The 114,281-nt window shown below is 55.7% G+C and carries 107 protein-coding genes (1 of these 107 running past the window's edge); 64 read left to right on the forward strand and 43 right to left on the reverse strand.

Annotation, left to right across the window (positions count from 1 at the left end):
• The first annotated feature begins 63 nt into the window (after positions 1–63).
• The gene (locus FJ695_RS08835) at positions 64–1,152 is read left to right on the forward strand and encodes a YeeE/YedE family protein (protein WP_141185097.1); all 1,089 of its coding nucleotides are present in this window, start codon (positions 64–66) and stop codon (positions 1,150–1,152) included.
• Between the two features lie 7 nt (positions 1,153–1,159).
• On the opposite strand, the gene FJ695_RS08840 is transcribed toward FJ695_RS08835, so the two are convergent.
• The gene (locus FJ695_RS08840; protein ID WP_141185098.1) at positions 1,160–2,035 is read right to left on the reverse strand and encodes a LysR family transcriptional regulator; all 876 of its coding nucleotides are present in this window, start codon (positions 2,033–2,035) and stop codon (positions 1,160–1,162) included.
• Between the two features lie 117 nt (positions 2,036–2,152).
• Here FJ695_RS08840 and FJ695_RS08845 point away from each other — a divergent pair, with 117 nt between their 5' ends.
• Both FJ695_RS08845 and FJ695_RS08850 read left to right on the forward strand, forming a co-directional pair.
• On the forward strand, positions 2,153–3,127 hold the full coding sequence (locus FJ695_RS08845) for an NAD(P)-dependent oxidoreductase (protein ID WP_141185099.1): 975 nt from the start codon (positions 2,153–2,155) through the stop codon (positions 3,125–3,127).
• A gap of 20 nt (positions 3,128–3,147) precedes the next feature.
• Positions 3,148–4,572 carry an aldehyde dehydrogenase family protein gene (locus FJ695_RS08850; RefSeq protein ID WP_141185100.1) on the forward strand — a complete coding sequence of 475 codons (1,425 nt, stop codon included), beginning with the start codon at positions 3,148–3,150 and terminating at the stop codon, positions 4,570–4,572.
• Between the two features lie 141 nt (positions 4,573–4,713).
• Here FJ695_RS08850 and FJ695_RS08855 read toward each other — a convergent pair whose 3' ends face one another.
• The 10 genes from FJ695_RS08855 to FJ695_RS08895 form a co-directional block, all read right to left on the reverse strand.
• Positions 4,714–4,899 (reverse strand): hypothetical protein, encoded by a 186-nt coding sequence (locus tag FJ695_RS08855; protein WP_141185101.1) that lies wholly within the window; start codon positions 4,897–4,899, stop codon positions 4,714–4,716.
• 57 nt (positions 4,900–4,956) lie between these two features.
• Positions 4,957–5,532, reverse strand: a complete 576-nt coding sequence (locus FJ695_RS08860) for a carbon monoxide dehydrogenase subunit G (protein WP_141185102.1) — start codon at positions 5,530–5,532, stop codon at positions 4,957–4,959.
• Between the two features lie 33 nt (positions 5,533–5,565).
• Entirely contained in the window at positions 5,566–6,438 is an 873-nt protein-coding gene (locus FJ695_RS08865; RefSeq protein WP_209010981.1) for an XdhC family protein, read from the reverse strand.
• A 19-nt stretch (positions 6,439–6,457) separates the two neighbouring features.
• Positions 6,458–7,657 carry a VWA domain-containing protein gene (locus tag FJ695_RS08870; RefSeq protein WP_141185104.1) on the reverse strand — a complete coding sequence of 400 codons (1,200 nt, stop codon included), beginning with the start codon at positions 7,655–7,657 and terminating at the stop codon, positions 6,458–6,460.
• A gap of 3 nt (positions 7,658–7,660) precedes the next feature.
• Positions 7,661–8,578, reverse strand: coding sequence for a MoxR family ATPase (locus FJ695_RS08875; RefSeq protein WP_247653810.1), 918 nt, complete (start codon positions 8,576–8,578; stop codon positions 7,661–7,663).
• The gene (locus tag FJ695_RS27975; protein WP_168206300.1) at positions 8,568–8,711 is read right to left on the reverse strand and encodes a hypothetical protein; all 144 of its coding nucleotides are present in this window, start codon (positions 8,709–8,711) and stop codon (positions 8,568–8,570) included. The genes FJ695_RS08875 and FJ695_RS27975 overlap by 11 nt, the downstream gene beginning before the upstream one ends.
• A 65-nt stretch (positions 8,712–8,776) precedes the next feature.
• Entirely contained in the window at positions 8,777–11,197 is a 2,421-nt protein-coding gene (locus FJ695_RS08880) for an aerobic carbon-monoxide dehydrogenase large subunit (protein ID WP_141185105.1), read from the reverse strand.
• On the reverse strand, positions 11,194–11,703 hold the full coding sequence (locus FJ695_RS08885; protein ID WP_141185106.1) for a (2Fe-2S)-binding protein: 510 nt from the start codon (positions 11,701–11,703) through the stop codon (positions 11,194–11,196). The genes FJ695_RS08880 and FJ695_RS08885 overlap by 4 nt, the downstream gene beginning before the upstream one ends.
• Before the next feature lie 21 nt (positions 11,704–11,724).
• Positions 11,725–12,591 (reverse strand): xanthine dehydrogenase family protein subunit M, encoded by an 867-nt coding sequence (locus FJ695_RS08890; protein ID WP_141185107.1) that lies wholly within the window; start codon positions 12,589–12,591, stop codon positions 11,725–11,727.
• Positions 12,592–12,987: 396 nt separating this feature from the next.
• Complete coding sequence (locus FJ695_RS08895) at positions 12,988–14,250, reverse strand: MHYT domain-containing protein (protein ID WP_141185108.1); 1,263 nt, start codon at positions 14,248–14,250, stop codon at positions 12,988–12,990.
• Between the two features lie 266 nt (positions 14,251–14,516).
• Between FJ695_RS08895 and FJ695_RS08900 the strand changes: the two genes are divergently transcribed.
• The 4 genes from FJ695_RS08900 to FJ695_RS08915 all read left to right on the forward strand — a co-directional run bounded on the left by FJ695_RS08900 (position 14,517) and on the right by FJ695_RS08915 (position 18,227).
• Positions 14,517–15,470, forward strand: a complete 954-nt coding sequence (locus FJ695_RS08900) for a metal ABC transporter substrate-binding protein (RefSeq protein WP_141185109.1) — start codon at positions 14,517–14,519, stop codon at positions 15,468–15,470.
• Between the two features lie 119 nt (positions 15,471–15,589).
• Positions 15,590–16,462 carry a manganese/iron ABC transporter ATP-binding protein gene (locus FJ695_RS08905; RefSeq protein ID WP_141185110.1) on the forward strand — a complete coding sequence of 291 codons (873 nt, stop codon included), beginning with the start codon at positions 15,590–15,592 and terminating at the stop codon, positions 16,460–16,462.
• Entirely contained in the window at positions 16,459–17,361 is a 903-nt protein-coding gene (locus tag FJ695_RS08910; protein ID WP_209010982.1) for a metal ABC transporter permease, read from the forward strand. The genes FJ695_RS08905 and FJ695_RS08910 overlap by 4 nt, the downstream gene beginning before the upstream one ends.
• Positions 17,361–18,227, forward strand: coding sequence for a metal ABC transporter permease (locus FJ695_RS08915; protein ID WP_141188647.1), 867 nt, complete (start codon positions 17,361–17,363; stop codon positions 18,225–18,227). Before FJ695_RS08910 ends, FJ695_RS08915 begins: the two co-directional genes overlap by 1 nt.
• A gap of 59 nt (positions 18,228–18,286) precedes the next feature.
• On the opposite strand, the gene FJ695_RS08920 is transcribed toward FJ695_RS08915, so the two are convergent.
• Both FJ695_RS08920 and FJ695_RS08925 read right to left on the reverse strand, forming a co-directional pair.
• Positions 18,287–19,345 (reverse strand): MBL fold metallo-hydrolase, encoded by a 1,059-nt coding sequence (locus FJ695_RS08920; protein ID WP_141185111.1) that lies wholly within the window; start codon positions 19,343–19,345, stop codon positions 18,287–18,289.
• Positions 19,346–19,440: 95 nt separating this feature from the next.
• Positions 19,441–19,827 carry a YciI family protein gene (locus tag FJ695_RS08925; RefSeq protein ID WP_141185112.1) on the reverse strand — a complete coding sequence of 129 codons (387 nt, stop codon included), beginning with the start codon at positions 19,825–19,827 and terminating at the stop codon, positions 19,441–19,443.
• 104 nt (positions 19,828–19,931) lie between these two features.
• Here FJ695_RS08925 and FJ695_RS08930 point away from each other — a divergent pair, with 104 nt between their 5' ends.
• Genes FJ695_RS08930 through FJ695_RS08960 form a run of 7 tightly spaced genes read left to right on the forward strand, consistent with a single transcriptional unit; the run spans position 19,932 to position 25,843 of the window.
• Complete coding sequence (locus FJ695_RS08930) at positions 19,932–20,813, forward strand: fumarylacetoacetate hydrolase family protein (protein ID WP_141185113.1); 882 nt, start codon at positions 19,932–19,934, stop codon at positions 20,811–20,813.
• Positions 20,810–21,490, forward strand: a complete 681-nt coding sequence (locus tag FJ695_RS08935; RefSeq protein WP_141185114.1) for a malonic semialdehyde reductase — start codon at positions 20,810–20,812, stop codon at positions 21,488–21,490. Before FJ695_RS08930 ends, FJ695_RS08935 begins: the two co-directional genes overlap by 4 nt.
• Before the next feature lie 9 nt (positions 21,491–21,499).
• The gene (locus FJ695_RS08940) at positions 21,500–21,955 is read left to right on the forward strand and encodes an OsmC family protein (RefSeq protein WP_141185115.1); all 456 of its coding nucleotides are present in this window, start codon (positions 21,500–21,502) and stop codon (positions 21,953–21,955) included.
• 30 nt (positions 21,956–21,985) lie between these two features.
• Positions 21,986–23,071 (forward strand): C4-dicarboxylate TRAP transporter substrate-binding protein, encoded by a 1,086-nt coding sequence (locus FJ695_RS08945; RefSeq protein ID WP_141185116.1) that lies wholly within the window; start codon positions 21,986–21,988, stop codon positions 23,069–23,071.
• A 28-nt stretch (positions 23,072–23,099) separates the two neighbouring features.
• Positions 23,100–23,660: a TRAP transporter small permease gene (locus tag FJ695_RS08950; protein WP_141185117.1), complete on the forward strand. Its 561-nt coding sequence runs from the start codon at positions 23,100–23,102 to the stop codon at positions 23,658–23,660.
• Positions 23,657–24,964: a TRAP transporter large permease gene (locus FJ695_RS08955; protein ID WP_141185118.1), complete on the forward strand. Its 1,308-nt coding sequence runs from the start codon at positions 23,657–23,659 to the stop codon at positions 24,962–24,964. The genes FJ695_RS08950 and FJ695_RS08955 overlap by 4 nt, the downstream gene beginning before the upstream one ends.
• Before the next feature lie 9 nt (positions 24,965–24,973).
• Positions 24,974–25,843: a dioxygenase gene (locus tag FJ695_RS08960; RefSeq protein ID WP_141185119.1), complete on the forward strand. Its 870-nt coding sequence runs from the start codon at positions 24,974–24,976 to the stop codon at positions 25,841–25,843.
• A gap of 85 nt (positions 25,844–25,928) precedes the next feature.
• Here the strand turns inward: FJ695_RS08960 and FJ695_RS08965 are convergent, their stop codons facing one another.
• From FJ695_RS08965 to FJ695_RS08985, 5 genes are all read right to left on the reverse strand, one after another.
• The gene (locus FJ695_RS08965; protein WP_141185120.1) at positions 25,929–26,609 is read right to left on the reverse strand and encodes a GntR family transcriptional regulator; all 681 of its coding nucleotides are present in this window, start codon (positions 26,607–26,609) and stop codon (positions 25,929–25,931) included.
• Positions 26,610–26,801: 192 nt separating this feature from the next.
• On the reverse strand, positions 26,802–28,232 hold the full coding sequence (ccmI, locus tag FJ695_RS08970; protein WP_141185121.1) for a c-type cytochrome biogenesis protein CcmI: 1,431 nt from the start codon (positions 28,230–28,232) through the stop codon (positions 26,802–26,804).
• Complete coding sequence (locus FJ695_RS08975; protein ID WP_141185122.1) at positions 28,229–28,717, reverse strand: cytochrome c-type biogenesis protein; 489 nt, start codon at positions 28,715–28,717, stop codon at positions 28,229–28,231. Before FJ695_RS08975 ends, ccmI begins: the two co-directional genes overlap by 4 nt.
• 11 nt (positions 28,718–28,728) lie before the next feature.
• Entirely contained in the window at positions 28,729–30,714 is a 1,986-nt protein-coding gene (locus FJ695_RS08980) for a heme lyase CcmF/NrfE family subunit (protein WP_141185123.1), read from the reverse strand.
• A complete protein-coding gene (locus FJ695_RS08985; protein ID WP_141185124.1) occupies positions 30,711–31,520 on the reverse strand; it encodes a Crp/Fnr family transcriptional regulator in 810 nt (269 codons plus the stop codon). The genes FJ695_RS08980 and FJ695_RS08985 overlap by 4 nt, the downstream gene beginning before the upstream one ends.
• A 231-nt stretch (positions 31,521–31,751) precedes the next feature.
• Between FJ695_RS08985 and FJ695_RS08990 the strand changes: the two genes are divergently transcribed.
• The 10 genes from FJ695_RS08990 to paaZ all read left to right on the forward strand — a co-directional run bounded on the left by FJ695_RS08990 (position 31,752) and on the right by paaZ (position 42,892).
• A complete protein-coding gene (locus tag FJ695_RS08990; RefSeq protein WP_141185125.1) occupies positions 31,752–34,091 on the forward strand; it encodes a multiheme c-type cytochrome in 2,340 nt (779 codons plus the stop codon).
• Between the two features lie 63 nt (positions 34,092–34,154).
• Positions 34,155–34,535: a Rap1a/Tai family immunity protein gene (locus tag FJ695_RS08995; protein WP_141185126.1), complete on the forward strand. Its 381-nt coding sequence runs from the start codon at positions 34,155–34,157 to the stop codon at positions 34,533–34,535.
• Positions 34,536–34,944: 409 nt separating this feature from the next.
• The gene (gene pcaF, locus FJ695_RS09000) at positions 34,945–36,150 is read left to right on the forward strand and encodes a 3-oxoadipyl-CoA thiolase (protein ID WP_141185127.1); all 1,206 of its coding nucleotides are present in this window, start codon (positions 34,945–34,947) and stop codon (positions 36,148–36,150) included.
• A 120-nt stretch (positions 36,151–36,270) separates the two neighbouring features.
• Positions 36,271–37,269, forward strand: coding sequence for a 1,2-phenylacetyl-CoA epoxidase subunit PaaA (gene paaA / locus FJ695_RS09005; protein WP_141185128.1), 999 nt, complete (start codon positions 36,271–36,273; stop codon positions 37,267–37,269).
• Between the two features lie 31 nt (positions 37,270–37,300).
• Positions 37,301–37,588, forward strand: coding sequence for a 1,2-phenylacetyl-CoA epoxidase subunit PaaB (paaB, locus tag FJ695_RS09010; RefSeq protein ID WP_141185129.1), 288 nt, complete (start codon positions 37,301–37,303; stop codon positions 37,586–37,588).
• Positions 37,588–38,406 carry a 1,2-phenylacetyl-CoA epoxidase subunit PaaC gene (gene paaC / locus FJ695_RS09015; protein WP_141185130.1) on the forward strand — a complete coding sequence of 273 codons (819 nt, stop codon included), beginning with the start codon at positions 37,588–37,590 and terminating at the stop codon, positions 38,404–38,406. Before paaB ends, paaC begins: the two co-directional genes overlap by 1 nt.
• A gap of 12 nt (positions 38,407–38,418) precedes the next feature.
• Positions 38,419–38,940 carry a 1,2-phenylacetyl-CoA epoxidase subunit PaaD gene (paaD, locus tag FJ695_RS09020; RefSeq protein ID WP_141185131.1) on the forward strand — a complete coding sequence of 174 codons (522 nt, stop codon included), beginning with the start codon at positions 38,419–38,421 and terminating at the stop codon, positions 38,938–38,940.
• Positions 38,941–38,963: 23 nt separating this feature from the next.
• Positions 38,964–40,040, forward strand: a complete 1,077-nt coding sequence (paaE, locus tag FJ695_RS09025; RefSeq protein WP_141185132.1) for a 1,2-phenylacetyl-CoA epoxidase subunit PaaE — start codon at positions 38,964–38,966, stop codon at positions 40,038–40,040.
• A complete protein-coding gene (locus tag FJ695_RS09030; RefSeq protein WP_141185133.1) occupies positions 40,030–40,809 on the forward strand; it encodes a Phenylacetic acid catabolic protein in 780 nt (259 codons plus the stop codon). The genes paaE and FJ695_RS09030 overlap by 11 nt, the downstream gene beginning before the upstream one ends.
• A gap of 28 nt (positions 40,810–40,837) precedes the next feature.
• The gene (gene paaZ / locus FJ695_RS09035; protein ID WP_141188648.1) at positions 40,838–42,892 is read left to right on the forward strand and encodes a phenylacetic acid degradation bifunctional protein PaaZ; all 2,055 of its coding nucleotides are present in this window, start codon (positions 40,838–40,840) and stop codon (positions 42,890–42,892) included.
• A gap of 49 nt (positions 42,893–42,941) precedes the next feature.
• On the opposite strand, the gene FJ695_RS09040 is transcribed toward paaZ, so the two are convergent.
• From FJ695_RS09040 to paaG, 4 genes are all read right to left on the reverse strand, one after another.
• The gene (locus tag FJ695_RS09040; protein ID WP_141185134.1) at positions 42,942–43,541 is read right to left on the reverse strand and encodes a TetR/AcrR family transcriptional regulator; all 600 of its coding nucleotides are present in this window, start codon (positions 43,539–43,541) and stop codon (positions 42,942–42,944) included.
• A gap of 132 nt (positions 43,542–43,673) precedes the next feature.
• On the reverse strand, positions 43,674–44,984 hold the full coding sequence (gene paaK, locus FJ695_RS09045; RefSeq protein ID WP_141185135.1) for a phenylacetate--CoA ligase PaaK: 1,311 nt from the start codon (positions 44,982–44,984) through the stop codon (positions 43,674–43,676).
• 25 nt (positions 44,985–45,009) lie between these two features.
• The gene (gene paaI, locus FJ695_RS09050) at positions 45,010–45,468 is read right to left on the reverse strand and encodes a hydroxyphenylacetyl-CoA thioesterase PaaI (protein WP_141185136.1); all 459 of its coding nucleotides are present in this window, start codon (positions 45,466–45,468) and stop codon (positions 45,010–45,012) included.
• Between the two features lies 1 nt (position 45,469).
• A complete protein-coding gene (gene paaG / locus FJ695_RS09055) occupies positions 45,470–46,261 on the reverse strand; it encodes a 2-(1,2-epoxy-1,2-dihydrophenyl)acetyl-CoA isomerase PaaG (RefSeq protein WP_141185137.1) in 792 nt (263 codons plus the stop codon).
• Between the two features lie 122 nt (positions 46,262–46,383).
• Between paaG and paaN the strand changes: the two genes are divergently transcribed.
• From paaN to FJ695_RS09085, 6 genes are all read left to right on the forward strand, one after another.
• Positions 46,384–48,033: a phenylacetic acid degradation protein PaaN gene (gene paaN, locus FJ695_RS09060; protein ID WP_141185138.1), complete on the forward strand. Its 1,650-nt coding sequence runs from the start codon at positions 46,384–46,386 to the stop codon at positions 48,031–48,033.
• A gap of 41 nt (positions 48,034–48,074) precedes the next feature.
• Complete coding sequence (locus FJ695_RS09065) at positions 48,075–49,214, forward strand: ABC transporter substrate-binding protein (protein ID WP_141185139.1); 1,140 nt, start codon at positions 48,075–48,077, stop codon at positions 49,212–49,214.
• Between the two features lie 66 nt (positions 49,215–49,280).
• Entirely contained in the window at positions 49,281–50,153 is an 873-nt protein-coding gene (locus tag FJ695_RS09070) for a branched-chain amino acid ABC transporter permease (RefSeq protein WP_141185140.1), read from the forward strand.
• Between the two features lie 3 nt (positions 50,154–50,156).
• The gene (locus FJ695_RS09075) at positions 50,157–51,113 is read left to right on the forward strand and encodes a branched-chain amino acid ABC transporter permease (RefSeq protein ID WP_141185141.1); all 957 of its coding nucleotides are present in this window, start codon (positions 50,157–50,159) and stop codon (positions 51,111–51,113) included.
• Positions 51,113–51,895 carry an ABC transporter ATP-binding protein gene (locus FJ695_RS09080; RefSeq protein ID WP_141185142.1) on the forward strand — a complete coding sequence of 261 codons (783 nt, stop codon included), beginning with the start codon at positions 51,113–51,115 and terminating at the stop codon, positions 51,893–51,895. Before FJ695_RS09075 ends, FJ695_RS09080 begins: the two co-directional genes overlap by 1 nt.
• Positions 51,882–52,583, forward strand: coding sequence for an ABC transporter ATP-binding protein (locus FJ695_RS09085; RefSeq protein WP_141185143.1), 702 nt, complete (start codon positions 51,882–51,884; stop codon positions 52,581–52,583). Before FJ695_RS09080 ends, FJ695_RS09085 begins: the two co-directional genes overlap by 14 nt.
• A gap of 86 nt (positions 52,584–52,669) precedes the next feature.
• Here the strand turns inward: FJ695_RS09085 and FJ695_RS09090 are convergent, their stop codons facing one another.
• The 6 genes from FJ695_RS09090 to FJ695_RS09115 form a co-directional block, all read right to left on the reverse strand.
• Positions 52,670–53,656, reverse strand: a complete 987-nt coding sequence (locus tag FJ695_RS09090) for a LacI family DNA-binding transcriptional regulator (protein WP_141185144.1) — start codon at positions 53,654–53,656, stop codon at positions 52,670–52,672.
• Between the two features lie 78 nt (positions 53,657–53,734).
• On the reverse strand, positions 53,735–54,661 hold the full coding sequence (rbsK, locus tag FJ695_RS09095; protein ID WP_141185145.1) for a ribokinase: 927 nt from the start codon (positions 54,659–54,661) through the stop codon (positions 53,735–53,737).
• 95 nt (positions 54,662–54,756) lie between these two features.
• Positions 54,757–55,755, reverse strand: coding sequence for an ABC transporter permease (locus tag FJ695_RS09100; RefSeq protein WP_141185146.1), 999 nt, complete (start codon positions 55,753–55,755; stop codon positions 54,757–54,759).
• Positions 55,752–57,320, reverse strand: coding sequence for a sugar ABC transporter ATP-binding protein (locus FJ695_RS09105; protein ID WP_141185147.1), 1,569 nt, complete (start codon positions 57,318–57,320; stop codon positions 55,752–55,754). The genes FJ695_RS09100 and FJ695_RS09105 overlap by 4 nt, the downstream gene beginning before the upstream one ends.
• An 87-nt stretch (positions 57,321–57,407) precedes the next feature.
• Complete coding sequence (locus FJ695_RS09110; RefSeq protein WP_141185148.1) at positions 57,408–58,328, reverse strand: sugar ABC transporter substrate-binding protein; 921 nt, start codon at positions 58,326–58,328, stop codon at positions 57,408–57,410.
• A 339-nt stretch (positions 58,329–58,667) separates the two neighbouring features.
• Positions 58,668–59,549, reverse strand: coding sequence for a LysR family transcriptional regulator (locus FJ695_RS09115; protein ID WP_256370150.1), 882 nt, complete (start codon positions 59,547–59,549; stop codon positions 58,668–58,670).
• A gap of 100 nt (positions 59,550–59,649) precedes the next feature.
• Between FJ695_RS09115 and FJ695_RS09120 the strand changes: the two genes are divergently transcribed.
• From FJ695_RS09120 to FJ695_RS09130, 3 genes are all read left to right on the forward strand, one after another.
• Positions 59,650–60,378 carry a TSUP family transporter gene (locus FJ695_RS09120; protein WP_141185150.1) on the forward strand — a complete coding sequence of 243 codons (729 nt, stop codon included), beginning with the start codon at positions 59,650–59,652 and terminating at the stop codon, positions 60,376–60,378.
• Positions 60,379–60,383: 5 nt separating this feature from the next.
• Complete coding sequence (locus FJ695_RS09125; RefSeq protein WP_209010983.1) at positions 60,384–61,406, forward strand: D-cysteine desulfhydrase family protein; 1,023 nt, start codon at positions 60,384–60,386, stop codon at positions 61,404–61,406.
• A gap of 122 nt (positions 61,407–61,528) precedes the next feature.
• The gene (locus FJ695_RS09130) at positions 61,529–62,488 is read left to right on the forward strand and encodes a TAXI family TRAP transporter solute-binding subunit (protein ID WP_371708989.1); all 960 of its coding nucleotides are present in this window, start codon (positions 61,529–61,531) and stop codon (positions 62,486–62,488) included.
• 279 nt (positions 62,489–62,767) lie between these two features.
• Here the strand turns inward: FJ695_RS09130 and FJ695_RS09135 are convergent, their stop codons facing one another.
• Genes FJ695_RS09135 through FJ695_RS09150 form a run of 4 tightly spaced genes read right to left on the reverse strand, consistent with a single transcriptional unit; the run spans position 62,768 to position 66,464 of the window.
• Positions 62,768–63,535, reverse strand: a complete 768-nt coding sequence (locus tag FJ695_RS09135; protein WP_141185152.1) for an SDR family oxidoreductase — start codon at positions 63,533–63,535, stop codon at positions 62,768–62,770.
• Positions 63,536–63,556: 21 nt separating this feature from the next.
• A complete protein-coding gene (locus FJ695_RS09140; RefSeq protein WP_141185153.1) occupies positions 63,557–64,834 on the reverse strand; it encodes a TRAP transporter large permease in 1,278 nt (425 codons plus the stop codon).
• Between the two features lie 16 nt (positions 64,835–64,850).
• Positions 64,851–65,471 carry a TRAP transporter small permease gene (locus tag FJ695_RS09145; protein WP_209010984.1) on the reverse strand — a complete coding sequence of 207 codons (621 nt, stop codon included), beginning with the start codon at positions 65,469–65,471 and terminating at the stop codon, positions 64,851–64,853.
• 24 nt (positions 65,472–65,495) lie between these two features.
• The gene (locus FJ695_RS09150) at positions 65,496–66,464 is read right to left on the reverse strand and encodes a sialic acid TRAP transporter substrate-binding protein SiaP (RefSeq protein ID WP_141185154.1); all 969 of its coding nucleotides are present in this window, start codon (positions 66,462–66,464) and stop codon (positions 65,496–65,498) included.
• 148 nt (positions 66,465–66,612) lie between these two features.
• Between FJ695_RS09150 and FJ695_RS09155 the strand changes: the two genes are divergently transcribed.
• A complete protein-coding gene (locus tag FJ695_RS09155; RefSeq protein WP_209010985.1) occupies positions 66,613–67,419 on the forward strand; it encodes a GntR family transcriptional regulator in 807 nt (268 codons plus the stop codon).
• A gap of 47 nt (positions 67,420–67,466) precedes the next feature.
• Positions 67,467–68,297, forward strand: coding sequence for a 5-dehydro-4-deoxy-D-glucuronate isomerase (gene kduI, locus FJ695_RS09160; protein ID WP_141185155.1), 831 nt, complete (start codon positions 67,467–67,469; stop codon positions 68,295–68,297).
• Here kduI and FJ695_RS09165 read toward each other — a convergent pair.
• The gene (locus FJ695_RS09165; RefSeq protein WP_168206302.1) at positions 68,257–69,891 is read right to left on the reverse strand and encodes an alpha/beta fold hydrolase; all 1,635 of its coding nucleotides are present in this window, start codon (positions 69,889–69,891) and stop codon (positions 68,257–68,259) included. The genes kduI and FJ695_RS09165 overlap by 41 nt on opposite strands.
• 138 nt (positions 69,892–70,029) lie before the next feature.
• Between FJ695_RS09165 and FJ695_RS09170 the strand changes: the two genes are divergently transcribed.
• The 9 genes from FJ695_RS09170 to FJ695_RS09210 all read left to right on the forward strand — a co-directional run bounded on the left by FJ695_RS09170 (position 70,030) and on the right by FJ695_RS09210 (position 80,580).
• Positions 70,030–70,845 carry a hypothetical protein gene (locus FJ695_RS09170; RefSeq protein WP_141185157.1) on the forward strand — a complete coding sequence of 272 codons (816 nt, stop codon included), beginning with the start codon at positions 70,030–70,032 and terminating at the stop codon, positions 70,843–70,845.
• A 132-nt stretch (positions 70,846–70,977) separates the two neighbouring features.
• Complete coding sequence (locus FJ695_RS09175) at positions 70,978–72,438, forward strand: VWA domain-containing protein (protein ID WP_141185158.1); 1,461 nt, start codon at positions 70,978–70,980, stop codon at positions 72,436–72,438.
• 154 nt (positions 72,439–72,592) lie between these two features.
• Entirely contained in the window at positions 72,593–73,534 is a 942-nt protein-coding gene (locus FJ695_RS09180) for a hypothetical protein (protein WP_168206304.1), read from the forward strand.
• A 223-nt stretch (positions 73,535–73,757) separates the two neighbouring features.
• Positions 73,758–74,765 (forward strand): BMP family protein, encoded by a 1,008-nt coding sequence (locus FJ695_RS09185; RefSeq protein WP_141185159.1) that lies wholly within the window; start codon positions 73,758–73,760, stop codon positions 74,763–74,765.
• A gap of 103 nt (positions 74,766–74,868) precedes the next feature.
• Positions 74,869–76,416, forward strand: a complete 1,548-nt coding sequence (locus FJ695_RS09190; protein WP_141185160.1) for an ABC transporter ATP-binding protein — start codon at positions 74,869–74,871, stop codon at positions 76,414–76,416.
• Complete coding sequence (locus FJ695_RS09195) at positions 76,413–77,495, forward strand: ABC transporter permease (RefSeq protein WP_141185161.1); 1,083 nt, start codon at positions 76,413–76,415, stop codon at positions 77,493–77,495. Before FJ695_RS09190 ends, FJ695_RS09195 begins: the two co-directional genes overlap by 4 nt.
• Positions 77,492–78,436: an ABC transporter permease gene (locus tag FJ695_RS09200; protein WP_209010986.1), complete on the forward strand. Its 945-nt coding sequence runs from the start codon at positions 77,492–77,494 to the stop codon at positions 78,434–78,436. The genes FJ695_RS09195 and FJ695_RS09200 overlap by 4 nt, the downstream gene beginning before the upstream one ends.
• A 13-nt stretch (positions 78,437–78,449) precedes the next feature.
• Positions 78,450–79,742: an amidohydrolase family protein gene (locus FJ695_RS09205; protein WP_141185162.1), complete on the forward strand. Its 1,293-nt coding sequence runs from the start codon at positions 78,450–78,452 to the stop codon at positions 79,740–79,742.
• Positions 79,743–79,854: 112 nt separating this feature from the next.
• Complete coding sequence (locus tag FJ695_RS09210) at positions 79,855–80,580, forward strand: uridine monophosphate kinase (protein ID WP_141185163.1); 726 nt, start codon at positions 79,855–79,857, stop codon at positions 80,578–80,580.
• A 34-nt stretch (positions 80,581–80,614) separates the two neighbouring features.
• On the opposite strand, the gene FJ695_RS09215 is transcribed toward FJ695_RS09210, so the two are convergent.
• Positions 80,615–81,529 (reverse strand): LysR substrate-binding domain-containing protein, encoded by a 915-nt coding sequence (locus FJ695_RS09215; protein ID WP_141185164.1) that lies wholly within the window; start codon positions 81,527–81,529, stop codon positions 80,615–80,617.
• 120 nt (positions 81,530–81,649) lie between these two features.
• Here FJ695_RS09215 and FJ695_RS09220 point away from each other — a divergent pair, with 120 nt between their 5' ends.
• From FJ695_RS09220 to FJ695_RS09260, 9 genes are all read left to right on the forward strand, one after another.
• Complete coding sequence (locus FJ695_RS09220; protein WP_141185165.1) at positions 81,650–82,681, forward strand: ABC transporter substrate-binding protein; 1,032 nt, start codon at positions 81,650–81,652, stop codon at positions 82,679–82,681.
• A 60-nt stretch (positions 82,682–82,741) separates the two neighbouring features.
• Complete coding sequence (locus tag FJ695_RS09225; RefSeq protein ID WP_141185166.1) at positions 82,742–83,785, forward strand: ABC transporter ATP-binding protein; 1,044 nt, start codon at positions 82,742–82,744, stop codon at positions 83,783–83,785.
• Complete coding sequence (locus tag FJ695_RS09230; protein ID WP_247653811.1) at positions 83,782–84,642, forward strand: ABC transporter permease; 861 nt, start codon at positions 83,782–83,784, stop codon at positions 84,640–84,642. Before FJ695_RS09225 ends, FJ695_RS09230 begins: the two co-directional genes overlap by 4 nt.
• 9 nt (positions 84,643–84,651) lie before the next feature.
• Entirely contained in the window at positions 84,652–85,446 is a 795-nt protein-coding gene (locus FJ695_RS09235; protein ID WP_141185167.1) for an ABC transporter permease, read from the forward strand.
• 3 nt (positions 85,447–85,449) lie between these two features.
• Entirely contained in the window at positions 85,450–86,538 is a 1,089-nt protein-coding gene (locus tag FJ695_RS09240) for an FAD-binding oxidoreductase (protein ID WP_141185168.1), read from the forward strand.
• Entirely contained in the window at positions 86,538–86,876 is a 339-nt protein-coding gene (locus tag FJ695_RS09245) for a (2Fe-2S)-binding protein (RefSeq protein ID WP_141185169.1), read from the forward strand. The genes FJ695_RS09240 and FJ695_RS09245 overlap by 1 nt, the downstream gene beginning before the upstream one ends.
• Positions 86,866–88,248 (forward strand): FAD/NAD(P)-binding oxidoreductase, encoded by a 1,383-nt coding sequence (locus FJ695_RS09250; RefSeq protein WP_141185170.1) that lies wholly within the window; start codon positions 86,866–86,868, stop codon positions 88,246–88,248. Before FJ695_RS09245 ends, FJ695_RS09250 begins: the two co-directional genes overlap by 11 nt.
• Positions 88,249–88,265: 17 nt before the next feature.
• A complete protein-coding gene (locus FJ695_RS09255) occupies positions 88,266–88,607 on the forward strand; it encodes a RidA family protein (RefSeq protein WP_141185171.1) in 342 nt (113 codons plus the stop codon).
• Positions 88,608–88,688: 81 nt separating this feature from the next.
• A complete protein-coding gene (locus FJ695_RS09260) occupies positions 88,689–89,591 on the forward strand; it encodes a heparin lyase I family protein (RefSeq protein ID WP_168206305.1) in 903 nt (300 codons plus the stop codon).
• Positions 89,592–89,640: 49 nt separating this feature from the next.
• Here the strand turns inward: FJ695_RS09260 and bhcR are convergent, their stop codons facing one another.
• Complete coding sequence (gene bhcR, locus FJ695_RS09265) at positions 89,641–90,483, reverse strand: HTH-type transcriptional regulator BhcR (protein ID WP_141185173.1); 843 nt, start codon at positions 90,481–90,483, stop codon at positions 89,641–89,643.
• A gap of 170 nt (positions 90,484–90,653) precedes the next feature.
• On the opposite strand from bhcR, the gene bhcA reads away from it, so the two are divergent.
• The 4 genes from bhcA (at position 90,654) to bhcD (ending at position 95,029) form a co-directional block, all read left to right on the forward strand.
• Positions 90,654–91,844, forward strand: a complete 1,191-nt coding sequence (gene bhcA / locus FJ695_RS09270; RefSeq protein WP_141185174.1) for an L-aspartate--glyoxylate aminotransferase BhcA — start codon at positions 90,654–90,656, stop codon at positions 91,842–91,844.
• Positions 91,841–92,812 carry a beta-hydroxyaspartate dehydratase BhcB gene (bhcB, locus tag FJ695_RS09275; RefSeq protein WP_371708981.1) on the forward strand — a complete coding sequence of 324 codons (972 nt, stop codon included), beginning with the start codon at positions 91,841–91,843 and terminating at the stop codon, positions 92,810–92,812. Before bhcA ends, bhcB begins: the two co-directional genes overlap by 4 nt.
• A gap of 22 nt (positions 92,813–92,834) precedes the next feature.
• Entirely contained in the window at positions 92,835–93,998 is a 1,164-nt protein-coding gene (gene bhcC / locus FJ695_RS09280) for a 3-hydroxy-D-aspartate aldolase BhcC (protein WP_141185175.1), read from the forward strand.
• A 65-nt stretch (positions 93,999–94,063) separates the two neighbouring features.
• Positions 94,064–95,029, forward strand: coding sequence for an iminosuccinate reductase BhcD (gene bhcD / locus FJ695_RS09285; protein ID WP_141185176.1), 966 nt, complete (start codon positions 94,064–94,066; stop codon positions 95,027–95,029).
• Positions 95,030–95,507: 478 nt separating this feature from the next.
• On the opposite strand, the gene FJ695_RS09290 is transcribed toward bhcD, so the two are convergent.
• Positions 95,508–96,935: a uracil-xanthine permease family protein gene (locus tag FJ695_RS09290; RefSeq protein ID WP_141185177.1), complete on the reverse strand. Its 1,428-nt coding sequence runs from the start codon at positions 96,933–96,935 to the stop codon at positions 95,508–95,510.
• 508 nt (positions 96,936–97,443) lie between these two features.
• Between FJ695_RS09290 and uraH the strand changes: the two genes are divergently transcribed.
• Positions 97,444–97,797, forward strand: coding sequence for a hydroxyisourate hydrolase (uraH, locus tag FJ695_RS09295; protein ID WP_141185178.1), 354 nt, complete (start codon positions 97,444–97,446; stop codon positions 97,795–97,797).
• 56 nt (positions 97,798–97,853) lie between these two features.
• On the opposite strand, the gene FJ695_RS09300 is transcribed toward uraH, so the two are convergent.
• Positions 97,854–98,762, reverse strand: a complete 909-nt coding sequence (locus FJ695_RS09300) for a LysR family transcriptional regulator (protein ID WP_141185179.1) — start codon at positions 98,760–98,762, stop codon at positions 97,854–97,856.
• 200 nt (positions 98,763–98,962) lie between these two features.
• Here FJ695_RS09300 and xdhA point away from each other — a divergent pair, with 200 nt between their 5' ends.
• The 5 genes from xdhA (at position 98,963) to guaD (ending at position 106,711) form a co-directional block, all read left to right on the forward strand.
• A complete protein-coding gene (xdhA, locus tag FJ695_RS09305; protein ID WP_141185180.1) occupies positions 98,963–100,426 on the forward strand; it encodes a xanthine dehydrogenase small subunit in 1,464 nt (487 codons plus the stop codon).
• 13 nt (positions 100,427–100,439) lie between these two features.
• Positions 100,440–102,782 (forward strand): xanthine dehydrogenase molybdopterin binding subunit, encoded by a 2,343-nt coding sequence (xdhB, locus tag FJ695_RS09310; RefSeq protein ID WP_141185181.1) that lies wholly within the window; start codon positions 100,440–100,442, stop codon positions 102,780–102,782.
• Between the two features lie 4 nt (positions 102,783–102,786).
• Positions 102,787–103,641 (forward strand): xanthine dehydrogenase accessory protein XdhC, encoded by an 855-nt coding sequence (gene xdhC / locus FJ695_RS09315; RefSeq protein ID WP_141185182.1) that lies wholly within the window; start codon positions 102,787–102,789, stop codon positions 103,639–103,641.
• Between the two features lie 65 nt (positions 103,642–103,706).
• The gene (locus tag FJ695_RS09320; RefSeq protein WP_141185183.1) at positions 103,707–105,290 is read left to right on the forward strand and encodes a xanthine/uracil/vitamin C permease; all 1,584 of its coding nucleotides are present in this window, start codon (positions 103,707–103,709) and stop codon (positions 105,288–105,290) included.
• Between the two features lie 71 nt (positions 105,291–105,361).
• Positions 105,362–106,711 carry a guanine deaminase gene (gene guaD, locus FJ695_RS09325; RefSeq protein ID WP_141185184.1) on the forward strand — a complete coding sequence of 450 codons (1,350 nt, stop codon included), beginning with the start codon at positions 105,362–105,364 and terminating at the stop codon, positions 106,709–106,711.
• A 20-nt stretch (positions 106,712–106,731) separates the two neighbouring features.
• Here guaD and FJ695_RS09330 read toward each other — a convergent pair whose 3' ends face one another.
• The 5 genes from FJ695_RS09330 to FJ695_RS09350 all read right to left on the reverse strand — a co-directional run bounded on the left by FJ695_RS09330 (position 106,732) and on the right by FJ695_RS09350 (position 112,206).
• Positions 106,732–107,517, reverse strand: a complete 786-nt coding sequence (locus FJ695_RS09330) for an ABC transporter ATP-binding protein (RefSeq protein WP_209011102.1) — start codon at positions 107,515–107,517, stop codon at positions 106,732–106,734.
• Complete coding sequence (locus FJ695_RS09335) at positions 107,508–108,416, reverse strand: ABC transporter ATP-binding protein (RefSeq protein WP_247653812.1); 909 nt, start codon at positions 108,414–108,416, stop codon at positions 107,508–107,510. Before FJ695_RS09335 ends, FJ695_RS09330 begins: the two co-directional genes overlap by 10 nt.
• A gap of 2 nt (positions 108,417–108,418) precedes the next feature.
• On the reverse strand, positions 108,419–109,348 hold the full coding sequence (locus tag FJ695_RS09340; protein WP_141185186.1) for an ABC transporter permease: 930 nt from the start codon (positions 109,346–109,348) through the stop codon (positions 108,419–108,421).
• On the reverse strand, positions 109,348–110,409 hold the full coding sequence (locus tag FJ695_RS09345) for an ABC transporter permease (RefSeq protein ID WP_141185187.1): 1,062 nt from the start codon (positions 110,407–110,409) through the stop codon (positions 109,348–109,350). Before FJ695_RS09345 ends, FJ695_RS09340 begins: the two co-directional genes overlap by 1 nt.
• A 195-nt stretch (positions 110,410–110,604) precedes the next feature.
• The gene (locus tag FJ695_RS09350; protein WP_168206306.1) at positions 110,605–112,206 is read right to left on the reverse strand and encodes an ABC transporter substrate-binding protein; all 1,602 of its coding nucleotides are present in this window, start codon (positions 112,204–112,206) and stop codon (positions 110,605–110,607) included.
• A 221-nt stretch (positions 112,207–112,427) separates the two neighbouring features.
• Between FJ695_RS09350 and FJ695_RS09355 the strand changes: the two genes are divergently transcribed.
• Entirely contained in the window at positions 112,428–113,375 is a 948-nt protein-coding gene (locus FJ695_RS09355; protein WP_141185189.1) for a LysR family transcriptional regulator, read from the forward strand.
• Here the strand turns inward: FJ695_RS09355 and FJ695_RS09360 are convergent.
• Positions 113,372–114,281 carry the 3' portion of a HupE/UreJ family protein gene (locus FJ695_RS09360; RefSeq protein WP_141185190.1) on the reverse strand. It continues 104 nt past the right edge of the window, so only the last 910 of its 1,014 coding nucleotides appear in the window; the start codon falls outside the window, past its right edge; it ends in the stop codon at positions 113,372–113,374. The two genes, FJ695_RS09355 and FJ695_RS09360, sit on opposite strands and share 4 nt — an antisense overlap.

Genomic DNA, 114,281 nt, shown 5'->3' on the forward strand with positions numbered 1-114,281 from the left:
TGCACAACAACAAAAGGCGGCGCAATCGTATTGGGTGCACGTTAGTGAAGGCGGCGGACTGCCATGGATCTGACCTATTTCCTGGACCGTTTTTCCGAACCCTGGGTTCTAACCATCGGGGGCTTTTTAGCTGGCGCCTTGTTTGGCGGCTTTGCGCAGCAAAGCCGCTTTTGCCTTCGCGCTGCTGCCTTGGACTTTGCTCACGGCGTTTTTGGCGTGCGGTTGTCGATCTGGCTGTTTGCCTTTTCAGCAGCACTTTTGGGGACCCAGCTCCTTGTCGGAGTAGGCGAAGTTCAATCCCAGGAAGCGCGGCAGCTGGCATCTCCGCAGAGCCTATCCGGGGCCGCGCTGGGCGGGATCATGTTCGGTGTCGGCATGGTTTTGGCGCGTGGTTGCGCCAGCCGCCTATTGGTGCTCTCGGCAACGGGCAACTTGCGGGCGCTTTTGTCCGGGCTGGTGTTTGCTGTAATCGCACAAGCCAGTCTGCGCGGGATCTTGAAGCCCTTTCGTGAATGGTTGGCAGGCCTTTGGACCACGGCCGATATCGGCGGCAATGATCTGATTGCCCACTTGGGTCTCTCTCAAACCGTAGTTATCGCTTTCGCGCTTTTGTGGTTCGCCGCTGGACTTGCGATTGCGATCCGTGCAAGGACGGCGCCTTGGCAGGCGTTTTCCGCATGCGTTGCGGGGTTCGCAGTACCTTTGGCCTGGTGGTTCACATCGTCTGTGGCAAGTCAGGCCTTCGATCCGGTGCAGATTGAAGGCATCACCTTTACCGGTCCGTCTGCTGATACGTTGATGCTGTTTTTGTCCCCGGCACATTCGGCACTCGATTTTGGAATTGGTTTGGTCCCCGGTGTTTTTGCAGGTTCTTTTGTTGCTGCACTGCTGACCCGCGAACTTGAGCTTCAAGGTTTTGAAGGTGGCCGGTCTATGGCGCGCTACGGAACGGGTGCGGGCCTGATGGGGTTTGGCGGCATGCTGGCGGGTGGTTGCGCTGTTGGCGCAGGCATCACAGGAGCCTCGGTATTTGCTGTGACGGCCTGGATCACGCTCTCTGCGATCTGGTTGTCAGCGGGGCTGACCGACTATGCCTTGAATGGCCGTCCAGTGCGCAATGGGCAGGCCGGGGCGGCCATGGAAACACCTTAAGACAGGGTCATTTGAGGATGTGTCTGAGCCAATCCTTGACCGTTTCGACCTCCTGACGGGTCCGGGTTTTGTGATCCCGTTCAACCAGGTAATGGTCTTGGCCGAGCGGAATGCTGGTTTTCAAAGGAATGGCCAACCTGCCTGTGTCTTTTTGCCGGATCGCTGCACGTTCCAAAATCAAAGCAACGCCGGCTCCGGATGCGGCAAGCTCGGCTGCGGCCAGAGTGGTGTCCGCCATGACACGCGGGTGGTCTTCTGATGGTGTCAGACCGCAATGGGCAAAATACCGGCTCCACTGATCTTCAAATCCCAGAATGTGAATGAGTGGAGTGAAACACAGCGCTTCCGGTGACTTGATTTCTTGCGAAAGCGAGGGGGTACACACTGGAACAATGGTGTCTTTTGCCAAGAGCTCTGCATGACCGTCCGGCCACTTTCCATTTCCGAGGCGAATGTCGATGTCGACTTCGGTTTCCAGAACCGTTTCCGCCCAAATTGCCGATAAAAGCCTGACGTTGATCAACGGATTTGCCTTTAGAAACTCTGGTAACTGAGGGGCTATGACCAGGACTGTTGTTGAAATCGGGGCGCGTAAGGTGATGGTGCTGGAGTGTTTTGCGCCAAACAGGCCTGCGGTTGAGAGGGCCAGTTCGTCAATCGCTTTGCGCACGGACGGCAGATAGGCCTTGCCAATTTCAGTCATCGTCAACTTCCGCGTCGACCGCCGGAAGAGCGAATAGCCAAGCTGGCTTTCCAGATTGCGGATATGGGTGCTGACAGCCGCCTGGGTGAGGCCAAGTTCTTGGGCTGCCGCGGTAAAGCTGCCGAGCCGGGCCGCAGATTCAAAGCTTCGCAGCCATAACAGATTGGGCAAGTTGGACATGTCTTTATTGATAAAAAGAATCGCTAAATGTCCATCGATTTATTCGTTTTTCTTTCTGAAAAAAGTCGCTGATGCTTGGCCCAATTGAATTGGTATTTCGGACACACAGAGGCTGACATGAACGTAGGATTTATCGGGCTGGGGAACGTGGGCGGCAAACTAGCCGGCAGCATCTTGCGCAATGGATTTGAGCTGACGGTTCTTGATCTCGACGAAAACTTGATGGCCAAATTTGTCGCGAACGGCGCCAAGCGGGGCGAAAGCCCGCGGCAATTGGCGGAAACCTGTGATGTGGTGATCACTTGCCTACCCAGCCCGGCCGCTTGCGCGGATGTTGTTGAAGGCCCGGACGGTATTCTCGAAGGCATAGGCCCCGGCACCATCTGGGCGGAAATGTCGACCACGGACGCGAGTGAAGTCAAACGTCTAGCCAGTCTTGTGATCGCAAATGGTGGCGAAGCAATCGAATGTCCGGTCTCCGGTGGCTGCCATCGCGCCGCGACGGGCAACATTTCCATTTTCGCCGGCTGCAGCCGTGAGACCTTTGAAAAGGCCTTGCCATTCTTGACCGTCCTCGGGCGGAGAGTGTTGCACACCGGTGAGATCGGTTCAGCATCAGTCCTAAAAGTGGTCACCAATTATCTGGCGACGGCCAATCTTGTTTCAGTGTGTGAGGCGCTGACAACGTGTAAGGCGGCTGGTATGGATTTGAACACGGCCTATGAAGCGATCAAGATTTCGTCTGGCACGTCCTTCGTTCACGAGACGGAGGGTCAGGTTATCTTGAATGGGTCGCGGGATATTTCCTTCACGATGGATCTGGTTGCCAAGGATATTGGCTTGTTTCAAGCGATTGCCGAAGCGCATCAGGTGCCGCTCGAATTGTCGCCGCTCCTGAACAAGATTTTTGCTGATGGCATCGAACGTTACGGTCCGCGGGAGCCTTCACCCAACATCATCAAGCGTCTGGAAGAGGACACCGGCCTAACAATTCTCGGCGATGGGTTCCCGGCCGAAATGTCGGACGATGAACCGGAAGAGCCGGGCTATGAAGTTGTTGCAAATCGTGCTCAAAGTGTTGCGGCTGAATAGGGATAGGCGCGAAAACAATCATGTTGGACAAAAGACAATTCTATATTGATGGCCAGTGGGTTGATCCGGTCGAAGGCAAGGATTTTGAGGTGATCAATCCGGCAACCGAACAGCCGGTTGCCGTGATTTCTCTCGGGTCTTCTTCGGACCTCGACAAGGCCGTCGCGGCTGCCAAAGTTGCCTTTGAAACCTGGTCAGAAACGTCCGTTGAAGACCGGGCGGCTTTAATCGAACGTGTGATCAAAATTTATGAGCGCCGCTCAGCTGAAATGGATGACGCAATCCGTCTGGAAATGGGTGCCCCGGCCAAGTTCGTGCGTGAGCAGCAGACACCCGCCGGATCAGGTCATTTTCAGGCAACGCTTGAAGCGCTCAAATCCCATCAATGGGAGCGGCCAAGCCCGCGCGGCGGCAGCACCTTGCGGGATGAGCCGATCGGCGTCTGCGGCCTGATCACACCTTGGAACTGGCCGATCAACCAAATCGCGGCAAAGGTTGCACCGGCATTGGCCGCTGGATGCACCATGGTCTTGAAGCCAAGTGAGGTTGCGCCGCTCTCGGCAATGCTATTCGCAGAAATTCTTCATGAGGCCGGTTGTCCGGCTGGCGTGTTCAATCTGGTGAATGGTGACGGGTTGGGTGTCGGCGCGCCGATGTCCTCCCACCAGGATATCGACATGGTGTCTTTCACCGGATCGACGCGGGCCGGAACGTCAGTCTCTCAGAACGCCGCGCCGACGGTCAAAAGGGTGGCGCTGGAGTTGGGTGGCAAGTCGGCCAATCTTCTGTTTGCAGATGCCGATCTCGAAACGGCGGTCCGGACATCGGTTGAGGGCTGTTTTTCTAACTCCGGCCAGTCGTGTGACGCTCCAACCCGGCTGTTGGTTGAGCGCTCCGTCTACGATGAGGCCGTCACGTTGGCCAAACGGTTTGCGGAAGAAACCGAAGTCGGCAATCCAGAAAAGGACGGTGATCATATCGGACCCGTCGTCAGTCAACTCCAGTATGACCGCATCCAAGGGCATATCGAAGCCGGTTTGAAAGATGACAATAAACTGATCACCGGCGGCCCTGGCAAACCGGAAGGTCTGGAAACCGGGTACTATGTCCGCCCGACGATCTTTGCCGATGTGAGCAATGACATGCATGTCGCGCGGGAAGAGATCTTTGGACCAGTGCTTGCGATTCTGCCGTTTGACACGGAAATAGATGCCATCCGGATCGCCAACGATACGCCCTACGGGTTGGCCGCCTATATTCAGACCGGTGATCCGGAACGGGCCAATCGGGTTGCCCGGAAACTGCGTGCTGGCAACGTTTATATAAACGGCGCAGGCATTGACTACGACGTGCCGTTCGGCGGCTACAAACAGTCCGGCAACGGCCGCGAATTTGGTCAGTTTGGTCTTGAAGACTTTTTGGAGCTGAAGGCGATTACGGCCTGAGGCCGGTTTCGCCATATCAGTCCCGCTTGCGCCGCCCCGGCCTTGAGCCGGGGCCTTGACGTTTGGCAGGGTGATCCCGGCTCAGGGCCGGGACGGCCAAGCCTTGGTTCGCATGCTGATGCCTCTGCTTAGCCGGAAACGTCAGCCAGCCGAAGAACAGATCTGCAGGAGCGCTGCTATTTGGGGCGTTGTGAGGCCCAGGCAGCAGGCGTGAACTGTTGCCAGGAAAATAGTCAGCACGCTTCCGGTTCCAAGGGCCAGCAGGAGAGAACTATCCTGCCGGATCTCGCTCCAAGCATCTTTCACGGAAATTGTTTCTGCGGTCATTCGTGGTGTCCTCCCAAATCAGTCTATTCCAGCACAGCTGAATACTAATCCGTGTTCCTATTCAGCAGCCTCTTGTGGCTGGTCATCTGTTTTCTTGCCGCCGAACAGGCTGCCCAGCCAGCCTTTCTTTTCTTTCGGAGCTTCCGCTGCCTCAGCATCTACTTCAGCGTCGACGTCTTCAGCTGGAGCACTCGGAGCAACTTGTTCTGCGAAAGCGGTAAAGAACTCGCCTGCCAGTCGCTTTGCTGTTGAGTCAATCAGCCGTGCTCCGAGTTGCGCCAACTTGCCGCCGACTTTGGCGTCAACGTCGTAATGAAGAATGGTCGCCTCCGGGCCATCCTCTTCAAGGCGGACAACCGCGCCGCCGCGGGCAAAACCAGCAACGCCGCCTGCACCTTCGCCCTCAATGCGGTAACCGTTCGGTGGATCGAGATCGAGCAGTTCAACCTTGCCGCCGAAGGTTGCCTTCACGGGGCCGACCTTCAACTTCACCTTGGCCTCAAGTTCTGTATCGGAGTTTTTGGTGAGCTCTTCACAGCCTGGAATGGAGGCTTTCAGGATGTCCGGATCATTCAGAGCATCCCACACGGTTTCGCGCGGCGCCTCGATCCTTCGGCTGTCGGTCATTTTCATAAAGGGTGTCTCCGTGGTGTCTATGAAACGGTGTTAGATGAGATGAATGTCCGTGCCGCGTTGGCCTTTTCTGCGGACCATCAGAAGTTCGGCGAGAATGGAGAGCGCGATCTCTTCTGGTGTGATCGCGCCAAGGTCAAGACCAGCCGGGCCACTGATCCGGTCCAAATACGCTTCTTGAATGTCCTTTTCGCGCAGCTTGTCTTTAAGCGCGGCGATCTTCCGGTTGCTACCGACAAAGGCGATGTGTTTTGACCGGGCTGCGAGGGCTGCCTCAAGGGCGGCGAGATCCCCGCGTCCTTGTGTGGAGACCACGATAAACCGGTCCGCATTGCTGTTTTCTGGGACACCAAAGCCGTCGATCCACTCGCAGTATTCGGGGAACGCGGACAGATCGTCTAGCGGAGCGTAGGCGACACAGTCAAAACCAATTGAAGGGCCCTGTTTCGCTAGCGCTACCGCAACCGGGCTGGAGCCCAGAATGACAAGTTTGGGCCGTGGCAGAACGGGCTCAACGAAAATATCCATTGTTCCCCGGCTCGGGCACATGTTTTTGGCGAATTGAATGCCTTCGCGATTGTCGCCAGCTTCGACACCGAGTTCGGCCAGGAGTTCTTCCGGCTGGATCGAAATCAGCTTGGTTTCACCGTCCTCAATCGCAGCTTTTGCCGCTTTCACCACCGCCGAGCGGGCACAGCCGCCGCCAATCCATCCACCAGCAATACTACCGTCTGCACCGATCACCGCCTTTGCGCCAGCTTTGGCAGCTGTGACAGAAATCGTACGGACAACAGTTGCCACGGCAAAGGGTTCAGCCTCATTGCGGAGGCGGTCCGTCAGAGTGGCAAGATCGTCCGTCAAGGTCGGGTGGACTGTGCCGATGGTCGCCGGATCGGAGTGTTTCATAGGTTTTTCTCCCATCGCATCAAAGGCTCGCAAGATAAGGTTCAAGGGCAGCGAGGCTGTTCAGATTATGGGCCGGTGCAAACAGGTCGACATGGGGTAGAGCGGCCTGCATGCCGCTGGTCACCGGTTCGTAGCCATCCCAGCCAATCATTGGATTGAGCCAAACGATCCGCCTGCAGCGTTTGCGCAGGCGGTTCATTTCTTCGCCGAGTTGGTCCGGAGTGCCCGTGTCATAGCCGTCAGAGAGGATCATCACGCAAGTGCGGGAATGAATGACGCGGGCCGCATGGTTCTGGTTAAAGTCGGCCAGTGCTTCGCCAATTTTGGTGCCGCCGCCGATGCCTTGTGCCATCAGGCCCATCCGGTCGAGCGCGCGCGTTGCGTCGCGTTCCGAAAGAGCGGATGAGACATGCACCAGGCGGGTGTGAAAGAGAAACGCCTCGGCTTCCCGGAAACTGTCGAGCATACCGTGCACAAACCGGGTGAAGACACCTGTGTAGTTGCTCATGGAGCCGGACGCATCCAACAGGATCACCAGGCGTAGCTGGCGCGCGCGCGGACCCTTGTGGATCAGTTCAATTGGCGTGCCACCGTGAGCGATGGAATGATGGATTGTCTTGCGCAGATCCAGGCGCGGACCCTTGCGTTTTTGTTTGTCGCGCCGGGTAAGGCGGATCCGCATGGCTCTTGCGAGCTTTTCTGCCAATTCATGCGCCTTGGCCATTTCATCCGGATCATGGATGTTGCGGAAGTCCACCTTGCCGAGGTTTTCCGCAATGCTGGCGCCTTCCCGGCGGCCTGACGGTGTGTCGTCGCTCGGTTCGTCCTCTTCGCCCGGAATACGCTCAACATCGCCTGCGATAGTGTCCTGACGCGCGCCTTGCGCATCCACCAGTTCGCGGATGGTCTTCATGGATTTCTTTGAGCTGGAGCCAGATACCTTGATGCCGGATTTCACGCCGCGCCCAAGCCAATAGGCATCGAAAAGCTCGTCGAATTTCTTCCAATCCGAAAGCCGGGCACAGAAAAGCGCCCGGAACGCTTCTTTCAGTATTTGCGGCCGTTTGAGCGCCTCAGACCGCAAGAGCTTGACGGCATCTTCCGTTTCTCCCAATCCCACCTTGTAGCCGCTGTCGCGCAGCGAGCGCACAAATCCGGCGAGCCGAACCCGGAGGGCGGCGCCAAGGTCGTTGCGGGTTTTAAGGGAAAGGCTTGTCACGGATCAGGCCACCTTTCCAAGCAGGCGGTCGGTGACTTCCGGCGTGATGCGCGCCTGATCCTCACGGGTTTTCAGAACACACACGAGCGTGTCGAAAACCAGTTCACGCTGCTCAAGGAGTTTTTTCGTCCCGAGACCCACAAGGGCTGCCGCCCAATCAATAGTTTCGGCCACACCTGGAACCTTCGTCAGATCCTCTTTCCGCAATTTGCCCATCAATTCGGCGATTTGCAGGGCAAGGGCCGTGTCCAGCCCGTCGACGCGGCTCAAGAGAATGCGGGCTTCACGGCTAGTGTCCGGGTAATCGACGTAATGGTAGAGGCATCGCCGGCGCAGCGCGTCCGAGAGTTCACGGGTTCCGTTTGAAGTGAGGATTACCCGAGGAATGCTTTTGGCTTCAATCGTGCCAAGTTCGGGAATGGACACCTGAAAGTCCGACAGAAGTTCCAGAAGAAAGGCTTCGAATTCCTCGTCGGCCCGGTCAACTTCGTCGATCAGAAGAACCGGAGCCTTGTCCTGCCGGATGGCCGCCAGCAAGGGGCGTTCAAGGAGATACTTTTCGGAAAAAACCGCCTCTTCAACCGTTTCGGCATCTGCGCCGCTGCTTTCGCGCGCCTTAATGGCGAGAAGCTGGCGCTGATAATTCCATTCATAAATGGCATCGGACCGGTCGAGGCCTTCATAACACTGCAGCCGGATCAGATCCGTGTCTTCTAGCTTTGCCAGCGCCTTGGCGACTTCGGTCTTGCCAACGCCGGCCTCGCCTTCAAGAAGCAGAGGACGTTTCAGCATCTCAGTCAAAAGAAGCGCCATCGCCAGTCCGTCATCGGCGACGTAGCCCGTGGCGGCCAGCGCTTCGGCAAGGGTTTCTTTTGTCTGGGTCATCTTGGTCCGTTCAGCGGCATCCTCATTAAGATGCATCGGCCTTTTCCGGTCTGTTCTGGTTGGGTTTCGGCCAAACAACCAACCCGTTTGCGATGGCGATCTCGAACATGCGCGGGTAGGACGTTCCGGCTTGCAAGATCAGGTCATCGATCTGAATTATGCTGCTCATAAGGCGTTCCCTATTCTTTCCTCCCTCCCGGAAGTCCGGGAGAGAGGTGTCTTGCGGAGTTGCCATTAACCGTGGGCACCAAGGTCCTTGGCTGCTTGCCAGATCCGCCAGGCATCGTGTGGCATCTGGATATGCGTAGAGCCCAAGAACTGGAAGGCATCATTGACAGCATTTGAGAAGGCCGGGACACCGCCGACATTCGGGCTTTCACCGACACCCTTGGCACCGATTGGGTGATGTGGGCTCGGAGTGACCGTGTGGTCTGTCTCCCAATGGGGTGTTTCCACGGCCGTTGGGATGAAGAAGTCCATGAAGGACGCGCCCATCACATTGCCCAATTCATCGTAACGGATTTCCTGACCCATCGCGATGGCGAAGGCTTCTGTCAAACCACCGTGCACCTGGCCCTCGATGATCATCGGATTGATGCGCGTGCCGCAATCATCCAGTGCGTAGAAGCGCCGGGTTTTTGCAACGCCTGTGTCGACGTCGATGTCCATGACACAGAAATAGGCGCCAAACGGATAGGTCATGTTGGGCGGATCGTAGTAACTGACCGCTTCCAGACCCGGCTCCATATTGGGCGGCGGAGCGTTGTAGGCCGCCCAAGCAATTTCCTTCATGGATTTGCGTGCTTGCGGATTGCCTTTCACCTGAAAACCATCAACATCCCACTCAAGGTCGTATTCGGAGACCTCCAGCATGTGTGCTGCGATCATCTGAGCCTTGTTGCGGATCTTGCGCGCGGCAAGGGCAATCGCAGCACCGGCGACCGGCGTCGAGCGGGAGCCATAGGTGCCAAGGCCATAGGGCGCGGTGTCGGTGTTACCTTCCTCGACCATGATGTCGTCGGCCGGTATGCCGATTTCAGTCGCGATGATCTGGGCCCAGGTCGTCTCATGGCCCTGGCCTTGAGACTTGGTGCCCATGCGAGAAATGACCGATCCTGTCGGATGGACGCGGATTTCGGCACTGTCGAACATGGCGACACCGAGGATGTCGCAGTTCTTGGACGGCCCTGCGCCAACGATCTCGGTAAAGAACGAGATGCCGATGCCCATGATCTCACGGGTTTCGCCGCGCTTGAAAGCGTCCTGTTTTGCCTTTTGCTCTTCACGCAGTTGGCGGTAGCCGATGGTGTCCATCGCCTTCTGCATGGCGGTATGATAGTCGCCACTGTCATACTCCCAGCCGAGAGCGGACTGATATGGGAACTGTTCCTTCTTGACGAAGTTTTTCATGCGCAGATCGGCCGGATCCATCTCAAGTTTTTGCGCCAGGATGTCCATGGCCCGCTCGATACAGTAGGCGGCTTCCGTCACGCGGAAGGAACACCGGTAGGCCACGCCGCCTGGCGCCTTATTGGTGTAGACACCGTCGACTTCGAGATGCGCCGCCGGGAAGTCATAAGACCCGGTGACGATGTTCATGAAGCCGGCCGGCCATTTGGATGGATCGGCACAGGCGTCAAAACCGCCGTGGTCGGCGAGAACGTGCACTTTTAGTCCGGTCACGGTGCCATCTTTTTTCGCGGCGATTTCCGTGGTCATGTGATAGTCGCGGGCAAAGGATGTGGTGGAGAGGTTCTCCATCCGGTCTTCAACCCATTTCACCGGAACACCGGTGACAATGGAGGCAACGATCGAGCAGATGTAGCCCGGATAAGCGCCCACCTTGTTGCCGAAGCCGCCGCCAATATCCGGTGCAATCACATGGATCTTGTGCTCTGGAATGGTTGAGAGCAGGGAGGCGACCGTCCGGATGACATGTGGCGCCTGGAAGGTGCCCCAAACCGTCAATTCGCCTTTCACCTTGTCCATAGATGCCACGCACTGGCAGGTCTCCAGCGGAGACGGGTGCGTGCGGTGGTAGGAGATCATGTCTTTGGTGGTGATGTCGGCTTCGGCGAAGGCTTTCGCGGTTTCGTCCTTATCGCCCACCTGCCATTTGAAGATGTGATTGTGATGGTCGCGTGGACCATGCGCACCTTCGGTTTTACCTTCCAAATCCGGGCGCAGAACCGGCGCATCCGGATCCATTGATTTGAACGGATCGACCAGAACCGGCAATTCCTCATAGTCGACTTCAACGAGCTGGATGGCATCATCTGCGATGTAGCGGTTTTCCGCGACCACGAAGGCGACTTCCTGGTTCTGGTAGAGCACTTTGCCGTCCGCCAGCACCATTTGGACATCACCGGCCAGCGTCGGCATCCAGGCAAGGTTCACGCCTTTCAGGTCTTCGGCCGTCAGGACAGCAATCACACCTGGGATTTTGAGAGCTTCGGTTGCGTCGATCTTGGTGATCTTCGCGTGTGCATAAGGCGAGCGTACGAAGTCACCGAAGACCATGCCCGGCAGTTTCAGATCGTCGACATACTGGCCCTGGCCTTGCGTGAAACGAACATCTTCCACGCGCTTGCGTTTGCAGCCCATGCCTTCAAGGGCTGCTTCCCGCTGTTCCCGTGTCGGGGTCATATCATTCATTCTGCAGCCTCCTGGAATTCAGTGCCGTTGAGCTTGGCCGCGGCATACTGGATGGCTTTGACGATGTTCTGGTATCCGGTGCAGCGGCAGAGGTTGCCGGCAATGCCCATGCGGATTTCTTCTTCCGATGGGTTCGGGTTTTCCTTCAAAAGAACATGCGCGCGCATGATCATGCCCGGGGTGCAGAAACCGCACTGAAGGCCGTGCATCTGGCGGAAACCTTCTTGCAGTGCCGACAACGTCCCGTCGGCATTCGCCATGCCTTCAACAGTTGTTAGCTCCGCGCCGTTCGCTTGAGCTGCAAATATTGTGCAGGTTTTCACCGACATGCCGTTCATCTCAACCGTGCAAGCACCGCAATGTGAGGTCTCGCAGCCGATATGAGGGCCGGTGATATTCAAATCTTCCCGCAGGAAATGGATCAAAAGTGTGCGCGGTTCGACAAAGCGCTGCACCTTCTTGCCGTTCACCGTCATTGTGACCGGGATTTGTTCAATATCGCTCATCTATTTCTCCCTCGTCACCGTTTATGAGCTTGCGCGTTCCGCTGCGCGGGCAAGGGCCCGTTCCAGCATGATGCCAGCCATCTTGGTGCGGTATTCCGCCGGACCACGTCCGTCAGATGCCGGTTCCGTAATTGCTTCTGCTGCAGCGATAGCTTTTTTGATGGTTTCGGCGTCCAGGCTGGACCCTGTCAAAATGGCTTCCGCATCTGCGGCATGAAGCGGTGTGTCCGCCACATTCGTCAGCGCGATGGAACAGGACGAAACTGTGCCTCCGTCCATCGTTAAAACGACTGCGGCGGCTGCGGTGGCATAGTCGCCGACCTTACGCTTCAGCTTTTCATAGGCGTAACCATGACCTGCCGGCGGTGTTGGAATGCGGACGGCTGTCAGGATTTCTTCCGGGGCTAAGGCCGTAAAATAAGCCGCCTCATAAAAGTCGCGCGCAGCCACTTCACGGTCACCTTCTTGACCCGTTAGAACGTAGCTCGCATTGAGACATTGCATCAGCGCCGGCATGTCATTGCCCGGGTCGCCGTTGGCAACATTGCCGCCGAGTGTGCCGAGATAGCGGATTTGCGGGTCGGCAATCAGCAGCGACGTTTCGCGGATGATCGGTAGCTTTTCGCTCAGAAGGTCCGAGTGGATCATCTCGTGCTGTGTTGTCATCGCGCCTATGACAATGGTGCCGGCGTCCTCCTTAATCCCCTTGAGGCTTTCAACGCCTGCCAGATCAACCAGGTGTTCCGGCGCTGCCATGCGTAACTTCATCATGGGAATTAGGCTATGTCCGCCAGACAATGGCCGGGCTTCATCGCCGTGTTCGGCCAAAATCGAAACCGCTTCGGCAACGGTTGATGGCCGGTGGTAGATAAACTCACCAGGGATCACGTTGGTCTCCTCCCTCATTCTGTACTGCGGTCTGCACCTGGCGTCAGCAGGTGAGCCACATCGACGTCCCAAACCTCTCATTCGGGTGATGTCTCGACATTCAGTCTGCTACCAAGGGTGGATGGTGTTGCGTTGCACCCTCAAGGCCGAGTGCACCGGAAGCCTTAAAATTGCACAAACTGCGGAGGCTATTGCACGAAGTACGACAGAGATGCTGTCGTATTTTGCGTCTATGAGAAACTACGTAGATTTGCAGAACGGCCTAACTGGCTGAGCTATCTGTATTAGGCCGTCTCTGCAGACATTAGAGAGTAAGCTCGGGCCGAAAGGTGCCGCCATTCGTGCAAAACCACTTGTTTGGCGGTTTTGGGCGGCGCTGTGGCAAGAAGGTTGAAATTATTGCGCTGCAGCGGTGGACGGGTCGCCGCTGGGTTGCTCAAGGGAGGTCAATTTGGATTTGACATGGCCCCATCGTGACCGGCTTACCGGAACCGTTTGACCGTCGTCTCCCGCTAGGTGCAGAACGCCACCGTCTCCGGCTCTTTTGAAATTGATGACTTTTGTCAGGTTGACGATATGGCTGCGGTGGACCCGATTGAAAATTTTGGGATCCAGCTGCTGCTCTGCTTCACTGATCGACAGGGGGCAGAAATACTCGCGGCGGCTGTCGTGGAGCCGGGTGTAGTGCGCATCCGCATGGATGGCGACGATCTCAGCGGGATCTATTTGCGTTTTCCGGCCATCAAATTCAATCGGTATCGGCTTGCGAATGGCGCTGGCCGACTTGCGGACGGCTTTTGCTGCAGCTTGCAGACCAGAGGCTGGCTTCGGCTGCAGGCCTGTCTTTTGTTCAATCGAATGGGAGGTTGCTTCATCTGGGGCGACTTCAGCGGAAATGTTGGCCGTAGGTGCGGAAAATGCGGTGCCTGCTTCCGCTTCACCTGATTTGTCACCGGACTGTGCTGGGACCAGCGCCAACAAAAACAGCGCCGATACCAAAAAAGCGACGCAGGAGACCAGAATAGCCAATGCTCCCGGCCCCAGCGAGGGGGCAGTTAAACTGGCCGCTGATTGAGCCGGGTCAAAGGTCAATCCGGTCATTGCTGTGTAATGCATGGCGGAAATCGCAAGGCCCATGACAACGGCCGACACGACAATAGGCGGTCGCCGGCCTGCGCTGAACAAGAGCCAAAGTGCCAAACCGGCAGCATTAAACGCGATCAAAAAGCTGGCGAGGACATAGGCGGGGTCATGCGCCATATGCAAAGACGTGTGCAAGGCATACATGCCGAGGTAGTGCATGGTGCAAATCCCGGCCCCCATCACAAAGGCAGACAGGCCGAGGCGGAGTGGGGTTAGGCGTTTGTTGCTGGCCGCAAAAACCGCAATGCCGACAACCAGCACACACACAAGAAACGACAGCAAGGTTGGCAGAACCAAATAGTCGATGGTGACCTGAAACTTTGCTGCCAGGATGCCGACAAAATGCATGGACCAGATGGCGAGGGCCAGTGTCAGCGCAGCGCCTGCCAGTAAATGGCGGCGGCGTGGATCTTGAGCGCTGCCGACCTGGACTGCCAAGCTTAATCCAACAAAACTCCCTTGGAAGGCCATAACCAAGGAAAGTGCCACGAGCCAAGGCTCGTGCGTCACTGTCATCGTGATGCCCCTCCCGTCTAGTGCCGTTCTCGCGCCTGACTCGGCTTTCCGGGAATTTATGATAGGCGAAGACCGTCAATTGTCCAAGTGTCTGCAAAAACACCGCGATTGGGTTTGCAGAACCTGGTGACAGCTTCCTAAGGTCGCTGTGTTTTGGGAAGTCTGCTGCAATCAATCTTGGGAAAGCGGATTTTTTGTGCCGCCGAGGGGCGGAGATTAATTCAGTTTTTAATGCAACTCATTCGCAACTGGGTTGACAGTTGCGAATGAGTTGCAATATCAATTGCGAGAAGGGTCAATACTCAAAGGGACATTTCAAAGTGAAAAAGACATTTCTCTTCGCCGCAGTTGCGGCAGTTGCCGTGGCAGCGGCTTCAGGGGCCTCGGCCAAGGACAAGATGAAGGTTGTGACGACCTTCACTGTGATCGCTGATATGGCTGCAAATGTTGCCGGCGACGCTGCTGAGGTTGTCTCTATCACAAAGCCGGGGGCTGAAATCCATGGTTATGAGCCGACACCTCAAGACATCGTTCGGGCCCATGATGCCGATCTGATCCTTTGGAACGGTATGAACCTCGAGCTCTGGTTTGAACAGTTCCTGGCCAATGTTGGTGAGGTTCCATCCGCCACTTTGACCGACGGTATCGACCCGATTTCCATCAAAAGCGGATCTTATGAGGGCAAGCCCAATCCGCACGCCTGGATGGGTCTTGGCAATGCGCAGATCTATATCGACAACATTGCAGCAGCGTTTTCAAAACATGATCCGGACAACGCGGCGACGTATGAAAAGAATGCCGAAGCCTACAAACAAGAACTGCGTGCGGTCATTGAACCTCTGCAGGCAACGATCAACAAGGTCCCGGAAAACAAGCGCTGGCTGGTCACTTGTGAAGGCGCCTTTAGTTATCTCGCCCGCGATTTCGGCATGAAGGAACTGTATCTGTGGCCAATGAACGCCGATCAGGTCGGGACACCGAAACAGGTGCGGTCTGTGATTGATGGTGTCAGGGAAAACAATATTCCGGTCGTTTTTTGTGAGAGCACGGTCAATACGGCGCCTGCCGAACAGGTCGCCCGGGAAACCGGCGTGTCTTATGGCGGCGTCCTCTACGTCGACTCCCTCAGTGAAGCCGATGGCGCCGTTCCAACTTACCTCGATCTTTTGAAAGTCACCTCAAGCACGGTCGCTGAAGGCCTTGCAGCTGCAACCAACTGAGTGCGTTTGTCTGCTGAGCCCTGTTATTGCAGTTGTTTTGCAGATGAATGCAGCACACAATCACCTAAAGCGTCTAAGGGCGAAAAAGCTGCATGTTGAATGTTTTGAGGGAAGCGGGAATGGAGGTGGCTCCAGACCAAGCCGACAATGGGATTTCGGCTGAAGACGTGACGGTCACTTACCGAAACGGCCATACCGCTCTTTGGAATGCAAGTTTTGACATTCCGCGCGGCACGGTGACAGCTTTGGTCGGGGTCAACGGTGCCGGAAAATCGACCCTCTTTAAGGCGATCATGGGTTTTGTGCCTGCGGCCAAGGGCGATATCCGAATTCTCGATATGAGCGTCCGTGAGGCCTTACGGAAAAACCTGGTCGCTTATGTCCCTCAATCGGAAGAAGTAGATTGGTCGTTTCCGGTGCTGGTCGAAGATGTGGTCATGATGGGCCGTTATGGCCACATGGGCTTTCTGCGCTGGCCAAAAAAGGCAGATCACGAGGCGGTGTCAGAGGCGCTTGCCAGGGTCAATATGCAGGATTTCCGGCACCGTCAGATCGGGGAACTTTCCGGCGGACAAAGAAAACGGGTGTTTCTAGCCAGAGCATTGGCGCAGGACGGTCAAGTCATCTTGCTGGATGAACCCTTTACCGGCGTTGATGTGAAAACCGAAGAGCAGATTGTCGAGCTCCTGCGCGAGCTGCGTGCAGAAGGCCGGGTCATGCTGGTATCTACACACAATCTCGGTTCTGTGCCGGAATTCTGTGACCGGACGGTGCTGGTCAAAGGAACCGTGCTGGCGCATGGCCCAACGGAGACAACGTTCACGCGTGAGAACCTGGAGCATGCCTTTGGCGGGGTTCTGCGCCACTTTACCATCAGTGATCAGACGCTTCACACAGATGGGGACGACCGCACGGTCACCATCCTGACCGACGATGAGCGGCCCTTTGTGCAGTATGGTGGTGAAGTGCAAACCACTGAGGGGCGGAAATGATATCCGTTCTATTGGAGCCGTTCAGTTACAGTTACATGACCAATGCCATGTGGGTGTCGGCCCTGGTCGGCGGGGTCTGCGCATTTTTGTCTGCTTACCTGATGCTCAAAGGCTGGTCGCTGATCGGCGATGCGCTGTCTCACTCGGTGGTGCCAGGTGTGGCGGGCGCCTATATCCTCGGCCTGCCGTTCGCGCTGGGCGCCTTTATCGCAGGAGGGCTCGCAGCCGGGGCCATGCTGTTTCTGTCCGAACGATCTGGCTTGAAGGTCGATGTCATCATCGGGCTGATCTTCACTTCCTTCTTTGGACTGGGCCTGTTCATCGTTTCGGTCAATCCCATGTCGGTGTCGATCCAAACCATCACGATGGGCAACATTCTGGCGATCACACCTGAAGACACCCTGCAGCTTGCGATCATTGGATTTGTCTCGTTGGCTGTTCTTCTCGTTAAGTGGAAGGACCTGATGGTGACCTTCTTTGACGAGAACCATGCCCGGACAATTGGGCTTCGGCCTGGCCTTTTAAAGGCCGTCTTCTTTATCCTGCTGTCGGCCTCTGTTGTGGCAGCGATGCAAACGGTTGGGGCTTTTCTTGTTATTGCCATGGTCGTAACACCCGGCGCGACGGCCTATCTGCTGTGCGACCGCTTTCCACGGTTGATCATGCTGTCGGTCGTGATCGGATCGCTCACCAGTTTTGTTGGCGCCTACATCAGCTATTTTCTGGACGGTGCAACGGGCGGAATCATCGTCACCCTGCAAACACTGATCTTTCTCGTGGCCTTTGTGTTTGCGCCCAAACACGGCCTTCTGGCTGCCCGCCGCAAGGCGGCTGAAGCTCTGCGCCAAGGGCCGGCTGACACAAACATGCACCAGACCGTCATCGGGGAGGACCTGTGATAGACCTCGATTTGTTGATGCTGCCGTTCAAATTCGCGTTCATGCAGAACGCCTTTTTGATTTGCATGCTTGTTTCCGTTCCAACCGCGCTCTTGTCCTGCTTTCTGGTGATGAAGGGTTGGGCCTTGATGGGGGATGCTGTCAGCCACGCTGTGCTGCCCGGCATTGTGCTTGCCTACATCTTCGGAATTCCTCTGATCCTGGGGGCGTTTGGAGCAGGAATGATCTGCGCCGTTGCGACGGGCTATTTGTCCGGCAACAGCCGGGTCAAGCAAGACACGGTCATGGGGGTCGTCTTCTCCGGCATGTTTGGTCTTGGCATTGTGCTTTATGTTTCGATCGAAACGAATGCGCACCTAGATCACATCCTTTTTGGCAACATGCTGGGGGTTGGCAGTCAGAACCTTTGGACAGCGGGCATTATTTCGGTGCTGGTTGCTGGTGCGCTTGTCTTGAAATGGAAAGATCTTGTGCTGCACAGTTTTGATGCCGCTCAGGCGCAAGCGTCCGGCCTTCCGGTCAATGTGCTGCACTACGGAATGCTGGCAGCCCTGTCCTTAACGATTGTTGCCACGTTGTCTGCGGCCGGATTGATCCTCGCGATCGGCTTGCTGATCGCTCCGGGCGCGATTGCCTTTTTACTGGTGCGCAAGTTTGGCACCATGCTTTGGATCTCTGTGATTGTCTGTATGGGATCCATGCTTGCCGGGACTTACCTGAGCTTCTTTTTGGACAGTGCCCCGGCGCCGACGATCGTGCTGATCCTGACGGCTGTCTTTATGATTGCGTTTATCCGGCGCCAAATTGTGACCCGGCGAATGTCGATGCGCCGGATTTCTCAGACTGAAGCGACTGCATCGGAATAAAAAAAAGCCGGCTCACGCACTCGCGGGCCGGCTCAATTGTTTGATCAAGGATCTTTCGATCAGTTCTGCACTGGTAGAGTTAGAGAGACCAGGTCAGTCCCAACAATCGTGTCTCCTTCAAACCCGCTGTCCGAAACTGCGCCGAGATAATCTTCATTGGCCAAGGCGCCGTCAGGCAACTTGTAAGGGCCTTGGCGCGGTGCGCCAACGGGTGGGATCAAATGGGTCAGCATGAGATGTTTGACACCAGCCCGGCGGGCCAAATGGCCAAGATCGGTGGCATTGCTTTGCCGGAAATAGATCGGCGGCGGGAAGCCGGTGCCGCCATCGGGACCCATCACCGGATGGATCGTGGAATGAACCACGATGTCAGCGCCATTCGCAAGTTTTTCAACCTGGGCTGATGTAGACGTTTCCCGAGGTGGCTTACGGGTGTCGTTTCCAGCGTCCCCGCCGATTACGACACTGCCGGCCGGCGTATCGACCCGGTAGGAAGCATGACCTGCAATATGAGTTGAGCGGATTGCACTGACTGTGACATCGCCCTTGGCCCAAACCTGTTTCGCATCCTCTTCAGGCTTGAAGTCTTTCACGTTGATCAGGTCTGCAGGGCCACCGGGGAGCCGTTTTTTGTTTTCGGCAAGACGCTGGGCGATTTCTCCAGAATTGATGAGCGCATCCCCGATATGTTTGGCAAAGCGTTCGCAGCTCAGGGCAAAACCAAGAGGAGACTTGGTTTCCTCGCTGCACACCAAATCCACCTTCGGACCGCCTGAATTGAAGTGCCAGCGCAACTGCATCATGTCGGCCAGGCCTTCGGTGTGGTCGGAGTGCAGATGGGTTAGAAAAACCGCGTCTAGTTTTCCGACCGGAACACCAGCCTGTGACAGGCGTTGTGTGGTTCCCCGCCCGGTGTCGAACTGCAGGCGAACGTCATTGCATTTGTTTTCCTGCGATCCGTATTGAACAAGAGTACCGGCACCCGCCTGTCCTTGAAAGACAGGAGGTCCGCCTTGGGTGCCGGTTAGTGTCACTTTTAGGCAAGGTTCCGCCATGGCAGTCTGAGCAGCAAAGGTACCCAAACCAATCAGCATTCCTGAGATTACTGTTCTCAACATTATCTCCTCCCAACAGTTTTCGTTTTGAACGGCGTGTTTTTGTTGGGCCACCGGAGCTCAGGATTGGCTGCCGGCCGCCAGTTAGCTTTTTGATGTCATTTGAAGTCGATTTTTCCAGTAGACAGGCCGACCGATAGGGTGAAGCTGCCTTCATTGATCAGCCAGCGGCGGATTGTGTAGCTGCGTACTCCGCGCGCATGCATGGGGTCACCATCTGCAAGTTCCCGAGCGGCATCGAGCGATTCAGCTCTGTAAACAATCATACCTTCTCCGAACATCTCTTCACCGCTTTCGTCAGAGACAGGGCCGGCGAATGCGAGACTGCCTGCGGCCTCCATTTTGGCTTGGTAGGCAAGATGATCGGGCAGGGTGCCTGGAATATCTGCGTCGGGTCCTACTGGCTTGGTATTCACTACATAAAGCTCAAGCGCCAGGGCGCCTCGTTCTTTGGCTGTGCGTTTGTAATCTTCCCACTTGGGCATTCCGTTTCTCCCGATTTTTGGTGAGTATAAAAAAATCGATATTATTTGACAAATGAAAAAAACGTCGTCAAAGTGGAGTCAGATTTCGAAACACCGAGGAAACTATGCGCTTCATTGTGGGAACGGGGCCGGCAGGGCCAGGCGTCTACCTGAACGAGGGGGAACAGGCGTGGAATTTAACGGCACTCGACAATGCCGTTGGCCATGATCTGATGGGACTAATTGCCGGTGCAGCTGATGCTGCGGCTTTAGCGGCCCGCAAGGACGGTGTGGCCGCGTGTGACGCTGCAGCCATCACACCTGCGCTACCGGTAACGAAGCCCGGTAAGATTATCTGTCTCGGCCTCAATTACGTCGACCACATCAAAGAGGGTGGATACGATGTGCCCACCTATCCTGCGCTGTTTATGCGTTCTACCACCTCAATGATCCCTGCAGGCGCGCCAATGGTCCGGCCTTCCTGTTCTGAGCAGCTGGATTATGAAGCCGAATTGATGGTGATCATCGGCAAAGGCGGGCGGCATATCAGCGAAGCTGATGCTCTTGATCATGTCTTTGGCTACACGCTGTTTAATGATGGGTCCGTGCGCGAATACCAGCGCAAGACGCACCAGTGGACGCCGGGCAAAAATTTTGATGGCACAGGCCCAATTGGTCCAGTCGTCGTCACTCCGGATGAGCTTCCCGCGGGCGCAGAAGGGCTGAAGATTGAAAGCCGCGTCGGCAGCGAGATCCTTCAAAGCGCGACCACATCCGATATGCTTTGGAGTGTTGCGCGCACCATTTCCACCGTCTCTGAATATACGACTCTCGAGCCGGGTGATTATCTGGCGATGGGCACCCCTCCAGGGGTTGGTCATGCCAAGACTCCGCAGCGCTGGTTGCGCCCAGGCGAGATTGTCGAAGTTGAGATTGAGGGCATCGGCATATGCGCCAATCCGATTGTAGCCGAAGAAGATATATCTGCGACGGAGGCCGCTGAATGACGATGTCTGCCTCAGTCGCGCCTGTTGGTGAGGCCCTGGAAAAACTCCGGGCCGAGGCGCAAGACGTGGTGCGGTCCTTGCGGGGCCGGATCCCGCACCTTGACGATGATGGAATAGATCTCATTCTTCGGGGAGCACGCTCGCATTATGCTTGGCAGGACAAGCCTGTGTCCCGTGAGAATTTGGAAGCGCTTTACGAGATCACCGCTTCCGGTCCGACAAGCATGAATACCTGCCCGGCGCGGTTCTTCTTCGTTGAAAGCATGGAGGCCAAACAGCGGCTGGCAAAATCGCTGAAGGACAAGAACATCGACAAGATGATGTCAGCGCCGGTGAGCGTCATCATCGCCCATGATCTCGAATTCTGGAGAGAACTGCCGTTCCTATTTCCGCATGAGGACCGCAGGCCGCATTTTGTAGGCAAACCCGAGCACTCGGAGACAACAGCGTTTCGCAATGGAACCTTGCAAGGCGCCTACTTCATGATTGCGGCGCGGGCGCTAGGGCTTGATGTTGGGGCCATGTCCGGATTTTCGAACCAGATCGTGGATGAAGAGTTTTTTGCAGGGACAACTCTCAAGTCCAACTTCCTGTGTAATTTGGGCTATGCGGATGAAAGCGCATTGTTCCAGAAATTGCCACGGTTGCCGTTTGAGACGGCTTGCAAGTTTCTCTGAGGGACTCAGATGGCCATTCGGCAAAAAACAGTCATTACGGTTCGTATGACCGGCACTGCCAGCAGCCATTCCCGCTGCGAGGTTCTGGTGCGCGATCTGAAGTCCGAGATTGATGAACCGGTTGAACGAGGCGGCACCAACACCGGGTTCTCTCCGACCGAAACCGCTTATGCGGCGCTGATCGGCTGCACGAACACCATCGGCAACAAATGTGCAGACAAGCTTGGGGCCGATATCGGCCACCTCAGCTTTCAAATGGAAATTGATTTCGACCGGCGGGGCGTCCTCTTGATGGAGGAAGTGGATGTTCCATTCAAGGAAATCCGGCTCGACATCACGTCCGATGGCCCGGCGAGTGACGAAGAACTCGCGCAGGTCGCGGAAGAAACAGCCAAATATTGCCCGATTTCAAAGCTCTATGAACAAGCGGGAACCAATCTCGTGATCAGCTGGAAGAAGGCCTGAAACCTCGGAAGTTTTTTGGGAGGAAATACAATGATCGGAAAACTGACTAGACGGAGCGTGATTGCACTTGCAGCGTTGAGCGCAACGGCAATGCCATCCTTCGCGACCGAAGTTATCAAAGCGGTAGCGATCGACGGCTATCCGTCCAGAGCTATGTGGGTGAAAGAATTCTCAGAGTTCTTCATCCCAGAAGTCGATAAGCGCCTTGCCAAGACCGGCAATTACAAGATCGAATGGCAAGAAAGCTATGGCGGTTCTATCGTCAAGCCGAAGGGCGTCCTTGAGGGGATTAAACTTGGCCTCGGCGACATCGGTATCGTCACCACGATTTTCCATTCATCGAAACTGCCAAGCCAGGCTTTGTCGGCTGTGACACCGTTTATCGCGCCGGATGCAAGAGCGGTAGCGAAGGCGGTCGATGAAATCGCCAAAGAATTCCCGACCATGCAGAAGGAATTCGAGGCGCAGAATCAAGTCTATCTGGCAACGGGCGTCGTGCTCGATACCTATCAGGTGTTCTCCAAGGAGCCGATTGATTCTATTTCCGATTTGGCCGGATCCAAAGTGGCCGGTGCAGGCATGAACCTGCGGTACCTGGAAGGCCTGGATAATGCGGCTGGTGTTCGTGGTGGTCTGACTGACTTCTATAACATGCTGCAGACCGGGCTTGTCGACAATGCCATGTTGTGGCCGGAAGCTGCCAAGACGTTCAAGATCGCAGAAGTCGCCCCTTATATGCTCAAAGCGGATCTTGGTGCGGTAAATTCCAAGACGATCACCGTCAATAAGGACTACTGGGACAAGTTGCCGGATGAGGTCAAAGGTGTCCTTCAAGAGGTCGCCGTGGCCTATCGTGACCATGTTGCCGGTGTCGCCATGGACCGGGCGGATGCAAGCCGGACTGCCTACATGGAATCGGGTGGAACCGTTGTTGAAATGGATCCGGCCGAGCGCGCTCAATGGGCTGCAAACATGCCGAATATTGCGGTTGAATGGGCAGCTGGTCTCGATACGAAGGGCGAGCCGGGCAGTGATATGCTCAAGGCTTATACGGCCAAGCTCAAGGACGCAGGTTATACACCGGTCCGGGACTGGTCTGCGGAACTGACGCAATAAGCGCCGTATCAGAAACAGGATAGCTCATATGCTGCGTCTTTTGGACATCGGCCTGCGGGCTATCTCAACAGTGGCCAACTGGGTGGCGATTGGCGCCAACGCAGTTGGCACATTGATCGTCCTCGCCCTCGTTCTGGTGGTAAGTTATGATGTGGTGGCGCGTGGATTTTTCAACGCGCCATTCAGGGGAGCTGTCGAAGTTGTACAGTTCTCAATGGTTCTCATTGTCTTCCTACAGTTGCCGGACGTAGTGCGTGTTGGCCGTCTGACCCGCTCGGATGGGTTTCTGACAGTTTTGGGGGTGACACGCCCTGGTCTTGTAAAGTCGCTCCGCCGGCTGATCGATTTTGCATCTGCCGTGTTCATGGCGCTTGTCGCCTATGCGATCTGGCCAGAATTCCTAGAAATGTATGAAACAAAAGACTTCTTTGGCGTGCCAGGTGTCTTCACCGCGCCTTGGTGGCCCATAAAACTCGCGATCTATCTCAGTGCGGGTCTGTGCACAGTGATATTCCTGCTGAAGGTCTATCGGCCAGAAACCAAGCTTCCGCCGTTGCGTATGAAAGTAAACAAAGAGGACCAGGCGTGACACCTTTTGAAATTGGCACTCTGTCCGTCATCGCGATCGTAGTCCTGGTCTATATCGGCGTTTACATTCCGATTGCGCTTGGCCTCGTGTCTTTCGTTTCCATCCTGTTGATGCGGGACAATTTTGACCTCGCCATCAATCTTTTGAAAATCGCCATTGGCGACAGTGTGATGGAATACACCTTCGCCACTGTCCCGCTGTTCACGTTTATGGGACTGATCGTCTCAAAGGCGGGGCTGGGCGCCGATATATATCAGGTGATGAATTCCGGTTTCCGGAGGGTCAAAGGCGGGATCGGAATGGCAACGGTCGGAGCCAATGCGGTCTTTGCCGCCGTGACTGGATCCTCTATCGCGTCTGCCTCGGTGTTTTCCAAGGTCTCTGTGCCGCAAATGCTGGCTTTCGACTACAATCCACGCTTTGCCGTTGGGGTCGTCGCCGGATCGTCGGTACTCGGAATGATCATTCCGCCATCAGCGATGCTGATCATCTACTCTTTTGTGGCTGAGCAAAGTGTCGGCGATATGTTTTTGGCCGGGGTGGTTCCGGGACTGATGCTGGCCGCCGCTTATGTTGTCGCGATTTTCCTGATGGGCCGGCTGACGCCCAAATATGTTGGTGGCCGCTCGGTGGAAGAAACAGAGTGGATGTCACCGCTGGAAATCGCCGATAAGACTGTGCCAACGTTGGTGCTGATCGTTGCTGTCCTTGGTGGGATCTATACTGGCTGGTTGACGCCTGTGGAAGCGGGCGCTGCAGGATCGCTCCTGGGATTGTTGATCGCAGCGTTCCGCAAAAAATTGTCCCTGCAATCGCTGTGGCAGGCACTTTTGGAAACCGGTCATATCACCGCATCTATTTTGTTCCTGATCACGGCCGCTTCGATCTACAGCCGAATGCTCGGGCTTGCTGGTGTGCCGAATGAGCTTGGCGATCTACTCAACGACACACAGATGACCTTCTTCTGGATCATGGTCATCTATGTACTCATGATGATTTTTTTGGGCACGATCCTCGATACGGCGTCGATCATCCTTATCGTCGTGCCATTGTTCCTGCCGCTGGTCGAGCCTATGGGCCTGTCGCTTGTCTGGTTCGGCATTGTGACGGTTGTCGGGGCTGAAATCGGGCTCCTGACACCGCCGCTCGGCATCTCCTGTTTTGTCATCAAAGCCACGTTGAACGACCCCAGGATTTCGCTCAAGGACGTCTTTGTCGGCGCGTTTCCGTTCGCGCTGGTCATGCTGATTGTCCTGGTTGCCTTGATCCGCTGGCCGTCATTGAGCCTGGCCATCCTAAACTAAGAGGACTTCATGCGCCGCGTCACCAAAGACAACATAACCGACGTTTTCATGAACTATTTCGGCGCGGATACAGACCCGCGGTTGAAGGAAATACTGAAGAGCCTCGTTACTCATTTGCATGATTTTGCACGTGATACGAACTTGACCCATGCCGAATGGCGTAAGGGCATTGAGTTTCTGGAGTGGGCTGGAAACATCTCTGATGAAGAGCGGCATGAATTTGTGCTGCTTTCCGACGTGCTAGGATTGTCGTCCCTTGTCGACATGCTGCATTCCAGCCCGGAGGGAACATCGTCAAGCGTGCTTGGTCCGTTCCATATTACCGGAGCACCAGCTTTGCCGATTGGTGGCGACCTCAGAAAAGACTTCAAAGAGCAAGTCCTTTTGGCCGAGGGCACGATCCGGGACGTTATGGGGAACCCGATCGAGGGAGCGGAGCTGGATATCTGGCAAACCGCACCAAATGGGATGTATTCCAGTCAGGACCCGGATCAGGACACCTACTCCTTCCATGGGATTCAAACGACCGGAAAAGACGGGCGTTATGCTTTTACATCCGTAAAACCAATTAGTTACACGGTTCCTAGTGACGGGCCGGTTGGCGATATCTTGAATGCCAGCGGCCGCCACCCGTGGCGTCCGTCACACCTCCACTACATAGTAAAAGCGCCTGGGTATCGTGATCTGGTGACTGAAATTTTCCCGGATGATGATCCATATTTGGACGAAGACACTGTCTTTGGTGTCCGTGAAGATTTGATCATGACCTATGTCGAGCAGCCGGCCGGAAGTTTCCCGGAAGAAGGGTTCGAGCTCTCCGGCAAGGTCGATGGGCCCTTTTTAAAGGCTTCCTTCGACCTAATCCTGGTCAAGGCTTAGGCGGCAAAGCTTAAAAAAACAAAGGCGGGAGTTATGTGCCCGCCTTTTTTGTTGCTGTGTCTCGTTCTGAAATGAATCGTTCGCGTTACGCGACGGCTTCGGAAGAAAAGTGCTTTTCCAGAAAAGCCCCGGTCCGCTGATAGTGATCTAGCAGCAAGTGACAGGCTTTTTCAGTGTCGCGGTCGACCGCGGCATTCATGATCTCTGTATGCTCCTTGCCGATGTCGCGAGTGGAATAATCCAGCGCTTTGCCAGCCAGATAACGATAACGGATATTGAGATCGTAGAGTTGATTGCAGAACTTCAGCAAGACATTCGATGTGCAGGCCCCGATCAGGCTCATGTGAAAGGCCTTATGCAGGTCTTCGAACCGCTCAACGTTACTGCGCGGTTCGCGCATCATTCTGTGATGGCTGATCACCAGCTGATCTTCCCAAGCCTGATTGGCATGCTCGATGCTCTCGCGCAGAGCCATCTCCTCAAGATGACAGCGAAGTTTCAAGATCTCTGCGAAATTCTCAGGACCGACCTCGGCGCTGCGGAACCCGCGTTGATCAAGCCGCTCCACCAAAAGGTCTGACACCAGCAACGTGAGGGCTTCGCGGATCGGTGAGCCGCCCATGTCCAGGATTTTGCGGAGACTTTCTATTTTAAGCTTTTCACCCGGCGGTATTTCTCCAGTCAGGATCTTGTGCCGAAGCGCTAGATAAGCACGCTGGGTGGCGGACGGCTCTTGCGCCGGATCTAATTGGGCCTGGATGCTCATGAGGTTGATAATATCGATATTTTTCGAAGTTTGTCAGATATCACGAAAATTTTAGGTCGCCTGTTGATACTACCTACTGCACAGAGTGTCCAGCGCTTGCGCGTTGCGAAACTCAAGGATCTTGGCCAGGGTTCCTGAAGGCTTCAGGTGTTGCAGCTTTCCGGTTAGGACAGACACACCGTCGCAGCGAAATTACTTGCCGATCAAGCTCCCAACGCTCTTTTTGATCCGTGCTAGTATGATCGGGTCGGAAGCATAGTGATCCTCCGCCTTGGCAAAAGCTGCTTCTGCTTTTTCGGTGTCACCCAGGGTCGCGTAAGACCGCACCAGCATTGTCCATCCATCAGGGTTGTCGGGGTTTTCTTCCAGCTTGGCGGCCAATCCTGCGACCATCCCTTGAATGAGGTCAGCTTGATCATCTTGTGACAGGCTTTGGACAGCAGCTACGTCTTCGTCGGTTATTCTTTTGGTGCCGGATTGGCTTTCAATGAGGTCCAAACCCAGATCAGTCGCAGTCTCATTGATCTTGGCAAGGACGAACGGGGCCGCGGCAAACCGCTGACGGGCTTCTTCGATGGCCAAACGTGCCAGATCGTCTTCGCCGAGAGCAGCTCGGATTTGAGCCAGCTCCTGCCAGTCCTTGTAGTTGGTCGGGTCACCCACCAAGGATTGATCCAGATCTGCTGCCCGGTCGGCGAGGGCAACCGGATCCCTACCGTTGCCATCACCGCCGGCTCTGGCGACTTCGGTGTCGGTTGCTTCCGGCAAATAGTCTTTGACATCCCGTTTGGTGAAGCGGGCCATATTGACGATGTCGCGCCGGACGAGCTGCATCCATGGTGCGCGCGGATCGGAATCTGCTGCAAGGGCGGTCCAGTCGTTCAATGCGCCCTCAAAATCTTGTGCCTGGGCCTTTGCAAGAGCCAGGTAATAGCGTGCCCGCGGGTCGTTGTTTTCTGCCCGGATTTGCTCGAACAGAATCTTTGCTGCCTGGGGAACCTTGTTGCCATTGGCCAAGGTCATGGATTCAGCATAAGTGGACAGAACGCTCGGATCATTGCCGGACAATTCCGCTGCGCGTCTGTAAGCATCGGCTGCAGACGCATTGTCACCGGTCGCCGCATAGCTTTTTGCGAGCAGCCACCAGTTTTCAAAAGATTCCGGGCTCTCCTTGACTGCTTCAACCAAAAGCTGGATGCGGCTGTTGATGTCGCCTGCCTCCGCCTTGCGGATCAGGGTTTCCGTTTTACGAGCCGCCAGCGGCTGGTCTTGCAGTTCAGGATGGCCGAGCCAGAGGTATCCGCCGATCGACCCGACACAAACTGCGATCAAGACAAGGACTGCAACGATCGGTGAGCGGTGAGACACAGACATGCCGCCGACAGAATGACGGGCGGCCCGGAGGGCACGCGCTTCGATTTCTCTTTGGGCGGCATCAAACTCCGACTGTGAAATAAGCCCGGCATCCAGGTCTCGATGGACCTCATCGGCTTGATCCCGATAAATCGACAAGGCTGCGTCGGTTTCATCCCGTTCAACTTCGGTTCGGCGCAAAAACGGCCAGACCAGCCAAAGGGCGCACAGACCCAAAGCGGCAATTGTCAGAATCCAAAAAGAGGTCATGACCGGCCATCCTTCAGTATTTTCTGCGCCGAAGAGCGTTCTTCCTCGGTCAGCGGCACCTCTTCAACAGGGTGCCTACGGGATCTCATATATCCGATGGCAGCCCCCAGGCTCAGCAGCAGTGCCATGACCGGCGTTAGCCAAAGGACAGCGTTTTTGAGCGACATACGCGGATTCAACAGGACATAATCGCCATAGCGGTCCGCGATGTAGGAGAGGATCTCCTTATCCGTTTCGCCTTCTTCCATACGGGTGCGCACCAGGACTCTGAGGTCTTTGGCCAAACCGGAATTGGAATCAAAGATCGACTGGTTCTGGCAGACCATGCATCGGAGCTGGCGGCCGATTTCCCGGGCGCGTTCTTCTTTGGTCGGGTCGGCAAACATTTCGCTGCCGTCAACCGCAAGGGCTGCGCCGGATGCAAGAGTTAAGGCGACAAGTGCTGCCAGAAGCTGTCTTATTGATAGCCGGAGAGCTGTGGTCATCAGACTGCCTCCTATTCGGCCGGTTGGGGCAGTGCCCCAGATGATTTGCGGGCAGTCGGAACGCCGACACGGAGGCGGCGGTCACCGAGCGAAATCAGTCCGGACAAGGAAATCAGCAGGGCGCCGAGCCACATCCAGGGCACGCCAGGATTATAGTAGAAGCGAACCACAAACTGGCCATTGGCAGCCGGATCGCCCAGCACTGCGTAGTAATCGCCGTGCCAGCGGGTTTCAATGCCGGCTTCTGTCGTGGGTTTTTGCTCAACCGGATACCAGCGGCGCTCGGGATAGAGCGTGGTCACCGGTTCGCCGCCTAAGGTGACGTCGACAGTGGCGACAGATGTCCTGTAATTCGGCCCAAAGCCGTCCTTGACCTGTACCAAGTTATATTCGTACCGGCCGACCTCAATCGGGATGCCCGGTGTGACGGTCTGTATCTTTTCGATGCTCCAGAGGGATGCAGCAACGACACCGGCCGAGGCGATTGCGATCCCTAGATGTCCGGTATAGAGCCCCCAAGCTGACAGCGGCAGGCCGAACAATCGTCTTGGAATAGCTGACCATCTTGCCGACCCGACACCGGCGCGGCGGGCGAGATCAAGGAGCGTTGCGACGCCTAGGAAAAGCGCGGTGCCGATGCCGAAGATGCTAACCGGATCGGGTGTGCCAAAGACAACTAGCAACAGGAGTCCCAGGACTGCAGTTGTCGATGCTGTTATCAGCGTATCCTTGCGGACACGGCGCATGTTGGCCCGTTTCCAGGACAAGAAAGGGCCAATTCCGGCGAGCAGAACAACACCTGCGAAGATGGGCAGGAAGGTTCGGTTGAAGTACGGTGCGCCGACGGTGATTTTTTCGCCTGTCGCGATATCAAGGAAGAGCGGGAACAACGTGCCGACAAAGACGGTTGCTGTGCAGGCACTCAACAGCACATTGTTCATCAGCAAACCCGTCTCGCGGGAGAGTGTTCCGAAAGTTCCGCCTTCCCGGATGTGCGACGCCCGCGCTGCAAAGAGGGTCAAGGCTCCACCGATCGCCAGGACCAACAGCAGAAGGATGAAGACACCGCGTTCCGGATCGTTTGCGAATGCGTGAACGGACGACAGAATGCCGGACCGGACCAGGAAGGTGCCTACCAAACTCAGTGCAAAGGTCAGGATTGCCAGTAGGATTGTCCAGGTTAGGAGGGCTGCGCGTTTTTCAACGACGATGGCCGAGTGGAGCAGTGCCGTTCCCAGGAGCCAGGGCATAAAGGACGCATTTTCAACCGGGTCCCAGAACCAGAAACCGCCCCAGCCGAGTTCGTAGTAAGCCCACCAGCTGCCAAGCGCGATACCGGCGGTCAAGCCGGACCAGGCCAGCAATACCCAGGGGCGCATCCAGCGGGCCCAGCTGGGATCAACTTGGCCACGAACCAGAGCTGCAATAGCAAAGGAGAACGCGGTCGAAAACCCGACATAACCGAGATAAAGCAGCGGCGGATGGAAGGCGACGCCCGGATCCTGAAGCAGCGGGTTCATGCCCTGGCCATCGAGCGGCGGATGCGGAATGCGCTCAAACGGGTTTGATGTGAGCAGGATAAATCCGATGAAACCAACGCCGATCATGGCCTGGACGGCGAGCACTACGGAGCGCATGCTGACCGGAATGGTCTTGCCGAAGAAGGCGATCAGAACACTGAACAAGGCCAAGATCAACACCCAGAGAAGCATCGACCCTTCGTGGTTCGCCCAGACACCCGTCACTTTGTAAAGTAGCGGCTTGCTGGAATGGCTGTTGAGCGCAACGTTCAGAACCGAGAAGTCGGACACCACATAAGCGTAGGTGAGAGCTCCAAAGGCGGCCGCGATCGCAAGGAACTGGATCTCCGCTGCGTGATCCGCAAAGCGCATGGCGGAGGCGTTGTCGGTTTGAAGACCCCAAATCGGGACGATGGCCTGGAGAACGGCAACTGCAAGCGCCAAGACTAGACAAAAATGACCAAATTCGATGATCATGAACAGGCTCCGTCCCGGAAAGATTGAGGTGAGGTGGACCCAGTCAGGAACTCCCTGACAACAGAGTTTGTCGAGGTCTCTGGCACAGGTAACGGCAACCGTCTTTGAAGCGCTGCCGGATCAATCAGAGAATAGGCATTGCGTGCCGGAAACTGGACCAGTTTGCTTTTTTTCAGCCGGGTGAAGATCCGGCTAATGGTTTCGGTATTCAGCCCCAAATAGTCGGCAATGTCCTCCCGGGTCATCGGAAGTTCGACGTAGATGCCCTGGTTCACGGGCCGGCCAATCCGGTTAGCCATGTCCAAAAGAAACAGAGTGACCCGTTCGGTGCTGTCGAGCCGGCCGAGGGTAACGAGATGCGCAGAACACTCTTCCAGCCGTTGATGCATGACATTGAAGAGTTCGCTCACCAGAGCTTCCGGGCAACCTTGCCTCGATCCGTCGCTCATTTGAACCATTGTTTGAAGGTCGAGCTCGCATAACATCGTGTCGCAGAGCGCCTCGATCCATTCACCCGTTCGGGGACCCGCGCTGGTCCCAACACCGCAAATGACATTTCCGGCGGTTTCAATGCCGAGTATCTGGCGACGGCCGTCAGCCAGCCCAATGCAGATAGCGGTCATGCCGCTGAGAATGACCCAGATTTTCCGGCAAAACCCTTCTGAGATATCCAGTCTGTCGCCACGGCGCAGCATTTTGTGCCGGCGGCTTGAGTGAGTGGACTGTGCGCTCCGGCAAAGCCTGTGTGCACACATGGACTCGCCGCATTCCAGATTGCCATTTATCGAAACATTGTAACTCGACATGCGGCCCCCGCACGAACCTGTTGCCTACTTGACTTTGGTTAGTAAGGTTCACGCAAAGAACGCTACAGTGCCTTCGAACTCCTCTCTATGATTTGAATCATTTCAAATCTTTGAAACTAAATATGTAACCTTTGATACCTGCTAATTGCAGAACTCTGACAATTATCAGGGAATGAGATTCTGCTCCTTCGTAGCTTCAGGAAGACTGAACTCGGAGAGGAGTCGGGTCTTATGAGAAACCTGTTGATTGCGATTGGCGTGCTGCTGTGTGGCTCTGCCTTTGCGCAAGAAGTGCCCGAAAAGGTCGACCTTGCGGTCGCCCAGGAAAAGGGCTGTTTGTCGTGCCACGAGGGAATTGAAAAATTCACTGGTGGCGTGATGATGGAAACCATTGAAGCCATGGGGCCGGATCTCGGCGATCCTGCTGGCTGTGTGGTTTGTCATGGCGGTAATCCGCAAGGGCTGACCGCCGAAGATGCCCACAAGGGCACAGTTCAAGATCTGGCTGATGCCGGTGGTCCGCATACTTTCTATCCCGACCCCGGAGCCTTGCCGATTGCGGAAAAAGCCTGTGGCCAGTGCCATGAAGGTTATACCGAGCGCTTGACCAAATCCCTGATGAACACCGAAGCCGGCAAGCTTCAGGGCAACCTGTGGTCCTGGGGCGTGATTGACGGCCGCCGTGCGGTCTACGGCAACTACACCCTGGTTGATGAAGACGGCAAAACCCCGGCTGTTGGGACGGACAAGTACAAAGAGTACATGACCGCTTATGCCGAAGCGCATCCCGATCAGTTGCCGGACTCCATGGAGCAGGTGCCGGATGTGGATGTTGAGGCGGTATCTGATCACCCGAATCTGGCTGGTATCACCTATTCCCGTCAGCAGTGTCAGCGCTGTCACGTTGGTGTGACGGGCCGTGAAAAACGCGGTGACTTCCGCGGGGCCGGGTGCTCTTCCTGTCACGTTCCCTATTCGAACGATGGCTTTTATGAAGGCAACGACCCAACCATCGCGAAGGATCAGCCGGGCAAACTGCTGACCCACCAGATGCAAGGATCTCGGAAGTCCAAGGTCAATCACAACGGTCTTGAGTATTCCGGTATTCCGACGGAATCCTGTGTGAGCTGTCATAACCGTGGCAAGCGGATCGGCGTCAGCTATCAAGGCATCATGGAATTCCCCTATGGCTCGCCATATGATGAAAAGGGTGGCAAACAGCCGAAGCTTCACACCAAGAAGTACCTCTACATCAAGGAAGACCTGCACCACGCGCAAGAGTCGCGTCCGGGCAATCCGGAAGGCGGACTGCTATGCCAGGACTGTCACACAACCATCGACATGCACGGTGACGGCAACCTGCCGGGAACCACACTGGCACAGGTTGAAGTTGAGTGTGAGGACTGTCACGGCACCGTCAGCCAGTTCCCGTGGGAGCTGCCGCTCGGATATGGTGAAGAGTTCGGCGTTAAGGCTGAAGGCGACGCCCGCGGTCTGACCGATGAACTGACAGAAGAACAGTATCTGGCTTATGAGTATGAAGCTCAGGACGGTTACCTTCTGACAGCGCGCGGCAACCCGTTTGGCAATGTCGTGAAGTCTGGTGACAAGGTCATCATGCACTCCGCGTCTGGTCTCGACTTCGAAATTCCGGTCCTGAAGCAGATTGCCAAGGACGGCACTTGGAAGTCGCCGAATGCGGAAGTTGCCATGATGAGTGTCGGCAAACACATGGAAAGCATGGAGTGCTATGCCTGTCATGCTGACTGGGCACCGCAGTGCTACGGCTGTCACGTCACTGTCGACTATTCTGAAGGCAAGACCGACGTAGATTGGATCACCAACGCCAACAACCGCGGTGAAGATGGTCTGACACCGGATGCGGCCATGGGTACCAACGGCATGACCGGTCCTGGCAAGGTATCTGAAACCCGCAGTTACCTGCGGTGGGAAGAGCCGACCCTGGGCATCAACGGTGAAGGCCGTGTCAGCCCGCTGATGCCTGGCTGTCAGGTGATCACGACCGTGATCGACAAGGATGGCAACACGGTTGCGCACAATGAGACCTGGATGACCCCGGATGCCGGCGGGACCAAGGGTGTCGAGCATGCCGCTGTTCAGCCGCACACAGCCGGCCGGGAAGCCCGGTCCTGTGAGAGCTGCCACAACAATCCGAAAGCACTCGGATATGGCATCTCCGGTGGCCGCTTCCTGAACGGTTATGACAAAGGCTTCACAGTGGATCTGGAGACGGCAAAGGGTGAAATGATCCCTGGCAAGACCTCTGTCCAGAGCCAGCCGATCCCAAGCCTTGATCATGACCTTTCCAGGATCGTGACCGAAGACGGCAAACAGCTGGTGTCTGTTGGTTCCCACTGGGATCTGACCGGACCGCTTCCGCAAGAGATGCGCGAGAAGATGGAACGGACAGGTCTATGCATGGGCTGCCACCAGAACATGACGGATGAAAATCTCTGGGACAAAGTCAACAGCGAGAAATTCGTCAACAACAAAGAGCACCAGGAAGTCATGGACAAAGCGATCCATGCGCTGTCTGAAAGCAAAAAGTAAGACCGATATCCGGGCCACCTTCAGCGGCCCGGATCCCGCCTATTTACTGAGGAGCCCGACACGATGCGCGCTTTTCGAATTTTAGCACCTGCCGTGTTTGCCGGTGCTCTTGTGGCAAGTCCTGTGTTTGCCGACTCCCACGGTGGACCGTCTGTCTATCTGGCTGCAGACCTCTTGTCGCCGTGCCAGGAAGCCGACAATGATGCCCGCTGGGGGGAGGCTGCCGAAACCGAGTGTGAGCAATACATGATCGGTTTTGTGGATGCCTTGAAGTTAACTGGCGCCAAAGAGAGCATGGGGATATGTGCTCCTGAGCTGAATACGGCCGACGAAGTCCGCTGGGCGTTCATGCGCTGGGTTCACGCGTCTTATTCCAAGCGCAAGGCGATGCCGGCCAATGAAGCCGTTCTGGCCACGTTAAAAGAGAACTTCGCTTGCAAATAATCTGAGCCTCTTTGACGTCACTCCATGAGTGGATTGGTGAAGACAGATTGAAAGTCATTTGGAAAGGCTTGAGAGGGGTTTCCTCTCAAGCTTTTTTGTTTTGAAATTGCGCCTTACCCGCGTGCGCGCAGGTCGGGAGGCGGCAGGTGCTTGCTTTGAAATCGGTGTCAGCAGACTGGGAAAATCGGCGCAATTTCCGTAAACTAGGACTCTAAAAGCCTTATTTTACCGTGGGTCCGGTTTATTGCGTATGGTCTTAATTTATTGAAAAATATGCGATAAAATTCGTGACTCTTGCAAACATCACAATTTTCCCAAAAAATGGTTCTACGTGTGATGTTTTGGTGCTATATAAAACTGACCGACCGGTCGATGAATTTTATTGCGGGTCGTCAAATGGGAGAGACATATGCCAAATGCCTTTATCTGTGACGCAGTGCGCACACCTATCGGACGATATGGAGGTGCCCTGTCTCAAGTGCGGACAGATGATTTGGCTGCAATCCCTTTGCAAGCTTTGAAAGATCGCAACACGTCCGTTGATTGGGAAGCGGTGGCAGATGTCATTCTCGGGTGTGCCAATCAGGCCGGTGAAGACAACCGCAATGTTGCCCGCATGGCGGTCCTTCTGTCTGGCCTGCCGGTGTCGGTCCCTGGAACAACGGTCAACCGTCTGTGTGGATCCGGTATGGACGCCATCGGGCTGGCCGCACGTACGATCCGGGCCGGTGATGCCGAGCTGATGATTGCGGGCGGCGTCGAAAGCATGAGCCGCGCGCCGTTCGTAGTCGGCAAGGCAACCACCGCCTTTTCGCGCAATGCGGAAATGTATGACACCACCATCGGCTGGCGTTTCAGGAACAAGAAACTGGACAAGGCATTCGGTACACATTCAATGCCGGAGACGGCAGATAACGTTGCCGAAGATTATAACATCTCCCGCGAAGATCAGGATAAGTTCGCTGCTGAGAGCCAGCGCCGCTGGGATGCCGCGCACAAGGCCGGCGTTTTCAAGGAAGAAATCGTCCCGGTCACAATCCCGCAGCGCAAGGGTGATCCGATCGTTGTCGATACGGATGAGCATCCGCGTCCGGGCACTGGCGTAGAAGCCCTGGCAAAGCTGCGCGGCGTCAATGCACCTGAGCTCACGGTCACGGCCGGCAATGCTTCAGGTGTGAACGACGGCTCGGCCGCCGCGATCATCGCCACAGAAGATGCAGCAAAGGCGAACGGCCTGACGCCGAAGGCGCGTATTGTTGCCATGGCAGCAGCCGGTGTTCCGCCGCGCGTCATGGGCATTGGACCAGTTCCTGCCACGCAAAAAGCATTGGGACTTGCCGGGCTGACCATCGATCAGATGGATGTGATTGAGCTCAACGAGGCCTTTGCATCCCAGTCGCTGGCTGTGCTGCGGGAACTTGGACTGCCGGATGATGCCGCACATGTAAATGCCAACGGCGGCGCAATCGCAATTGGGCACCCGCTTGGCATGAGCGGGTCCCGTTTGGTGTTGCATGCGGCCAACCAGCTGCAGCGCACGGGCGGTCAATATGGCCTTTGCACCATGTGTGTCGGAGTAGGGCAGGGGATCGCCCTCATCCTGGAGCGGGTGTAATTTATTTTGACGGGCTTGGGAGAGCGTCCACCGTCGGATTTTGCCGATAGGCGGATGTCGTAAAGCCTGAACGGAACGCGCCGGACTTTTGACCTGTCTGGCGGACTTGGAGGAAGTGGCATGTATGCACAGCTGGTGAAATCTGATGCTCTGAAGGCGCGCGAAGAGATGTCGCCCGAGGAGCAGGCGTTTCAGGATCGGGTCGACAACGGCGAAAAGATCGAGCCGAAAGATTGGATGCCGGAAGGGTATCGCAAGACTCTCATCCGTCAGATCGGTCAGCATGCGCACTCAGAGATCGTCGGCCAGCTGCCGGAAGGAAACTGGATCACCCGTGCGCCGACTTTGGAGCGTAAGGCTATTCTTCTGGCCAAGGTTCAGGACGAAGCCGGCCATGGTTTGTATCTCTATTCCGCCGCCGAAACGCTGGGTGTGAGCCGGGATGAACTTCTCGAAGCACTGCATTCGGGCAAGATGAAATACTCGTCGATCTTCAACTACCCGACGCTGAACTGGGCTGACATGGGCGCGGTCGGCTGGCTGGTTGATGGCGCGGCGATCATGAACCAGGTGCCGCTGCAGCGCACGTCCTATGGCCCTTATTCCCGCGCAATGATCCGGATCTGTAAGGAAGAAAGTTTCCACCAGCGCCAGGGCTATTCCATCATGATGAAGATGGCCTTCGGCACACCGGAACAGAAGGAAATGGCCCAGGATGCCATGAACCGGTTCTGGTATCCGGCGCTGATGATGTTCGGCCCGTCGGACAAGGATTCTGTTCATTCCGCACAGTCCATGGCCTGGAAAATCAAGATCAACACCAATGACGAACTGCGCCAGAAATTCGTCAATGAGACCGTACCGCAGGCCGAATACCTCGGTCTGAGCATTCCGGACGAGACGCTCACTTGGAACGAAGAAAAGCAAGGTTACGACTTTGCCGAGCCGGACTGGAGCGAGTTCTTTGAAGTGATTAAAGGCAACGGCCCGTGCAACCGCGAACGCATGGAAGCCCGGGTTAAGGCTTGGGATGACGGCGAGTGGTTCCGCGATGGTTTGAATGCTTATGCCGACAAAGCCGCTGCGCGCCGTCAGGCAGCTGGTGTGGCTGCGGAATAACCGAACAACGATGATTGAGGGAGAGACAGTCATGAGCAAAAAAGAATGGCCGCTCTGGGAAGTTTTCATCCGTGGCCAGCATGGCCTGAACCACCGTCACGTCGGCAGCTTGCATGCATCGGATGCGGAAATGGCGATCAATCATGCGCGCGATGTTTATACCCGCCGCAAAGAAGGTGTTTCCATCTGGGTGGTGCCGTCCAAGGAGATCACGGCCTCAAGCCCGTCTGACAAAGGACCGCTGTTCGATCCGGCGGAAAGCAAGACCTACCGGCATCCGACGTTCTTCGATATTCCCGAAGAAGTGGGGAAAATGTGATGGCTGAAGACACCACAACCACCACACCCGTGCAGGATCAGTTCATTTCGGATGTTTCCCTAAAGCCGGCCTTTTTCGAATGGCTCTGCCGGATGGGTGACAATGCTCTGGTCCTCGGCCACCGCACCTCAGAATGGTGCGGTCATGGTCCGGTTTTGGAAGAAGATATTGCGCTGGCCAACACGGCTCTCGATCTGATCGGCCACACCCAACTGTGGCTGGGTCTTGCGGGAGAAGTGGAAGGCGAAGGCCGGGATGCCGATCAGCTTGCCTATCTGCGCGATGCCTTCAAATTCCGCAATGTCCTGCTTGTTGAATTGCCAAAGGGCGATATGGGCGTGACGATGATGCGTGAGTTCCTGTTCGATGCTTATCATCACATTCTGCTGTCTCGGCTTGCCGAGAACTCCAAGAGCCCGCGTGTTGCCGAGATTGCTGCCAAGGCTCTGAAGGAAGTCAGCTACCATCTGGAACGGGCGTCCGATCTGGTTGTCCGGTTGGGTGACGGCACACCGGAAAGCCATCAGCGCATGCAGGGTGCACTGGATCTTCTGTGGCCTTACACCGGCGAAATGTTCATCGGAGATGAGCTGGATGCTGCGGTCGCTGAGGCTGGGATTGCGCCTAAACCTGAAGACCTGAAGGCTGCTTGGGAAATCAGCGTGCGCGAAGTTCTGGAAGAAGCCACTCTGGCTCTGCCGGAAGGCGCAGGCTTCGTTCACAAGGGTGGCAAGCAAGGCCGGCATACAGAGCATCTTGGGTACATTCTGGCGGAGATGCAATTTCTGCAACGCGCCTATCCTGGCGCGGCCTGGTAAGGGATCAAGGCCATGTCCATCACCCAAACCACGCCGACTGAGCAGGTCTGGGACTGGCTTGCTGAAGTTCCTGATCCGGAAATTCCGGTTGTCTCAGTTACCGAGCTCGGAATCATCCGCGACGTGCACTATGAGGGCGAAACCCTTGTTGTCGCCGTCACGCCGACCTACTCAGGCTGCCCTGCTACGGCTGTCATTGATTTGATGATCGAGGACAAGCTGCGGGAAAAGGGCCTGCAGGACATTCGTCTTGAGCACCGATTGTCGCCACCCTGGACTACGGACTGGGTCACACCGGAAGCGCGCGAAAAGCTGACGCAGTTTGGCATTGCGCCGCCCATTGATGGCACGGCCGCTGACGGCATGAGCGCAAAAGCTGCGCGCTTGTCCGGCAAAACCAATCTCGTGGTTCCCTGCCCAAGATGCGGGTCCGCTCACACAGAGCGGGTCAGCCAGTTCGGGTCAACCCCTTGCAAAGCCGCCTGGCGCTGCAAGGACTGCCTGGAACCATTCGACTATTTCAAGTGCATTTGACGCCCAGGAGGAGGGTTTCGCCTATGGCACGATTCCATTCGCTAGAAGTTACCGACATCCGCCGCGACACGCGCGATGCCGTTGTGGTTACATTGCAGCCGGATGCGGCTGATCAAAACGCTTTTGAGTTTACACAAGGCCAATATCTGACCTTTCGCCGCGACTTCGACGGTGAAGAACTGCGCCGGTCCTATTCGATCTGCACAGGCAAAGACGAAGGCTGCCTTAAGGTCGGAATCAAGCGGGTCGAAGGCGGTGCCTTTTCAACCTGGGCCAATGAAGAGCTGAAGGTTGGTGATCATCTGGACGTCATGCCGCCGATGGGCCGTTTTTTTACGGATCTGGAACCGGAGAAGACGAAAAACTATCTCGGGTTTGCCGGTGGATCCGGAATTACCCCGGTTTTGTCGATCATCAAGACCGTACTGGCGCGTGAGCCAAATAGCACCTTCACACTGATCTATGCCAACCGGCAGACCAGTTCGATCATGTTCCGAGAGGAGCTGGAAGATCTCAAGAACAGCCACATCGGCCGCTTCTCAGTGATCCATATTCTGGAAACCGAGTCCCAGGATATCGACTTGTTTACCGGTCAGATCGACGCCGAAAAAATGGACCTCTTGTTCAAGCTTTGGGTGGACGCGGAAGGTGTCGACACTGCCTTCATCTGCGGTCCGGAACCAATGATGCTGACCATCGCGGATGGATTGCGCAAACACGGTCTCACAGATGAACAGATCCGGTTTGAGCTCTTTGCTTCTTCCCAGCCGGGACGGGCGAAAGCCCGCGCAACATCGCAGTCTGCTGCTACCGGCGCTGGAACGTGCGATATATCCGTCACGCTCGACGGCAGCACCCGGAACTTCCAGATGGAAAAGAACGGCACGTCTGTTTTGGAAGCGGCCATCGCCAATTCCATGGATGCACCCTTCTCCTGTAAGGCAGGCGTCTGCTCTACATGCCGGGCAAAAGTCGTTGAAGGCGAAGTGGAGATGGAAGTGAACCATGCGCTGGAGGACTACGAAGTCCGCGCCGGTTATGTCCTTTCCTGCCAATGCATTCCGGTCTCAGACAAGGTGGTGATCAGCTATGACGAATGAAGCCGTTCTTGAAGACAACACCGCCATGTCCTTGACCGACTATTTGGCCAAAGGCGGCAAGCTCTCCTCTCCGAACAATGTTCCGCCGCGCTACCGAGGCGAACTCCTGCGATTGATGTCGTCCTTTGTTGACAGTGAGCTGGCCGGGTCTGCCGGATTTGCCGATGCAATCAATTGGGCGCCTGGTTTGAAGGAACGCATTGCGGCGAGCCGGATCACTTTGGAAAAGGTCGATCACGCCGAACAGGTGCTCGATCTGATGACCGACTTTGGTACCGACAAGGCGCTTTACAACAAGGCGCACAGCTGGTCCGCCCGTCAATCCAGGGATGCCCATGTTGATCCGAAACGTCAGGGCGGAGACATGCGCTTGTCGGTGTTTCATTACCCAATGCAAGGCTGGGCCGATGCGGTTGTCATGAACTTCCTGATGGGCCTGGCGACAGTGCATCAGCTCAAGGAACTCAGCCAAACCTCTTATCAGCCGCTTGGAGAAGTGTTCCGCAAAATCCTACCGCGCGAACAGCGCCATATGGAGCTTGGCTTGGAGGGGCTGCAGGCTCTGGCTGGCAACGAAACAGACCGTGCAGAGGCTTTAGCATCCGTCGGATATTGGATGCCGCGGGTTGCGGAAACTTTCGGCCCAGCACAATCGGGGCGGTTTGACCGGCTCAAGGAAATGGGCCTGCGCCAAACTGACAATGAAACCTTGCGGGCCGCATGGAAAGCAGACGTAGACGCGCGGCTTGCCGAGCTGAAGCTCATATAAAAAGATAAAAGGAACATCCAGAATGGCCATGGGGACGACGGCGCGCCGTTTGGAAAGTTATGTTGAGGGCGCTTGGCGCCGGGGGGATGGTGAAGGCCAACCTGTCTTGAATGCCGCCACGGGCGGCATTCATGCTTTGATCGGGACTGCGGGGCTAGATTTCAAAGCAGCGCTTCAGTGGGGGCGGGCCAAAGGCGGTCCTGCTTTGCGGGCCATGACCATCCACGAGCGGGCTTTGATGTTGAAAGCCGTTGGCCTGAAGCTTATGGAGCTGAAAGAAGAGTTTTATCTGGAGAACTTTGCGACCGGCGCGACCCGGCGAGATGGCTGGATCGATATTGAAGGTGGTATCGGCACCATGCTGACCTTCGCTTCAAAAGCGCGCCGGGAATTGCCGAACACCAAGGTTCTGACTGAAGGGCCGGTGGAGGTTCTGGCGCGCGACGGATCGTTTGTCGCCCAGCATATCTTGAGCCCATTTATCGGTGTTGCTGTTCACATCAACGCCTACAATTTCCCCGTCTGGGGCATGCTGGAAAAGATCGCGCCGTCGCTGATCGCCGGAATGCCTTGTATCGTCAAGCCGGCGTCTCAGACCGCTTATCTGACAGAGCTGGTGGTTCGTCGGATTCTAGAAACAGGCCTCTTGCCCGACGGCGCGCTGCAGATCGTGACGGGGTCTGCGGGAGATCTGCTGGATCACGTCGACGAGCAGGACGTCGTGACATTTACCGGCTCTGCATCCACCGGCCAGAAACTGAAATCCAGCCCATCTGTTCTGAAACACTCCGTCCGCTTTACCATGGAAGCCGACAGTTTGAACGCGTCTATTCTGGGTGCTGATGCTGGCCTGGGAACAGACGAATTTGATTTGTTTGTTCGCGAAGTTACCAATGAGATGACCGTCAAGGCGGGGCAGAAATGTACCGCAATCCGCCGAATCATTGTGCCCAAGGCGCATGAACAGGCCGTTGTCGAAGCCGTCTCAGCCCGCCTATCGAAAACCAAAATCGGATTGCCGGACGATGAAGCGGTGCGAATGGGCGCAATCGTCTCCTTGAAGGACCGCGAAGGCGTCAAGGCCAAGGTGGCCGAGCTTTCCAAAGAAGCCGAGATCGTTGCCGGATCCATGGACAGTGTTGACTTGGTGTCTGGTGACGCAGAGCACGGTGCCTTTATGGCGCCAGTGTTAATGCGCTGTGCTAGGCCGCTCGATGCTGAGATTGTGCATTCCGTAGAAGCCTTTGGCCCGGTCGCCACGGTCATGGCTTATGAAGATAATCAGGAAGCCGTTGAACTGGCTCGGAAAGGCAGGGGGTCTCTGGCGTCTTCGCTTTTCACCAATGATGGTGCGCTTGCGCATGAAGTCGTCACAGGCTTGGCCCCATTCCATGGCCGCGTGCTGATGGGCAACCGCGGATCAGCCAAATCGTCGACTGGCCACGGTTCGCCCCTCGCACCACTGGTGCACGGCGGTCCAGGGCGTGCTGGCGGCGGCGAAGAAATGGGCGGCATGCGCGGCGTCAAACACTTCATGCAGCGCTCTGCGATACAAGGCACGCCGGAAATGCTGTCAGCTGTGACCGGTCAGTGGATTGAAGGCGCACCGGTGTGGGCGGACGTTCACCCGTTCCGTAAGTCTTTGGCCGAACTGAAGATCGGCGATCAGATCGTCACCAAGGCACGCGAAGTTACCCTGGAAGACGTGGAGCATTTCGCTGAATTTACCGGTGACACGTTCTACGCCCATATGGATAGTGATGCCGCCAAGGCGAACCCGTTCTTCGATGACCGGGTGGCACATGGCTACCTGATCGCGTCATTTGCGGCGGGGCTTTTCGTAGACCCGGAGCCGGGCCCGGTGCTCGCCAACTACGGTGTCGACAACTTGCGCTTCCTGACACCCGTCTATTTTGGTGACAGCCTGAAAGTTCGGCTCACCTGCAAGGAAATCAATCCACGTGAAAACGCCGGGCATGGCGAAGTTCGCTGGGATTGTCAGGTCACGAACCAGAAGGATGAAGTGGTTGCGCAATATGATGTTCTGACCATGGTTGCCAAGACCTGGCCGGAGGCGTCATAGGGCCAGGGACGACTTGCCGGTCAACAATGGAGCTTGACCGGCAGACTGATTAGCGGACGGCCTTGACGCCTTCCAGGATCAAGGTAGTGGCGACCTTGGCGTAGTCTTCGCGGGAGATCGGACCGCCCTCCTTGAACCACATATAGACCCAGTTCATCATGCCGAAGAGCGACATGGTCACCGGCATCAAAAGCGGCCGCTCAGGGGTTTCCAGATGCGGATGGATGTCCTTCAAAGCATTTGAAAAATGCCGGACGATCCGCCGTTCGATGGCAACAATCTCGCTCTTCTGCTCATCGGATAGAGCCGGGCCCGCATTCAGCTGAACCTTGTGTTGGTCATCTGCACCACGATAGGAATCAAGCACAGTCATGACCAAGGTCTGCAGCCGCTCTTCTGGGGGCAACGTCGGATCATCGGCTTCTTCCAGCGCCTTGTCGAGGATGGCCAGGTGGGATTGTATGATCTCGAAAATGAGGGCGTCTTTCGACGGGTAGTAGTGATAAAGCAGGGATTTTGAAACGCCGGCTTCCTGAGCAATTTGTGCCATAGAAGCTTTTTCCATGCCCTGCGTTGCAAAGACATTTGCTGCGGTGAGCAGAAGGACGTGCTGTTTTTCCGCAAAATCACTGGCGCGGGTTCTCGCCATGTGTTCGGAACTCCATAGTTTGACAAGTTGCTGCCATAGCAACCCAATGCCATTTCCAAGTCAATCGACTTACCGGTCGGCCAATGAATGGCCAACCGGAAATTTCACAGATTTTTATATGAGCCTGTTTCGTTAGCCCTTCGGGCGATTGTCTAGGACCCGCTTGGCTTTACCTTCCGAGCGCTGAAGTTTTTCTGGGTCATGGATTTCGATTTTTGTTGAGATGCCGATCGTCGACTTTATGTGGTGTGCCAATTCCTTTGCGGAAGCCTCGCGCGCTTCGCTGCTGGAGGCATTTGGCATGGCTTCGCCGTGAACGATCATCGCGTCCATACGTCCTGCCCGGATGAGTTCGATCTGGAAATGAGCGGCAAGACCTTCACATTTGAGGATCTGCTCTTCGATCTGTGTCGGGAAAACGTTGACGCCCCGGAGAATGATCATGTCATCGCTTCGGCCGGTGATTTTCTCGATCCGGCGCATGGAGCGGGCGGTTCCCGGCAGGATCCGTGTCAGGTCACGGGTCCGGTAGCGGACCATCGGCAGGCCTTCTTTGGTGAGTGTGGTGAAGACCAATTCGCCCATCTCGCCGTCGGGCAGGACTTCTTCCGTCACCGGATCGATGATTTCCGGATAGAAATGATCTTCCCAGATGTGCAGGCCGTCTTTGGTTTCAACGCACTCTTGTGCAACACCGGGGCCCATGATTTCCGAAAGTCCATAGATGTCGACCGCATGCATATCGAAAGCCTGTTCGATTTCGAGCCGCATCGCATTGGTCCAGGGTTCGGCGCCGAAAATGCCGACTTTCAAGGAGCTTTGGCGGGCGTCGAGACCACGGCGCCGGTATTCGTCGAGAATGGACAGCATATAGGACGGCGTCACCATGATGACGTCCGGCTTGAAGTCTTCAATCAGTGTCACTTGGCGTTCAGTCATGCCGCCGGAGATCGGCACCACGGTGCAGCCAAGGCGTTCTGCGCCATAGTGTGCGCCGAGGCCGCCGGTGAAGAGGCCGTATCCATAGGCATTGTGTAGAATGTTGCCCTTGCGCCCGCCGGCCGCCCGGATGGAGCGGGCAATCAAGTCTGACCAATGGGAAATATCATTGGCGGTATAACCCACAACAGTTGGCTTGCCTGTCGTGCCGGATGAGCCATGGATGCGAACCAGGTTTTCCCGTTCTGTTGCAAACATGCCGAACGGATAGCAGTCGCGCAGGTCCTGCTTAATGGTGAACGGGAATTTTGCGATATCTGCCAGAGACTTGAAGTCGCCTGGGTGCGCACCGTGTTCATCAAACCGTTTTTTGAAAAACGGAGAATTTTCATAGGCGTGGGTGAGTGACCAAGTCAGGCGCTCTTGCTGTAGCGCGGAGATTTCATCGCGGCTGGCGATTTCGATGGGATCCAGAGTGGCGCGATCAGGAGTGAGATCGATCATGGTGTTTCCTCATAAAAGGCGCGGTTCAGGCCGGTTGTTCTTCTGTTGGCAGAAAAGTGCGATTGATGGTGCGGGAGTGGCCGCGGAACTCTGCGATAACTTTGCCGTCTTCGCGGATCACTCGAATGTCGTAAATGCCGGATCGTCCGGTCCGGGAAATCTCACGTGCAGAGGCCGTCAGAAAATCGCCCAAGGTTCCCGGGGCGATGTAGGTGACCGAGCAATGCTGGGCGACGGTCATCTGGTTGTAGGTATTGCAAGCAAAGGCAAACGCACTGTCTGCCAGAGAGAAGATGTAGCCGCCATGACAGTTGCCGTGGCCGTTGGTCATATCTTCAGTGATGGTCATGGAGATATCGGCTTCGCCAGGTGCGATATGCAGGATTTTCATGCCCAGTTTTTGCGATGCGTTGTCGCCGTCCCACATGAGCTTGGCGCAGGCTTCGGCCAGTTCCTGTGGTGTCATGTCTTTGGTATTTTGCATGTCATTCACCGCGGAAATTGGCTGGACGCTTTTCTAAGAACGAAGTAACGCCTTCTGCGTAATCGTCGGTGAAGCCGGCAGTGCGCTGGCAATCCCGTTCCATGTCGAGGTGTGTGTCGAGATCCTGGTTTGCGGCTGCCTGGATGAGGCGTTTGGTCAGTCCCAGGCCGACGGTTGGGCCGGCGGCAAGTTTTTCGGCAATTGCGGTTGCTTCGCCAATCAGCGCATCGTCGTCGACCGCTTTCCAGATGAGGCCCCAGTCGGCGGCCTGCTGAGCCATCAAGGGTTCAGCCAGCAGGGCAAGGGCCTTGGCGCGCGGTTCGCCCAAGATGCGGGTAAGGGACCAGCTGCCGCCAGCGTCAGGAATGAGGCCGATCTTGGAAAAGGCCTGGATGAATTTTGCCGAGCGGGCAGCCAGAACAATATCGCAGGCAAAGGCGATGTTTGCACCGGCGCCGGCTGCTACGCCATTGACTGCGCAGATGACAGGTTTTTCCAGGCTTCGGATAAGACGCAGAGTCGGATTGTAGAACGTTTCAATCGTGTGACCGAGATCGGATCTTTCCCCGTTGCGCGGGTCCCGGTCGCCGAGATCCTGGCCTGCACAAAAGCCCCTTCCGGCGCCTGTCAAGAGAATTGCTCTCACCGTTTTTTCGGAATGTGCGCGCTCAATTTCTGCGCGAAATGCCAAGTGCATTTCCTCGTTAAACGAGTTGAGTTTGTCCGGCCGATTGAGCGTAATTTGCAAAACGCCGTTGGTTAGATCCGAAATAACAGTTTGATTTTCTGACATATTTCTCTCCCTGGCACCATTTTCCTCCGGTGTCGATAAAACAAAATGTTGCATAAACCGTCCGGTCGGTCAATTATAAGGATCAACACGGCTGGTCCGTGATGCAGTTGGGAGGAGACTACATGACGCAGCTTTTTGATCGGCACCGCACGTTGCTCGAGCGGGCATTGCACGCGATCAAAACGCGCGAATTCTGGACGCCGTTCCCGGAAATTCCTTCTGGCAAATCTTATGGCGAAACGGCCCGCGCAGATGGTGAGGCGGGGTTTGCCGATCTGCTCGGCAAGCCCTTTGATCTTCCCGGTCATCCTGAAGATCGCCGCGCCGGTAAAGAGACGTCTCCCTGGGGTCAAAACCTCGATCTGACGTATCCAACTGCGGATGTGGAAACGCTGGTTGTCGCGTCCACGAGGGCATCAGAAGCTTGGTCAGAAACATCTGTCGAGAAACGGATTGGTGTGCTGCTTGAGGCGCTGGTGCGCTTGAACAAGATCAGTTTTCTGCTCGGCCATGCGACCGCTCACACAACAGGACAAGCCTTTGCAATGGCTTTTCAGGCGGGTGGTCCGCATGCCCAGGATCGAGGTCTAGAAGCTGTAGCTGCCGCATACGCCGAATTGACCGCAACGGCCCAAAGCGCCGTTTGGGAAAAACCACAGGGCAAACGCGCTCCGATCATCATTGAAAAGCGTTGGGAGATTGTGCCGCGTGGAATAGCCCTGACAATCGGCTGCAACACGTTTCCAACCTGGAACGGATATCCCGGCCTGTTCGCCAGTCTGGCAACCGGCAATACGGTGATCGTCAAACCGCATCCCAAGGCCATTCTGCCGCTCGCGATTACGGTCAAGTTTTTGCGCGAAATTCTTGCCGAAGAAGGTCTGCCGGCCGATGCAGTTCTCCTTGCGGCCGATGAACTGGAAACCCCGATCACCAAAGAGCTGGTGCAGCATCCGGACGTTCAATTGATCGATTACACCGGGTCGTCGGAATTCGGTGGCTGGATCCGTCAGAACGCTGGCGATGCTTTGGTGTTCACGGAAGAAACCGGTGTGAATTCGGTGGTGATCACCGGTACGGATGAGTTTGACGCCATGTGCGCCAATCTGGCGTTTTCGGTGTCGCTTTATTCCGGCCAGATGTGCACCTCACCGCAGAACATCTATGTGCCGAAGGACGGCATTGAGACTGATCAGGGTCACAGGTCCTTTGATGAGGTCATCGGCGGCATTTCGGCCGCGATCGACAGCTTGCTCGCCGATCCGAAACAGGCCTCCGGTGTTTGTGGAACAATCGTGAATCCAGCAACACAAGATCGCATTCAGGCTGCCCGCGGCGCAGGACGTGTTCTTCGGGAAAGCGATGAGACGGGTATTGGAACGTCTGCAACGCCATTGATTGTTGCCGTAGACCCCTCAGACCAGATGCACCAACAGGAGTGCTTTGGGCCGATCGTTTTTGCTGTCGCCAGTGACACCGCTGAGGAGGCCGTGCGTCAGGCGTCACGCTTTGCCCGGGAAAAGGGGGCGATCACCGCAGCGCTTTATGCCACGGATCAAGAGCTGATTGGCCAAGCGTCGAAAGCTTTCGCCCGTGCCGGTGTCAATCTGTCGGTCAACCTGACCGGCAACATCTATGTAAATCAATCGGCGGCGTTCTCCGATTTCCATGTGACCGGTGCAAACCCGGCCGGAAACGCAAGTCTCACCGATACCGCATTCGTCGCACCGCGCTTCCGGCGCGTGATGATCCGCTGGCCCAAAACCGCCTGATCAGGCGGTCGGCCATTCGTCATTAACATTGGGAGGAAACCATGAAACTTGCACAAACAGCCTTGGCCACATTGATGGTCTTGGGAACAGTGACCGCCGCTCAGGCTGACATCAAACTCGGCGCAAGCCTGTCTGCCTCGGGTCCGGCCGCGTTCCTCGGTGATCCGGAAGCCAAGACGCTCTACATGCTGATTGAGGATCTCAACGCGAACGGCGGCATCAACGGCGAAAAGATCGAGCTGGTGCTCTATGACGACGGCGGTGATCCGAACAAGGCCCGCACCTTTGCGACCCGTCTGGTGGAAGATGATGAAGTTGTCGCCATCATCGGCGGGTCTACCACCGGCACGACCATGTCCATTCTTTCCGTCGCAGAAGATGAGGGCATTCCGTTCATCTCGCTCGCAGGTGCAATTCAGATCATCGATCCGGTTCGTGACTATGTCTTCAAGACGCCGCACACAGACCGCATGGCCTGCGAAAAAATCTTCACCGACATGCAGAAGAACGGCATTACCAAAATCGGAATGATCTCCGGGACCGGCGGTTTTGGTGCGTCGATGGAAGCTCAATGTGTCGATGTATCCGGCAAATACGGTGTTGAGATCCTGGCTCAGGAAACCTACTCCCGTCAGGATGCGGACATGACCCCGCAGCTCACCAAGATCAAATCGACTGAGGGTGTTCAGGCGGTTCTGAATCCGGGTTTCGGCCAAGGCCCGGCGATTGTCACCCGGAACTATGCACAGCTCGGGATTGATCTGCCGCTCTACCAGAGCCACGGTGTCGCCTCCGACAGCTTCATCGAGTTGGCTGGCAAAGATGCTGCTGAAGGCGTTCGCCTTCCGGGAACCGCGCTGTTAATCGCGGACATTCTCGCAGCAGATGATCCGCAGAAGGAAGCCGTGGTTGCCTATAAATCTGCATATGAGGAAGAATATGGCGAAGCCGTTTCGACCTTTGGCGGCTATGCGCATGACGCTTTCCGATTGATGACAGATGCTATGGCCCGCGCCGGCAGTTCAGATTCAAGCGCAATCCGTGATGCTCTGGAAGCAACCAGCAGCCTCGTTGGCACAACTGGCACTTACACCTTCAGCCCGGATGACCATCTGGGTCTCGACCTGAGTGCTTTCCGGATGCTGGAAATCCGCGACGGCAAGTGGACCTCGATCGACTAACGATCCTTATAGAGGCCGGGAGCAGGCTCCCGGCCAGCCTTCAGAATTTCCCTTTAGGAGACGCCGATGGACGCTTTGATGCAGTTCGTCTATTCCGGCTTGACCGTTGGTGCGGTCTACGCCCTGGTCGCGCTGGGCTTCACCATCATCTACAACGCGTCGGATGTGGTGAACTTTGCCCAGGGCGAGTTTGTCATGCTCGGCGGTATGATCACCGTGTTTGCCTTTGATGCAGGGTTACCGCTGCCGCTGGCTGCACTGATGGCCATTGTGGCGACGGCGGCCATTGGTGTTGCGCTTAACAAGTTTGCCATTGAACCGGCGCGCGGCGCACCCGTGGTGTCGCTGATCATCATCACCATCGGGGCGTCGATCCTGATCCGCGGAACGGCACAGGTCATCTTCGACAAACAGCTGCACAGACTTCCAGCTTTTTCCGGCGACGATCCAATACATTTGCTGGGCGCGACGATCCTGCCGCAAAGCCTTTGGGTGATTGGTGGGGCCTTTGCCATCTTCATTGGGCTTTGGCTGTTTTTCACCCGCACACTCCTGGGTAAAGCCGTATTGGCGACCGCCAACAACCGGCTGGCTGCGCAGCTGGTCGGGATCAACACCGGCTTTGTCATGACGCTGTCCTTTGCCTTGTCCGCGGCCATCGGTGCGCTCGCGGGAGTTTTGGTCACACCGGTCACTTTGGTCAGCTACGACGTCGGAGTCGGACTGGCTCTGAAAGGGTTTGCCGCGGCCATGCTCGGCGGCATGGGTAATCCAAAGGGGGCCCTTGTGGGCGGTTTGCTGCTTGGCCTGTTCGAAGCGCTGACGGCTGGGTACATCTCGTCTCAGTACAAGGAAGCGGTCGCCTTTGTGGTGATCCTGGCGGTGCTGTTTGTCATGCCGCAAGGCCTCTTTGGTCAGAAGACGACGGAGAGGGTCTGAGCCATGACAGCCAAGCACAAATGGATTCAGCTTGCCGTTCTGGCAGCAATTGTCCTCATCCTGCCGATCTTTTTTCCATCCGGATATTACTACCGCGTTGGTGCGCTTATTTTTATCAATGCGCTTTCCGTGGTCGGCCTTGTCATCCTGATCGGCTATGCCGGACAGATTAGCCTTGGCCATGCAGGGTTTGCCGGGATCGGCGCTTATTCCTGCGCCTTGGCACCGGTTCATCTTGGCCTGCCGCCCGCTCTGTCCATTCTGCTGGGTGCTGGTATATCAGCGGGACTTGCTGTTCTGATTGGCCGACCGATCTTGCGCCTGAAAGGATATTACCTCGGGGTTGCCACGCTCGGTTTTGGCATTTTGGTGTCAATGGTGCTTGCCAATGAGCGCGGTCTGACCGGAGGTCCGGATGGCATCTCTGTGCAGAGCCTCGGTTTGCGCAAGGCCTTGCGTGAAATGGGGCTGCGCCTTTCAGGCGGCGAATTCTGGTATATCTTCAACGCAATCGTGCTTTTGATCGGCATCTGGATCGCGCTCAACCTCTACCAAAGCGCAACGGGCCGGGCGATGCGGGCCCTGCATGGTTCCGAAACGGCAGCCCAAACTGTCGGTATTGATGTCGCCCGTTATAAACTGCAGGCATTCGTGATCTCGGCGGTCTACGCCTCGGTTGGTGGCTCACTTCTGGCACTCCAAAACGGCTTTATCACGCCAGATGTGGCGGGATTTATGCATTCCGTCGAGATGGTCACCATGGCTGTTCTGGGCGGCGTCGGCTCCGTCCTTGGAGCAACCTTCGGCGCGGCCATCCTCACACTTCTGCCGCAGGTGCTCACGGTTTTCCATGACTATGAACACCTGGTGCTTGGTCTTGTGATGATCCTTGTCATGATCTTCTTGCCGCTTGGCCTTCTACCATCCCTTGCGGCCCGCATCAGATGGAGGGGCGTCTAATGAGCATTCTCGAAATCAGCGGTCTTGGCATCAGTTTCGGCGGGCTTCGTGCAGTCAATGATGTCGGCTTTTCGGTCAAGCCCGGTGAGATCGTTTCCGTGATTGGCCCGAACGGGGCTGGGAAAACAACGCTCTTCAACATGATCTCGGGCGTTTACTTGCCAGACGCTGGCCAGGTGAAACTGAACGGCGAGGATGTGACGGCCAAGGCGCCGTTTCATCTGGCCCGAAAGGGCCTCACCCGCACGTTTCAGAACCTGCAGATTTTCCAGGACATGACGGTTTTGGAAAACGTGGTGGCCGGATTTCATCTGACTGAGCGCCCGTCCATTTGGGCAGATCTCTTGTCTTTGCCTGCTGCACGTCGGCGTTCTGCAGACGTCCGTGAACAAGCGATGGCGCTGTTGGAAAAAGTTCGCCTATCAAAAGCTGCTGAAGAAGAAGCCGGAAATCTATCTTATGGTGCGCTCAAGCGCCTGGAAATTGCCCGGGCCCTTGCCGTTGGGCCGCAGGTTTTGCTGCTTGATGAACCAGCTGCGGGCTGCAATGCGGTTGAGACGGAAGAGATCGACGATCTTATCGCCGAACTCGCTAAAACCGGCATCGCGATCCTGCTGGTTGAACACGACATGAAAATGGTGATGCGAATTTCCAACCATATTGTGGTGTTGGACCACGGCGAAAAGATCGCCGAGGGCACGCCAGAAAACGTCTCGAAAAACCCAGATGTGATCGCCGCGTATCTTGGTACGGAAGAGGAGCACGCTCATGCTGTCGGTTGATGGATTGCGCTCGGCCTACGGTCATATCGAGGTGCTGCACGGCATAGATCTGGAAGTCTCTTCCAAGGAAATCGTCACCGTGGTCGGTGCCAACGGTGCGGGCAAAACAACCTTGCTCAAGTGCTTGTCGGGCACACAGCCGGTTACGGGTGGAGACATCCGGTTCCGGGGAGATGTTCTGACAGCGGTACCAGCTTATAAGCGCTTGAAACGGGGGCTGTCTCAGTCACCTGAAGGACGGCAGATCTTCACCAACCTGTCGGTGGAAGAAAACCTGCGGCTAGGTGCGTTTCTTTTTACCGATGGCCGGGTTGAGCAGGACATGGATGATGCTTTCCAGATGTTTCCGATCCTTAAGGAAAAGCGGAACCTTTCTGCGGGTGGCCTTTCCGGTGGTCAGCAACAGATGTTGGCGATTGCCAGGGCATTGATGGGGCGTCCACATTGCCTGTTGCTCGATGAACCATCGATGGGATTGGCACCGCTTTTGGTCGCTCAGATCTTTGACGTTGTGAAGTCGCTCAAGGATAAGGATGTGACAGTGCTCTTGGTTGAACAAAACGCCTTTGGCGCGCTGAAGATCGCCGATCGGGGATATGTGATGGAGACCGGAAAAGTCACGCTGTCCGGCCCGTCTGAAGAACTGATCGCCGACCCGCGCATCCGCGAGGCTTATCTCGGAATTTAATTTTTTATTCGATGCCCGCTGGCAAAACAATCGGTGGACATTGAAACATAGAAAAGGCGTACCTGGAGGGCGCTTCTGAGTGCTGATCAGCGCCCGGCAGTTGATTCCCGGACAACAAGACTTCCGGAAATCTCTTCATCACCGGCTGCCTTGTCTCGATCGAAGATGCGATTGACCGCAGATAAGGCGAGTGCGGAGATCGGCTGGCGGATGGTTGTCAGACGCGGGACGACCAGGGAGGCCAGCGAAATGTCATCGAAACCGGCAACGGACAGGTCGCCGGGAACCTCCAGCTTCAAGTCCCGTGCAGCCCGCAAGACCCCAATGGCCTGCTGGTCACTTGCTGCTGCGATCGCCGTCGGGAACGGGTGCTGGCCAGAAGTTCCTGCCCAGACTTTCCGGCAAATCTCTTCACCAGAATCATAATCGAACTGACCTTCATAGATGGTCAAATCAATAGGATCTTCCTGGGTGGATAGGCTTTTGATCCGGGAGACAAATCCCTCCCGCCGCCGCCGGGCAACTTCCATCGAATTAGGCCCGGCAATATAGGCGATCCGCCGGTGGCCGAGCTCGTAGAGATGATCGGCAACCTGCACCGAACCGTCATAATGATCGGTCGTCACCAGCGGGTGGTCGCCCATGCGGCGGTCAAGCGAAACGATGGGTACTTCTGCCTCGTAAGGCAAGCTGCTGTCGGACGTTGCCACCACAATGATACCGCAGACAGAACGGTCAAGAAGCGCAGATATCTGAGTTTTCTCAGCTTCTGGATCATCGTGAGAGTTGGCCAGCATGACCGAGTGATTGCGGCTGGCCGCTTCCATTTCTATGTCTTTGGCAAGCTGGGCAAAAAAGGGGTTGGTAATGTCTGGAACCACCACCCCAATGACATCAATGCTGTTTGTCCGTAGGGCTCTAGCGGCCAGATTGGGTTTGTACCCAAGCTCTTCCATTGCGGCTTGGACACGCAGTTTCAGTGGCTGTTTGACGGTTTCATTCTTTGCAAGGACACGGGAGACCGTACCGACCGACACATCGGCTTTGCGCGCGACATCCTTGATGGTCGGCATTGAAGATCCTCTTTTTATCATTCCGGTTTAGACCGGTCCCGGCGCCCAGTCTAAAGCATCTACTGTAGTTGCCAGATTCTACGCAAACTCAGAAATAGGCAATTGTTCCAATTCAGCGAGATTTGGCAAGGAACTGGAGGCCCCCTTGCGGGTCGTCGCCAATGCGGCTGCCCGCATGGCAAAGTGGATCGCGTCCTGCAGTTTGTCTCCTTTGGCAAGAGCGGTAGCCAGAGCGCCATTAAAGCAATCGCCGGCGGCAACCGTATCAATAGCATTGACTTTTGGGGCAGGCAGCTTGCCGGTTTCACCTTCGAAACACCACGCGACACCGTTTTCACCCATCGTGATGATCACACCACGCAGGCCGTAACTGCAAAGGCGCTGTGCACCGTTCTGCGCTTCTTCCAAAGATACGGGGATGTGACCCAAAAGGGCACCGGCTTCGCTGGCATTCGGCGTGAGAACGTCGAAAGCAGTCACAGTGGACTTCGGCCAGGCCGGAGTTGGTGCCGGGGCCGGATCCATAATCACCAAGGCTCCTGCTTTCCGGGCAAGTTCGGCCGCCTTCAATGACGTTTCAAGATTGATTTCATTTTGCAGTAGAACAACGCCGCCATCACTCAACTGATTTGCAAAAACTTCCAAATCGGCCGGTGCCAATTGATCATTGGCACCGCCAGACAGGCGGATCATGTTATCGCCGTCCGGACCGACATCGATGAAGGCCATGCCGGTCATGCAGTCGGGTTTTTCGATCAAATCGGTTTTTACTTCAAATGCATCGAGCTGGTCTGCCGCTTCCCGGCCAAAACTGTCGCGCCCAATTGCGCCAATCAGCGTTGCGTTGGCGCCCAGTTTTGTTGCTGCAACAGCTTGGTTCGCGCCCTTCCCGCCAAGTGTGTGAGCGGTTTCCCGAACCTTTACGGTTTCCCCGACCTTTGGCCAGCGGTCGAGATAGCTGAACAAATCGATGTTTATGCTTCCAACAACGGTGACCGGCTTCAAGATGGAGCTCCGTAAATCGTTAGAGTTTTTATATACCGCATGGTCTTGTTGATGCGGAAGTTGGTCTTTACGGGAACCGGGATTGGGTGCCGTTCTTATGTCGCTGCGTATTTAGCGCGGTAATGATCGAGGACCACCGCAAAAATTATGACCACTCCGGTGATCATCTGACGCATGAAATCGCTGAGACCGATCAGGATCAAGCCGTTTGCCAATACGCCGATGATAAAGGCACCGAGAAGTGTGCCGATAACTGATCCGCGTCCACCGCTGAGGCTTGTGCCGCCGATGATAACAGCCGCAATGGCATTGAGCTCAAAACCGATCCCGGCAATAGGACTAGAGATGTTGAGGCGCGCCATATAAACGATCGCGGCGATACCTGCAGTGAAGCCACAAATGGTGAAGGCGGCGATCTTGTAGCGCTGGACCGAATGGCCCGCGAGGCGGACGGCCTCCTCATTGTTGCCGATGCCGTAAAGCAGGCGGCCGAAGACCGTGAAGTTCAATATGAACCAGGCGACCAAGACCAGAACCAAAGCCACCAAGAAGACCACCGGCACGCCATAGATCATGGCCGAACCAAATTCTTCAAAGGCGAAGGGGAACGAATAGATCGTCTGCGCATCCGAAACTTGCAGCGCCGCACCGCGCGCAATGTTGAGCATTCCAAGGGTAATGATGAAGGAGGGAAGGGCCCAATACGCACTGATGGCGCCGTTAATGAAACCGCACAAAACACCAGTCAATGTAGCCGCGATAATGGCTAAGGCGATAGCTTCCGCCGGACCAAAGCCTGGCAAGGTGATGGCCTTGCCGGCAACAACGGCGGCAAAGGCCATGACCGAGCCAACCGATAGGTCAATACCGCCAATCAGGATCACAAACGTCATGCCGACAGCCAGAACCAGATTGATGGTGATCTGAGTCAGGATATTGGTGATGTTGTTTGGCGTCAGGAAGTGCTCGGTGAAGAGCGAAAAGAACACAATGAGCGCCAGCAGTGCGAGGCCGATCCCGGCATTCTGCAGAATGGTTCGAACCGAGAACTTGGCAGGAGCTTCAAAGGTTTCGTTTGCTGTTTGGAGTGTCATTGTGTGTTTCCTCCGGCCGGATCGGTTTGCCCGTAGGCCAGTTTCAGGATGTTTTCTTCGGAAAAGTCCGGCCGCTCGAGTGAGCCCTGGATCTGGTGTTCGGCCAGCACCAGGATGCGGTCGGCCAGTGTCATCAACTCTGGCATTTCGGAAGACACAACCAGAAGGGCGACGCCATTGCGGGCCAGATCTTTCAAAATAGCGTAGATTTCAGCCTTGGCGCCGACGTCGACACCCCGGGTTGGTTCATCGAGCAGCAGGACTTTCGGATCACGGGCTAGCCACTTGGCCAGAACCACCTTCTGCTGATTGCCGCCGGACAGGCTGGAGGCCGGATCTGAGGTTCCGCCGTATTTCAGTTTTAGTCTTCCGGCAGATTCCTTCGCCTGACGCTTTTCCGCTGCGAACTTCAGCAAACCGGCCTGAGAAACTGATCTGATGTTGGCAAGCGAGATATTGGCCGAAATCGGCATGTCGAGGATAAGGCCTTCGTCTTTGCGGTCCTCGGTGACAAAACCAATCCCGGAAGCGATGGCATCGCGCGGGCCTGCATAGCGAACGTCTTTACCGTCCCTCTTGATGTTTCCAAAACGGAGCGGATCAATCCCAAAGATTCCGCGCAAAATTTCTGTGCGCCCGGCGCCAACAAGCCCTGCGATGCCTACGATCTCGCCGTAACGCAGGTCGAATGAAACACCGTCTTCGGACGGATTGGCCTGTGTGCAGATGTTGTGAACGCTCAGTGCTATCTCGCCGAAACCATGATTTTCGGTTTCATGGGCCATCTCACCGGCGAGCTGCCGCCCGACCATTCTTTGTACGATGCCGTCCGGAGTGGTGTTTGAAATGAGATCCGTCGCGATTGTTTTGCCGTTCCGGAAAACCGTAACGCGGTCACAGATCTCAAACACCTCGTCCAGGTGATGTGAAACGAAGACCACCGTCACACCATCCGCCTTGATCTTGGCAACCAGATCAAACAAGCGTTTGGTTTCCCGTTCGGTCAGTGTTGCCGTCGGCTCATCGAGAATGAGAATGCGGCTCTTTGACTGGAGCGCCCGGGCGATTTCGACCAACTGGCGGTGAGCGATCCCCAAGGAGCTGACAGGAGCCTTAACATCGATATCCGTTAGACCGATCGCATCCAGCGCTTCTCGCGCCCGGCGGTTCAGTTCCTGCCGGTCGAGCAAACCAAATCGGCTGCGCGGTAGATGTTCAATTGAAATGTTCTCGGCAATCGAAAGGTGCTCTAGAAGATTGAATTCCTGGTGTACAACCTGGACGCCATTGGCTTTTGCTTCATGCGGCGTTGACGGCCGGTAGGCAGAGCCTGCGAGCGAGATATCCCCTTCGTCAAAGGGAAAAACACCAGACAGTATTTTGATCAGTGTGGATTTGCCGGCGCCGTTTTCGCCGACCAGCGCATGAACTTCGCCTTCCTCGAGGAAAAAACTCACGCCATCAAGGGCTTTCACGCCGCCAAAATATTTCTTCAGTCCTTCAACGGACAAAAAGGGCTGGGAATGTGCTGGGCTTGGCGCCGCGGAGTGCGTCGCTGCTACCATGATGCGTCCAGTCGTTTAGCTGATGAAGAATGTCATTAGAGGTGCCCCCGCTTCTAAGCTGACCTAAGCGGGGGCAGATGGGGCCGGTTATTGAGCGGCCACCAATTCGATCGGGGTCTTGACCCAGCCTTTGAGTTCATTGCCGCCAGCGACAACTTCCAGCGCTAGATCAATGGAGTTCGCGGCCATGTCGGTACCGAACTGATCTACGGTTGCCAGCATGCGGCCGTCTTCGATCATCGGGCCGACAGCCGGGATGTTGTCGAAGCCGACAACCAGAATGTCTTTGCGACCTGCGCTTTCAAGCGCCTTGACCACGCCAATTGCCATGGAGTCGTTTGCTGCCATCACGCCCTGGATATCCGGATGAGCGGTCAGCATGTTCGAAAAGACTGTGTTGGCTTCTTCTGTTTCCCAATGAGCTGTCCGGCTGTCGAGAAGGTCCAGCTTGTATTCAGAAACTGAATCTTCAAAGCCCATACGGCGCTGGTTGGCGTTGTCTGCGCCCGGGTTGCCTTCAATGATGACGACTTTGCCGCCTTCACCCAGGGTCTTGCCAAGGGCATCACCGGCCAGTTTTGCGCCGCCACGGTTGTCCGGGCCAACAAAGGCCAGCTCGACGCCCTGCTGCTTCTTGGCATCTTCGTCAAGCGCCACATCGAAGTTCACGACAACGATCCCGGCCTTCATCGCCTTCTTCAGCGGACGCACCATCGCGCGGGAATCAGCGGGCGCAACGACGATGGCATCGACACCTTGTGTGATGAAGTTCTCGACCGCGTTGATTTGTGATTCAAAGTCGGTTTCGTTCTGCATGCCAACAGCCAGCAGTTCGTAGTCGCCGCGCTTTTCCTGGTGCGCTTGTGCGCCAGCCATCATGTTCTGAAAGAACTCATTGGCTAGTGATTTCATGATCAGACCGACTTTTGGTTTGTCGTCCGCCATGGCGGTTCCAGCAAGCAAAGCGAGACCGGTCGCTGCGGCTGCAGCGAGTTTAAAAAGTTTCATGTTTTCCTCCCAAAGAAGACTGCCGCCCTTCGATCCGGACTTGCAGATGAACAGGCCCGATATTGAAAGCACGTCACATTTTGAGCGTCAATATGAAACGTTTCATTTTTTTGAATGCATTCATATTTGGGCCAAAAATTTCTATTGGAACCGAACGAGGGCAAACATGGTTTGGGGCCAAAATAGAGTTGTTAAAACAAAATTTTATGCCGATTGCCTGAGTTCTATGTTGTTGAGCGAAAGGGCGAAAAATATTTCTGAAAATAATTTAAGGCGAAGCTGCTGCGCTGGTGGAATTTGCCGGTGAAACGGATTTCTCCGGGGCGAAAATGCGTTGGCCTAATCAGCTAATTGCAATTCTTGGATCAGTTTTGCCAGTCCAGGGGCATTTTGGTTGGCCGAGGCGGTAACAGCACGGATTGGCCAGCGGAGTGTAGAGCGCAATGGAATACGAATAACATCGACGCCGGCAGTTGCGTTGAGGGTTTCTTCATCGACGATGGCGCGGCCAGCGCCTTGGCTGACCATCCAGATAAGTGCAGACTGCGTGCGTGCCGCTGCACGAGTCTCAAAGGATGCGCCAGCGTCGCTGAGCATTCGTTCCACAACCTGCCGGAATGGACTGTCGGCGGGGAGCATGACCAAAGGTGCCTTTGCAAGAACCTCTGGTGTGATTTCTTTAAGATCCGCAAATGGGTCGTTTTCCGGCAAAATAGCGATCGGTTTCAGATCGGCCAACACAGTTGTTTTCATGCTCGGCTCACCTGGATCGGAGGAAATAATCGCGCAATCGGCTTTCCCTTCTCTGAGGGCAGTGAGGGCGGCTTGTTCGCTCATGACATCGACATCAAATCTCAAGTCAGGGAACCGTGCCATGAGCCTTCCAGCAGACGCCGCTACTCTGGTGTCAGCAATGGCTGGAACCGACACGACGCGGATTAGGCCGCCAATTCCTGTCGATATTTTCTCGGCAGCTTCTAGCACACGTTGCAGACCCTGGTAATGCTGCTGCACCGCTTTGTGCAGACTATGGGCGGCTGCCGTTGGCTCAAACTTCTTTCCTGTTCGGTCAAATAGCGCGAGGCCCATCTCCGTTTCGATGTCGGCTACCGCCCGGCTGATCGCCGGTTGAGTGATGTTAAGAGCCTCGGCAGCACGCCTTGTTGATTTCAGGCGGTATGCCATTTGGAAAAGTTCGATTTGGCGGGCTGAAATGCGCATTTCTAATGATAACAAAATTACATCATTAGATACAGAAATATGATTTTCAAATAATCAATGTGTCCGGTAATTCTGACCTACGTTAGAGGGACAAGTTGTGATGCTGCTGGATGTGTCCACATTGCTGATTGCGGTCTTTGCCGGATCCGTGCTTCAGGCGGGTGTCGGCATCGGTTTCAGCATTGTCGTGGCGCCGGTGATGATGATCAGCTTAGGCGTGACGACCGCTGTGCCGCTGCTGCTTCTGCTGAACACATTGGTGTCGGCAGCAGCAATCGATCTGCGCAGTTGGCCGCAAGAAACGGGCACGATCACAAGATCTATTCTGAGCGCCTTTGTGGGTATTTGCGCCGGCCTGACTGTCTATTCCTTGTTTTCCGAAGGCGCGCTTTTGCTGACCACAGCCGCGTTTCTGTTCTTTGGACTTGTTGTGAATTTCGTTCAGGTGCCGCCAGTCTTGGGGCGGCATGGTGCCGTCGCATTCTCCGGTGTCTCTGGATTGGCGACGGTTTGGACGGCGACACCTGGCCCCTTGATCATTCTGGGTCTTTTGACTAGCGGGCGCAGTGCGCAGGAAGCGCGAGTCCTAGTGCAGCCGGTGGCTTTTGCCGGCTATGGCGCTGCTTTTCTTCTGCACGGGGCCTTTAATGGTGCTTTGGTTTCCAACCCTTCCAGCATTGCGCCATTGGTTGTTGCGGCCATTGTTGGGGCACTGGCTGGCCGGGTCGCTGGAAAACATCTGCCGCAAAAACTAATCAAAACTGCAATCTGCGTGATTTCCGTGGCTGCCTGTGTGGCCCTGGTGCGCCAAGCCTATCTATTGGGGTGAAACCGGTGACTTCAAAAAAGACAATTGATCAGTATTTGGGCCAGTTTTCCCGGGCAAAGCTGATGACCGGCTCTACACCTTTAGAGCCGCTGAACCGCTTGTCTGAATTGCTGGATATTGATCTTTGGATCAAACGGGATGATCTGACCGGCCTTGGTATGGGTGGCAACAAAACGCGGCAGTTGGAATTCTATTTTGGCGAAGCGGTCGAGCAGAATGCCGACACCGTCTTGATAACCGGGGCCGTCCAGTCGAATTTTGTCCGCTCTGCCGCAGCTGCGGCCGCGCTGCTTGGAATGAAGTCCGTTCTGCAGCTTGAAGAGCGGGTGTCCGGAATGGGCGAGGCCTATTACCGCTCCGGAAATGTCCTGCTCGCAAAATTGCTTGGCGCCGAACACATGAGTTTTCCGGAAGGGGAAAACGAAGCCGGTGCGGACAATGCGCTGCATGAAAAAGCAGATCAGCTAAGGGCCGAGGGGCGCAACCCCTACATCATACATCTTGGCCTGGGCCACCCGCCTTTGGGGGCGCTCGGATATGTCGCTGGTGCCGGTGAGCTGGCGGGCCAGCTGGATGACTTTGATATTGCTGTTGTTCCGTCGGGCAGTGGTTCTACGCACGGTGGGTTTTTAACCGGTCTTCGATTGGCTGGCGTTTCGGCAGATGTATATGGCATTTGCGTGCGCCGCGATCAGGCTCAGCAAAGCCAGCGTATGCGTGTCGTTCTCGATAAATTGGCTGGGCTCTTGGGCTTGGAGCAAGGCCTGTCGGATGAGGACATCATCACATGGGACGGAGCCCTTGCACCAGGATACGGCCGTATTGGTGATCTCACACGAGATGCGCTGACAATGATGGCGCGTACCGAAGGGGTGTTCCTGGACCCAGTTTACACAGCCAAAACCTTTGCCGGACTTCTCGGTCTCCTCAAGGAGGGGCGGATCAAGCCTGGCCAGAAAGTTGTCATGGTCCACACCGGTGGTGTGCCCGCCTTGTTCGGGTACCAGGAGGAGCTGGACGTGGCCTGACGTCTTAGACCTTTCCGCAATAGGGATAGGTCCTTCGTCCGAGACCCAAGTCCGGCAGGTGACTGCCGGAACAACAAGAAAACGGGCCGGACACACTCAAAACCTTCCAGAAGGAGACGATGATGAGAACGAGATTACTCCCGGCCCTTGTTGCCGCCTTAACGCTATCATCCGGTGTTGCCGCAGAAGAGTTTGTCACCATTGGAACCGGTGGTGTGACTGGGGTCTATTATCCGACCGGCGGCTCAATCTGTCGGCTTGTAAACAAGAATCGTAAGGACACAGGCGTCCGCTGCACCGTGGAATCGACCGGTGGGTCGGTTTACAACATCAATACGATCCGCGCTGGCGAGTTGGAGTTTGGTGTTGCCCAGTCTGATTGGCAGTTCCATGCCTATAACGGTACATCGAAGTTCAAAGAAGCGGGGCCGTTCAAGCATCTGCGGTCAGTGTTTTCTGTTCATGCAGAACCGTTCAACGTGATGGTACGCAAGGACGCCGGCATCGATAGTTTTGATGATTTGGCAGGCAAGCGGGTCAATGTCGGCAATCCAGGATCCGGCCAGCGCGGCACCATGGAAGTTCTGATGGACGCCAAAGGCTGGACAATGGACACGTTTTCAATGGCAGCGGAGCTTCGGTCCGCCGAACAGTCCAGCGCGCTGTGCGACAATCAGATTGATGCCTTTGTCATAACCGCCGGACACCCGTCAGGCAATCTCACAGAAGCGGCCACGACATGTGATGCCAAGCTGGTTCCGGTGACAGGCGAAGCGGTCGACAAGCTTGTTTCTGATAACTCCTACTACCGGTCCGCTACCATTCCTGGCGGCATGTACCGCGGAACGGATGGCGCTGTGGAGACCTTCGGGGTCGGCGCGACTTTGGTGACATCTGCCAATGTGTCAGATGAAGCTGTCTACGCGCTCGTCTCGGCGGTCTTCAACAACTTCGATGCATTCCGCAAATTCCATCCTGCTTTTGCCAATTTGAGCAAACAAGACATGGTCTCGGCCAGCTTGTCTGCGCCGCTGCATCCCGGCGCCGAGAAGTTTTACCGCGAGCAAGGTCTCATCGACTAAAAACTAAGAAGAGAAGGTCTGCCTTGGTTTGCTGGCAAAATGGGTTCAGTTGATCCCACTTCATTCAATTGGTTTTCGAAAATCCCTTTTGTGGCCGGATTGTATTGCAGCCCAATCCGGCTCGGGGGCATGGACTGGAATCTATTGAGTGAACTGACATCCGTTTTACCAGCAATTTCAGGCAGACCTTCCAGATTTCTTCCCTCAACTCCCGCCCGGTGAATTCAACGGTGATTTGCCGACCGAAATCACCAGGCGCTTCTTTTGACTGGATTACATCTAGCGCCCCATCCAGCCGCCATCGACGGTCAGGATTGTCCCATGGACGTAGTTGGAGGCCTCGGAAGCGAGAAAGACGACGGGGCCAGCCAAGTCCTCCGGATTGCCCCAGCGGCCGGCCGGAATGCGGTCCAGAATGGACTTGGAGCGGACAGGATCATCGCGCAGAGCCTGAGTGTTGTCTGTGGCGATATACCCAGGGGCAATCGCATTCACATTAACACCGTGTCCGGCCCACTCATTTGCAAACGCTTTGGTCAGTTGGGCAATGCCGCCTTTGGACGCCGAATATCCTGGAACGGTAATCCCACCCTGAAAACTCAGGAGCGAGGCGGTGAAGATGATCTTGCCGCTGCCGCGCCCAACCATACCTCGGCCAATTTCACGGGTCAGGCGGAACTGCGACGATAGATTGACTTCGATGACCTCATCCCAATCGTCGTCCGAATGTTCTGCTGCTGGAGCGCGTTTGATGGTGCCGGAGTTGTTGACCAGAATGTCCACCCGATCAAAGTCAGAACGGACTTTATTGGCAAACTCCAAGACCTGATCTTTCTCGGAAAAGTCGCACTGGTAGCCGGTGAAGTTCCGCCCTAAGGCCTTAATGTCACTTTGAACATCGCTGCCCTTCGGGTCCAGTGTTGCGCTGACGCCGATGATGTCGGCTCCGGCCTTGGCCAGGGCATTTGCCATCGCCCGGCCAAGACCGCGTTTGCAACCGGAAACCAAGGCGATTTTTCCGGAAAGATCAAATGTCGTATCAGTCATTCAGAGTACCTGTTTTGGCCGTTACCGGTAAACCGCTGTCGGTAGCCACATGGAGAGTTCGGGGACAAACGTCAGGGTGAGCAGCACCAGAACCAGAGGGATCAGGAAGGGGGCTGTTGCCGTAAAGCAGCGCTCAAATGGCACATCGGAGACCTTGGAAAGCACGTAGAGCACCAGCCCGACCGGTGGCGTCAAAAGCCCGATCATCAGGTTGAGGATCAAGATGATGCCGAAGTGAACCGGATCGACCCCAACCTGCATGGCGACCGGCAGCAGCACGGGCGTCAGGATGGTGATTGCAGCCAGCGTCTCCATAAAACAGCCGACAATCAGCACGATCAGCATGATGATCAAGAGAATGGCAATCTTGCCGTCAACAAAGGTCAGCAAGTTTTGCGCAAACATCTGGGCGACCTGATTGGCCGTCAGGATCCAGGCAAAGATTGCTGACGCGGCCACGATCAGCATGATCGACGCGGTGGTTTCGACCGTGTCCATGGACACCCGGAGCAACCGCTTGGCATTGAGCGTGCGGTAGACCACCAACCCCAGAAAGGCTGAATAAGCCACAGCTGCAATGGCAGCTTCGGTTGGGGTAAAGATACCGGTCAGAATGCCGCCGACGATGATTAAGGGAGTGAACAGCGGCAACAGGGCATTGCCGAGCGCTTTGATAAAAGCTTTAACCTGGAAACGCTCATCGCGCGGGTAGTTTCTGATTTTTGCGTAGAAGGCGACCATAACCATCAGGGCCATCGCCATGATGAGGCCGGGAATGAGCCCAGCCGCAAAAAGCTGGCCGATCGACGTGTCGGAGATCACCCCGTAAACGACAAGCGGCAGGGAGGGCGGAATGATTGGCCCGATGGTCGAAGAGGCTGCTGTGACACCAACGGAAAAATCCGTGTCGTAGCCGGCCTCGCGCATGGCCTTGATTTCAATGTTGCCGAGCCCGCCGGCATCGGCCACCGCCGCACCCGACATGCCAGCAAAGACAACACTGGCGCCGACATTCACGTGGCCGAGACCGCCATACATCCAGCCGACCGTTGCCCGGGCAAAAGCAAAGATGCGGGAGGTGATCCCAGCGGAATTCATCAGGTGCCCGGCCATGATGAAGAAGGGCACGGCGATCAACGGGAAAGAGTTGATGCCGTTGACCATGTTGTGCAGCACCACGACATCCGGCAGGCCAGACATCATGATGAACACCAGAGAGGCAACGCCAAGTGCCACGGCAACCGGCGCACCGGCAATCAAAAGGGCAAACAATATTACGAACAGCAGCACTAAAGCCATGTTCAGTCTCCTGTTCTCAGCGATCTATCGCGTCGTGAAGGGAATGTTCTTCTAATTCGCGCAGCACATCTTCCGGCTGCTGCCGGACTTTGCGGATGAGCCAGAGCGCGGAATAAACGGCCATGATGGCCAGAGCTGCACAGACGGACCAATAAAGCAGGCTTTTCGGGATCTCGACCGAGGCCATTTTGGTCCGGGTCTTTTGGGCGAGCAGAACTGCGAGATAGGCGAGATACCCAAAGAACAGCGTCGACAGCAATTCCATCGCAACCGCGAGCCACTTGCCGGCTTTTGGGCTCAGATACCGGTAGAAGAACTCTAGAAAGATGTGCGTGCCCTTGCGGGTCACGGAGATGCCGCCAAAAAAACCGACTACGATCAGCATGTAACGGGCGATTTCCTCCGTCCAGGCCAGGCTGTCATTGAGAACGTATCTGGTAAAAAACTGCAGGAACACGATGGCCGCCAGTGCCCAGATGGCGATTAGGCCGGGTAAGTCGGCAATGCCGAAATCCGAGATGTCCGTGCCGGTATCGGCGAACGTGATTTCCGGTGGGGGTGAAGCCGCTGCCCCATTTGAACCACTGTCAGGGAGCGCCTCGGCGGCGCCTCCATCCTGTTCATGAGTCATACTCATCTGCTTGTGTCCTGCACTGTTTTCTTAGAGAGCGCCAAGACGCTCGAAGTGCTCCATCGTATAGGGTACACCGTCACCGGTCAGCAGAGGGCGGACCGCATCCTGGAACGGTTTTTGATCCACTTCGTTGACGGTAATGCCTTGTTCCGTGAACCAGGCGACAAGCTCTTGTTCAGACTGGTAAATCGTCCGGGAGGCTTTCATGGCTGCCTCGTCCAGGATTTCCCGGACCGCAGCTTCATCATCGGCAAGCTGGGACAGAGCGTGGTCGGACGCAATCACCAGGAGGGAGTTCAGGATGTGGCCGGTCAAGTTGATGTTGGACTGAACCTCATAGAACTTCTTGAACTTGATCGTTGGCAGCGGATTTTCCTGCGCATCGACCACGCCTTGCTGGAGCGCGAGATAAACTTCGGAAAAGGCCATTGGCGTCGGGTTGGCATCCACCGCATTTGGGAACATCAGCATCAGCGGGGAATTTGGAACACGGATCTTCAGTCCTTTCATATCCGCCGGCGTCAGGATCGGTTTGTTCGAAGTCACATGGCGCTGACCGTAATAAACCAGTCCGAGAACGTGGTTGCCGGTCGCGTCGTTGTAGCCCGCGGACAGTTCGGAGAAGAGGTCGCTCTCACGGTACTTCAGCCAGTGGTTCCAGCCGCGCATGATGAAGGGATAATCTGAAATCGCGATCGGGCCGTAATACCGTTCCACGAAGCTCGGGCCGGTGTAGATGATGTCCACCGCGCCAATGCCAAGGCCTTCGTTGATCTCGACTTCCTTGCCAAGGGATGATGCCGGAAACACTTTGATCTCCACCCGGCCATCTGTGCGCTTGGCCACTTCCTCTGCCGCCCATTCGGCAACCTCGTGATAGGCCGAGCCGGTTTCATAAACATGCGCCCACTTCAATTCGGCGGCGAGTGCCGTCCCTGTGGCGGCCAGAGCTGAAAAGCTTACGGCAAGCGCCGATGCAAAATTGCGTAGTGACATTCCTAAGTCCTCCCAAATCACCGGAAGCTGCAAAACCGATCTCGCAGAATTCCGGCCGTTGATTTCAACTAGAATATCTAATATACAAGTTATCAGATTTGGCAAGCCCCTATGATTTTCGGCAGAAATCTGCTGTTTGGGCGTGTCCATGAAACGAAGTGCACGAGGCGATATGACTGACGAAGGCTTGGAAGCAAAAGGAGAAGCGCGGCGAAAAAGGGCGCCCAACGCCCCGCCGACATCGCAAATCCGCTACCCGGCAGGCGGCGCTAAGACCCTTGCGCAGGTTCAATATCAAAGGCTGCTGGATCGGATTACAACGATGGAGCTGCTGCCGGGGGCACCAATATCCGAACCGGAATTGGCGGCTGAAGCAGGGGTCAGCCGCACCCCAGTACGTGAGGCCATTCAAAGGCTAGCACGGGAAGGCCTGGTGGAGGTTGTTCCAAAATCAGGAACATTCGTTGCCAGAATTCCGGTCTCAGCGCTTCCAGAAGCTGTATTGGCTCGACGGGCACTTGAAGGAATGACCGCCCGCGCAGCGGCCAAGCTGGCGACCCGCAGTCAGGTTTTGTCATTGCGCGTCATACTTGAAGAGCACAAAGAGCTGGCGGCAACTGGCGACCGGGAACTCTTCCATAAGTCGGATGAGCGGTTTCACGAACAGCTTGCCGGTGTTGGTCAACTGCCGGGCCTGTGGCGCCTTGTGCAGCAAGTCAAGTTGCAGCTCGATCGGTTCCGCCGTCTTACTCTACCCGAAGAAGGCCGCCTGAAGCTGATTATCGATGAACATACTGCGGTAGTAGATGCGATTGAGGCGGGGGACTCGGACTTGGCTGTGAAGGCAATCGAAACCCACTTGTCCGGACTTCAATTGCACATCGAAACGGTGGTTGCCGCGCATCCGGATTACTTCATCTACGACTGTGACCCCTCAGAGCTTTTGAAAATATAACTCACCGCCGCTGCAAAGCGGTTTGATCACTGCTGGAGACTTCAAACATGGACGTTCGTCAGGTCTGCAGCCCTTTGGAAGCCAAAGGGTTCGACACAAATCAATTGCGCGCAAATTTTCTGGTTGAAGACCTGTTTGCTCACGGAAAGATCTCAATGGCCTACAGCCATCTGGACCGGACTGTTGTTGGCGGTGTTGTGCCGATTGCAGGCGCTCTTCAGCTTGAATCTAATAAACAAATTGGGTCTGAGAATTTTTTGGACCGCCGGGAAATCGGTATCATCAACATTGGGGCGGCCGGCACGATCGAAGCTGATGGCAGCAGTTATGAACTGGCGTCACGCGAGTGCCTCTATCTGCCGATGGGCACGGTTTCTGTCATCTTCTCCAGTGCAACTGCCGATGATCCGGCAGAGTTTTATTTCATTAGCACACCGGCTCATCACGCCTTTCCGGCGATGAAAATCACCGAAGACGATGCGAACTGTTTGGAGCTCGGCGCGTCATCTGATGCCAATGTCCGGATCTTGCGCCAGTATATTCATCCGGATGTCTGCAAAAGCTGCCAACTGGTCATGGGCATCACAACGATCCTGGATGGCAGCGTTTGGAACACCATGCCGTGCCACACCCACGACCGCCGGTCGGAAGTCTACCTCTATTTCGATATGAACGAGGAAACCCGTGTCTTCCATTTCATGGGAGAGCCAACGGAAACCCGGCATCTGGTCATGAAGGAGAAACAGGCTGTGTTGTCGCCGGGCTGGTCGATCCATTCAGGTGCCGGCACTGGCCGTTACAGCTTCATCTGGTCGATGGCTGGCGATAATCAGGACTTCACCGACATGGATTTTGTCGCGATGAAAGATCTTCGATAAGCGCATCAACAACCGGCTTCCAATGACTTAAGGGGAGGGCGTGTCCGGCGCCTTCTATCCAGGTTGTCTTTGCTCTCAACTTTGTAGCCAGAACGCTTATCCGGTCGGCATGGATGGACACGTCATTTGTGCCGTGCAGGAAGTGAACCGGGCACGCCGGTTTCTGAAGATTCTCGCTCCAGTTCGATGCGATAAACCGGCAGTCGTTGATGAAGCTGTCGGACCCATTTTCAACGTGGAAATGATGACCGGTCCACATCAGGTCCAAAACCTCGTCATCGCGGCAGGCTGCAAGATCGGCCTCAGAACCGGTAAAGATCGTTTCGGGAAACCGATCCCGGCCCTCCTTTTTCAGTTTCCGGTCGCCGAGCAGCGACAGATACCGCAGCACCGGCACGGATGTGCGGGCAAGAATGGCAAAGATCCGGTGCTGCTGGGGCGCTGATGCAAAGTCGGAAAAACTGCGCATCGGCGGCTGAGCGGCGGTACAGACAATGGACGCCAGCCTGTCTGATAAAACCTGCGCGCCAGTCAATGCAAATATCGATCCCGTATCATACGTTAGAAGCGAAAACCGGCTGATGCCGAGATGATCGGCCAAAGCCAGTAGATCCTTCGCATAAAGGCCCGGATCATTCAAAAGCGCAAGATGACCACTGGATTGTCCATGCCAGGGACGGGCTGGTGCGATCAGCCGAATGCCGGCGGCCTTTAATGCCTGATCGGCTCCTTGCGGAAGACGATTGCCTCCAAGGCAGCCATGAAGAAAAATAACAGGGTGGCCGGTTGGAGATCCTTGTTCATGGAAATCAAGCGTGCGGCCATCTTGAAGGATCAGGCTGCGCCGGCGGTCCAATTCCGGAGACGTTTGAGCTGGCTGGCAAGACACTGCAACTGCGCGGGCCAGGTGGATCGCTTCTTGCAGGCCCTTGGCATGCAGTTTTTGTGTGATGGCCTTGATTTGCTGGCGGATGGTTTCCACCGACCGGTCTCTTGAATCGGCAACTTCAGTGGGGGCATATCCACTCATCAGCAATCCAAGAACTTCAGCTTCGGAAGGCGTCAGACCATAGAGCGCCTGCACAGCTTTTTCTGCGGTGCCGTGCCAGATTGCATCCAGCCCAACATACCGGACGCGGCCGTCTGGAGCTGGAGCATCCGGGATCAGGATCACCGGTTTGCCGGTACCGTCTTGGCGTAACCGGATTGCGGCAATATGGCGATCTGCATCAGATGGGATATTGTTGCGCCCATTCTCAAAGGCATCACGATCAGGCCGGGCGGCCAGCTCGTCTCCATGCGTAATTTTGAGCAAATTCCGGGCAATTTCATTTGGGTTTTCGAACTTGCCGTTCGGCGTGACGAAAAAGACCGGTTTTTGCAGATCCTCATCCGGGGCAGTTGGCAACTGATCCAGAAGCTTTTCGGCTTCGATGACGTGTTTTTCGCATTCGCGGCGCAAAGCTTGGAGCTCAGCATTATGCGCGGTTTCGCTGCTCAACGTTTGTTCTGAAAGGGTGATCAGCCGGTCGAAATTCTGGACATTGAAAGCGGTGGAATAAATGGAGCTGATAAAGTCCGAATACTGATTCATAAGAGATTTTTCACAACCGAAACGCAGCGTCATGTGGGCGAACGGCTCATATAACCAATATTGGGCATGCCAATCCAGACCATTCCGCCTATACGCAAAAATCCGGAGTTTTTTGGATGTAGAAGGTCTACCTTTTTGATGCGATTTTTACTGCTTTTTTCAGCAACTTTTCTATTCGTTCCAACGCTTGCCCTTGCGGAGTGCAATACGCCCATTGTGACCATGCGCGAGGGGCAGAAATCGGATTACAAGATACCGAGTGACACGGAACTGGCCGACATGATGCAAAAGCATGGCAAGTCGCCCGGCAAAGGTCATGTCCTGGTGATCGATGAGAGCGATGGGGCTGGTTACTGGATGACTCGGGATCGGATTGGGGAAGCAGTCTTTGTAGTTGGCGGAGACACACAAGGGTACCGGTATTTTGGCCCCGATTATTGCGCGCCTGACGATCTTCCCATCGATACCGGCGATTTGCCCGCCGAGGAGATCAAAGTATTTGAAGAATTATCCTCCGGGCCGCAGCCGCGCAGCGGACTCTGGCAACTCAAGTCCGGAACTCCAGAGGTCGAAGTCTGCCCGCCCATGATGCAAGCGGCCTTCACGCAGTCGATGGCTAACAACATAGCGCAATTTGGAGCGCCTCGGCATCTGAAACTGAAGGCGCCCTTTCATCCAAATCAATTGCCGATGACCGAAATCATGAATGTCTCCTGGCAATCCATTGGTGAAGGCAACTGGCAGACCGAAGCCATGAAGGAGGTGTTCTCCCAATTGCCGGTTGATGGCGGGCAAGGCTCAAAACTGGTCTGGCTGTTGAAAGTGTTGGGAGACAGCGAAATCGAGCACACCGTCCGTATGAAGGTGGTTATTCCGCAAGAAGCGGCTGCGGCATTGGGCGGCGATACCTGTTCCGTCAAAACCGTCAACCGTTGGGTCCGGGTCGGCAATTAGGCCGCATCCTCAACAAGGATGATTTGAAGATCTGGATCAAGTGCCCGGGAGCACACCACAGCCCGTTAGCACGCTCCCGGGCACGGATACATCGAATTTTTGAACCCGTGGAAGTCGCGGAGGAGATACCAAATGAATGTTTTAACTAGATGCCAGTTGATCGGCCTGCTCACGACGCTGAGCTTTGCTTTTCCGGTTGCCGCGGCCGAAGCGCCCCGGACAACCTTGGTGCTGGATGCCTCAGGATCCATGTGGGGGCAAATTGACGGCACGCCAAAGATCTCCATCGCGCAGAATGTCATTAGTGACCTGGTTCGGAAATTGCCGGGTGAAATTGAACTGGGCCTGACCGTCTATGGCCACCGGCGGAAAGGCGATTGCGGCGACATTGAAAGCCTGATCCAACCCTCAAAAGATAGCCGTGAGGCCATCATTAAAGGCGTCAACCAAATCAAGCCAAAGGGCAAAACACCACTTTCAGCGGCCGTGCTGCAGGCCGCCAAAGAACTGCGCCATACGGAAGAAAAAGCAACGGTCGTTCTGGTGTCTGATGGGGAAGAGACCTGCAATCTCGATCCATGTGCGGTCGGCCGTGAACTGGAAAAAACCGGAATTGATTTTACTGTGCACGTGGTCGGTTTCGATATTGCGGAGGCCAAAACCCGCGAACAACTGCAATGTTTGGCAAAAGAAACCGGCGGTAAATATCTGAATGCGGACAGTGCGGCGGGCCTGGCAGATGCCTTGACGCAGGTGACCGCAGCAGCCCCCTTGCCTGAGCCGGCACCAGACCCTGAGCCCCAGTTAGCAAGCATCAGCGGCCCGAGCCAAGCTGCTGCAGGCTCCGTCATATCCGTTGCTTGGGAGGGGCCTGCTGATAGGGGCGATTATGTTGCCATCTTGTTGAATGGTGACGGTGAGGTCTTTGCCAGTCAAAAAGACGTTAAGGTGGGGAACCCACTGGAGATAAAGGTGACGCCGGAAATCGGTCAACATGAACTGGTTTATGTTGATGCCGATGCCAGAACCATCATCGCCCGCGCCCCGTTTGAGGTAACGGAGGTTTCTGCCAGTCTTTCAGCTGCGGACACGGCAACGGCAGGCGATACTCTCGAGGTGAGCTGGACCGGACCTGCGAACAGCGGCGATTATGTCGACATTGCCGTCAAAGACGATGTGCTTCCGCATTTCATCAATTATTTCGACGTGTCGGAAGGCCCTAATGCCACGCTACGGATGCCGTCCAAACCTGGCGACTATGAGCTCCGCTACATCGCCAATACCGATCCACGGAAGATCCTGACCAAAATTCCGGTGACCGTTGAGGACGTGTCCTTGTCGATGAAGGCGCCCAAAACGGCAGCGGCGGGAAGCACCATCAATGTTCTTTGGAACGGGACCAGCAATCCCAAGGATTACATTGCTTTTGCACTTCCCGGAGAGCCATTGCCGCATATTGTGACCATGGCGGAAACAGGCGAAGGCAATCCGCTGTCGATCCCTGTGCCAGACCAGCCGGGAGAATATGAACTGCGCTACTTCTTTGCCGCGCATGACAGGATCGTACAGACTTTGACGGTCACCGTTGAATAGAGACCTGTGAAAGTGGTGATCCGCATCACGTCTTGACTGCATCCAAATGGGTATGAGGGCAGGGCTGCTTCGGCAGTGGCACCCCTAATGCCTTAAGCAATCAACGACAATCGATCTCAATCATTCCATTTCGATAGACAAGCGGAGTTTCCACTTGGATTTTGTTGCCTCTCTAATTTCAATGTTCGGACCAAGCGGTGCGCGTATCAGCCGCCTGATAACAGCGTCTCTATCCGTTCTTAAAAACGGATGGGCTGCGACAATCCCGTTTCTGCTTCTGTTCGTTTTGAAGGCTGTCCGGGCCTACCTTCTTTTGTATCTCCTATATCTCGGATTTGTGACGCAGGATTGGGATCAGGCTTTCCCGCTCATGCTGATTGCCATGATCTATCTTCCTTGCGAAATCATCATTCAAACCTTCCTTCAGGCGGCAATGTCACGGATGGCGCGGGACACCTTGATGCTTGGCCGGATCAGCTGGCCCGGAGTGGCTTACACCATGGTGCGCAACTTGTTTTCGCTGTTGTTTATTGGCGTGGTCGGAGCATTTGTTAGGAAGGCGTCGGACAGCAAAAGTGATGGAGTGTTTGGGTTCTTAATGGCACTCATTTTGTTTGCGGTTGCAGAGGTTTGGGATCTGATTTCCAATTTCGGGATATCCGGGATCGTTGTTGAGAATGCATCCATCAAGACACTTGTTACCCGCTTGAAATCGCTTCGTGATCATGTCCCCGAAACACTTGTTGGCGTGCTTGGGATTGATCTTCTGGGCGGTGTTGCATCTGCCGTTTTTGCCGGTGGGATATTTACCGCACTCATCGGCGGCGGAGCCGTAGGATATTTTTTTGCCGACAACTTGCCTGTGATGTTCCAGGCGCAATTTGATGCCGTTTCAGTCAATCTCTTGCCATCCTTCGCGCTTTTGTCGCTGAGCTTTACCTTGGATGCCATCATCAAGGCGGCCGTGATCTGCGCCAAGAGCTTCTATTTCACCATGCTCTATATCCTGGTCCTTCACCCCGAGCAGCTTCCGGAAGGAACAGTGAAAGAGACAGAGGGCATTCTTACTGGTGCGGTGAGTCGCCCTATAAGCTGAGGCGCTTTCAGAGCTGATTGTTCTAACTGAATAGGTTTTTTGCCGGCAAAGTATCGAGTGACTTTGTCGGCTTTCCAATTCTATCCGCGGCGAACGCCCATAAAACACGCTACAAATTTGCCCGTTTGTTCAAAATTTTTGCTGAATCTGGTCTTGCATAACTTGTGAGCACGCCGGATCTGTGGTCATCTTTATCCGTAAAATTACTTTACAGGGGTTCCAGATGTTCACTGTTAAACCGTTCTCAAAGGTCCGCAGGGGCCTGTTGGCGGCTGCCATGGCTGTCACAGCCGCCGCCACGTTTCCGCTTTCTTCTGCTGAGGCCGCAGATCCGATCAAGGTTGCTGCGATCTACACCGTTCCGGTCGAGCAGCAATGGGTGAGCCGTATCGACAAGGCGCTTAAAGCCGCCGCAGAACGCGGTGACATCACCTACACCTTCTCTGAAAATGTCGCGAACACCGACTATGAACGCGTCATGCGCGAATATGCTGAACAAGGCATGGATCTGGTCGTTGGTGAAGCTTTTGCAGTGGAGCGTGCAGCACGCAAGGTTGCCGCGGAATACCCGGAAACAGCCTTCCTGATGGGCTCGTCCTTTGGTGCGGCCAAGCCGAATTTCTCCGTTTTTGACAACTGGATCCACGAACCGAGCTATCTCTCAGGCATGATTGCTGGCGCCACCACGAAATCCAATGTCATTGGCATGGTCGGCGGTTACGCGATCCCGGAGGTGAACCGCTTGATGCACGCCTTCATGGATGGTGCCACTTCGGTCAATCCGGACGTCAAGTTCCTGGTGACCTTCATCAACTCCTGGTACGACCCGCCTAAGGCGAAAGAATCTGCCTTTGCAATGATCGATAAGGGCGCAGACATTCTCTACGCCGAGCGGTTTGGTGTGTCTGATGCAGCCAAGGAAAAGGGCATTCTGGCCATTGGCAATGTGATCGACACCGCTGCCGATTATCCGGGCACCATCCTGTCGTCTGCGCTTTGGCACATGGAGCCGACCATCGACAAGGCAATTGCCGCTGTTGTGGCGGACGAGTTCGAGCCTGCAGACTATGGCCCCTACAGCTTCATGGGCTACGGTGGTGGCAGCTTCCTGGTTGATGAAGGTCTAGCATCTGCAGAGGCTGTTGCGGCCGCAAAGGCCAAGGAACAGGAAATTCTCGGCGGCCTGTTCCGCGTCAATGTCAATGACAGCGAACCGAAGTCGACCATGTAATTGGAGTCTTCAGATCTCACTGGCGGCTTCCGAGCCGCCGGTTTTCCTAGCATACGCCAGGTCCTTTGGCGCAGTTTAATCATCTGATTTTCCGGAGGTTGGCATGGCGCCGCCCGCAGCAGATGCACCCGTCCTTTTAAGGCTCGACGGCATCACCAAACGCTTTGGCGCCTTGACCGCCAACGGCGATGTTTCGCTTGATTTGAGGCAAGGCGAAATTCTGGCCCTGCTTGGTGAAAACGGCGCCGGAAAAACCACCCTCATGAACATTCTTTTCGGGCACTACGTGGCCGATGAAGGACAAGTTCTGGTGCACTCAGGCGGTGAAGATCTTAAGGAACTTGAACCCGGATCTCCGCACGCGGCGTTGGATGCCGGCATCGGCATGGTTCACCAGCATTTCACGCTGGCGGAGAACCTCAGCGCCTTCGATAACATTCTGCTTGGCACCGAACCGTTGGCGGCGATCAAATCCGCCCGAGCGCCTGCTCGAAAGAAACTTGAAGACCTGATGCAACGATCCGGATTGACGGTCAATCTGGATACCCGTATTTCGCAACTTTCTGTCGGTGAAAAGCAACGGGTTGAAATCCTGAAAGCCCTTTACCGTGATGCGAGGGTTCTGGTTTTGGATGAGCCGACCGCGGTGCTCACGCCACAAGAATCTGACACCTTATTTGCAACACTGACCAAGCTGGCGAAGGATGGTCTCGGAATCATCTTCATCTCGCACAAACTCGCGGAGGTCATGGCATCTTCGCATCGGATCGCGGTTCTACGCGGCGGCCGGAAAGTGGCAGATTTACCGACATCAGAATGTTCCCAGCGCCAGCTCGCTGAACTGATGGTAGGCCACGAGATTACCGAAACCGTGCGCGAGCCCGGAACGCGCGGCGCGCCACTGTTTGCCCTCAAAGAGGTTTCAGCCGGTCATGGCCGAGACGTGATTTCGAATGTTTCCCTTGAACTTCTGTCCGGCGAAATTCTTGGAATCGCCGGCGTATCGGGCAATGGCCAAACAAAACTGGCGCGGGTGATCTCCGGTTTGGAAACCGTCGAGATGGGCACAGTCGTCCTCGATGGTGAGGACTTGGCTCAGGCCAGTCCGCGCACGATGATCGACACCGGCCTTGCACGTATCCCTGAGGATCGCCATCACGATGGCATCGTTGGCGCGATGACGGTCTCTGAAAACCTCGCCATTGAAGCGATCCGCAAACCTGAAAACCAGAAATTCGGGATGCTCCGGTTTACCGCCATGCGGGAGCGGGCCAAGGATCTTATCAAGGCCTATGACATCCGCTGTCAGAGCGAGACCAGTCCCGCCCGGCTGCTCTCCGGCGGCAACATCCAGAAAATCGTTCTGGCACGAACGTTGGAAACTCAGCCGAAGGTCGTTCTGGCGGCACAGCCGTCGCGCGGACTGGATGTCGGAGCGACCTCTGATGTCCACAAACGACTGCTGGCTGCGCGGGCGCGCGGGGCTGGTGTCATTCTCATTTCCGAAGACTTGGATGAACTTATGCGCCTGTCGGATCGGATAGCCGTGATCCACCGCGGACATTTGTCTGAAGCTGAACCAACCGAAACGCTCGACCGTGGCAAACTGGGTCTGCGTATGGCCGGACATGATGGGGAAGAAGCAGCATGATCCGTTTTGAACCCAGAGGCCCGGTTGCCGTCTCCAAGGTTGTTGGGGTGACGGTCGCGGCTGCTGTTGCAGCGCTCATTCTGGCGGCGATTCCAATGCTGTTCGCCGGTCTGTCCGTTTTTGAAGCTTATGGTTTGATGGTCAAAGGTGCATTCGGATCTGCATTCGCCTTTACCGAGATGCTGACAAGGGCAACTCCCTTAATCCTCACCGGATTGGCGGCGGCCGTCGCGTTCCGGGCAAAACTCTGGAACATCGGCGCTGAAGGCCAGCTTTATGCGGGTGCATTGGCAGCCGTTGCGGTCGGGACGGGTCTGATCTCCGGACCGTCTTATGTGCTTATTCCCACGGTCATCGTTGCGGGAGCCTTGACCGGCGGGCTGGTTATGCTTGGGCCGACGCTTCTGAAAACGCGGCTCGGAGTCGATGAGGTTGTCACCACGCTTTTGTTGAACTTCGTCATACTGCTCTTCGTCCAGATGATGCTGGAAGGCCCAATGAAAGACCCGATGGGAATGGGCTGGCCGCAATCTGAGCCCATTCTGGATGAAGCGGCTTTGCCGAAGCTCATGGCCCGCATGCGCATTCACTGGGGTTTGGTGATCGCACTCGTCGCGTCGCTGGGTGTCTATTTCCTTTTAAAACGCACGGTCTGGGGTTTTGAAATCCGCGCAGTAGGTGAAAATGCAGCCGCAGCCCGCCATGCAGGCATTCCGGTAACAGCGACTTTCATTCGTGTGGGGCTGCTCTCTGGCGCGCTAGCCGGTCTTGCCGGTGTTGGGGAAGTCGCAGGTCTCAAGGGTTATCTGACCGCAGACCTGTCCCCTGGCTTTGGTTATTCCGGGATTGTCGTTGCCATGCTGGCAGGCCTATCGCCCATCGGCGTTGTCTTTTCTGCGCTGTTCATTGCCAGCATTTTTGTCGGCGCCGATTCCATGTCGCGGGCAACCGGAGTGTCGAACTATCTTGCTGATCTGATCGTTGCGATGGCGCTGTTGTGTGTGCTCGTGTCCGGACTGTTTTTGAGGTTCAAGATCCGCTTTGTCGGCGCGCCGCACGCAAAGGAGGCCGCGAAATGATCGAGATCCTCGACATTCTTGTCTCTGCGAATTTCTGGGCAGCGGCCTTGCGGATCGCAACGCCGCTGATCTTCGGAGTGATTGGTGCGCTGATCTGTGAACGCGCCGGTGTTCTCAATCTCGGCATTGAAGGCATCTTTACCGCGGGGGCGATGGCCGGCTGGATGGCAGTCTGGCTTGGTGCTGGGCTCTGGGGTGGTGTTTTGGTGGCCGCACTCGCGGGCGGGTTCTTTGGCTTGATCCACGCCATTTTGACCGTGCCGCTGGGTTTGTCGCAGCACGTCTCCGGGATCGGGGTGACGTTGTTTGCAACCTCCCTCAGCTATTTCATCTACCGGACTGCTCTGCCGGATGTGTCTTCGCCGCCACGGATCGAAGCTTTCAAACCACTCGATATTCCGGTCTTGTCCGAACTGCCGTTCATTGGGCCCGCTCTTTTCCAGCAGACGTCATTGACGTTTCTGGCGCTGATCCTGGTTCTGGCAACAGCCTATGTGCTCTATCGCACACCATTGGGTCTTGCGATCCAGGCTGTTGGCGACAATCCGTCAGCGGTCGAATCCCAGGGGCTTTCCGTTTATGGTCTGCGGATTGGGGCTGTCGTCGTGGGATCCTCCATCATGGCGCTCGGCGGAGCGTTCCTGACGATGTCTGCTTTCGATGCCTTCTTCTTCGGCATGGTCAACGGCCGGGGCTGGATCTGCATCGCCTTGACGGTGTTTGCCTCCTGGCGGCCTGGCAAGGCTCTAATAGGGGCCCTTCTGTTTGGCGCTTTTGATGCTTTCCAAGTGCGATTACAAACCGAAGTCGGCAGCTTCATTCCTGGCCAAGTGTTCCTGATGATGCCGTATATTCTCTCGATCCTTGCGCTGATTGTAGTGGCCCGCAAAGCCGACTATCCACGCGCGCTACTGGTTCCCTATTTCCGCGGCCAACGCTGACAGGTGTTTCTTCATGAGCTTTGACCTTCTCATCAAAAACGCAAATCTGCCCGATGGCAGAACCGGGGTGGATATTGCTTGTCAGGACAGTGTGATCGCCGCTGTTGAGGCGGGCATCACGGCAGATGCCGGCAAGGTGATTGATGCTGGCGGAAAACTGGTCTCTCCGCCGTTTGTCGACAGTCATTTTCATATGGATGCCACTCTTTCGCTTGGCCTGCCGCGCATGAACCAGAGCGGCACCCTGTTGGAAGGCATTGCGCTTTGGGGGGAGCTGAAGGAAATCCTGACTGTTGAGGCTGTGGTTGAGCGGGCGTTGAAGTATTGTGACCTCGCTGTCTCTCAAGGCCTTCTCGCGATCCGCACCCACGTGGATGTCTGTGATGACAAACTCACGGGTGTGCAGGGGCTTCTGGAAGTCCGTGAGAAGGTAAAGGATTACATCGATCTGCAGCTTGTCGCCTTTCCGCAGGACGGCCTGTTCCGCTCACCGAACGCAGAAAAGAACCTTCTGAAAGCGCTCGATATGGGTGTCGATATTGTCGGAGGTATCCCACATTTTGAGCGCACCATGGACGATGGTGCGAAATCCGTCCGCCGCCTGTGCGAGATCGCAGCTGAACGCGGCCTGATGGTCGACATGCACTGCGATGAGACCGACGATCCGATGTCGCGGCATATTGAGACCCTTGCCTATGAGACTCAACGTTTGGGGCTGCAGGGACGGGTGGCCGGATCCCATCTGACCTCGATGCATTCCATGGACAATTATTATGTGTCCAAGCTTCTGCCGCTCATTGCAGAAGCGGAAGTTCATGCAATCGCCAATCCCCTGATCAATATCACCCTTCAAGGGCGTCACGACACCTATCCGAAACGGCGGGGTCAGACCCGCGTCCCGGAAATGCGGTCCTACGGCATCAATGTCGCCTTCGGCCATGACTGTGTGATGGATCCCTGGTACTCCATGGGTTCCGGCGACATGCTGGAAGTCGCCAGTATGGGGCTGCATGTGGCCCAGATGACCAGCCGGGAGGCGATCCGTTATTGTTTTGAATGTGTTACCAGTCACCCGGCAAAAGCCATGGGTCTTGAGGGCTATGGTCTTGAAGTAGGCTGCAAGGCGGACTTCGTTTTGCTGCAGGCTCGAGACACTATCGAAGCGATCCGACTGAAAGCCAACCGGCTCGCCGTGGTGAAATCCGGCAAGGTGATTGCGACGGCTGAACCTCGGCAAACGCAACTGGCGATCGATGGCCGTCCCGCTGTGGTTGACCCAGCAGATTATGCTCCAACGGGAAACTGAGACCTTTCGGTAAGATCCACTGCCAATTAGGGATGATAAATTTACGTGCCTTGACTCCAAGGGGCACATCCGATGCCATTGGTCAGTTTGATTCCAAAACCGAGGTGGCGCGATGAGACTGTTGGTCAAGGTGAGCGGTGAAGCACTGGCCGAAGGTTCCAGTGGTGTGTTTTCCGACGACGCGATTTCCCGTGTCACTGAATATCTGGTGTCTCTGGCGCGCAATGGCCATGAAGTAGTGGTCGTTGTTGGCGGTGGCAATATCTTTCGCGGCACCACCTCCTCCGATTGGAACATTGAGAGGGTCGAAGCCGACAATGTCGGCATGCTCGGCACCATTGCCAACGGCATTTTGCTGCGCGCCAAGATCGAGGCAACTTCGGATGTTGAAGTCCGCTTGATGTCGGCCGTTGATATTCCAGCGATCGGCGAGAAATACATCCGCCGGCGGGCCTTGCGCCATCTTGAGCGCGGCCGCCTTGTGCTCTTGAGCGGCGGCATTGGTCAACCCTATGTGACGACCGATTATCCGTCCGTTCAGCGGGCGGTCGAACTTGATTGCAACAGCGTGCTGTGCCTGAAAAACGGCATCGACGGGGTCTATGACAGTGATCCCAAACTCAATGCCGATGCCCGCCGGTACAAGACACTTTCAATCGAAACCGCAATCACCAATTCGCTTGGTTTCATGGACCGGTCTGCGCTTGTTTTGGCCAAACAGCACGATGTCCACATCCACGTCATCGGTGTTGATTCCGGCACATCTGTCTTGGAGGCGGTGAACAGCGATACGGTCGGCACCCGCGTCTCCCGCGATGCCGAAAGCGCGTTCTACTGACAAATAAGCGTTGGCGCGATACTGGGAATCTTTGTCATTCCGGCGCGCTTTTATCGTCATAAGTTTCAAGGTGCTTGGCGACAATATCCATAAAGCTGCGGCTGATTTGTGAGACCGGTTTGTGTTTTGGGTAAAGCGCCTGATAGCTGTATTGGATCTTCGGTGAAAATGGTCGGACAATTACGCGGTTCTGCTGTTCGAGATGCGCTGCTGTGATCGGATCTATCAGGCCGACCCCGGCACCACTTGCCACCAGCTGGCCCACCGCGACCGAGAGCTGGGTTTCGACTTGAAGTTTGCGTTCAACATCGGCCGCATGAAAAACCGCATCGATTTTCTGGCGGATCGGATAGCCGGCACCGAGTGAAATGAACGGCTCGTTTTCCATGTCAGAGGGTTTGAGGCTGTCTTTACCAGCTAGGGAATGGCCGATCGGCAAAATCGCTACCAGCGGTGCCGTCAAGAGCACTTCAGATGTTACGCCAGGGTGTTTGACACTGATCTCTGCAAATCCCAGATCGTATTGCTGAGTAGCGATGCAGTCCGCGACCTTTTGTGAGCTGCGGATCTGCAAGGCGACAGAAATATCCGGCCGCTCCTTACAAAAACTTCCAATTATTGATGGCAAGAATTCCAGGGCCATCGCGGGCATGCCTGCGATATGAAGTGTGCCGCGCCGGTAGGTTCCAATCTCACGCGCAGCCTCTGCGATTGTCTCAAGGCCAATAAAGGAACGCTCGACTTCTTCGAAGAGCGCCTGTGCTTCTGGAGTCGGCGTGAGCCGGTTTTTTACTCGTGAAAACAAGGGGTAACCGACTTGATGTTCTAGGTCGGATAGGAGCCGGCTTGCTGCGGGTTGGGTGATGTGGATCCGTTTGGCGGCCTCGGTCACGCTGCTGGTTTCGATCATTGCCCGGAAGGCTTCGAGTTGGCGGTGATTCAAGCGCATAGGATCGTCCAGATTTTCATATCATAACATTTATGCATGATATTCTAAAAAATTGGAACTTGATATATGGAATGCCGTTCGGCATCACAGGTCACGTCAATAAAGAAGAGGGGAACCCGCATGCGTGCCTTGCTGACCACTGCCGCTGCTGCGCTGGCCGTATCTGCCACATTTGCTCAAGCAGAAGAAAAAACCGTTTATCTCGCCGCCTATGGCGGATCCACTGAAGCTTTGTTCAAGGATGTCATCATCCCGCGCTGGCAGGAGAAGACTGGCGCCAAAGTCGTTTATGTGTCCGGTAACTCCACTGACACTCTGGCAAAGCTGCGCGCACAAGAAGGTGCACAGGAAATTGACATCGCCTTCATCGATGACGGTCCGATGACCCAAGCCATCAATTTCGGATACTGCGACACAGTCGACCCTGAGACCTTTAGTGGACTTTACGACGCAGCGCGCATGCCGGAAGGCAAGGCTGTGGGTGTCGGTATCGTCGCAACCGGCCTTGCCTACAACAAAGAGATGTTTGAAGAAAAAGGTTGGAATGCGCCAACATCCTGGGCGGATCTTGCCGATCCAAAGTTTAAAGGAATGATCGCTATTCCGCCGATCACCAACGGTTATGGCCTGCTTGCCCTCATCATGGCAGCCAAGCTGAACGGTGGCGGCGAAACGAACATCGAGCCTGGTTTCAAGATGTTTGAAGACAAGATCGGCGATAATGTACTCGTTTATGAGCCGTCTTCCGGCAAGATGTCCGAGCTCTTCCAAAATGGAGAAATCGCGATGTCCGTTTGGGGCAGTGGCCGCTTGAAGTCTCTCGCTGACACCGGTTTTCCGGGGGCGTTTGCCTACCCGGATGAAGGTGCTGTCAATCTCCTGATCGGGGCGTGCCCGGTTGTGGATTCCGATGTGCCGGAACTCGCGCAGGACTTCTTGAAGTTTATGGTTTCAGCGGAAATGCAGCGCTATTTTGCTGTTGAGAAAGGCTGGGGCCCGGTCAACCGGAACACCGAACTTTCCGACGAAGAGATTGGTGCATTGCCGGTCGGTCCTGGACGTGTCGATAAGCTTGTCACAATCGACTACACCGTCGTCAACAAAGAGCGCGGTGCCTGGACCCAGCAGTGGACCCGTCGTATCGAAAACTGATCGGCCTTCCCTTTGGAGACGCGCGCTTGCGCGTCTTCGCACTTTTACCTGAGACGCCTTATGACTTTCCTCACCCTTCAAAATCTCACAAAGTCCTTCGGGGATTTTCGTGCCGTTCGCGACATGACACTATCCATCGAGCGGGGTGAGTTCATATCCCTTCTCGGGCCGTCCGGCTGCGGCAAGACGACGACTCTTCAGATGGTAGCAGGGCTTTTGCCACCGACATCTGGCAGTATTCTATTGGATGGCAAGGACATCACCAAGACACCGCCAAATAAGCGGGGATTGGGCATCGTGTTCCAGAGCTATGCCTTGTTTCCGCATATGACCGCCTTGGAAAATGTTGCCTTTGGCCTGGAAATGCGCGGTGTCGGAAAGGCAGAACGCTTGAAACGGGCGGAAAAGGCACTTGATCAGGTCAAGCTGTCTCATTTCATTCACCGGTATCCGAAACAAATGTCCGGTGGGCAGCGGCAACGGGTCGCTTTGGCCCGGGCGTTGGTCATTGAACCCCCAGTTCTGCTTCTCGATGAGCCGCTTTCCAATCTTGATGCGAAGCTTCGTGAAGAAATGCGGATCGAGCTGCGCCTTCTGCAGCAAGACATCGGTGTCACCACCATTCTCGTCACGCACGACCAGGAAGAAGCCTTGTCGATGTCCGACCGGATCGTTGTGATGCGAGACGGGGAGATGGCGCAGATCGCAGCACCGCTGGATCTTTATGAGCGGCCGACCAACACCTTTGTGTCCGACTTTGTTGGCAAAACCAATCTGATCACCGGCATCGCGTGCGGCGAGGATACGATTACGGTTGATGGTCAGGTGCTGTCTGCGCCTGGTCACGGGCATCCCAAAGGCGATGGCGTCACCTTGTCGATCCGCCCGGAAAAATTCGTTCTGTCAGCCGACGGCGACGGCCATGTGGCCACCATCCGCGCAGCCATCTTCATGGGGTCTAGCTGGCTCTACAGAGTTGACAGTCCGATGGGCGAATTGTTCGTCGCGCAGACCAACACTGGCGCACCGGGCTTTGCCCGCGGTCAATCTGCACGCCTTAGCTGGCCTGCAGACGCCATGACCTTGTTTGCCGAGGCTGCATGATGACGACCTCGCGTTTGACTTCTTATCTAATGACCGGCCCTGGGGTGGTCTTTTTTGCGGCGCTGCTCGGTGTGCCGATGGTGCTGACATTCCTGCTCAGTCTACACGCTTACGATTTCACTGCAGGCGTTCTGCCGGGTTGGACGCTGGCCAATTACGCAGACGTTTTGGGAGATCCTTATTTTCACAAGATCTTCGCCCGAACCTTCGGTCTTGCGCTCTTGGTGACGATCATTTGTGTGTTGATCGGGGCTCCCGAAGCCTACGTTCTGTCCCGGCTGAGTAATCCTTGGCGGTCGATTTTCCTGTTGGTCGTTCTTGGACCTCTGCTGATTTCCGTTGTTGTGCGCACTCTCGGGTGGGCACTGTTTTTCGGCGGCAGCGGTGTGCTGACCATGGTGGCACAGGGCCTCGGGTTTTCAGACAAACCCGTCAGCCTGATGTTCACTTTCACTGGTATGACCATCGCTCTGGTACATGTTCTGGTGCCGTTTATGGTGATCTCCATTTGGGCGGCGTTGCAAAAGATCGATACCCAGAGTGAAGACGCAGCTCTAACACTGGGCGCATCCAAACTGACGGTACTTTGGCGGATCACCTTGCCGCAGGCGATGCCCGGAATCTTGTCAGGAAGCATCATCGTCTTTGCTCTGACAGCGAGTGCCTTTGCGACGCCAGCGATTATCGGCGGGCGCCGGATGAAGGTGGTGGCAACGGCCGCTTACGACGAATATCTCAGCACCCTCAATTGGCCGCTCGGTGCGACAATCGCGGTTCTGCTGCTTCTTGCAAACATCGCGATCATCGTCAGCTACAACAAGCTGATTGAGCGTCGCTTTGCCAAAATCTTCGAATAGGAGCCTGCAATGCAGCGTCTTGGGCCTGTTGCTCTGATTTTTCACGCCGTCTTTGTGGCCTTCATTCTCGCGCCATTGCTGATGGTGATCGCCGTCTCCTTCACCGACAAGGGATACCTGTCCCTGCCGACCGATGGCCTGTCTCTCAGGTGGTTCTATGCGATCCTGGAAAATCCGGATTTCATCACCGCTTTCTGGATGTCCTGCTGGCTGGCGCTTTTATCTGCCTCAATCGCCGTTGCGATTGCTGTTCCGGCTGCGCTTGCAATTGCCCGCCACCGCTTCCCGGGGCGTGATGTCATCGCAGCGTTTTTGCTGTCACCTCTGATGATCCCCCATCTGGTGCTTGGTGTCGCTTTCCTACAGTTCTATTCCAAGATCGGTATGGGCGGCACATTCGCCGGCTTGACCGCGGCCCACGTTATCCTGATCACTCCCTATGCCTTGCGTCTTGCCTTAGCATCGGCGACTGGCCTTCCGCAGGATGCGGAAAATGCAGCGCTCACACTTGGCGCATCCAAGTTGACTGTGTTCCGGCGGGTAACCTTGCCGCTCATATTGCCCGGTGTTGCAGGTGGCTGGCTTCTGTCGTTCATCACCAGTTTCGACGAGCTCACCATGAGCGTCTTCGTCGCATCGCCGGCAACCCAGACACTGCCGGTGCGGATGTATCACCACATCGCGCAAACCATTGATCCGTTGATCGCTTCGGTCTCCACCGTTCTGATTGTTCTGACCTTTGCCGTTATGCTGCTGCTCGACCGGCTCTATGGTCTCGACAAGATTTTCGTCGGAAAGGGGTAACCCATGACCACGCTGATTATTGGAGGCGGTGTGGTCGGGCTTTCCATAGCCTTCGGCCTGCTGCAACAGGGGAAGTCCGTCCTGGTTCTGGATGGCGGCGACGGCGATTTCCGGGCTTCACGCGGAAATTTCGGCCTGGTCTGGATCCAAGGCAAAGGCGTTGACTGCCCGTCCTATTCGACTTGGTCACGGCGGTCCGCCGGTCTCTGGCCAGGATATGCGAACGATTTGAAAGCTGCGTCTGGGATTGATGTATCCTTGAGCCAGAAGGGCGGTGTCGACTATTTCACCGACGAAGAAGAACTCGCAGACAAAGTCTCAGCACTTGAAGGGTTGCGAACGGCGGTTGGCGGCGATTATCCGTTCGAAGTTCTCGACCATACGGGATTGAAAAAGCTTGTACCGCAGATCGGTCCAAAAGTGGTTGGCGGGCTCTATTCGCCGATGGATGGCCACGTCAATCCGCTTCAGTTGCTCAAAGCCCTCACAATTGGCGTCAAGAGTCTCGGCGGTGACATCCGCACTGGGGCACAGGTGGTTGAGATTAAAGCTGCCGATCATGCGTTCACAGCGATTTTAGCAAGCGGAGACCATGTCGAAGGCGGAAGTATAGTCTTGTCCGCAGGCCTAGGTGCGGCCGACCTCGGTGAGAGCCTTGGTTTCAAGGCTCCGGTCCGGCCTCAACAAGGCCAGGTTCTAATCACCGAAAAACTGCCGTTTTTTCTTGAGTATCCGTCCGGCACCCTTCGACAAGTTAATGAAGGTGGCGTCCAGGTTGGCGCTTCGAAGGCAGAGATTGGCCCGGATGACAGGGAAGATCTGGAGACACTCGCCGGGCTGGCCCGACATGCAGTCGAGGTTTTTCCGCATCTTGCGAAAGCGAAGCTCGTCCGGAGCTGGGCGGCCTTGCGGGTCATGTCGCCCGATGGACTGCCGATCTATCAGCGGTCGGCCAAATATGAGGGTGCCAGGTTTGTGACTTGTCACAGCGGCATCACGCTGGCCGCAGCGCACGCGACCCTGTTGCCGGACTGGGTCATGGGCACCAATCAGGCTCCCGATCTTTCAGACTTCAGCGAGGCACGGTTTTGATGTTCGTTTCTTTTGAGCCTGATGCGGCTGAGACCGTGGTGTTTGAATTCGAAGGTCAGAAAATTTCTGCACCGCGCGGGGCCAGCGTTGCAGCAGCTCTTCTTGCATCAGGCAGGCCGAGCCTACGCGCAACCCCGGTTTCCGGAGCTCCACGCGGACCGTTCTGCATGATGGGCGCCTGTTTTGATTGCCTTGTTCAGATAGACGGTGTCACCGTTCAGGCATGCATGACATCGGTCGCAGACGGCCTCGTTGTTCAGCAAGTGCCTCGGACCATGTCAGAGACCCAATCGGATCACATGAATGGGGATGGGGGCTTTGTTGAACATGTCAAATAAGGTCTTCGATATCGCTGTCATAGGTGCCGGTCCTGCTGGCATGTCCGCAGCTTTGGAAGCGGAAAAACATGGCGCATCGGTTGTTCTGCTTGATGAGCAATCGCAGCCTGGTGGTCAGATCTACCGCAATGTTCTCACCGCGACCCGCCGCCAGTTCACGACCCTTGGTTCTGACTATGCTAAAGGCGCTGCGCTTGCTAAGCCGTTTTTAGAATCTGCTGTGATGCATCTTGCCGGGGTGTCCGTCTGGCAAGTTACGCAAGGCGGTCATATTGGCTTCAGCAAGGACGGTAAGGCAGATCAAATCAGGGCCCGGCATATAATTGTTGCAACTGGTGCAACGGAACGGCCGGTGCCGATACCAGGTTGGACGTTGCCAGGTGTATTGACTGCGGGTGCTGCCCAGATCCTTTTGAAATCGGGAGGTTTTGCAGCTCCCTCTGCCGTATTGGTTGGAGCAGGACCCTTGCTTTACCTGGTTGCAGCACAAATGGTCGCAGCCGGTTCTCCGCCAAAGGCGCTGGTCGAAACCCAGACGCAAAAAAATCTTCGGGCCGCTTTGGAACATCTTGGCGGGGCTCTTCGAGGTTGGCGCTATCTGCTGAAAGGCATTGGGCTGATCGCGCAGTTGAAGCGGGCCGGTGTTCAACGATATTCCGCCGCGACGGAGATTGAGATTTCTGGGAGTGACTGTGCCGAAGCTGTGTCTTTCAAAGCAAAGGGCAGGCACCACCGCATAGAAGCGGAAACATTTCTTGTGCATCTCGGTGTCGTTCCAAACACGCAAATCACGCGTTCTTTGCGCCTAGAACACCGGTACGATGATACACAGCGCTGCTTTAAGCCGATAAGCGATGCATACGGTCACACTTCCTCAAATGCCATAAGTATCGCTGGTGATAGCGCTGGTATTGGCGGTGCCGTTGTTGCAGCCCTATCTGGCCGGATTGCTGCGCTGGGCGCGTTACAGAAGTTAGAGATGATTGCCGAGACCACGCGCGACGAAGTGGCGAGGCCTCTTCTATTAAAGCGGGAAAAAGAGCTATCCATCCGGCCGTTCTTGGACACGGCCTATGCGCCGCCGGAAGAGATCTTACGTCCGGCTGATGGCACGATCATTTGCCGGTGTGAGGAAGTAACTGCCGGAGATATCCGGAGGTTTGCTGTGCTGGGTTGTAAAGGGCCGAACCAAGCGAAAGCCTTTGGCCGATCTGGCATGGGGCCGTGTCAGGGCCGGTTTTGCGGCTTGACGGTCACAGAAATCTTGGCCAAGGAAACGGGCCAGAGCCAAGATGAAACCGGCGCGTTTCGGATTCGGACACCTTTGAAACCGGTAACCCTTGGCGAACTGGCGGCTTATGAAGCTGAATGAAATTCCAAAGGATCAAAATGATTGAACGTCTACATACATCCGCCCGCATGAGCAAAATCGTCAAACACAATGGTGTGGCCTATCTGTGCGGACAGGTTGGGATTGCTGGAGACAGTGTCGCGGATCAAACCCGTGAATGTCTCTCCCGGGTCGAGAAACTTTTAGAAGAAGCGGGATCGTCGAAATCACAAACTCTTCAGGCGATTGTCTGGCTTGCGGACATGTCGGACTTTGCTGAGATGAATGAAGTTTGGGATGCCTGGGTGCCGGAAGGTCATGCGCCAGCACGTGCGTGCGGTGAGGCGAAACTGGCCCGGCCGGAACTTAAAGTCGAAATCATTGTGACAGCTGCTGTCTGATTTTCTTGTGTCTTCTGCTGGCTGCTCTATCTTGTCGTTGAGGCCGTTATCGCGGGGATTATCAGGATGGGGCGTCAGCAGATGTATCGGATAAGTAATCAATTGTTGTCGGCTAACCTGACAAGGATTGCCGGTTTTATTGTCGCCTATGGGTTGGTTGGTGGCACTGTTGCTGTTGCGCAGCAGGAGGTCGTTGTCGAAGGTGTTCCGGTTACGATCACCGAGCAGTCGATCAAATGCGATATCGACCCGGCTGACATTCCCAAAGATATCAGCACCAAAAGGCTTGTCGATTGCAACTCGGCCGAGGTGGTTGAAATTGATTTGCCAGATGAAAACATCAGCGCAATCAAGTTTACGATTTCACCGGACGACAAGAAAATTTCGTCCGGCGTCCGGGCGGAATTGCGGGATATGCATGTCGCCAAAAACGGGGATGAGACCTGGTACCGGTTTTCAACTCTTCTCCCAAGCGACTTTCCCGTTGAGGCAAAGCACCGTCTGGTGACGGCTCAATGGCATGAAAGGATGCGGGAAGGGCATGACAGCCTGCGGCCGCCGTTGTCACACCGGTTGTGGGACGGCCGATTTGTGGTGACCTTGTGGAACGATGCCCGCATCAAGGAACTGGGGACCAAAAAGGGGGACGGAGAGATCGTCTACTCACTCCCTGAATTGGAGCGCGAAGTCTTCCACGAATATGCCTACAAAATTGTCTGGTCCCCGGAAGCGGACGGTGAATTGGTCGGGTGGAAACGGCAATGCCGGCCGTTGGACGTCGCTTGTACCGAAGGTGTTTGGGAGGAGATTATTCGTTATTCAGGTTCGACGGGGTATTCCGATGAAGAAGTGGACGGCTATTACTTCAAAATCGGCCTTTACACTGTCACCGATTTCGATGTTCCCTTCACCGCCTATCATAAGGGATATGGGAGTGGGTCCTCGGCTGAGGCCATCGGACTGACAGATCCGATATTTCAGTGATCCTGGCATTGAGTTTAAGTGAGACGCCAATTCTGCGGCGCCTTTCCACTCAGTGCGCTGCCGGTTCGCCTCCAAGTGCGGTTGTCAAATTGCCGGCCGCTGTCATGACCGACGTGGCGAGGCTGGAAATCTTGTCGACGGAAACCCGGCTTGTTGGACCCGAGACAGAGATGCCGGCGACGATTTCGCCGTAGTGATTGAACACTGGTGCTGCAATACAGCGCATACCGAGGTTTTTTTCCTCGCCGTCAATAGAATAGCCGCGCGCCTTTGCCTGAACCAAATCTTCTTTCAATTGATCTGCTTCGCACAGTGTGTGTTCTGTAAACCGCTGCCGGTCTGCGCTGACAATTAGCCGATCGCATTGCTCTTGATCCATAAAAGCAAGAAGAGCTTTGCCGATGCCGGATGCATGTAGGGGAGACAGGGAGCCTGGCGGAAAAAAGGCGCGAATATTCGCGTGGGTTTCCACCTGGCTGACAAACAGGACCTGATCACTTTTTTGGATGCCGAGATTTGCTGTTTCTCCTGTTTCTTCCATAAGGGCTCGCAGAACCGGGCGGGCACGTTCAACCAGGCTGGTCCGCCTTAAAAAACGGGCGCCGACAATAAAAGCGGCCGGACCGATTTGCCATAGCTGCTGAGCCTGATCGAATTCCACCAGCCCGCGTGTCTCCAACGTGAACAGGATTCGGTAAAGAGTGGCCGTCGATTCTCCCATCTGTTCGGAGAGGGCAGACAAGGACACACCGGACTGGGTACTCAAGTGCTCAAAAACCGCCATCGCCCGATCAAGCGATTTGATGGTGTTCTGGCTTGTTTTATCATCCCAGGCTCTTGGGCGGCCACGGGCCTTGCGCTCAGAGTTTTTTTCGATACCACGCTCTGCCATGAGACAGTCTCTTCAAATTGTGAAAAATTAATTCATCATATGAAAAACTTATCTCTTTGACAAGATTGATATATTTGGTACATACTATTTTTAAAAAAGTTTTTTAAAAAAATTGCGGGCTCTTACATCTCTCCGGTACCGTCAGGTCAAAACCGTGAGAGGAAACGGCCATGAGCTTTCAAAACCCTGTTTTTATTCCAGGCCCGACCAATATGCCCGAGGCGCTTCGTAAGGCCTGCGATATGCCAACCCTGGACCACCGCTCTCCCTTGTTCGGAGAAATCCTTCAGCCTGCGCTGGCGGGTGTAAAAAAGATCCTGAAAACGGAGTTGGCGGAGGTCTTCATCTTCCCGTCGACCGGTACCGGCGGCTGGGAAACGGTCATCACCAACACCTTGAGTCCTGGCGACAAGATCCTGGCTGCGCGCAACGGCATGTTCTCCCACCGCTGGATCGATCTGTGTCAGCGCCACGGTCTGGAAGTTGAAATTGTCGAGGCGCCTTGGGGCACTGGCCTGCCGGCTGACAAATACGAAGAGATCCTGGCTGCCGACAAATACCACGAGATCAAGGCTGTTCTGGCGACGCACAACGAGACGGCGACCGGCGTTAAATCCGACATTGCTGCTGTCCGCCGGGCGCTCAACAATGCCAAACACCCAGCGCTTTTGTATGTCGATGGTGTCAGCTCGATTGCTTCCATGGACTTCCGGATGGATGAGTGGGGCGTCGATGCGGCTGTCACCGGTTCGCAGAAAGGCTTCATGCTGCCCGCCGGTCTCGCAATTGTTGGCCTCTCGCCAAAAGCCCAAGCCGCTGTTGAGAAAGCAAAGCTGCCCCGGACCTTCTTTGATATCCGCGACATGCGAAAATCCTATGCGGTTAATGCGTATCCTTATACGCCTGCCGTCGGCCTTTTGAATGGCTTGAAGCAGAGTTGTGACATGCTGCTCGACGAGGGCCTCGACAACGTTTTTGCCCGTCACCACCGGATTGCTGAAGGCGTTCGCGCGGCTGTCCGCGCTTGGGGTCTGCAGCTTTGCGCCGGTTCGCGGGATGTCTATTCCGACACTGTCAGCGCCATCCGCACTCCCGAAGGCTTCAACGCCACCGACATCGTTACCCATGCAGCCGGGAAATACGGTGTCGCGTTTGGCGTTGGCCTTGGGGAGGTTGCGGGCAAGGTGTTCCGGATCGGCCACCTTGGCAGTCTGACCGACGTTATGACCCTGTCCGGCCTGGCAACAGCTGAGATGGTTATGGCGGACCTCGGACTTTCCATCAAACTCGGCTCCGGCGTTGCCGCAGCACAAGATTACTACCGGACTGAGGAAGTTGTTTCCTCAAAGGAGGCCGCGTGAAAACCGACGCCCTAAACACCTATATTCCAACGCTGGAAGACATGTTGGTCGCTCATGAGCGGATCAAACCGCATGTTCACCGCACTCCCGTTCTGACGTCGTCCTTCTTGAATGATCTGACCGGCGTTGAACTGTTCTTCAAATGCGAGAATTTTCAAAAAGCCGGTGCCTTCAAGGTTCGTGGTGCGTCCAACGCCGTCTTTGGTCTTGATGAGGACACCGCAAAAGCGGGTGTTGCCACGCACAGCTCAGGCAACCATGCTCTGAGTTTGTCCTATGCGGCTGGCCGCCGCGGCATTCCATGTCATGTGGTCATGCCGCGCACGGCGCCGCAGGCCAAGAAAGACGCCGTGCGCGGATATGGCGGCATCATCACAGAGTGCGAACCGTCGACCTCCAGCCGCGAAGCGGTCTTTGCCGAAGTTGAAAAGAAAACCGGTGCGGAATTCGTTCACCCCTACAACGATCACCGGGTGATCGCTGGGCAGGGCACGTGTTCCAAGGAGTTGATGGAACAGACCGACGGCCTGGATGCTGTGATTGCGCCGATAGGCGGCGGCGGCATGGTATCGGGCACCTGCCTGACGCTGTCCAACCTGGCGCCGGAAGTGAAAATCTACGCAGCGGAACCGGAACAGGCGGATGATGCAGCTCGCAGTTTCCGCGCTGGCCACATCATTGCCGATGATGCGCCAAATACGGTGGCGGATGGCTTGAAAGTTCCGCTCAAGGATCTGACCTGGCACTTCGTGTCCAATCACGTCACGGATATTCTGACTGCTTCGGAACAGGAAATCATTGATGCGATGCGTCTGATCTGGGCGCGGATGAAGATCGTCATGGAACCGTCTTCCGCAGTCCCGTTGGCCACCATTTTAAAGAACAAAGACGTTTTCGCAGGTAAGCGCGTTGGGGTGATTATCACCGGCGGCAACGTTGATTTGAACAAACTTCCCTGGACCGTTTAAGTCCCTTTCGGAGATAACTCTTATGAACGCACACACTGGATTTGAAAAACTCGAAGTCGGTTACGATGTTCCGGCCCTCCCGGGCATGGATGCTGCTGACATTCAAACACCGTGCCTGGTGCTCGATCTTGACGCGCTGGAGCGCAACATCAAAAAAATGGGCGATTACGCCAAGGCCCATGGCATGCGCCACCGGGTTCACGGCAAGATGCACAAGTCCGTTGACGTTGCCAAATTGCAGGAACGTTTGGGCGGTGCGGTTGGCGTTTGCTGCCAAAAGGTCAGTGAAGCGGAAGTCTTTGCCCGCGGCGGCATCAAGGACGTTCTGGTATCCAACCAGGTGCGCGACCCGGCCAAGATCAAACGCCTAGCCCAGCTGCCTAAGCTCGGCGCCCGTACCATTGTCTGTGTCGATGACATCGACAATGTTGCCGAATTGTCTGCTGCTGCAACTGAAGCGGGCACGACGCTGGAAATCTTCATCGAGATCGACTGCGGCGCAGGCCGCTGCGGTGTCACGAAAACGGAAGATGTTGTTGCCATCGCGAAGGCCGTTGACGCTGCCTCGAACCTGAAGTTCACCGGCATTCAGGCTTATCAGGGCGCCATGCAGCACCTCGATACATATGAAGCGCGCAAAGAAAAACTCGATATCGCAATCGCGATGGTCAAGGACGCGGTTGAAGGCTTGAAGGCCGAAGGACTGGAGCCTGAGCTGGTCTCTGGCGGCGGCACGGGGTCTTACTATTTTGAATCCAACTCTGGCGTTTATAACGAGCTGCAGTGCGGGTCCTATGCGTTCATGGATGCTGACTATGGCCGGATCCTCGATAAGGACGGCAAGCGGATCGACCAGGGAGAGTGGGAAAACGCGTTTTTCATCCTGACCCAAGTGATGAGCCACGCAAAAGCGGACAAGGCGATCTGTGATGCCGGTTTGAAAGCCCAGTCCGTCGATAGCGGTCTGCCGTTCATCTATGGCCGCGACGATGTTGAATACGTCAAATGCTCTGATGAGCATGGCGTCATCGCCGACCCGCAAGGCGTTCTGAAAGTTGGTGAGAAGCTGAAGCTGGTTCCGGGGCACTGTGATCCGACCGCCAACGTTCACGACTGGTACGTCGGCGTGCGCGGCGGCAAAGTAGAGACAGTCTGGCCGGTGTCTGCCCGCGGCAAGGCTTACTGATCCACTGTCTAAACCGTTTTCAGGCTAGGCTCGGAAGGGCTTAGCCTTTTTTTCTGGAGAACCAAATGATCATCGTTCCTGAAAAGGAAATTGCTGGGCTACTCGGCCGCGCAGAAGCCTTTGATGCGGTTGAGAGCGTCTTTGCCGCCATGTCGAGCGGGGCCGCCTATAATTTCCCGGTCATTCGCGAAGCCATCGGGCATGCCGATGCGCTCTATGGCTTTAAATCCGGTTTTGACCGCTCATCCCTGGCGCTGGGCCTGAAATCCGGCGGGTATTGGCCGGGCAATGCCGACAAGGGCCTAACCAACCACCAATCAACGGTGTTTTTGTTTGATGCGGACACCGGCAAGGCCAAAGCAGTAGTTGGCGGCAATCTGCTGACGGCTCTGCGCACGGCGGCCGCCTCTGCGGTCTCCATCAAACACCTGGCCCGCAAGGACGCCAACGTTCTGGGCATGATCGGTGCTGGTCATCAATCCGCGTTTCAGATGCGGGCCGCTGTTGAACAGCGCTCCTTTGAAAAGGTGATTGGCTGGAACCTGCATCCGGAAATGCTGTCCCGTCTTGAAGAGACCGCATCTGAGCTTGGTTTGCCGTTCGAAGCTGTGGAACTGGATCAATTGGGTGCGGATGCAGATGTGATCATTTCCATCACGTCGAGCTTTGACCCGATTCTCAAAGCTGCTCAGGTGACCCCGGGAACGCATATTGCCTGCATGGGCACCGACACCAAAGGCAAGCAGGAAGTCGAAGCGGAGCTGGTTGCCAAGGCCACCGTGTTCACCGATGAGGTTGCCCAGTCCTCCACCATCGGCGAATGCCAGCATGCTATTGCAAGCGGGCTGATATCCGAAAGCGATATCAACGAAATCGGGGCGGTCATTAACGGCACACATGCCGGGCGGACTTTGGACGATGAAATCACGCTGTTCGACGGCACCGGCGTTGGTCTTCAGGACTTGGCCGTTGCTTCAGCGGTTGTCGACCTTGCAGTCGAAAAAGGCGTCGCGATCAACGTCGATTTCTAACAGCATTCTGCCAAAGCAATATCCAAGAACCTTGCCTAGGGCCGGCGGAAACGCTGGCCCTCTTTTTTGTTTTTCACAGGCACTTTTTCAGCTTTTCGACTACCGCGCAGGAAACAGACCAATCATGGGGTTGCTGCCCCTGAAATCGATCCGGACCCTATTGATCAGGATAGTATGGTGCTGTTTGTAGGTCCCGGCTCGGAGCCGGGACGGCAATAAAGAGTTCTTCGGTCCTCAAACAAAAAAACAGCGCAACCCGCCGCTTTTATGCGTCTTTTACGCTCGTGCGCTGTTTTAATGAACTGGTGTTTGACGCTTTTGCTGTGCCGCCCCGGACTTGATCCGGGGCCGATGTCAACGATCTGTGCTAATGCGGTTCAGCTGGGGGTTTAGCCGGTTTCTCTGAAATGTTGAGTGCCCAAAAGAAAAGGGCCGCTGCAGCGGCCCCAATCGATTTCGTAGATGTCAAACCGTCGGATTATTCCGCTGGCAATGATCCCTTGCCATGGCCGGCCATGCCACCGGAGACTTCTTCCGTCGCTTCTTCGGATAGTTCATCCGGAAGGATCAGGTTCAGAATGATGGCGATCGCAGCAGCCGGCAGAAGCCCGGTCGTCAGCAGGATCCGGGCTGTATCCGGCATATGCTGCAGTGCGCCTGGATCCAGTTTAAGGCCCAGTCCGATTGTCAGGGAAATCGCGAAGATCACCATGTTACGGCGGTTCCAGTTTACATCTGAGAGCATTGACACGCCCGCGGCGACAACCATTCCGAACATGACGATGACACCGCCGCCAAGAACCTCAATCGGGACGGTGCGGATCAAGCCGCCGACCTTGGGAACAAGGCCGCAGATGATCAGGAAGATGGCCCCGCAAGTCACCACATGCCGGCTCATGACGCCGGTCATGGCGATCAAGCCGACGTTCTGGCTGAAGGAGGTGTTCGGAAACGCGCCGAACAGACCTGCTACCGTACTACCCAGACCGTCAGCGTAGGTCGCACCGGAAATCTCCTCATCCGTTGCGTCGCGGCCTGCGCCGCCTTTTGTAATCCCGGTTACGTCGCCCACGGTTTCGATCGCCGAGACAAAGCCCATGAGACAGAAGCCGATGACCGCAGCTGCAGAGATTTCAAATCCGTACTTGAACGGCTGCGGCAGGGCAAATGCGCTGGCGTTGGACCAGGACGAGGCAATGGTGTCGAAAGTCAGCATCCCGGTCATCAGGGCATAGATGTAACCGGCAATCAGGCCCAGCAGGACTGCAGAGACTGACAGCATGCCTCTGGCATAGAACTTCAGCCCAAGTGTGACGAAGATGACGACCAGCGCTGCCGACCAGTTGAGCAAAGAGCCGTATTCCGGTGTGCCAATAGCAGGGACGCCACCCGCGGAATACTGGATGCCGACTTTGACCAGCGACAGACCGATCATTGTAACGACCAATCCGGTGACAAGCGGCGGCAGGGCAAAGCGGATCTTGCCGATAAATAGACCCAATAGTGCATGGAACATGCCGCCGATGATAACCCCGCCAAAGACTGCGGCGAGCCCGTCAACGCCTTTGCCGGCGACAAGCGGAATCATGATTGGCAGGAACGCAAAGGACGTGCCCTGAACAATCGGCAGCCCAGCGCCGACCGGGCCGAGCGTGATGGTTTGAAGCAGTGTCGCCACACCGGCAAACAGCATCGACATCTGGATCAGGTAAAGAAGTTCCGGGAAGTCAGGTGAATTCGATCCGAAACCAAAACCGGCGGCGCCCGCCACAATTATTGCGGGTGTTACGTTAGATACGAACATGGCCAGGACATGTTGAATTCCAAGTGGAATCGCCTTGGTTAAGGGTGGCGTATAATTGGGATCGCGCAGCTGCTCTGGCGTTCCAATAGATGCGTTGCTCATATTCACTCCTCTGAGGGTCAAGTGACCGTCCTTGCCTCGTTTGATGGGCAATGATCGGCCTGATGTGGCGGGCTTACCTGGTTTGGCTGAGCTGCCACATGATTGAATCCCGGCGCTCCCGGAGCCGGAAATCGGGATTTATTGGGCTTGGTGCCTTAACCCCGGAACTTGCCAGAAACGGTTGTTTCTCTGCGATGGCTGGTCCGGTTTTTTTTGTTCGTGGTGATGGGGATGTTGTTTTGTCAGCGTGAAGACTGAAGGCAGCCATGCTGACGTGGCCAGTTGCTCTGTAATAGGCAGCTGGGACCTGAAGTCTCAGTCCGGAATTTGTCTCCGGGATTTCAGGCATTTTATTGATCCGTCTAACAATTGCTGTCAGCTTTTCTTATAAAGCAAAATAATCTACGTATTTTCCGGTAATTTCTGAAAGTGCTTTCGGATAACCGCAGGTGTCTTTCAAAGCACGCGGGCCGCATTATTTGCAAAACGGATTTTTCAGGAGCGCCAGATGGCTGGATACCTTACGACCCATGTTCTCGACACCGCCCAGGGCTGCCCGGGCAAGGGCATCAAAATCGACCTTTATAAGATCACTGCAGCAGAACGGGTTTTTATCCGCAGTCTGGTGACCAATGATGATGGGCGAACGGACAGTCATATCCTTCCGGCAGACGAGTTCAAGACCGGTACCTATGAACTCGAATTCCATGTTGGCGCCTATTTTGATGCTGCTGGTATTGATCTGCCGGAGCCGAAGTTTTTGGACGTAGTGCCGCTGCGTTTTGGCATGTCGGAAGAGGCGCACTATCATGTGCCGCTGTTGGTTTCGCCGTTCAGTTACTCGACCTACCGCGGCAGCTGAGCGGTACTTGGGCTCTGACCGACTGATTGGTCAGAGCCGTGTTTTTTCATCATGGGTCAACTAGCACCGGGCCCTATGTCGGCATGTTTGATGATGAAGTCGACAAAATGCCGGATCTTCGGATCCTGCAGCCTCCGATGCGGATAAAGGCATCCGAAAATGGTTGGCGGCGGCGGTGTCTCGGTCAGAATTTCGACCAAGTCTCCATTGCGCAGATGTTCAGCAACATCAAACCGGGGTTTGTTGACGATGCCGTAGCCATTGAGCGCCCAATCGGTCAGAACATCGCTGTGATCGGCATCGTATTTTCCGGATACCTGGAGTTTCTTCGGTCCGTCCGCTGTCTGCAAAACCCAAAAATATTCTGGCGAATGCGGATAACGCAGGAGCAGACAGTTGTGCTGCTCGCTCAACAGATCGTCAGGCGTCTGCGGTGTGCCGTGTTTTTTGAGGTAGTCGGGCGCAGCACAGACCACGCGCGGACAATCGGCGATTTTTCTTAGCTTGAGATTGGAATCCTCCGGTGTGCCGATGAAAAAGGCGACATCCAGGCCATCAGATAGAATGTCGACTTTGCGGTCAGAGAGCCGCATGTGGACTTCCGTCGCCGGGAACTGCTCGACGAACTTTGGCACCAGTGGCGAGATAATGCGCCGGCCGGCACCCAGCGGTGCGGTGACTCGCAGAACCCCCCGCGGCATGTCGGAGAAACTCGCAACTGCCGCCTCCGCATCGTCGATGGACTGCAGCGCTTTGAGCGCGTGTTCGTAAAAAACTTTGCCGACTTCGGTTGGAGTCAAAGAACGGGTGGTCCGGTTGAACAGCCGTGCGCCAAGATGCTTTTCCAGCTCCTTGATGCGCTTGCTGGCGACAGCAGGTGTCATTCTAAGGTCACGGCCACCAGCAGTGATGCTGCCAAGTTCCACCACACGTGTGAATACACGCAGGCTTTCCAGATAGGCCATGATCAGTCTCCGTTGCTCGGTTTCTCATTGTTATTGCACGTGTTTGGCATTTGTTCCCAATTGGGGACTAGCCGCCTTTATGCAGAGTATCGCACGGGTATTTTCAATGATCTGTTGAAAGAATTTCCGGATTCGCCTGATTTTTCGCAAGACTGCGTAGAAGTACGGTCCTTGGTGAGATGAGAGCACTTGAGGACGTGATGAACCAGCGCAATGAAATTCGGTTTCTATTGAACGGCCGTGATGTGGCGGTCCGCGATGTTGAAGCTGATGCCACACTACTCGACTTTCTGAGATTGGAACGCCGCCTGACTGGAACGAAGGAAGGCTGCGCGGAAGGCGATTGCGGGGCGTGTACGGTTCTTGTTGGGCGGCTCCTTGACGGCCAGCTGATCTATGAAACCGTCAATGCTTGTATCCGGTTTGTGGCCTCGCTCGACGGCTGTCATGTGGTGACGATCGAACATCTGAAAGGGGAAGCAGGTCAGCTTCATCCGATCCAGCAGGCAATGGTCGATTTTCACGGCAGCCAATGCGGGTTCTGTACACCAGGGTTCATCATGTCGCTTTATGCGCTCTGGATGGGAAATCCGGAGCCGACGGAAACTCAAGTTGAAACGGCGATCCAGGGGAATCTCTGCCGCTGCACAGGTTACCAGCCAATCATTGCCGCGGCGATGGCAGCCAATCAATACGGAACGCCCGCCAAAGATTTTCTGAACGCCGAGCGTGAAGCAATTTCACAGCGTTTGGCAGATCTCAATGACGGCCTGCGGGTGGTCTGTGGCCCTGAAGATAACCGGGCGATTGTCCCAGCGAGCGTTGCAGACCTAGCGGACGTTTTGACAGAGTGGCCGCAGGCGACAATTGTTGCTGGGTCAACCGATGTTGGTCTTTGGGTCACCAAATTCATGCGACCGATTGGCCCGGCAGTTTTTATTGCGCATCTGGAAGAGTTGAAGTCTGTGACCCTCTCTGACACGGCGCTCGAAATCGGAGCAGGGGTTACCTACACCGAAGTCCAAGACAGCATCCGCTCCGCTTTCCCTCATCTGGAGGCGTATTGGGACCGGATCGCCGGTCAGCAGGTCCGCAACATGGGCACGATAGGCGGCAACATCGCCAATGGTTCGCCGATCGGCGACACACCACCGGTGTTGATTGCACTCGAAGCAGAAATCACACTTCGCAAAGGCAAGACACAGCGGACGCTGCCACTGGAAGATTTCTTCATTGAATACGGCAAACAAGACCGGGCGCCGGGGGAATTTGTCGAAGCAATCACAATTCCGCGTCCGAAAGCCAATCAGCGTCACGACGCTTACAAGATTTCCAAGCGCCGGGATGAGGATATTTCTTCGGTGGCCGCCGGTTTCAATGTCACGGTTGAAAATGGAATTGTCACCGCAGCCCGTTTGGCATTTGGCGGCATGGCCGGAACGCCGAAGAGGGCGGCTGCTGCCGAAGCAGTCTTGATCGGTCAGCCGTGGAATGCGGCAACATTTGCGGCTGCGGGCAAAGCGCTTGAGGTCGATTTCCAGCCACTTTCGGATTGGCGGGCATCTGCTCAATACCGGATCACCGTTGCGCGCAATCTGCTGCAGCGTTTCTTCCTTGCCCATGACGACCAGACCGCTGAGCCGGTTGATCTGCTGTCCGCCTGATGACGAGAAATCCATGAAACACGATAAAATCACAGAAGCAGCTCAGACCGTCAGCGGCGCCGTGCATACCAACCGCCGGCACGACAGCGCGGAAAAACACGTCACCGGTCGGGCAGAATATTGCGACGACATTGGTGAGCCACAAGGCACGCTACATGCTTACCTGGGTGTCTCGACCGTCGCCCATGGTCTTATCAAGTCGATGGATTTGGCAGCTGTTCTGGCTGCGCCAGGTGTAGTTGGTGTGTTGACTGCCGAAGATATTCCCGGCGTCAACGACATCAGCCCGACCGGCTTGAAGGATGAGCCGGTTTTCCCGACGGAAAAGACCGAATTTCATGGTCAGCCGCTGTTTGCGGTTGTCGCCGAAAGCCGGAATGCGGCCCGCCGCGCTGCTGAGTTGGCCGCCGTCGAATACGACGTGCTTCCGCACGCGCTGGATCCTGTCGAAGCACAAGAAGCTGGTCATCCATTTGTCACCGCTCCGTTGAAACTGGAGCGCGGTGAAGTTGACCCGGCGTTTGAAGCGGCTGAAAACCGGATCTCTGGGCAGATGCAGATCGGTGGTCAGGATCACATGTATCTGGAGGGGCAGATTGCCTTTGCTCTGCCCGGCGAGGATGACGACGTCATCGTGCATTGTTCGACCCAGCATCCGAGTGAGGCCCAGCATATGGTGGCCCATGTGTTGGGTGTGCCGTCGAATGCTGTCACGGTCAATGTCCGGCGCATGGGCGGCGGGTTCGGCGGTAAGGAAAGCCAGATGAACCTCTTTGCCGCCGTTGCTGCGGTGGCCGCAAAGAAGTGGAATTGCCCGGTCAAAATTCGGCCCGACCGCGACCAGGATATGACCGCGACCGGCAAACGCCATGACTTCGTCGTTGATTATGACGTTGCTTTTGATGAAGCCGGTCGCATTGAGGCTGTCGACGGTGTTTTTGCTGCGCGCTGCGGCTATTCTGCCGATCTCTCAGGACCTGTGACCGATCGGGCGCTGTTTCATGCAGACAATGCCTACTATTATCCGCATGTCCGCCTGCGCAGCCGGCCGATGAAAACCAACACGGTTTCGAATACGGCGTTTCGCGGGTTCGGAGGCCCTCAGGGCGTGGTTGCCGCCGAACGCATGATCGAAGAGATTGCCTATGCGCTTGGCAAGGACCCTCTCGAAGTCCGCAAGGCGAATTTCTATGGTGATGCGTCTGACGGCCGCAACCTGACCCCCTATCATCAGGAGGTTGAGGACAACATCCTGCCGCGCCTGATTGCTGAACTGGAGGAAAGCGCGGACTATCAAGCCCGCCGCGACGCGATCATCGAATTCAACAAGACGTCTACGATCATCAAAAAGGGCATTGCACTGACGCCGGTGAAATTCGGCATCTCCTTCACTGCAACCTGGTACAATCAGGCCGGTGCACTGATCCACATCTACAACGATGGCTCCATCCACCTGAACCATGGCGGAACAGAGATGGGGCAGGGGCTGAATACCAAAATTGCCCAAGTGGTGGCCGATGCTCTTCAGGTTGATTTTGAACGCATCAAGATCACCAAAACGACGACGGAGAAGGTCCCCAACACGTCGGCGACAGCAGCGTCTTCCGGAACGGACCTGAATGGCATGGCGGCACTGGATGCCGCAGAGCAACTGAAAACCCGTCTGGTGGCCTTTGCTGCTGAAGCTTGGGGTGTTGAACCGGAAACTATCATCTTCCGCAACAACGCCGTCCAAGTCGGCCAAGAGATCGTGTCCTTCGACGACCTTGTGCGCAAGGCCTATATGGCGCGGGTCCATCTGTCTGCTGCCGGCTTCTACAAGACCCCAAAGATTCACTGGGACCGGGCAGCTGGTAAAGGGCGTCCGTTCTATTACTACGCCTATGGTGCCTCCTGCTCGGAAGTCTCCATCGACACACTCACTGGTGAGTACCGGGTTGAGCGGACCGATATCCTGCATGATGTCGGTAGGTCGCTGAACCCGATCCTCGACAAGGGCCAGATTGAAGGCGCGTTCATCCAGGGCATGGGCTGGCTGACCACTGAGGAACTGTGGTGGGACAAAGCCGGACGTCTGCGGACCCACGCGCCGTCGACCTACAAGATTCCGCTCGCCTCAGACCGGCCGCGCACATTCAACGTCAACCTGGCCGATTGGTCGGAAAACCGTGAACTGACCATCAAGAGGTCGAAAGCCGTTGGCGAACCGCCGTTCATGCTCGGCGTGTCCGTTCTGGAAGCCCTGTCGATGGCGGTTGCCAGCGTTGCCGATTACCGGGAATGTCCGCGTCTGGACGCACCTGCAACGCCAGAGCGAGTGCTGCTCGCCGTTGAACGGCTAAAGTCGAAAGGATAGCATCATGACTGCGCTTTCTGCCCAGGCGGCCGCGTTTTTTGATGCAGAAAGCGCGATCATCCGCGTCGAATTGACAGCCGTTCGCGGTTCTTCTCCGCGCGAAGCGGGGACCGAGATGTTCGTCGCCCCAACCGTGCTTTGGGGCACAATCGGTGGTGGGCGGCTGGAGCAGATCGCCATCGAACGCGGCCGTGGCATGCTTGAAGACAACAAGCTCACGGAAACAATGGATGTGCCACTGGGCCCGGAAATCGGCCAATGCTGCGGCGGTCATGTAAGTCTGCGCTTGACCCGCATGCACACTCAAGACCGCCGGGAAGCCTTGCAGCGGATCCGGGCAGAAGAAAACGATCAGCAACATGTCTACATCATGGGTGCCGGGCATGTCGGACGGGCTCTTGCCAATGTGCTGCAGCATGCACCTGTGAAATGTGTTCTGGTCGATATGCGCCAGGAAGAATTGCAGAAGTGCGATGCTGCGGTCGAGAAGCGGCTGCGGGCGCTTCCAGAAGTGGATGTGTTCAACGCACCGCCGAACAGCGCATTTATCGTGCTAACACATGACCATGGGCTCGACTTTTTGCTGACGTCGGCAGCCCTTGAACTTGGTCATGCCGCTTATGTCGGCATGATCGGATCCGACACCAAACGCGCCAAGTTGCGTTCCTGGTGCTGGACCCATTGTAACGGTCTGACCATTGACCAGCTGACCTGTCCCATCGGGGCAACTGCCAGCCGGGACAAAAGGCCGGAAATCATCGCTTCATTTGTCGCTGCTGAGGTGTTGACCGCTCTGACCGCGGATCAGCAGGTCTCACGCAGCAGGGAGGAAGCTGCGCTGCTGGAAGCCGCGCAGTAAATCACAAGGCTCACTGCGCCTGAGGAGAGGCGAAGTGTGTCTTTTTGACGGAAAGGAGACCCGGTATGCGGGTTGGGAGCTTCGACTATAAATTGTTCTCAAGAGGCGATTTCAGCGCCTTTTGGGCGCTGTTCACCGACAACCTTGTCAATCTGATGGTGCTTGGTGGCATCTGTCAGTTTGTCTTCCAGATGCCGGCCGAGATCGTCTACGGACGCATCGTTCCGGGGGCAGCAGTAGCCATCCTGGCCGGTGTCGCGGTCTATGTGCTGCTGGCTCGGCGTGCCGCTGCCGAGCATGGCCGTGACGTTACTGCGCTGCCGTACGGTATCTCCACACCGGTGATGTTCGTCTATCTCTTCGGCGTGATTGGGCCGATCTATTGGTCGACAAACGATCCGGTTCTTGCGTGGCAGGTGGGCATCGGTGCCGGTTTCCTTGGCGGTATTGTTGCAGCTCTTGGCGCCATCATTGGGCCATGGCTGAAGAAGGTCACACCACGTGCTGGCATGCTCGGCACCTTGTGCGGCATTGCGCTTGTCTTCATCGGCACGGTTCCGCTGGCGACGGTTTTTGAAAATCCGTTCATCGGTTTTGCCTCGATGATCATCATTCTGTGGGGCCTGGTTGGCCGGTTCCGTTTGCCGTTCAATATTCCGGCAGGCCTGCTTGCGCTCATCATCGGTACTGCTGTCGCGCTGATGATCGGCCAATCGTCCTTCAGCTTCGAAGGTGTTGGTTTTTATCCGCCGCTTCCATACTTCGGTGACTTGCTTGCCGGTATCCAGCACCTCTTTGCACATCCGGAGCTGTTCCTGGTTCTGGTTCCGGTTCAGATCTACAACTTCATCGAAACGATGAACAACGTGGAGAGCGCGGAAGCTGCTGGTGATCACTACCCGGTTGCTGCCTGCCAGATCACCGATGGTGCCGGTACTATGATCGGTGCTCTGTTTGGCTCGCCGTTCCCGACCACCGCCTACATCGGTCATCCGGCCTACAAGCGCATGGGGGCACATTCCGGTTACATCATCGGTGTTGGGATTGTCATTCCGCTCGCAGCCCTGTTCGGTTTCCTGGCTTTCTTGAGCAATCTGATCCCGGTTGCCGCTGCTGCTCCGGTTCTGGTGTTTGTCGCGCTTAGCCTGATCACCAACACGGCTCATGCGGTTAAGGTTGAGCACATGGCGGCTGTTACTATCGCAATGATGCCGCATGTGTCGGCGTTCCTGGTCATCAAGTGGGGGTCTTTGATGGGGGCGCTCAATGCGACCGGTGCACAAGAAGTCCTGCCACTTGGGTCGCCTGAACTGACTGCTGCATTGCTTCAGCAAGGCGCGCATTATGCCGGCCATCTGGCGCTCAGTCAGGGCGCGATCCTTACCGGCCTGATTTGGGGCGCGATTGTCGCCAGTGTCATCGATGGCAAGTTCCGGATTGCTGCAGGATTTGCATTCGCCGCCTTTGTGATGTCGTCGGTTGGCGTGGTTCATTCTGCGACGCTGCATATGCCGGAATTCGGTGCCGTTAGCCTTGGATACCTGATCGCGGCCGCGTTCCTGGTCATCTATCCGATCTTCCACAAGGAAGAGGCGATTGTTCCGGAAACGGATGGTCTTGTGCAGCCGCAGGCCACTCCGGGCGAATAACAACTTAAATCCAAACACCCGACGGGGCGGCTTGGCCGCCCCGACAAAAACGAAAATAGGATGCTGTGACCATGCACTCTGACCGTTTGATGCTCCGTGGCCGCCTTCTGACCTTTAATTCAGAGCCTCAAAGCGCGGAGGACACGTCCTCCTATGATTACATCGAGGATGGGGCGCTCCTTGTTGAAAACGGGCATATCGTTGCCCGCGGCGAATTCAGCGATCTGATTGTAGATGCGACGGGAGTCGAAATCGTCGATCACCGGCCGCATCTTATCATGGCCGGGTTCATCGATACGCACATTCATTTTCCCCAAGTGCAGGTGATTGCGTCTTGGGGCGCGCAGCTTCTCGATTGGCTGAACACCTACACTTTCCCGGAAGAAACCCGTTTTGCCAACGAAGGCCACGCCGCTTCTATGGCCTGCCGGTTCTTTGATCTCCTGACAAATCATGGCACTACCACCTCGGTTGCTTATTGTTCGGTCCATAAGGGCTCGGCAAATGCTTATTTTGAAGAGGCCGAACAGCGCAATATGCGGGTGATCGGCGGCAAGGTTCTGATGGACCGCAACGCTCCGGACGGCCTGCGAGACACCCCAAAAAGCGGCTATGACGACACCAAGGAATTGATTGCCAAGTGGCACGGTAAAGGCCGGGCGAGTTATGCAATCACACCGCGGTTTGCAATCACGTCAACGCCGGAGCAAATGGAAATGGCGGGGGCTTTGGCCGCTGAGCATTCGGACTGTTTCGTGCAGACGCATTTGTCTGAAAACAAGAACGAGATTGCTTACACCCTGGAGCTTTATCCCTGGGCGCGCGATTATCTCGATGTCTACCAGAACTATGGCCTTTTGAGTGATAAGATGCTGCTCGGCCACTCGATCCATCTGGAACCTCGGGAAATTGCCGTGATGGCTGAAACCGGCTCCCGGCCTGTGTTCTGTCCGACCTCAAACCTGTTCCTGGGCAGCGGCCTCTTCAACGAAGAGAAGATGCGTGAGAATGGGATTGTCAGTGGCATTGCGACCGATATTGGTGCCGGAACCAGCTACTCCATGCTGCAAACGCTGAACGAGGGATACAAGATCCTGCAGCTTCAGGACCAGAAGCTTCATCCGCTGCGCGCGTTCCACTGGATGACCCGTGGCAATGCGGTGGCGCTTGGCCTGGAAGACAAAATTGGCACGCTCGACGTGGGAACAGAGGCTGATATCGTTGTTCTGAATTCCAGGGCAACGGATGCCATGGCGCTCAGGATGGAGCGGGCATCTACATTGTCTGAAGAACTCTTTATCCTGCAGATGCTCGGCGACGACCGCTCAGTTGAGGAGGTTTATGTCGCTGGCCAAGCCCAAAAATCCGGCCGCCGCTGTACTGATACGCGGCAACAGGAGAAGGTGCTTGAACTCGCTTAGATTAAGAGTTCGCCTGAAAGCTAGGCGAACTCTTTGAAATTCTGCAAGGCTTCGCGGCTGTAGCCATGCGAGGCAGTCCAGAGCTGGCGGGTGTACTCATGCGTGACATCACCGGAGCGCATTTGGTCTTCGGTGATTTCCTCGATGATTTCACCCCGGTTCATCACTGCAATCTTGCTGCACAGGTGCCCAACCACTGCAAGATCATGACTGACCATCAAATAGGTCAATCCATGTTTGCGGCGGAGATCAGACAGAAGGTTCAGGATTTCCGCCTGGACTGACACATCAAGTGCGCTGGTCGGCTCATCTAGCAACAAAACCCGGGGTTCCAGGATCAGCGCCCGGGCAATGGCGACGCGCTGGCGCTGGCCGCCGGAGAGTTGGTGCGGGTAGCGGAAACGGAATTCTGGCCCAAGGCCCACCTCGTTCAGGATGCGGATGATCCGATCATCCCGATTGTCCAGTCCATGAATGGCCAGTGGTTCGCTGAGCGTGTCATTGACGGTCTTGCGCGGGTGCAGCGATCCGTAAGGATCCTGAAACACCATCTGCATGTGTTTGCGGGAAGCGATGGAGCGTTTGTGCTCCAGCGGCGTGCCGTCAATCTTTATTGTGCCGCTCCAGTGCGGAACGATCCCGACCATGGCGCGCAGGATCGTTGATTTGCCGGAACCGGATTCGCCGACCAGGCCGTAGCTTTCGCCCTCAGGCACAGTGAGAGCTGCATTTTTCACGGCGTGGATTTCGGCGCCCTTGTGCCCGAACACGATGTCCAAATTCTGGATCTCGATCATCAGCGCAATACTCCATCGGCGTGATTTTCGCCAGTCATCCAGGATGGATCACGTTTCAGGACAGGCAGATCGTCATGTTTACCATCGAGCTGCGGCAAGCAATTCAAGAGGCCCTTGGTGTAAGGATGTTGCGCCTTGTCGAGATGTTTGGCGTCCAGGCTTTCCATGATCCTGCCGCCATACATGACTAGGACCCGGTCGCAAAAGCTTGAGACCAGATGCAGGTCGTGGCTGATCAGCACAAGGCCCATACCGCGTTCACGGACCATGTCATCCAAAAGCGCCAGAACTTGCATCTGTACGGTTACGTCGAGAGCAGATGTCGGTTCGTCCGCGATCATCACCTGCGGATTGGTGATCAGCATCATGGCGATCATGATGCGCTGGCCCATGCCGCCGGAAACCTGGTGCGGATAAAGATTGTAGACCTTTTCCGGCTCCCGGATTCGAACGGTTTCCAGCATGGCCAAGGCACGTTGCCGTGCTTCTGCTTTAGAAACTTTTTCGTGTTTGCGGCAGCTCTCTGCGATCTGGGCGCCAACGGTCATCACAGGATTTAGCGAATACTTCGGATCCTGCATGATCATAGAAATGCGCGAGCCGCGAATGGACCGCATGGTCTTTTCATTCGCCTTCATCAGATCAATACCGTCGAAGGTCATCTGGCTGGCATCGATCGAGCCGTTCCCAGCGGTCAGCCTGAGTAGCGCGCGGCCGGTCTGGGATTTGCCGGAACCGGATTCCCCGACAATTCCGAGCCGCTCCCGGCCAAGATCGAAACTGACGCCTCTAACCGCATGTACCGGGCCTTTGGGCGTTGAAAAACGGACGTGAAGATCGCGGACGGATATCAACGGTGACGTATTTTGTGCTTCAGGCGTCGGCATCGGATGGACAATCTCGTTCATGATCAATGCCCTCCCGAATTGCGCGGATCGAGCACATCTCTGAGGCCATCACCGAGCAGGTTAAACCCGAGAGAGACCATAAGGATAGCAATTCCGGGGATGGTCGGCACCCACCATTGATCCAAGAGATAATCGCGGCCGGTCGCGATCATCGCCCCCCATTCGGCAAGTGGCGGCTGTGCACCCAATCCGAGGAAGCCAAGGCCGGCAGCGGTCAGGATGATCCCCGCCATGTCGAGCGTCAAGCGGACAATTGTCGAAGACAGGCACATCGGCATGATGTGAGAGAACAGAATGCGGATCCGTGAAGCGCCCATGATCTCGGCGGCCATGATGTATTCGCTGCTGCGCAAGGTCAGCGTTTCCGCCCGCGCCAGACGGGCGTAAGGCGACCATGTGGTGAGCGCGATGGCCAGGACAGCGTTCTCAAGACCCGGTCCGAGGACGGCGACAAAGGCGAGCGCCAGGATCAAGCGTGGGAAGGCTAGGAATATGTCAGTGATCCGCATCAAGACCTTGTCCACGACACCGCCGAGCAAGCCAGACGCTGTGCCAACGATCAGGCCGATCGGCATGACAATGATCGACACAAGGAAGATGATGTAAAGCGTCACTCGGGAGCCCCAGACAATTCGGGCAAAGACATCACGGCCAAGTTCATCCGTACCGAACCAGTGCTCTGCACTCGGTGGCTGCAGGCGGTTGGGCAGATCCTGTGCAACACCATCGCCACCGGCAATCCAGGGCGCGAACAGGGCGACCAGGCACAGAAAGGAAACGATGATGAGGCCGAGCATTGCAATCGGATTGGTCTTAAATGACAGCCAGCCGATATAGGCGCGCTGACACTTGGCCTGAAACGCGTTCTTGGGAAAATCCGCCAATAGCCAGGCGGTCAGTCCCGTATTTGTTTTGAGGGTTACATCTGACATTACTTCGCCCTCGGATCGACTATTCGGTAGAGCATGTCGGACATCATGTTGATGAACACGAAGGAAATCCCGACAACCAGTGTTCCGCCGATCACGGCGTTCATATCGGCATTAAACAGTGAATTGGTGATGTACTGTCCGATGCCGGGCCAGGCGAAGACGGTTTCCGTTAGAACAGATCCTTCCAGCAAACTGGCATAGGTGAGGCCAATAATCGTGATCAGCTGCACCAGAACATTCCGGAAGGCGTGGTGCCAGATCACGGCGCCTTCGTTCAAGCCTTTGACACGCGCGGTCAGGACATACTCCTGATTGAGCTGGTCGAGCATGAAGGACCGGGTCATGCGGGAGATATAGGCAAGGGAATAAATCGCCAGCATGGAGGCGGGCAGGATGATGTGCGAAACGGCGTTGTGAAAGACGTCCCATTCGCCCGCGAGGGCTGAATCGATCAGAATGACACCGGTCACCGGATCCACGATGCCGTCGTAAAAGAAATCGATCCGGCCGGGACCTGCGACCCAATCCAGCTTGGCGTAGAAAATCAGAAGGGCGACCATGCCGAGCCAGAAAATCGGAATGGAGTGTCCCAAGAGCCCGACAATGCGGACGATATGATCGATCAGCTTTCCCTGGCGCACGGCGGCCAGAACACCCGCCGGAATGCCGATGATGATGCCGACGATTGTCGCAATGGTAGCCAGTTCCAGTGTTGCCGGGAAGAAGCGCTTGATGTCTTCGATCACTGGCCGTGTGGTCATGACCGAATTACCGAAATCACCCTGTAGGATGTTGCCCAGAAAGATGAGATACTGTTGCCAGATGGGTTTATCGAGCCCCAGCTGGAGATACATGGCCTCATAGACTTCCTTGGAGGCCCGGTCACCGACGATGGCGACGACGGGGTCGTTTGGCATGATCCGCCCAATCACAAAGGTGATCGCGGTCAATCCAATGAAGGTGAGGACCAGCATCATAAGCCCCCCACCGATTTTCTTCGCAATGGTCAGATAGGGGCTAAAATCCACCGCTGTACTTTGCGCTGTGGAACTGTCTGTCATTCAGGTGTCCTGCCGGTCGTTCGCCACCCTGATTACAGTCATGGTTTTCAAAGTTGCCCCTAAAAGAGGCGCCTGGACGAAAACCGCGACTGCATCTCCAAACACCGCCCACACTGTTCAAAAGTGCGGGCGGCATCAAGGTGATAACCAAACCGCCGGGCGATCAACAAAGATCATCCGGCGGTTACATGGGTCTTAGTTTTTCGTCACGGTCCGGTAGTAGGCCTGATCGGATGTCACGCCGTTGATGAAACCATCAACATTGGCGCGCTGGCCGAAGGTGCCAATCGCCTGGAACATGATAGTGAACGGTGAGTCTTCGCGCACCTTCTGTTGCAGTTCCGCGTAGATCGCCTCACGTTTTTCCGGATCGGATTCCGCAGCTGCCTGGTTGGTCAGCTCGGTCAGACCGGACGCGTCCCAAGCATTCCGCCAAGTCAACTTGCCGGTCAGTTTGGCTTCAAAGCGGTTGTCCGGGTTGTGCGCAAAAGCGTCAGCGTTGGAGTGCGGATCGGAGTAATCGGGACCCCAACGGGCGACAATCAGCTCATGCTTGCGGGCACGGTATTTCGGCCACAAGGTCTTGCCGTCAGACAGGATGATTTCAGAATCGATCCCGACTTCTTTCAAGGCAGCCTGGACGTTCTGAGCCACTTCCTTGAACGGCGACTTGTTGAGCGTGTCGATGGTGATTTTTGTGCCCGGCTCAACACCGGCATCAGCCATCAGTGCTTTGGCCTTGTCCAGGTTATAGCTGTACGGCGTGTCGAGCGAAGCGGCCCACATGCCGGATGGCCAGAAGCTCTGGTGGATCTTGTACTGGCCGTCCAAAATGGTGTCGGTCATGCCTTTGTAGTCAACGATGTAGTTCAGCGCTTCACGGACTTCCGGTTTGGACAGAACCGGATGGTCCATGTTGGTTGCCAGGTACATCAGATACCCTTTCGGATACTGCTGTGCTGCAACGTCTGCATTGCCGTCCAAGCCCTTAAGCTGGTCGGATGTCAGCTCCATCGCTGCGTCGACATCGCCTTTTTCCAAGAGCAGGCGCTGTGCGGACGGTTCGGCGACGTGGCGGATGACAACCCGTTTCATTGCCGGTTCGCCGTGACGGTAATCGCTGAAAGCGTCCAGCATCACCAGTTCATTGGCTTTCCAGGTTTTCAGCTTGTAAGGGCCGGAGCCAGCCGAATGGTCTTTCAGCCATGCATAACCCATGTCGCCATCGACTTCGTGCTTCTGGACTTCCTTCATGTCCACGATTGACGCCACGCTTGACGACAAAAGGTTCAGAACAAGCGCTGGAGAAAGATCGGCCAGGATGTCGATTTTGACCGTTCCATCGTCAACGGCAGTCACTGCACTGTCGACGTTGTCCGCGGTCCAGCCGATCTGCTTGATGATGAACGCCGGGGTCTTGTCCAGCTTCACGGCGCGTGACAGCGAATAGGCGACATCGTTCGCGGTCACCGGGTTCCCGGAGTGGAATGTCAAACCTGGACGCAGTTTGACAGTGATCGACTTGCCGTCTTCTGCGAACTCATAGGATTCAGCGATACCACCAACCAGTTTGGTCAGGTTGTCCGGCTCGAACATAAACAGGCGTTCGTAGAGGTTCGCAACGATACGGCTGCCGGTGAATTCAAAGCATTCTGCCGGATCGAGAGTAATGGCATCCGCGGTGTTACGGGCGATTACGAAAGTATCGGCTGGCGTTGCCGCCATCACCGGAAACGCAACAGATGTCGCCAGAAGAGCTGCCAGAGACATGCTCTTCAGTGTTGAAAATGTTTTCACGATCATTCCCCCTGTGGAACAACACAATATTTTGGATTGCCGGCAAACACCGGCATGGTCATTGCAGTTCTGCTTCATGAGGTGAGCAGTTTTTCTGCATTGAGATCACGGAGGAAGCTTAACGCGAGTGATTGAATTCAACCAACAGGCTTGTTATGCAAAAAATGCATAGTTTATTGCGGTGCTTATAATTTTGGCATTTTGGGACTGGAGCACGTTTCGTGGATACCAATTGGCTGACTGATTTTCTGGTGTTGAGCAAATGCGGAAATTTCTCCCAGGCCGCCGCTGAGCGCAATATCACACAGTCGGCCTTCAGCCGGCGGATAAAGGCGCTGGAGACCTGGCTGGGCGCCGAGTTGTTTGATCGCAGCAGTTACCCGGTCAAGCTGACACCGGAGGGGCAAACCTTTCAAGATACCGCGCAAAACGTGTTGAAAGAGCTGGAGCTCAACCGCGTTGAATTTCAGCGCCGTAACCTGAATACGGCACCAGATATCCGGCTGGCGTCAGCGGCAACTCTGGCCATCAGCTTTGTTCCCGAATGGCTCCGTCAGATCAAAGCGGTTTGCGGAGATTTCTCGGTGTCGATCGACACCTATGACTTCTATGAAATGATTGAGATGCTGCGGGATCGCAAGGTGGACATGGTGCTGCTCTATTCTCAGCCATCGGTACCGGTATTTTTTGAGCACCATGAATTCGACTTCCTCAAATTGGGGGAAGACATTATGCATCTTTGTACTGCAGTTAATGAGCATGGCGAACCAGCTTTCGACCCGGACCGACCGCCTCGCAGTGGTCTGGAATACATCGGCTACGGTCAGGGAGGATATTTTGCCAAGATCGAAGACTATCTATTTTCAAACATTTCACCCCAAGGGCCTCTTTTTGTTTGTACGTCACAAAGCGACACATGTGAGTTCATGAAACGCTTGGCGATCTTGGAAAAAAAGATGGCCTGGCTGCCAGGATGCAGTGCGCATGACCGGATACAGTCCGGTGAGCTGGTTCTGGCTGGAAATGGCCGCTATGACACCAAACTGGAGATCTGGGCCTATATCAAACGGGATGCAACCTCTCCGCTGGTGCAGAAAATCTGGTCGCACCTCAAACAAAATCCTTGTACAGACCATCTGGATGAATTCCGGCTCGGGGCGATTAGTTAGAGCCCAACAATCGCTGCCGCGCGTTCCATGGTCCAATACATTGCCAAGGTTCCGATCACATAAGTCGGAACGAGCTCGGCCCAACTTGGAAATCCGAACCGCAAAGTTGCCAGCAGCTTCAACGCAACAAGAACCACGAAGACAAATGCCAATTGGCCAAGTTCGACGCCAACGTTGAAAAACAGCAGGGCAATCGGAATTTCATTCGGTGGCAAGCCGATTTCGGACAGCGCACCGGCAAACCCAAGGCCGTGCAACAGGCCGAAGGCAAAGGCGACGATCCAGGGATATGCATAGGTGAGGCTTTTCCGTCCCTTGGAAGCGTGAACGATCTCCACGCACAAGAAGACGATAGAAAGGGCGATTGATGCTTCTACAGGAGCGCTCGGCAGATTAACGAAACCAAATGTGGCCAGAGCCAGCGTGATGCTGTGCGCGACAGTGAAGGCGGTGATGGTTTTGACCAGCCGCCAACCATCCCTGACAACGATCATCAGCGCGAGGACAAACAGAAGGTGATCAAGCCCTTCCAGGATGTGTTCAAAGCCAAGCTTTGTGTAGCGGCTGGCCGCCCGCAAAACAGAACCGGATCCGGCAAGATACTCCTCCAGTTCGATGATTATGGCATCGCCTTGACGCGAAACCAATTTGGTCAGCGGCGTCTGGTCAAGCCATTGGACGGTTAGGAGCGCACCTTCGCGTTTCCAGGGGAGGATGAGCTGATCGTCGGCAGTGAGTGGTGTCGCGCAAGTGAATTTAAACCGGACTTGATAGGCACCTCTTTCACCGCGTGGCGGTCCGTCGAAGGCACATTGCTGCGGAAGAATTGGTGTCGTGATCAAGCTGGCAAGGCGCGGCGGGACCTTTGAAATCAGTTCGTAGGAGCCCGGCTCTCTTTCAATCAAT

It is taken from the genome of Labrenzia sp. PHM005 (assembly GCF_006517275.1).
Classification (GTDB): Bacteria; Pseudomonadota; Alphaproteobacteria; order Rhizobiales; family Stappiaceae; genus Roseibium.

What these genes read in the sequence shown, in the direction of transcription:
- pcaF (WP_141185127.1), top strand. Translation starts at nt 34,945, where the DNA reads ATGCCAAATGCCTTTATCTGTGACGCAGTGCGCACACCTATCGGACGA.
- paaG (WP_141185137.1), bottom strand. Translation starts at nt 46,261, where the DNA reads ATGTCAGAAAATCAAACTGTTATTTCGGATCTAACCAACGGCGTTTTG.
- FJ695_RS09175 (WP_141185158.1), top strand. Translation starts at nt 70,978, where the DNA reads ATGAATGTTTTAACTAGATGCCAGTTGATCGGCCTGCTCACGACGCTG.
- FJ695_RS09300 (WP_141185179.1), bottom strand. Translation starts at nt 98,762, where the DNA reads ATGGCCTATCTGGAAAGCCTGCGTGTATTCACACGTGTGGTGGAACTT.
- FJ695_RS08835 (WP_141185097.1), top strand. Translation starts at nt 64, where the DNA reads ATGGATCTGACCTATTTCCTGGACCGTTTTTCCGAACCCTGGGTTCTA.
- FJ695_RS09190 (WP_141185160.1), top strand. Translation starts at nt 74,869, where the DNA reads ATGGCGCCGCCCGCAGCAGATGCACCCGTCCTTTTAAGGCTCGACGGC.
- paaK (WP_141185135.1), bottom strand. Translation starts at nt 44,984, where the DNA reads ATGATCGATCTCACTCCTGATCGCGCCACTCTGGATCCCATCGAAATC.
- bhcR (WP_141185173.1), bottom strand. Translation starts at nt 90,483, where the DNA reads ATGGCAGAGCGTGGTATCGAAAAAAACTCTGAGCGCAAGGCCCGTGGC.
- FJ695_RS09100 (WP_141185146.1), bottom strand. Translation starts at nt 55,755, where the DNA reads ATGACACTCCAAACAGCAAACGAAACCTTTGAAGCTCCTGCCAAGTTC.
- paaZ (WP_141188648.1), top strand. Translation starts at nt 40,838, where the DNA reads ATGGGGACGACGGCGCGCCGTTTGGAAAGTTATGTTGAGGGCGCTTGG.
- FJ695_RS09195 (WP_141185161.1), top strand. Translation starts at nt 76,413, where the DNA reads ATGATCCGTTTTGAACCCAGAGGCCCGGTTGCCGTCTCCAAGGTTGTT.
- FJ695_RS09155 (WP_209010985.1), top strand. Translation starts at nt 66,613, where the DNA reads ATGAAACGAAGTGCACGAGGCGATATGACTGACGAAGGCTTGGAAGCA.
- FJ695_RS09235 (WP_141185167.1), top strand. Translation starts at nt 84,652, where the DNA reads ATGCAGCGTCTTGGGCCTGTTGCTCTGATTTTTCACGCCGTCTTTGTG.
- FJ695_RS08975 (WP_141185122.1), bottom strand. Translation starts at nt 28,717, where the DNA reads ATGACCACAGCTCTCCGGCTATCAATAAGACAGCTTCTGGCAGCACTT.
- FJ695_RS08865 (WP_209010981.1), bottom strand. Translation starts at nt 6,438, where the DNA reads ATGAAACACTCCGATCCGGCGACCATCGGCACAGTCCACCCGACCTTG.
- FJ695_RS09120 (WP_141185150.1), top strand. Translation starts at nt 59,650, where the DNA reads ATGCTGCTGGATGTGTCCACATTGCTGATTGCGGTCTTTGCCGGATCC.
- FJ695_RS09340 (WP_141185186.1), bottom strand. Translation starts at nt 109,348, where the DNA reads ATGTCAGATGTAACCCTCAAAACAAATACGGGACTGACCGCCTGGCTA.
- FJ695_RS08940 (WP_141185115.1), top strand. Translation starts at nt 21,500, where the DNA reads ATGGCCATTCGGCAAAAAACAGTCATTACGGTTCGTATGACCGGCACT.
- paaE (WP_141185132.1), top strand. Translation starts at nt 38,964, where the DNA reads ATGGCACGATTCCATTCGCTAGAAGTTACCGACATCCGCCGCGACACG.
- paaD (WP_141185131.1), top strand. Translation starts at nt 38,419, where the DNA reads ATGTCCATCACCCAAACCACGCCGACTGAGCAGGTCTGGGACTGGCTT.
- FJ695_RS09070 (WP_141185140.1), top strand. Translation starts at nt 49,281, where the DNA reads ATGGACGCTTTGATGCAGTTCGTCTATTCCGGCTTGACCGTTGGTGCG.
- FJ695_RS08895 (WP_141185108.1), bottom strand. Translation starts at nt 14,250, where the DNA reads ATGACAGTGACGCACGAGCCTTGGCTCGTGGCACTTTCCTTGGTTATG.
- FJ695_RS09105 (WP_141185147.1), bottom strand. Translation starts at nt 57,320, where the DNA reads ATGGTAGCAGCGACGCACTCCGCGGCGCCAAGCCCAGCACATTCCCAG.
- FJ695_RS09245 (WP_141185169.1), top strand. Translation starts at nt 86,538, where the DNA reads ATGTTCGTTTCTTTTGAGCCTGATGCGGCTGAGACCGTGGTGTTTGAA.
- xdhC (WP_141185182.1), top strand. Translation starts at nt 102,787, where the DNA reads ATGACTGCGCTTTCTGCCCAGGCGGCCGCGTTTTTTGATGCAGAAAGC.
- guaD (WP_141185184.1), top strand. Translation starts at nt 105,362, where the DNA reads ATGCACTCTGACCGTTTGATGCTCCGTGGCCGCCTTCTGACCTTTAAT.
- FJ695_RS09290 (WP_141185177.1), bottom strand. Translation starts at nt 96,935, where the DNA reads ATGAGCAACGCATCTATTGGAACGCCAGAGCAGCTGCGCGATCCCAAT.
- FJ695_RS09145 (WP_209010984.1), bottom strand. Translation starts at nt 65,471, where the DNA reads ATGAGTATGACTCATGAACAGGATGGAGGCGCCGCCGAGGCGCTCCCT.
- FJ695_RS09215 (WP_141185164.1), bottom strand. Translation starts at nt 81,529, where the DNA reads ATGCGCTTGAATCACCGCCAACTCGAAGCCTTCCGGGCAATGATCGAA.
- bhcD (WP_141185176.1), top strand. Translation starts at nt 94,064, where the DNA reads ATGATCATCGTTCCTGAAAAGGAAATTGCTGGGCTACTCGGCCGCGCA.
- FJ695_RS09220 (WP_141185165.1), top strand. Translation starts at nt 81,650, where the DNA reads ATGCGTGCCTTGCTGACCACTGCCGCTGCTGCGCTGGCCGTATCTGCC.
- paaB (WP_141185129.1), top strand. Translation starts at nt 37,301, where the DNA reads ATGAGCAAAAAAGAATGGCCGCTCTGGGAAGTTTTCATCCGTGGCCAG.
- FJ695_RS09200 (WP_209010986.1), top strand. Translation starts at nt 77,492, where the DNA reads ATGATCGAGATCCTCGACATTCTTGTCTCTGCGAATTTCTGGGCAGCG.
- FJ695_RS09210 (WP_141185163.1), top strand. Translation starts at nt 79,855, where the DNA reads ATGAGACTGTTGGTCAAGGTGAGCGGTGAAGCACTGGCCGAAGGTTCC.
- FJ695_RS09030 (WP_141185133.1), top strand. Translation starts at nt 40,030, where the DNA reads ATGACGAATGAAGCCGTTCTTGAAGACAACACCGCCATGTCCTTGACC.
- FJ695_RS08860 (WP_141185102.1), bottom strand. Translation starts at nt 5,532, where the DNA reads ATGAAAATGACCGACAGCCGAAGGATCGAGGCGCCGCGCGAAACCGTG.
- FJ695_RS09165 (WP_168206302.1), bottom strand. Translation starts at nt 69,891, where the DNA reads ATGAATCAGTATTCGGACTTTATCAGCTCCATTTATTCCACCGCTTTC.
- FJ695_RS09090 (WP_141185144.1), bottom strand. Translation starts at nt 53,656, where the DNA reads ATGCCGACCATCAAGGATGTCGCGCGCAAAGCCGATGTGTCGGTCGGT.
- FJ695_RS09085 (WP_141185143.1), top strand. Translation starts at nt 51,882, where the DNA reads ATGCTGTCGGTTGATGGATTGCGCTCGGCCTACGGTCATATCGAGGTG.
- FJ695_RS09345 (WP_141185187.1), bottom strand. Translation starts at nt 110,409, where the DNA reads ATGACAGACAGTTCCACAGCGCAAAGTACAGCGGTGGATTTTAGCCCC.
- FJ695_RS08945 (WP_141185116.1), top strand. Translation starts at nt 21,986, where the DNA reads ATGATCGGAAAACTGACTAGACGGAGCGTGATTGCACTTGCAGCGTTG.
- FJ695_RS08925 (WP_141185112.1), bottom strand. Translation starts at nt 19,827, where the DNA reads ATGCCCAAGTGGGAAGATTACAAACGCACAGCCAAAGAACGAGGCGCC.
- FJ695_RS09080 (WP_141185142.1), top strand. Translation starts at nt 51,113, where the DNA reads ATGAGCATTCTCGAAATCAGCGGTCTTGGCATCAGTTTCGGCGGGCTT.
- FJ695_RS09130 (WP_371708989.1), top strand. Translation starts at nt 61,529, where the DNA reads ATGAGAACGAGATTACTCCCGGCCCTTGTTGCCGCCTTAACGCTATCA.
- FJ695_RS09170 (WP_141185157.1), top strand. Translation starts at nt 70,030, where the DNA reads ATGCGATTTTTACTGCTTTTTTCAGCAACTTTTCTATTCGTTCCAACG.
- paaC (WP_141185130.1), top strand. Translation starts at nt 37,588, where the DNA reads ATGGCTGAAGACACCACAACCACCACACCCGTGCAGGATCAGTTCATT.
- FJ695_RS08930 (WP_141185113.1), top strand. Translation starts at nt 19,932, where the DNA reads ATGCGCTTCATTGTGGGAACGGGGCCGGCAGGGCCAGGCGTCTACCTG.
- xdhA (WP_141185180.1), top strand. Translation starts at nt 98,963, where the DNA reads ATGAACCAGCGCAATGAAATTCGGTTTCTATTGAACGGCCGTGATGTG.
- FJ695_RS08980 (WP_141185123.1), bottom strand. Translation starts at nt 30,714, where the DNA reads ATGATCATCGAATTTGGTCATTTTTGTCTAGTCTTGGCGCTTGCAGTT.
- FJ695_RS09320 (WP_141185183.1), top strand. Translation starts at nt 103,707, where the DNA reads ATGCGGGTTGGGAGCTTCGACTATAAATTGTTCTCAAGAGGCGATTTC.
- FJ695_RS08910 (WP_209010982.1), top strand. Translation starts at nt 16,459, where the DNA reads ATGATATCCGTTCTATTGGAGCCGTTCAGTTACAGTTACATGACCAAT.
- FJ695_RS09250 (WP_141185170.1), top strand. Translation starts at nt 86,866, where the DNA reads ATGTCAAATAAGGTCTTCGATATCGCTGTCATAGGTGCCGGTCCTGCT.
- FJ695_RS09205 (WP_141185162.1), top strand. Translation starts at nt 78,450, where the DNA reads ATGAGCTTTGACCTTCTCATCAAAAACGCAAATCTGCCCGATGGCAGA.
- FJ695_RS09185 (WP_141185159.1), top strand. Translation starts at nt 73,758, where the DNA reads ATGTTCACTGTTAAACCGTTCTCAAAGGTCCGCAGGGGCCTGTTGGCG.
- FJ695_RS08920 (WP_141185111.1), bottom strand. Translation starts at nt 19,345, where the DNA reads ATGTTGAGAACAGTAATCTCAGGAATGCTGATTGGTTTGGGTACCTTT.
- FJ695_RS09075 (WP_141185141.1), top strand. Translation starts at nt 50,157, where the DNA reads ATGACAGCCAAGCACAAATGGATTCAGCTTGCCGTTCTGGCAGCAATT.
- ccmI (WP_141185121.1), bottom strand. Translation starts at nt 28,232, where the DNA reads ATGACCTCTTTTTGGATTCTGACAATTGCCGCTTTGGGTCTGTGCGCC.
- FJ695_RS08965 (WP_141185120.1), bottom strand. Translation starts at nt 26,609, where the DNA reads ATGAGCATCCAGGCCCAATTAGATCCGGCGCAAGAGCCGTCCGCCACC.
- FJ695_RS08985 (WP_141185124.1), bottom strand. Translation starts at nt 31,520, where the DNA reads ATGTCGAGTTACAATGTTTCGATAAATGGCAATCTGGAATGCGGCGAG.
- FJ695_RS09335 (WP_247653812.1), bottom strand. Translation starts at nt 108,416, where the DNA reads ATGAACGAGATTGTCCATCCGATGCCGACGCCTGAAGCACAAAATACG.
- FJ695_RS09110 (WP_141185148.1), bottom strand. Translation starts at nt 58,328, where the DNA reads ATGAAACTTTTTAAACTCGCTGCAGCCGCAGCGACCGGTCTCGCTTTG.
- FJ695_RS09260 (WP_168206305.1), top strand. Translation starts at nt 88,689, where the DNA reads ATGTATCGGATAAGTAATCAATTGTTGTCGGCTAACCTGACAAGGATT.
- FJ695_RS08855 (WP_141185101.1), bottom strand. Translation starts at nt 4,899, where the DNA reads ATGACCGCAGAAACAATTTCCGTGAAAGATGCTTGGAGCGAGATCCGG.
- FJ695_RS08905 (WP_141185110.1), top strand. Translation starts at nt 15,590, where the DNA reads ATGGAGGTGGCTCCAGACCAAGCCGACAATGGGATTTCGGCTGAAGAC.
- bhcC (WP_141185175.1), top strand. Translation starts at nt 92,835, where the DNA reads ATGAACGCACACACTGGATTTGAAAAACTCGAAGTCGGTTACGATGTT.
- FJ695_RS09140 (WP_141185153.1), bottom strand. Translation starts at nt 64,834, where the DNA reads ATGGCTTTAGTGCTGCTGTTCGTAATATTGTTTGCCCTTTTGATTGCC.
- FJ695_RS08935 (WP_141185114.1), top strand. Translation starts at nt 20,810, where the DNA reads ATGACGATGTCTGCCTCAGTCGCGCCTGTTGGTGAGGCCCTGGAAAAA.
- FJ695_RS08885 (WP_141185106.1), bottom strand. Translation starts at nt 11,703, where the DNA reads ATGAGCGATATTGAACAAATCCCGGTCACAATGACGGTGAACGGCAAG.
- FJ695_RS09115 (WP_256370150.1), bottom strand. Translation starts at nt 59,549, where the DNA reads ATGCGCATTTCAGCCCGCCAAATCGAACTTTTCCAAATGGCATACCGC.
- uraH (WP_141185178.1), top strand. Translation starts at nt 97,444, where the DNA reads ATGGCTGGATACCTTACGACCCATGTTCTCGACACCGCCCAGGGCTGC.
- paaA (WP_141185128.1), top strand. Translation starts at nt 36,271, where the DNA reads ATGTATGCACAGCTGGTGAAATCTGATGCTCTGAAGGCGCGCGAAGAG.
- FJ695_RS09240 (WP_141185168.1), top strand. Translation starts at nt 85,450, where the DNA reads ATGACCACGCTGATTATTGGAGGCGGTGTGGTCGGGCTTTCCATAGCC.
- FJ695_RS08880 (WP_141185105.1), bottom strand. Translation starts at nt 11,197, where the DNA reads ATGAATGATATGACCCCGACACGGGAACAGCGGGAAGCAGCCCTTGAA.
- FJ695_RS09150 (WP_141185154.1), bottom strand. Translation starts at nt 66,464, where the DNA reads ATGTCACTACGCAATTTTGCATCGGCGCTTGCCGTAAGCTTTTCAGCT.
- FJ695_RS08900 (WP_141185109.1), top strand. Translation starts at nt 14,517, where the DNA reads ATGAGTTGCAATATCAATTGCGAGAAGGGTCAATACTCAAAGGGACAT.
- FJ695_RS09230 (WP_247653811.1), top strand. Translation starts at nt 83,782, where the DNA reads ATGATGACGACCTCGCGTTTGACTTCTTATCTAATGACCGGCCCTGGG.
- FJ695_RS08995 (WP_141185126.1), top strand. Translation starts at nt 34,155, where the DNA reads ATGCGCGCTTTTCGAATTTTAGCACCTGCCGTGTTTGCCGGTGCTCTT.
- FJ695_RS08845 (WP_141185099.1), top strand. Translation starts at nt 2,153, where the DNA reads ATGAACGTAGGATTTATCGGGCTGGGGAACGTGGGCGGCAAACTAGCC.
- FJ695_RS08840 (WP_141185098.1), bottom strand. Translation starts at nt 2,035, where the DNA reads ATGTCCAACTTGCCCAATCTGTTATGGCTGCGAAGCTTTGAATCTGCG.
- FJ695_RS08875 (WP_247653810.1), bottom strand. Translation starts at nt 8,578, where the DNA reads ATGCATCTTAATGAGGATGCCGCTGAACGGACCAAGATGACCCAGACA.
- paaI (WP_141185136.1), bottom strand. Translation starts at nt 45,468, where the DNA reads ATGCAAAATACCAAAGACATGACACCACAGGAACTGGCCGAAGCCTGC.
- FJ695_RS08850 (WP_141185100.1), top strand. Translation starts at nt 3,148, where the DNA reads ATGTTGGACAAAAGACAATTCTATATTGATGGCCAGTGGGTTGATCCG.
- FJ695_RS09135 (WP_141185152.1), bottom strand. Translation starts at nt 63,535, where the DNA reads ATGACTGATACGACATTTGATCTTTCCGGAAAAATCGCCTTGGTTTCC.
- FJ695_RS09065 (WP_141185139.1), top strand. Translation starts at nt 48,075, where the DNA reads ATGAAACTTGCACAAACAGCCTTGGCCACATTGATGGTCTTGGGAACA.
- FJ695_RS08960 (WP_141185119.1), top strand. Translation starts at nt 24,974, where the DNA reads ATGCGCCGCGTCACCAAAGACAACATAACCGACGTTTTCATGAACTAT.
- FJ695_RS08990 (WP_141185125.1), top strand. Translation starts at nt 31,752, where the DNA reads ATGAGAAACCTGTTGATTGCGATTGGCGTGCTGCTGTGTGGCTCTGCC.
- FJ695_RS09255 (WP_141185171.1), top strand. Translation starts at nt 88,266, where the DNA reads ATGATTGAACGTCTACATACATCCGCCCGCATGAGCAAAATCGTCAAA.
- xdhB (WP_141185181.1), top strand. Translation starts at nt 100,440, where the DNA reads ATGAAACACGATAAAATCACAGAAGCAGCTCAGACCGTCAGCGGCGCC.
- FJ695_RS09225 (WP_141185166.1), top strand. Translation starts at nt 82,742, where the DNA reads ATGACTTTCCTCACCCTTCAAAATCTCACAAAGTCCTTCGGGGATTTT.
- FJ695_RS09040 (WP_141185134.1), bottom strand. Translation starts at nt 43,541, where the DNA reads ATGGCGAGAACCCGCGCCAGTGATTTTGCGGAAAAACAGCACGTCCTT.
- FJ695_RS08950 (WP_141185117.1), top strand. Translation starts at nt 23,100, where the DNA reads ATGCTGCGTCTTTTGGACATCGGCCTGCGGGCTATCTCAACAGTGGCC.
- paaN (WP_141185138.1), top strand. Translation starts at nt 46,384, where the DNA reads ATGACGCAGCTTTTTGATCGGCACCGCACGTTGCTCGAGCGGGCATTG.
- bhcA (WP_141185174.1), top strand. Translation starts at nt 90,654, where the DNA reads ATGAGCTTTCAAAACCCTGTTTTTATTCCAGGCCCGACCAATATGCCC.
- kduI (WP_141185155.1), top strand. Translation starts at nt 67,467, where the DNA reads ATGGACGTTCGTCAGGTCTGCAGCCCTTTGGAAGCCAAAGGGTTCGAC.
- FJ695_RS27975 (WP_168206300.1), bottom strand. Translation starts at nt 8,711, where the DNA reads ATGAGCAGCATAATTCAGATCGATGACCTGATCTTGCAAGCCGGAACG.